A 111,851-nucleotide genomic window follows, 5' to 3' on the forward strand; every position below is an offset into this window, starting at 1 on the left:
GATGCGGGCCCGCAGCGCCTCGCGGTCGACGGAGCGCACCGGTTCGCCGGCGGTGTACGGGGTGTGCTGGGAGACATCGGGGGTGTTCGTCATGGTGCTACCTTCCGGATCGGCCCCGCGGCCCTGCCGCCTCAGGAGGCGGTGGGCACGACGAGCGGCTTGATGCAGCCGTCCAGCTTGGACGAGAAGATGTGGTACCCCTCGGCGATGTGCTCCAGGGGGATGCGGTGGGTCACGAGGTCGCTGGGGGTGAGGTAGCCGTTGCGGATGTGCTCGAACAGCCGCGGCCACTGTCGCTTCACGGGGCACTGGTTCATCCGCAGGGTCAGCCCCTTGTTGAGCGCGTCGCCGAACTTCACGGCGCTGAACATCGGCCCGTAGGCCCCCATCACCGAGACGGTCCCGCCCTTGCGCACGGAGTCGATCGCCCAGTTCAGCGCGATTGGGGACCCGCCCTGCAGCTTGAGCTTGGCCGCGGTCACGTGCTGGACGAAGCTGCCGTCCGCCTCGGCTCCGACGGCGTCGATGACGACGTCCGCGCCCAGGTGGTCGGTGGTCCTCTTCATCTCCACCACGATGTCGTCGTGCTCGGCGAAGTTGAACGTCTCGGCGTGGGCGAACTCCCGGGCCTTCTCGAGCCGGTACTCCAGGTGGTCGATCACGATCACCCGGCCGGCGCCCATCAGCCAGGCGGACTTCGCGGCGTACAGCCCCACGGGGCCGGCACCGAGGACGACGACGGTGTCGCCCTCGACGATGTCGCCGAGCTGCGCCCCGAAGTAGCCGGTGGCGAGGGCGTCGGTGCACAGCACCGCGTCCTCGTCGGTCATCCACTCCGGGATCGGGGAGGGCCCCACGTCGGCGAACGGGACGCGCACGTACTCGGCCTGACCTCCGTCATAGCCCCCGCAGGTGTGGGAGTAGCCGTAGATCCCGCCCACCGCCGTGGCGTTGGGGTTCACATTGTGGCAGTTGGAGTACAGCCCCCGGGCGCAGAACCAGCAGGACCCGCAGTACACGTTGAACGGCACCATGACGCGGTCGCCGGGCGCCAGGTTCCGCACCGACGGGCCGACCTCATGCACCACGCCGACGAACTCGTGCCCGAAGGTCGTCCCGACCCGGGTGTCCGGCATCATCCCGTGGTAGAGGTGCAGGTCGGATCCGCAGATCGCCGCGAGCGTGACCCGCACGATCGCGTCGTTGGGATGCTCGATCCCCGGGATGTCCTTCTCCTCCACGCGCACCTTGTACGGCCCGCGGTACACCATCGCCTTCATCCGACCCGTCCTGATTCATCAGTGGACTTCCGATGTGGCTCAGCGTCCCACCGGGCGGGTGGGGGGTCAACCCTTCCGCCGGGTCGGACGGTACCGGGGCGCCGTCCTCTCAGGCGGTGCGCTCCGGGACGCCGTGGTCGGTCCCCCGGCGCAGGAGGTCGGCGCTCGTGGGGACGCGCGGGTGGTACCGGCGGTCGAGCAGGGTGTTGGCCGCCCACGTCAGCAGGTCCCGCTCACGGACCGGCAGGTCCAGGCACTGGTGCAGGTACGCCCCGACCTCGAGCTCGTCGGCGGTCCCGCCGAGGCTGAGGTAGCGGACCCACAGCCGGCGGTGTCCGATCGACGCCCGCTCGAGCGCCTGGTGCAGTCTGACGGCCTGTTCCCGGCCCGGGGAGTCGTCCATCGTGGTTCCTTCCGTGCTGCTGTGCGGGGGTGCGTGGGGCCGGGTGCCCGAGCACCGGACGGGGGCGTGCATCCGCACCCACGGGCTCCACGGTAGGAAAGCGGCCGCGCCGGAGCGACAGTATTAGCGGAGGTACACCATTGTGTCCGAGTGTGAGGAAACGCCCGGCTCGCACCCAGGCGACGCCGAGACCGCGCAGGCGCATGGACACCCTGGCCCGCTTCGCCGAACGCACCACCTCTGCCCGAGGAGCCGGGAGGAATCGCCGGATCTCGGGCAGAGGTGGTGCGCTCGGCGGCTCAGGAGCCGACGACCCCCTCGTAGAGCTCCTCGAAGCGGGCGCGGACGGCGCGGTAGTGCTCCGCGTGCCCGGGCACCGGCTCGTGCTCCTGCCCGTGGGGCGGCCGGGCCCGCTCCACGTCGGGGGCGAGGGTCTCGAGCGCCAGCAGGGCGGTGCCGCGCAGGGTGGCGCGCTTGAACTCGGCCCGCGCCACGGGCTTGCCGAGGGCGTCGGCGAGCAGCTGCAGCAGCTCCGGCACGTCCTGCGACGCGCTGCCGGAGGCCACCACGCGGTCCACGCCGCCGGCGGCGTCCTCGAGCTGCTCGGCCACCCGGGCGTAGGAGACCGCGACGCCCTCGAGCACCCCGCGGGCGAGGTCGGCCCCGGTGCTCGAGGCGGAGACGCCGGCGAGCACCGCCCGGGCGCCACCGGCCCAGCCCGTCGAGCGCTCGCCCGTGAAGAACGGCAGGACCACGGGCGTGGAGCCGGCCACGTCCGCGGCGGCGACGTCCGTGAGCGTCGTGCCCTCCGGCAGGACCACCGTGCGTCCGAGCCAGTCGAGCGCACGGCCGACGTCGTTGAGGGCCCCGCCCAGCAGGCACCGCTGCGCGTCGATGCGGTAGCACCACAGCCCGGTCGGCACTCGATCCGGGATCCGGTGCAGCAGCACGCGGGCGGCCCCCGACGTGGCGGTGGAGACGACCATCGTCGAGGCGTCGGTGCCGCCGGTGCCGAGGTTGGCGCTCAGCCCGTCGGCCACCGGCGCGAACCAGGCCGCGCCCTGGAGGGACGGCCAGCGCTCGGTCACGGAGGCCGCGACGTCCGGGATCGGCTCGTGCGGATCGGCGAGGGGGTTGAAGTGCTCGGCGTCCAGTCCGCAGGCCAGGAGCAGGGGCTCGTCCCACCGGCCCGTGCGGCGGTCCAGCATCCCGGTCCACGCGGCCGTGGCGGTCCCGGCGCGCGCGGTGCCCAGCAGGCGCAGGTGCACGTACTCGCCCAGGGACATCCACTGCCGGGCCCGCTCCCACGCCTCCGGGTCCGTCTCCCGGAGCCACCGCAGCCGCGGGGCCAGGTACGAGGTGTGCAGGCGGGCGCCGGTGCGCTGCAGGGCGGCGGGCTCGTCGAGCTCCTGGCGCAGCCCGGCGAGCTGCTCGGCGCACCGCGAGTCGGCGTAGGTGAAGCACGTGGTGACCGCTTCGTCGTCGGCCCCGACGCCCACCAGCGAGGACGCGAAGGTGTCCAGGGCGACGCCCGCCACCCGGCCGGCCAGCGCGGGGTCGGCCAGGACGAGGTCGAGGACCGCCGTGAGCTCGTCCGTCACCTGGTCGGGGTCGATCACGGAGGTCCCGTCGGCCGCGGTGGTGAACCCGTGCTCGATCTTGTGCCGGTAGCCCCGCACCGGGGTCCCCGTGGCGTCGTGCAGACTGCCCCTGCTGCCCGTGGAGCCGACGTCGAGGGCCATCACCAGCGGGTCGACGGCGTCCTGCAGGTCCACGCTGAACGCGGCGCCGTCGTCCGGCCGCGGGGGCGTCGGGTGGTGGCTCATGGTCGGCTCCTCCTGTGGGCTGCGCGGCTGGCCCCAGTGTAGGAGGCGGCACGATGTCGTCCGGTCACATCGTGAGACGCGAGTCCGCCCATCAGGACGTTGCGGTCGAGAAGCGTAGTCTGGACGGCGGACCGTCGACGGCCGGCCCGGGCGCTCCACGGCCCGTGCGCCGCCCGTCCCACCACCGGACACCCTCGACCAAGGAGACGCAGCTCCGCCATGCCCCACCTCCGCTCCCGCACCTCGACCCACGGCCGCAACATGGCCGGCGCCCGCGCCCTGTGGCGCGCCACCGGCATGGGCGACGACGACTTCGGGAAGCCGATCGTCGCGATCGCGAACTCCTACACGCAGTTCGTGCCGGGCCACGTGCACCTCAAGGACATGGGCGACCTCGTGGCCTCCGCGGTCAAGGAAGCGGGGGGTGTGGCCAAGGAGTTCAACACCATCGCGGTCGACGACGGCATCGCGATGGGCCACGACGGCATGCTGTACTCCCTGCCCTCCCGCGACATCATCGCGGACTCCGTGGAGTACATGGTCAACGCCCACCGGGCCGACGCCCTGGTCTGCATCTCCAACTGCGACAAGATCACCCCGGGCATGCTGCTGGCCGCGCTGCGGCTGAACATCCCGGTGGTCTTCGTCTCCGGCGGGCCCATGGAGTCCGGCGAGGCCGTCGAGGGCGTCGTGGAGCACCGCCTGGACCTCGTGGACGCGATGTCCATGGCCGTCGACGAGTCCATCACCGACGAGCAGCTGGGCCAGATCGAGCGCAACGCCTGCCCCACCTGCGGGTCCTGCTCGGGCATGTTCACCGCCAACTCCATGAACTGCCTCACCGAGGCCCTCGGGCTGTCCCTGCCCGGCAACGGCACCACGCTGGCCACCCAGGTGGCCCGCAAGGAGCTCTTCCTCGAGGCCGGGCGCCGGGTGGTGGACCTGTGCTGCCGGTACTACGAGCAGGACGACGAGTCCGTGCTCCCGCGCAACATCGCCACGAAGGCGGCGTTCGAGAACGCCATGGCCCTGGACATCGCCATGGGCGGGTCCACCAACACGATCCTGCACATCCTCGCCGCCGCCCAGGAGGGCGAGGTGGACTTCACCCTCCCGGACATCGACGCCCTGTCCCGCCGGGTGCCCTGCCTGTGCAAGGTCGCGCCGAACTCCACGCGGTTCCACATCGAGCATGTGCACCGTGCCGGTGGCATCCCCGCGATCCTCGGCGAGCTGCGCCGCGCGGGCCTGCTCAACGAGGACGTGCACACGGTGCACGCCCCCGACCTGGCCACCTGGCTGGACGAGTGGGACGTCCGCAGCGGCCGGGCCTCGGAGCGCGCCCGGACCCTCTTCCACGCCGCGCCCGGCGGCGTGCGCACCACGCAGGCGTTCTCCACGGCCAACACGTTCGAGTCCCTCGACCTCGACGGCGAGGACGGCTGCATCCGCTCCGTGGAGCACGCCTACACGCAGGACGGCGGCCTGGCGATCCTCTACGGCAACATCGCCGAGGACGGGGCGGTCATCAAGACCGCCGGCATCGAGGAGGAGCTGTTCCACTTCGTCGGCAAGGCGTTCGTGGTCGAGTCCCAGGACGAGGCCGTCTTCGAGATCCTGTCCAAGAACGTGCAGCCCGGCGACATCGTGGTCATCACCCACGAGGGCCCCAAGGGCGGTCCGGGCATGCAGGAGATGCTCTACCCGACCTCCTACCTGAAGGGCCTCGGCCTCGGCCGGGAGTGCGCGCTGATCACCGACGGCCGCTTCTCCGGCGGCACCTCCGGCCTCTCGATCGGGCACATCTCCCCGGAGGCCGCCGCCGGGGGCGCGGTGGGCCTCATCGAGACCGGCGACGAGATCGAGATCGACGTCGCCCGGCGCGTGCTGCGCGTGAACGTGGACGACGCCGTCCTGGCCGCCCGCCGGCAGGCCAGGGGCCCGGCCCCCTGGTACCCCACGAAGCCGCGCGAGCGCCAGGTCTCCAAGGCCCTGCGCGCCTACGCGTCGATGGTCACCTCCGCGGACAAGGGCGCCGTGCGCGTGATCTGACCCGGTCCGTCCGTTCCTCGGGGGTCGCGGCGGGGGACGAGACACGAGTCACGTCCACTAGAGTTCCGTCGGGGCGCGCAACCGCTGCGCCCGGTCGTTCACGCGGGCCCCGCAGACCCCACGCCGGGGACCCGCGTCCGTCACAGTTCGGAGCTGCAATGGAACTCGTCACCGATCTCGTGGGCACCCTCGGCGGCTGGGTGTGGAACGTGGTCTTCGCCATCCTCATCGGGGTCGGCCTCTACCTGACCGTCCGCACCGGCGTGGTGCAGCTGCGGCTGGTCCCGGAGATGTTCCGGGTGCTGGGCGACAAGCCCGGCCTCGCCGAGGACGGCAAGAAGGGCATCTCCGCGTTCCGGGCCTTCACCGTCTCCGCCGCGTCCCGCGTGGGCACCGGCAACATCGCCGGCGTCGCGATCGCCATCAGCCTGGGCGGTCCGGGCGCCGTGTTCTGGATGTGGGTGATCGCCGGCATCGGCGCGGCCAGCGCGTTCACGGAGTCCCTGCTGGGCCAGCTCTACAAGATCAAGGCCCCCACCGGCTACGTGGGCGGGCCCGCCTACTACATGGAGCGCGGCCTCGGCGCGCGCTGGATGGGCCTGCTCTTCGCCGTCGTCATCACCCTCACCTACGGGTTCGTGTTCAACTCCGTGCAGTCCAACTCGATCGTGGACGCGCTGGGCGGCTCCCTCGGCATCGACATCGCCGCGGCGGAGGCCCTGTGGTTCCGGATCCTGGTCGGCGCCGTGCTCGTGGGACTGACCGCCGCGATCATCTTCGGCGGCATCCGCCGGATCTCCGCGGTCTCCGAGATCGTCGTCCCGATCATGGCGGTGCTCTACATCGGGCTGGGCCTGCTCGTGGTCGTCCTGAACCTCGGCGAGGTCCCCGCCGTGCTCGGCCAGATCCTTGAGGGGGCCTTCGGCATCCGCGAGTTCGTCACCGGCGGGCTGATCGGCGTCATCATCCAGGGCATGAAGCGCGGTCTGTTCTCCAACGAGGCCGGCATGGGATCGGCCCCCAACGCCGGTGCCACCGCGTCCGTGTCCCACCCGGCGAAGCAGGGCTTCCTGCAGGCGCTCGGCGTGTACTTCGACACCTGGCTGATCTGCTCGATCACCGCGTTCATCGTGCTCCTCTCCGACCCCGAGTTCGGCGGCCGGGAGGGCGCGTCCCTGACCCAGTCCGCGCTGGCCCTGCAACTGGGCAACTGGGCGGTGCACTTCCTGACGGTGGCGATCTTCCTGTTCGCGTTCACGTCCGTGATCGGCAACTACTACTACGGCGAGTCCAACATCCGCTTCCTCACGGGCTCGCCCGCGGCGATGACCGCCTACCGCGTGCTCGTGCTGGTGTTCGTCTTCGGCGGCGCCGTGCTGGCCTTGGACCTGGTCTGGTCCCTGGCCGACCTGTTCATGGCGGTCATGGCCACCATCAACCTGGTGGCCCTGGTGCTGCTCGCCGGCGTGGCCGTCCGGGTGCTCAGGAACTACGAGGCCCAGCGCAAGCAGGGTGTCGAGCCGATCTTCCACAGCGGCGACGTCCCGGGCCTGTCCGGGCTCGGCGCGTGGGACGGCACCGACGTGGTGACCACCCGCGCCTACTGGGACGACCTGGCGCAGAAGCCGGCGAAGACCCGCTGACCGGCCCGGAGCAGCCGGCCGGGGCCGGGGTCGCGTGGCGGCCCCGGCCCCGGCCGTTCTACAGTGAGGCCATGGAATCTCGCACGGACATCGACGCCTCGGCCCTGCGGCAGCTGCAGGCCCCCCTCAAGGAACGCTACCGGGAGCACCCCGAGGAGGCCCGCACGCCCCTGGAGTCCCACGGCGATTTCCGCGACCCGGGGCTCACCTGCACCGCCGACACGTGGGCCGGGCCCGTCCGGGCCGGCCTGCACGCCGCCACCGGCGGTGACGGCAGCGACGCCTGCTCCGGGGACATGCTCCTCGACGCGCTCGCGGCCTGCGCGGGCGTGACCCTGCGCAGCGTCGCCACGGCGATGGGCGTGACGATCCGGTCCGCCGACCTGCGCGCGGAGGGCGTGTTCGACGCCCGGGGCACGCTGGGCCTGGACCGCTCCGTGGCCGTGGGGGTCCAGGACGTCGTCCTCACCGTCCGCCTCGACACCGACGCCGACGACGCCACCCTCCAGCGGCTGGCCAAGTCGACGGAGCGCTACTGCGTGGTCAGCCAGAGCCTGAACACGGACGTGCAGTTCGTCGTCGAGCGCATGTAGCGACCGGCCCGTCGCAGGACGCGAACGGCTCCGCAGGCCCCAGGGCGTGCGGAGCCGTTCGCGTTCAGGCCAGGACCTGCCGCTTCGACGAGACGACCCCGGTGTTGAAGCCGGCGAGGTGGAGCCCGCCGTGGAAGCGGGCGTGCTCGATCTTCACGCAGCGGTCCATGACCACGTCGAGCCCGCCCTCCTCGGCGATCCGGGCGGCCTCCTCGTGCCAGGAGCCCAGCTGCAGCCACAGGGTCTTCGCCCCGACGGCCACGGCGTCGCGGGCCACGCCGGGGAGGTCGTCGTGGCGCCGGAACGCGTCGACGAGGTCGGGCGTCTCCGGCAGCTCCGCGAGGGACGGATAGACGGGCCGGCCCATGATCTCCTGCAGCACGGGGTTGACGAAGTACACCCGGTACGGCGAGGAGGACAGCAGGTAGGTCGAGACGAAGTAGGAGGCGCGGGACGGCTTGTCGGACGCACCCACGATGGCGATCGACTCGGTGCCGTGCAGGATGTTCAGCCGCTCGGGCGCGCTCGGCCCCGTCCACGTGCGGGTCTCGGCGCTCATCGGAGCGCTCCTTCGGTCGTGACGCCGGCGGCGACGTCGGTCGTGACGTCGGTCGTGACGTCCGAGGTGGCGTCGGTCGTGACGTCGGCGGTGCCACCGCCCGGGGCGCCGGCCGCGAGGCCGGGCGTCTCCCGGGGCAGGCCGGTGGCGGCGGCAAGGGCCTGGTCCAGGTCCCAGAGGATGTCCTCGACGTCCTCGAGGCCCACCGACAGGCGGATGAGGTCCTCGCGCACCCCGGCCTGGAGCAGCTGCTCGGCGCTCAGCTGCTGGTGGGTGGTCGAGGCCGGGTGCAGGACGAGGGTGCGGGCATCGCCGATGTTGGCGAGGTGGCTGGCCAGCTGCAGGTTCTCGATGAAGCGGGCGCCGACCTCCCGCCCCCCGAGCCGGTCCGTGGGGGAGACCCCGAACGCGAACACGGCGCCCGGGCCGAGGGGCAGGTACTTCCGGGCCCGCTCGTGGTGGGGGTGGCTCGGCAGCCCGGCCCAGTTGACGTAGGAGACGCGCGGGTCCTCCTCGAGCCACCGCGCGACAGCCTGCGCGTTGGCCAGGTGCGCGTCCATGCGCTGCGGCAGCGTCTCCACGCCCTGGAGCAGGTTCCAGGCGGACTGGGGCGCCAGGGCAGGGCCGATGTCCCGCAGCTGCTCGGTGCGCAGCCGGGTCAGGAACCCGTACTCCCCGAAGTTCCCCCACCAGGTGACGTCGTTGTACGTCGGCACCGGCTCCGTCATGGACGGGAAGTTGCCGTTCGCCCAGTCGAAACGGCCGGACTCGACCACGACGCCGCCCAGCGTGGTGCCGTGCCCGCCCAGGAACTTGGTGGCCGAGTGGATGACGATGTCCGCCCCGTGCTCGATCGGGCGGACCAGGTACGGCGGGGTCATGGTCGAGTCGACGACCAGCGGCACGCCGGCCTCGTGCGCGACCGCCGCCAGGCCCTCCAGGTCCGCGACGTCGCCGGAGGGATTGGCCACGACCTCCGTGTAGACGGCCTTGGTGCCCGGGCGCACCGCTGCCCGGTAGTCGGCGGGGTCGGTGCCGGGGACGAACGTGGTCTCGATCCCGAAACGGCGGAGGGTGACGTCCAGCTGGGTGACCGTTCCCCCGTAGAGCTGGGCGGAGGCCACGATGTGGTCGCCGGCCTGGGCGAGCGCGGCGAACACGAGGAACTCGGCGGACATGCCGGAGGCGGTGGCCACGGCGCCGATGCCGCCCTCGAGGGACGCGATGCGCTCCTCGAACGCCGCGACGGTCGGGTTGCCGATGCGGGAGTAGATGTTGCCGTACTTCTGCAGGGCGAACAGGTTGGCGGCGTCGTCGGCGTCCTTGAAGACGAACGAGGTGGTCTGGTAGATCGGGACCGCGCGGGCGCCGTGCTCGGCGTCAGGGGTGCCCCCGGCGTGCAGGGCGCGGGTGCGGAACCCGAACTGGTGGTCGGCCATGGGAAGAACTCCTCGTGCGAGTGGTGCCGCTGGTCGTTCCCGGGCGTCAGGAGGGTCCCGGCGGGGGTGCCGGGGCGCGGTGCTCCATCGGTCCTGGCGGTAGCACCGTGCGGTCTGCGACGTCGACCACGGTTGCTGCGGCGTCGTCGATCCAGGTCTCTCGGCCGCTCGGGATGGCTGCCACCCATTGTGCTGCCCCGGGCCGCCCCGTGCCAACCGGGGGTCACGAGCCGGCGGTGCGCCGACGCCGGACGGGGAGGCCGGCCGCTATGCTCTGCGCCATGCGCGGAAGGCACCCGTCTTTCCTGCGCCCACGACGCTGCGGAGGACCTCATGACGAAGACACGGCACTACACGATCGACGTGATCGCCGGCGACGGCATCGGCCAGGAGGTCATGCCGTCCGCGCTGCGCTGCGTCGACGCGCTGGCGCAGGCGCACGGCTTCGCCGTGGACTGGCGCGAGCGGGGCTGGGGGTCCGACCACTACCGGGCCCACTCCCGGATGATGCCCGTCGACGGCATCGAGCAGCTCGCCTCCGGTGACGGCGTCCTGCTCGGGGCGGTGGGCGCCCCGGACATCCCCGACGACGTGACCCTGTGGGGCCTGCTGATCCCGATCCGCCGTGAGTTCCACCAGTACGTCAACCTCCGGCCGATCCGGATCCTGCCCGGCGTCACCTCCCCCCTGCGCGGGCTCGACGAGCTGGACCTCGTCGTCGTCCGCGAGAACATCGAGGGCGAGTACTCCGAGGTCGGTGGCCGGCTCTACCGCGGCCGGCCCGAGGAGATGGCCGTCCAGGAGTCCGTGTTCACCCGCGCCGGCGTCACCCGGATCGCCCGCTACGCCGCCGAGCTGGCCCAGCGCCGCTCGGGCCGGCTGGTCTCGGCCACGAAGTCCAACGGCATCATCCACACCATGCCGTTCTGGGACGAGGTCGTGGAGGCCACGGTCTCCGAGTACCCGGGGGTGACGGTCGAGAAGGTCCTCATCGACGCGCTGGCCGCCCGGATCGTCCTCAAGCCGCGGAGCATCGACGTGATCGTCGCCTCCAACCTCTTCGGCGACATCCTCTCCGACCTCGCCGCCGGGGCCGCCGGCTCGATCGGTGTCGCCCCCAGCGCGAACCTGAACCCGGAGAAGACCCACCCCTCCATGTTCGAGCCGGTGCACGGCTCCGCCCCTGACATCGCGGGACAGGGCATCGCCAATCCCGTGGGCACGATGTGGGCGGCCGCCATGATGCTGGACCACCTGGGGGAGGCCGGGGCGGCCCGGCACCTCGAGTCCGCCTTCGAGGAGGCCATGGCCGACGGCACCCTGACAGGGGACCTCGGCGGGACGGCGAGCACCGAGCAGTTCACGCAGGCCGTGCTGGCCCGGTGCACCGCCGCCCCGTGACGTAGGCCGGCGGCACGCCCCGGGGGCCCGTGGACGCCACGGACCCCCGGGGCGGGGCGGGGACCGGCTAGATGATCAGGCCCAGCGCGAACGGCCCGATGAGCACCGTGAAGATCGTGATCAGGATGACGCCCACGATGTTGAGCACGATGCCGCCGCGCACCATCTCGGCGATCTTGACCTGGCCGGTGGCGAAGACGATGGCGTTGGGCGGGGTGCCCACGGGGAGCATGAACGCGCACGTGGCCGCCAGGGCCGCCGGGATGAGCAGCGTCATGGGATCCACCCCGATGCCGACGGCGACGCCGCCCAGGATCGGGATGAACGTGGCCGCCGTGGCGGTGTTGGACGTGATCTCGGTCAGGAGCAGGACGATCGTGACCACGGCCGCGAGCAGCAGCACGATCGGCAGGGCGCCGAGCCCGCTGACCTGCGCACCGAACCACGCGTCCAGGCCCGTGCCGGCCACGGCGGCGGCCAGCGACAGACCGCCGCCGAAGAGCAGGAGCACGCCCCACGGGAGGCCCTCCTCGGCGTCCTGCCACTCCAGGGTCATGTTCCCCTGCTTGTCCCCGGGGATCAGGAACAGCAGCACGCCGGCGCCGATCGCGACCACCGTGTCGTCGAAGAGGTCCAGCCAGGGCAGCTGCTCGCCGAAGGTGCCGATGCCGGAGAGCAGCCCCGGGACGATCCAGCAGAACGCCGCGAGGAGGAACACGGCGAGGACGGTCTTCTCGCCCTTGCTCATGGGGCCCAGGGCGGCGATCTCCTCGTTGATCAGCTCCTTGCCGCCGGGCACCTCCTCGAGGTGGAAGCGGAAGATGACGCGGGTGATGAGGAGCCACGCGAGGCCGATGAAGACCACCACGATGGGCACGCCGAGCATCATCCACTGCGCGAAGCCCACGGTCCGGCCCAGCTCGTCGCTGATGTAGCCGGCCACGATGGCGTTGGGCGGGGAGCCCAGCAGGGTGCCCAGACCGCCGATGGTGGCGGCCCAGGCGATCGCCAGGACCAGGGCCACGCCGAACAGGCGCACGTCGCGGTCGTCGATGACGTCGCTGATGGCCTTGCCACCCCGGATGTCCTCGCCCATGGACTCGGCCTCGGCGCGGGTGCCGCCCTTGCGGCTGTTCTCGACCACCAGGGTCAGCACGGACAGCCCGATCGGCAGCATCATCAGCGTGGTCGCGGTGTTGGACACCCACATCGAGAGGAACGCCGTGGAGATCATCAGGCCGAGGATGATCTGCCGCGGGTGGGTGCCCACGCGGCGCAGGGTCAGCAGCGCGATCCGGCGGTGCAGGTTCCACTTCTGCATGGCGATCGCGATGAGGAACCCGCCCAGGAACAGGAAGACGATCGGGTTGGCGTAGGGGGCCGTGACCTCGGAGACCTCCAGGGCGGTGAGCACCGGGAACAGCACGATCGGCAGCAGCGAGGTCACCGACAGCGGCATGGACTCCGTCATCCACCACACCGCCATCAGCGTGGCCACGGCCGCCACGACCCGGGCGTCGGCGGAGACGTCCGCTCCGCCCAGGAGGAACCACACCACCAGGGCCAGCAGCACACCCAGGCCGCGGAGCATCCAGGTCCGGGCCGGTGCCCGCGCCGGTTCGCGGTCCTCCGGCTCGTAGTCGAACTCACCCTGCTCGGGGACGATGTTTCCGGAGCGCTCGCTCATGTGATGCACCTCACGGTCTCGGGGACGTGCCCGAAAGGTAGCAGTCACGTCCCCGGGCGGCAAGGCGCGCCACGCGGAGTCACCCGGGGTCCGGCGTGTCCCCGGTCCGGCGCGGGAAACGGTTGCGCAGGAACTCCTGCGCCACCGCGGAGAGGTTCTCGATCGGCAGCCCGGCCGGGCAGACCTCCACGCAGTCGCCGAGCAGGGAGCAGGGCCCGAACTGCTCCTCGGACGCGTCGATCACCTTGGCGGAGCGCTCCCGACGCTCGGCGTCGTCCTTGGCCAGCGGCGGCAGCTCCCGCAGCATCGTGCCCACGAACAGCTGGCCGGACCCGTTGGGGCAGGACGCGACGCACGCCCCGCAGCTGATGCAGCCGCCGTTGGCCAGGGCCTTCATCGCCACCGGGAACTTGCCCGCCTTGGCCACCAGTCGCAGCGCCTTCTTGTCCACGGAGAGGTCCTGCTTGACCGGGAAGGACGTCGCCCGCAGGGGCTCGATGCGCACGCGGTCCCCGTCCCGGTAGGCCCCCAGGTGCTGCATGCAGCTCGCGGCGTTGCGCTCGGGGCCGTGCGCCACGCCGTCGACCGTCACCCCGCACTTGCCGCAGACCCCCTCGCGGCAGCCGTCGTCGAAGACCACCGGGTCCTCGCCGGCGACCTCCAGCTGCGCGTTGATCCGGTCGAGCAGCTCGAGCACGGTCATGTCCGGGCTCGCGTCCGGGACGTCGTAGGCCGTGAAGCCCCCGGGCTCCTCCGGGGAGGGCTGGCGCCACACGTCCACGGTCAGGGAGAAGGTGCTCACTCGCTCGGGTCCTTGTCGTCTCGAAGAAGGGTCGTCCCCCAGGAGGCCGTCCCGCAGGAGGTCGTCCCGCAGAGGGGAGAGGGCGGTCACGGGGCTCAGCGCACCGCGCGGGTCAGCACGGCCACCGGGATCGTGGTGTTGCCGGCGGCCACCGCGGCGCCGAAGGCGTTCGCGGCGATCCGGAGCCGCCGCTGCACCTGCCGGTCGCCGCCCACGCCGACGTCGTTGGCGATCTCCGGGATGCCGTGCACCAGGTGGGCGGCCAGCGCCGCCATGGACACGGCGTAGGCGGCGGCGACCGGCGGGCGGGAGAGGCTGGCCACGAGGTTGGCGTGGGCGCTGCCGTGCTCGAAGCCCCGTGCGGCGGCGGGCCGGGCGCCCAGGGTCAGGTCGAGGACGTGGAAGGCCGTGAACAGCCCGAGCACGCCGCCCGTGCTGCGCATCGAGCGCTTCGCCACCGCCCACGGGGAGCGACGCCGACCCCGCGGGCGCCGGCCGGTGCGTGGCAGCAGCGTCCCGTTCGCCGCCCAGGACCGCGCGGTGAGCACCGCAGCGGCGCCCGCGTGGACCACGAGGCCGGCGGTGAGCACGCCGCGGGCCGCCCAGAGCACCGTGCCGCGCGGCAGCACGGGGGCGCCGGCCGTGCGGAGGAACTCGGCGTAGGCGTTGAACTTCTCCTCGCCCTGGTAGATCTTCAGGTTCCCCAGCATGTGCACCAGCACGTAGCCCGAGAACAGGGCGCCGGAGGCGGCCATCGCGAGCTTGAGGTCGGCGTTCGGCAGGGCGGGCAGCAGCCCGTCCGGCGTGGAGCGGGCAGTGCCTGCGGGGCGGGGGGAGTCGTTCACAGCATTCATCCTAGGGGCGGGGCGGGCTGGGACGTCACAAGTCTCAACGTCCTTGCGGAGGGGGTCGCAGGTCGTCGTGCGGCGGCGCCGAGGAGTCGCCTCCCGCCTCCGCGCGGACCCGGGGGGGGCGTTCCTCGTCGGGGTGAGCGGCTCGTGCCGACGAGCAGCGGCCCCTCGGGCAGGGCAGCGCCGGGAACGACTCCGCGGGGCGGGGTCCTACCGCCGCGCCGCCAGGACTCCGGCGATGCGCTCGAGCGACTCCTCGTTCTGCAGCGAGGACCGGTCGCCCAGCGGGGCGCCCTCCCACAGCTGCGCGAGCAGGCGCCGGGTGATCTTCCCGGAGCGGGTCTTCGGCAGGTCCGGGACCGCCACGACCGCCCGGGGCTTGGCGATCGGCCCGATCTCGTGCGCCACGTGCTCGCGCAGCGCCGCGGTCAGCTCGTCCGCCGGGACCCGCGCGGCCTCGGGGGTCAGCACCACGCAGGCGAGCACCGCGTGTCCGGTCAGCTCGTCGCGCACCGGCGCGGCACCGGCCTCGACCACCCACGGGTGGGTGACGAGCGCCGACTCGATCTCGATGGTGGACAGCCGGTGCCCGGAGACGTTGATGACGTCGTCGACCCGCCCGAGGATGTAGATGTCCCCCTCGTCGTCGTAGCGGGCGCCGTCCCCGGCGAGGAACCAGCCCTGCTCCGCATAGGCCTGCCAGTAGGAGGACAGGTAGCGCTGCGGGTCGCCCCACACGGTGCGGGCCATCGACGGGCCGGTCCGGTCCACCACCACGAAGCCCTGCACCCCGGACGGGACCGTTTCCCCGGCCTCGTCGACCACGCGGGTGGAGATCCCCGGGACCGCGCGGGTCGCGCAGCCGGGCTTGAGGGCGGTGCGCGGCGCTCCGTCGTCGAACGTCCCCGGGGGCGCGAACTGGGGGTCGTGCGGACGCGGGGACATCACGGTGGCGCCGGTCTCGGACTGCCACCACGTGTCCACGAACGGCACCTCGTCCCGGCCCAGCTGGGCGCGCAGCCAGCGCCAGGCCTCGGGGTTGATCGACTCGCCCACGGAGCCGAGCAGCCGGATCGAGTTGAGGTTGTAGAGCGGCGGGACGCCCCGCGGGAACGCGCCCATCAGGGAGCGGATCAGCGTGGGCGCCGTGTAGTAGGTGGTGACCCCGTAGCGCTCGACGACCTCGAAGTGCCGGCCCCAGTGCGGGGTGTTCGGGGTGCCCTCGTAGATCACCTCGGACACGCCGTTGACCAGCGGCCCGTAGATCTCGTAGGTGTGCGCGGTGACCCAGGCGAGGTCGGCGGTGCACCAGTGCACGGCGGCGTCGACCTTCGCGCGGTCGTTGACCGTGGCCAGCTCGTCCGGGTGGAGCCGGCCCTCGTCGTCGAGCACGTCCGGCAGGAGGTCGAAGAGCAGGGCGTGCGTGTACGCGGCCTGGACGAGGTAGCCGCCCATGGTGTGCACCAGGCCCTTGGGGCGCCCGGTGGTCCCCGACGTGTAGATGATGAACAGCGGCGTCTCGGCGTCGAACGCCTCGGGCACGTGCACGTCGGACTGCTCGGCGACCAGCTCGTGCCACCACACGTCCCGTCCGCGCGTCCACGGGACGGCGTCCTCCTCCTTGGAGTGCGTGCCCCGGGTGCCGCGCGGCAGGTCCGTGCGGCCCGGCCGGGAGGTGCGGCGCACGACGACGACGTGCTCGATCGCGTTGTCGCCGCCGCAGGCCTCGTCGGCGACGCCCTTGACGGGCACCACGGCCCCGCGCCGGTGCTGCCCGTCCGCGGTCACGAGGACCTTGGCGCCGGTGTCCTCCACGCGGAAGCGCAGGGCCTCGGCGGAGAACCCGCCGAAGACCAGCGAGTGCACCGCGCCGATGCGGGCGCAGGCCAGCGTGATGATGACGGTCTCCGGGATGACGGGCAGATAGATCACCACTCGGTCGCCCTGCTCCACGCCCAGGGCGAGCAGGGCGTTGGCGGCGCGGGAGACCTCCCGCTGCAGGTCGGCGTAGGTGTAGACCAGCCGGTCCCCGGGCTCGCCCTCGAAGTACAGGGCCACGTGCGCGCCGCGGCCGGCCTCGACGTGGCGGTCCACGCAGTTGTGGGCCACGTTCAGCTTCCCGCCCTCGAACCACGCGATCTCCGGGACCGACCAGGTGGGGCTGCCGTCCTCGTCCGTGCCGATCCGCTGCGGGGCCTCGAAGCGGTGGGCCGTCGTCCACGGCTCGGCCCAGTCCAGCCGGGACGCCTGGTCCTCCCAGAACGCGATCCGGGCCTCGTCGGAGACGAGCGCGGGATTCGGGGTGGGGGAGGAGGGATTGCTCCAGCTCTGGCTCACGGTGCTGCGGTCCTTTCCTGTCGGCACGGACCCGGCCTGCCCGGTTCCTGCCTGCTCGGTTCCAGTCTGCGCGAGATCTGTCCGTGCGGTTCGTGCTCGCACGGCCGCCGTCCGCCCGGTTCCTGCTCGCACGGCTCCTGCTCGCCCGGACGGGTCCACGGTGCCAGGCGCACGTGTCAGGCCCATTTCTTGACGGCCCACTTCTCGAACACGCCCAGCAGCGCGTCCGAGGCCTTGCCGAGCACCGCCAGCAGGACGATCGCCAGCAGCAGGCGGTCGGTGCGGCCGTTGTTCTGCGAGTCGGTGAGCAGCCAGCCCAGGCCCATGGACGCCCCCAGCAGCTCGGCGGCCACGAGGAACAGCCACGCCTGGGCCAGGGCCAGGCGCAGCCCGGAGATCACCGACGGCATGACGGCCGGCAGCTGCACCGTGGTGAGCAGGCGCAGCCCGTGGAGCCCGAAGGCCCGTGCCGCCTCGAGGAGGTTGCGGTCCACGTGCTGCAGGGCCGCGGAGACGGTGGTGTAGACGGGGAAGAACGCACCGATGGCCACCAGCGTGACCTTGGAGTCCTCGCCGAGACCGATCCACAGCAGCAGCAGCGGCACCCACGCCAGGGACGGCACCGCGCGGAACGCCCCGATCGTGGGGCCCACCAGCGTGGAGCCCCAGCGGGAGAGGCCGATGAAGGACCCGGCCACGAGTCCGAGCCCCGCGCCGATCAGGAAGCCGATCAGCACGCGCTGGGTCGAGATGCCCACGTGGGTCCAGAGGTCCCCGCCGGCCAGCAGGCCGATCCCGGCCTCGAGCACCGCGAGGGGGGCCGGCAGCTGCACGGCGCTGAAGACCCCGGCGGTGGACAGCACGTGCCACAGCACCAGCAGCGCCGCGGGCAGCAGCAGGCCCAGCACGGTGCGCAGCAGCGGCCGCCGCCGGGGGGCGGCCGCTGCTGCGGGGGCGTCCTCGACGCGCTCCGCCTCCGCGGCGGGGCTCAGCGGCTGCGTCACTGCTGGCCCCCGACCAGCTCGGCCGCGCGGGAGGCGTCGGCGTTCTCGGCATAGGAGCTCTCCACGATGCTCCCGAGCGCCTCGTCGATCTGCTCCTGACCGGCCACGTCGTCGGACTCGACGAAGATCGGCCCGACCTTCTCCAGGACCGCCAGCTGCTCGTCGCCGGGCACGTGGTCGATGTCCAGGTTGGTGCGCTCGAGCACCTTCCCGGCCACCGACAGCTCGATCCCGGCCGCCTCGGAGAGCAGCTGCGCGGTCTCCTCGGGGTTCTCCTGCGCCCACTCCCGGGCGTAGGCGTAGACGTCCACCACGGTCTGGGCGGCCTCGGGCTGCTCCTCGAGGAAGCTCTCGTGGGCGTTGAGGAAGCCGTAGGTGTTGAAGTCGACGTTGCGGTAGAACAGCTCCGCGCCGTTCTCCTCCGCGGCGGCCATGATCGGGTCGAGCCCGGACCAGGCGTCCACCTGGCCGTTCTCCAGGGCGGCCCGGCCGTCCGCGTGCTGCAGGTTCTGGATCGTGACGTCCCCGGCGTCCACCCCGGCCTCATCGAGGGCCTGGAGCAGGAAGAAGTACGGGTCGGTGCCCTTGGTCGCGGCCACGGTGCGGCCCTCGAGGTCAGCGACCTCCTGCACCTCGCTGCCGGCGCCGGTGACCAGGGCGGACCACTCCGGCTGCGAGTAGAGGTCGATCACCTGGATCGGGGTGCCGTTGCTGCGGGCCAGCAGCGCCGCGGAGCCGGCGGTGGAGCCGATGTCCACCGCCTCCGCGCGCAGCGCCTCGTTGGCCTTGTTCGACCCGGCCGACTGCACCCACTCCACCTCGATGCCCTCCTCGGCGAACGCGGTCTCGAGCCAGCCCTTCTCCTTGATCACCACGGAGAGCGGGTTGTAGGTGGCCCAGTCCACGCGGACGGTGCCGTCCCCGGCGGCCTCCGCGGGGGCCTCGCCGGAGCCCTCACCGGCCATGCACCCGGTCAGGCCGAGGGCCAGGACGGCGGCGAGCGCGGGGATCGTGCGGACGGAACGCTGGGGCAGGGCCATGGCGGAGCCTTTCGGGGTGGGCGGACGGTGCGGGGCGTCGCGGGCGGGCGCCGCGACGGGTCCGGGAAGAGGAGTGGGAGCGGGCCGCGTCAGCGGGTCGCGGGGTGGTGGGTGTCGACGCCGAGGTGGCCGAGGAGCTGCACGCGCAGCTCGGCGAGGACCTCGGAGGCCCGGTCCCGGGGTCGCTCGCCGGGGACGGCGAGGATCGTGCTGATCGAGGCGGGAGCGGTGGGTCCGGTCCGGCCCAGGACCACGATCCGGTCCGCGAGCTGCAGCGCCTCGTCGACGTCGTGGGTGACGAGCAGGACGGTGGTGGGCTGGGCCGCGTGGATCGTGAGCAGGAGGTCCTGCATCTTCAGGCGGGTCAGGGCGTCGAGCGCGCCGAAGGGCTCGTCCAGCAGCAGGACCCCGGGAGTGCGGGCGAGGGCCCGGGCCAGGGACGCCCGCTGGGCCATGCCGCCGGAGATCGCGCGGGGACGGTGGCCGGCGTGCGCGGTGAGCCCGACCAGGCGCAGCAGGTCGTCGATCACGGCGTCCCCCTCGTCCCGGGGGAGCCCGCGGGGCAGGCCCAGGCGGACGTTCTCGCGCACGGAGCGCCACGGCAGCAGGCGGGGCTCCTGGAAGGCGACCGCGCAGCGCGGGTCGATCCCGGACACGGGGGTGCCGTCGATGAGCACCCGGCCCGCCGAGGCGGTGTCGAGCCCCGCCGCCGCCCGCAGGAGCGTGGACTTGCCGCACCCCGAGGGCCCCAGGACCGCCAGCACCTCGCCGGGCCGGGCCGTGACGTCGATGTCCTGCAGGACGTGGTGCGTCTCGCGGCCGGACGGGAAGGCCTTGCCGACGTGCTCGAACGCCACGGAGAACGCGCGCTTCGGGGTGCCCGGCGCGGCGGACGGCGCAGAGCTCAGCAGAGAAGTGCTCATGATCAACTCCATCGGTCCTGGCATTAGCACCTCGCACGGAGGATCAGACGGATCCGTGCCGGTTGCTGCGACGTCGACGAGCCAGGTCTCTCAGCCGCTCCGGATGGTGACGTCACCAATTGAACGTCCTCGGCGTGTTCCCTGGCAAATCCGTCGCATCCGTGATCGTCGCGACACATCGCTGGCACGCGCGACCTCCGTGCCCCACCATGGACCCATGACGAGCCGCAGAACCCCGGGCCGGGCGGACCTGGTGCGCGACGCCTGCACGGCGATCGGCGCGGTCCTCGACGGCCTCGGCGACGACGACTCCTGGGCCGCCACGGGGTGCACGGGGTGGTCGGTCCGGGACCTCACCCACCGCTGCACGATGGACGCGCAGCGGGGGCTGGTCGCCCTGCACACCCCCACGACCGCCCGCCCGGACCGGGACGCCGCCACCTGGTGGGCGGACCGGGGCGGCGACCACGCGGGAGTCGCCGAGGGGCGGCGCCAGGCTCGCGTGGCCGCGTCCATGGTCCTGGACTGGGAGCCGGTGCGCGCGCTCTACCGGGAGACCGCCCGGGCGCTCGTGCACGCGGCGGGGCACTGCGGCAGCGGCGGCGCCGTCCGCACCCAGGGGCACGTGCTGCGCGTCGAGGACCTGCTGAGCGCGCTCACGGTGGAGGCCACGGTGCACCACCTGGACCTGATCCAGCACCTCGACGGCTCCCCGGGCCCCGCCGTGGACGGGCTCGCCGAGGTCCGCCGGGTCCTCACCGACCTGTGGGAGCGGGAACCGCTGGAGCACTGGAGCGACGAGCACTTCGCCCGCGTGGGCACCGGCCGGGCGGAGCTGACCGCCCAGGAGCGCGCGGAGCTGGGCGCGCACGCGGACCTCCTGCCGCTCTTCTCCTGACCCCCTCCCGCACGGGTCCGGTCGCCGGCACGTGCGACCTCGCGCAGGGGAGGGCTCCGTGCCAGGCTGGTGCCATGAGCCGCAACGCCCCCGCCGTCATCGACCGCCTCATGACCCGGCCCGGCCGGTGGGCGGTGGTGGGACTGACCGGCAACACGGCCCGTCCTGCGCACTCGGTCGCCCGGCAGATCCGGGACGACCTCGGCATGACGATCATCCCGGTGAACCCGAAGGGCGAGCCGGTGCACGGCGAGCCCGGCCACCGCACGCTCGCCGAGGTCCCGGGGCCGATCGACGTGGTGGACTGCTTCGTCAACTCCCGCCGCGTCGGCGCGGTCGTGGACCAGGCCATCGCCGCGGGCGCCGCGGCGGTGTGGCTGCAGCTGGGCGTCGTCGACGAGGCCGCGGCCGCCCGGGCGGAGCGGGCCGGCCTCGACGTCGTCATGGACACCTGCCCCCTGATCGAGCTCCGCTCCCTGCTCCGGCGCGGCTGGACCCTGGACCCGGGCCGGACCCCGCGGCTCGCCCCGCCCGCCTGAGCTGCTCGCCCCGTCCACCCGCTCGAACGGCACCGTTTCGGTGCGGCGGGGGCCGCGCGGGGGTTGCGCCGGGTCCGGGACGACCCGCTAAGCTGTCCTGCGACGACGATGACGAGTCCCGACGCGAAGCTCTGGCTGGTCGGGCGGCAACCCTCTCCCGTAGCGGGGTGCCCCAGATGAACATCGGGCCGCGGTGCACGTGCTCCGCGGCAAGTACGGCGCCCACCAGTGCGTCGGACCCGCGAGCAGGTCTCCACGACGCACGGGCGCGGGTCGGCATCGACCCGGGAGGAACACCCATGAGCAAGCGCATCGCCCTGAACGCCTTCGACATGACCTGTGTGGGACACCAGGCCCCCGGCTTGTGGAAGCACCCCCGTTCCCGGGCGGACGAGTACAACACCATCGAGTACTGGACGGACGTCGCCCAGCTCCTGGAGAAGGGGCTCTTCGACGCGCTGTTCCTCGCGGACGTCGTCGGGTACTACGACGTCTACCAGAACTCCGCGGCCCCGGTGATCCGGGACGCCACCCAGATCCCGGTCAACGACCCCTTCATGCAGATCTCCGCGATGGCGGCCGTGACGAAGCACCTCGGCTTCGGCGTGACCAGCGCGATCACCTACGAGCAGCCGTACCCGCTCGCCCGGAAGTTCGCGACCCTCGACCACCTCACGAAGGGCCGGATGGGCTTCAACGTGGTGACGTCCTACCTGAAGTCGGCCGCCGAGAACCACGGGCTGACGGAGCAGATCTCCCACGACGAGCGCTACGAGATCGCCGAGGAGTTCATGGAGGTCTGCTACAAGCTCTGGGAGGGCTCCTGGGAGGACGGCGCGGTCAAGCGCGACCGGGTCAACGGGGTCTTCGCCGACCCGGCGCTCGTCCACCCCATCCAGCACCACGGCAAGTACTTCGACGTGCCGGGCATCGGGCTGACCGAGCCGTCCCCGCAGCGCACGCCGCTGATCTTCCAGGCCGGGGCCTCGTCCCGCGGGCGCGCGTTCGCCGGCCGCCACGCGGAGGCGGTCTTCGTGGGCGGCATCCGCCCGGACCTGACCCGCGTGGTCACCGACAAGCTGCGCGACGAGGCGCAGGCGCAGGGCCGGGACCGGGACGACCTCAAGATCTTCGCGATGCTGCACGTGATCGTCGACGAGACCGATGCGAAGGCCGAGCAGAAGCGCCGCGACTACGAGCGGTACGCGGACACCGACGGCGCGCTGGGCCTCGTGGGCGGCTGGTCCGGCGTGGACCTGGGCCGGTACGACGAGAACGACGTCCTGGAGTACATCAGGACCGACTCGATCCAGTCCTTCCTGACCCCCTTCACCACGGCCGACCCCCACAAGAAGTGGACGGTCAAGGAGGTCGCGAAGCACATCTCGATGGGTGGCATGGGCGTGCCGATCGTCGGCTCCCCGCAGACCGTGGCGGACGAGCTCGAGCGGTGGATCGACGACGGCGGGCTGGACGGCATCAACCTCGCCTACCACGTGTCCCCGGGCTCGTTCGAGGACTTCGTGGAGTGGGTCGTGCCGGAGCTGCAGAAGCGCGGCCGCTACCGGATCGGCTATGAGGGCACCACGCTCCGGGAGAACCTCTACGGCGCGGGCCAGACCAAGGTGCTCGGCACCCACCCCGCCGCCGCGTACCGGGGTGCCTACGCGGGCCGGCCGTCCGCCGCGGACACCCCCGCCCGCGCACTGGTCCTCTGACGCCCGCCCGGTGACCCCGGGACGCCGTCGGCGCCGGGGTCGCGAGGCGCCCGCGCCGGGGCCACCGGGCGGGAAGCGCACGAGGGGCCCCGCACCGGGGGCCCCTCGTGCGCTCCGGGTCAGGACGCCGGTGCGGCGCTCCATCGCAGCAGGGCCGCCACGTCCGTGCCGTGGGGCAGCGCCCCCGGCGGCACGAAAACGGGGCGGCCGTCGGTCAGCACCGCGGCGCGCACCAGGGCCGCGTCGGCGGAGACCCGGCCGAGCACGCCGGCGCCCACGGCCTCCGACTCCTGGACGGCGATCCACGGCTCGGCGTCCAGGGCGATGAGCTCCTGCTCCGTGTCCAGGTGGGTGTCGTCGATCAGCAGCGTCTCCGCCTGGGCCTGCTGCAGGGCCGAGACGACGGGCTCCATCCCCGAGACGGCGGTGGGGTCGGGTCGCCCCTGCTGCTCGGCCAGCCGTTCGAGCAGACCCTGCTGACGGTGGGCCACGACCTCCGCCACGCGCTCCTCGACCTGGTGGTCGAAGTCGGCGGACTTGCTGCCCTCCGCGCGGGTGTTGGCGTCGACGACGCTCAGCATCGCCCGCGTCGCCTTGGACAGCTGCTCCTCGACCAGGCCCCGGGCCCGCAGGTCCCCGGCCAGGACCACGAGCTGCGCCCCGCTCTCGGCGACGACCTTGTCGATCTGCTCGGCCACCTGCTCGGTGTTGCGCCGCCACACGTCCTCGGTGTGCCGCTGCCAGCGTCCCTGCGACCAGCCGCCCCCAGGGAACTTTTTCAGGTGCTCGGTCTCGCCCGCGATCTGCTGCTCGTCCCCGGCCCGGACGCGGCTGGCGTGCTGCAGGCAGATCTCGCCGCCGTCCCGGCCCACCTCGGCGACCACGTAGGGGAAGTCGTCCGGGCGGTGCCGGAACAGGGGAGTGAGGTCGGGGACGTCCTCCACCTGGATGACGCCGCGCCCGGCCCGGAGGCCGGGGAGGACCTCGTCGATCTCCACGGTGCCGTCGCGCACCAGCAGGTACCGGCACACCGGGTCCGGCACGCCCTCGGCCGGACGCACGGCGGCCTCCACCGCGGCGAGGTCGGCCTTGCTCGCCCCCTGGCGCTCCAGCTCTCGGCAGATGTTCTCCGGAAGCACGTCGATGGCATGCAGCGAGTCGACGGTGCCGGTGCTGATGTCCGTGTAGACGGTGCACCAGGGGCCCTTGCTCTTGAACAGTTCGGCGTAGCGGTGGAATCGGCTCGTCATGATCGACAACTCCTGCTGTTGAGCGGTGCTTCCTGTGGTGCAGACCACGTTATCCGACCACCACGGGGCTGGGAACAGACGGCCGGACGAGTAGGGTCGGAGGCACACGACCGGTCCCACGGCCGGTGGTCCCGCAGGTCCCACGACGCAGGAGGCAGCCATGAGCGACGTACCCGAGTACGACGAGGCCGACCGGCTCGAGCAGTCGATCGACGCCGATCGGCCGGAGCTGGACGAGCAGGACGACGAGGCTCCGGTGCACGCGCCCGACCGCTCGGAGGCGTCCTCCCTCGAGGCGAACCCCGACGACCTCGTGGAGCAGGACCAGGAGGTCGTCCTCGACGAGCCGCAGGAGATCTCCACGCTCGAGGAGGAGTGAGCCGCGCACCGCGCGGGGGCACGGACCCCCACGCGGTGCGTCACACCGCGGACCAGCCGCCGTCCGAGGGCATGATCACGCCGTTGACGTTGGAGGCGTCGTCGCTCGCGAGGAAGACGATGACGGCGGCGACCTGCTCGGCCGTGGCCGTGTAGGGGGCGTTCTGCATGAACCCCGCCATCCGCCCGGGAAAGAGGTCGGAGACCATGGGCGCCTCGATGCCCGTGGCCGTGGCGCCGGGGGCGACCGCGTTGGTGCGGATGCCGTCCGCCGCGTGCATGAGAGCGGTGCTCTTCGTCAGCCCGGCCACCGCGTGCTTGGAGGCGGTGTAGGCCGCGCCCGCGACGGAGCCGCGCAGGGACGCCTCGGAGGCCACGTTGACGATCGCTCCCCGTCCGGAGGCCCGCAGCAGCGGGATCGCCGCGCGGGTCAGCCGCATGACGGAGCCGACGTTCACGGCGAAGACCCGGTCCCACGTCGCGTCGTCGACCTCGGCGACGGACTCGAAGCGGTCCATGACCCCGGCGTTGTTGACCAGCACGTCGAGCCGCCCCTCGGTCGCCGCCAGCACGCGTCCCACCGCCTCCTCGTCCGTGAGGTCCGCGAGCACGGGGAACAGCGGCAGGCGCGGCGCGCCCGCCACCAGGGCCTCCAGCCGGCGGGCCGACAGGTCGACCACCACCACCGTGGCTCCCTCGCCGGCCAGCCGCAGCGCGGTGGCGCGCCCGATGCCCGAGCCCGCCCCGGTGACGACGGCGGTCCTGCCGGTGAAGCGGTGGGTGTCCACGGTTCCTCCTGGAGATGCGAGGGGTGCCCGGGCGGGAGCCCCGACGGCGGCTCCCGCGGGCCGCGCGGGCCACGGCGGCGCCCTCTTCATTGTGGTGCGGAACGGCTCCGGAAGAACTTCTCGAAAAAATGTGACCTGCTGCATCCGCGGAGGGGTCCGCGGCAGTAGTACGGGTGCAAGGTCGATTCCGCTTCCGCCAGGGAGCCCGTTCAAGGAGCAGTTACCATGCGCAAGACCCTTTCCGCCGCAGCAGTCCTCGGCCTCGGTGCCGGTGCCCTCAGCATGAGCCCGGCGTTCGCCGCCGAGCACGCCGAGCTCTCCGTGCTCCACGGCGTCCCCGACACCGTCGTGGACGTCTACGTCAACGGTGAGCTCACCCTCGACGACTTCGCGCCGGGGACCCTGGCCGGCCCGCTGGAGCTGCCCGCCGGCAGCTACGACCTGGCCATCACGGCCCCCGACGCCGCCGACGCCTCGGAGCCGATCATCGGGCCCGTCACCGCGGAGCTGCAGACCGGGATGAGCTACACGGCCGCGGCCCACCTCGACGCCGCGGGCAGCCCGACGGCCGCCCTGTTCACCAACGACATGTCCGAGATCGAGGCCGGGAAGTCGCACCTGACCGTCCGGCACGTGGCCGCGGCCCCGGCCGTGGACGTCCTCGCGGGCGACCAGGCGATCATCACCGGGCTCGAGAACCCGAACGAGGAGACCCTCCCGGTCGACGCCGGCACGGTCTCGGCGTCCGTGGCCGCCGCGGGCACCACCGACCCGGTCATCGGCCCCGCCGATCTCGAGCTCGCCGAGGGCACCCACAACATCGTGTACGCGTGGGGCTCCCTCGAGGCCGGGAACCTGGACCTCGCCGTCCAGACCCTGGAGGGCATGGAGCAGGCGCCCGAGGCCGTTCCGGGCGGCCAGTCCGGCCTCGCGGCCCAGGAGCAGCGCACGATGCTGACCGCCGGCCTCGCGGCCGCCGGTGCGCTCGGGCTGATCGGCGCGGCGTACGGTGCCCGCCGGGTGCTCGCGGGGAACCGCCGGTAGTGAGCGGTCCTGACAGGCACGGTCCGGGTGCGCGGCGGGCTGCGGCCCACCGCGCGCCCGGACCGACAACTCCCGGCACCCGTCGTCGTCGTCTGGCGGCGGCGGGTGCCGGGGCGGTCGCCTCGGTGTCTCTGCTCGCGGCGGCGGCCGTCACCGCTCTTCCGGAGAGCGGGGGCACGCCGCCCGCGAACTCCCTGGCGGCGGGACCGTACCAGGGCGAGGACGCGGTGCCGGCACTCGCCGGCCTCGACCGTCCGGTCTCCGCGGGAGTCCCGGCGCAGTCCGCCGCGGCACCCGCGGAGATCCCGGTCGCTCCCGCCACCCAGGCGCCCGCCGAGAAGATCCCCGCCCCGGTGCGGGTGGTCGTGGACGGCTCCCCGATCGACATGCCGGTGGTCCCGGTGGGGGTCGAGGACAACGGGGCCATGACCATCCCGGACAACCACGTGGAGCTGGGCTGGTACCGGTACGGTCCGTCCCCCGGGGCGGGCGAGGGCGCCGCGGTCGTCGCCGGCCACGTCGACACCCTCACCGAGGTCACGCCGATGGCGCGGCTGAAGGACGTGCCGGTCGGGGCGGAGGTCCGGGTGGAGCGGGCGGACGGCAGCGTCCAGCGCTACCGCACCGAGTCCGTCCAGCACGTGCACAAGAAGTCCCTCGCGGAGGCGGACCTGTTCCGCCGGACCGGCGAGCCGGTGCTCCACCTCGTGACGTGCGGCGGGGAGTGGCTCGAGGAGATCGGCGACTACGAGGACAACGTGGTGCTGAGGGCCGTCCCGGTGCCCTGAGCGGCAGAGGGGACGAGGAGCGCATGACCGCATGGCCGGTGTCCACTAGGCTGGGCACGACTCGCACGCCCGGGCACCGCCCGGCCGGCCGCCACCACGACCTCTGGCCCACGAGGAGCCCTTCCACGATGCCGACGCCGCCCCCGGAATGGGGACCCGAGCTCGACACCGCGTTCGCCGCGGGGGACGAGCAGGCGCTGAGTGCCGCGTACCGGCACTGCGCCGGGGTCATCCGGGGTCTCGCCGTCCGGGCCCTGCGCGACGACGCGGCGGCGGACGACGTGGTGCAGGAGGTCTTCATCCGGGCGTGGAAGTACCGGTCCGGCTACCGGCCCGAGCACTCCTCGGCCCCCGCCTGGCTGATCGGCATCGCCCGCAACTGCATCGCCGACGCCACGAGGACCGCCGGCCGAGAGGCGGAGCGACGGCAGGCGGACGCCGTGCGCACGGACCGGGAGCCGCGGCACGAGGAGTCGGACCTGCTGGTGGACCGGCTCGTGGTGCGGGCGGAGGTCGAGCGGCTCGGGCCGCCCCGGTCGACGATCATGGCGCTGGCCTTCTACGAGGAGCTCACGCACCAGCAGATCGCACAGCACCTGGACCTGCCGCTCGGCACGGTCAAGAGCCACCTGAGGCGCGGCCTCACGAACCTACGGACACGATTGGGAGACGGTCATGGCACACCTGAGTGAGGAGACGCTGACGCTCCTGGCTCTGGGTGAGGCCGGAGACCCCCGGAGCCGGGAGCACGTCGCCGCCTGCCCGGACTGCGCGGCCGAGCTCGCGTCCCTGCAGCGCGTGGTGCGCGCCGGCCGGGCCGAGGCGCCCGCCCTGACAGCTCCCGGCCCCGGGGTCTGGGCGGCGATCCACGCCGAGCTGGGCCTCTCCGACGGGGTCGCGGCGGACCCGCTCGCCGGCGCCCGCGGCCACGTTCCGGACGGCGCCACCGAGGATCCCACCGACGACGCCGCCGGCCGTGCCACGGGTCCTGCGGACAGCGCTGCGGCCGACGACGGCGCAGGGCGCGGCGGGGCGACCGTCGTCGACCTCGATGCCCGCCGGCGGAAGCCCCGGCGCGGGGTGCCGTATCCGCTGGCCGCCGCTGCGGCCGCCGCGGCGCTGATCGTGGGCGGCGTCTCGGTCTGGGGCGCGCAGCGGCTGGGCCTGGAGCCGGAGCCCACGGTGCTGGCCACCGCCGAGCTGGAGCCCCTGGCCGGCTACACCGCCCGCGGCTCGGCCGAGGTGGACGAGCGCCCGGACGGGTCCCGCCAGCTGGTGGTGCGGACCGATCCCGCCGACGTGGACGGGTTCAAGGAGGTCTGGCTGCTCGCCCCCGACGCGCAGCGGATGGTCAGCATCGGAGTGATGGCCGGGGACGAGGGCGTGTTCGTGCTGCCCGAGAACCTGGACGTCGGGCAGTTCCCGGTCGTGGACGTCTCGAACGAGCCGATCGACGGCGACCCGACGCACTCGGGGGACTCGATCGTGCGCGGCGTCCTGGAGATCTGAGGGCAGGCCGATCGGCTCAGAGCAGGGCCGAGGTCAGCCGTGCCACGTTGTCGGCGTACTTGTGCCACAGCGGCCGCCGGTTCCACGCGTCGAAGTCCAGCAGCGTGCTGGCCTCGTGGAACTCGGCGACCACCGCGTCCATCCGCCGCCTGAAGTCCCGGTCCGCGATGAGCACCGAGACCTCGAGGTCCAGGGCGAACGAGCGCTCGTCCATGTTGGAGGAGCCGATCACGGAGACGTAGTCGTCCACGAGCACGAACTTGGCGTGCAGCACGGTGGGGGCGCGGTACCGGTAGATCTTCACACCGGCCTCGACGAGCTCCTGGTAGTAGGAGTTCTGTGCGTGGTAGGCCAGGAAGTGGTCCGAGGTCTCGCCCACGAACAGCTGCACGTCCACCCCGGACTGCGCCTCGGTGGTCAGGGCGTGCATCAGCGACTCGTCCGGGACGAAGTACGGGCTGGCGATGACGATCTGCTCGTTGGCGTTGTAGATCAGGTGGTTGAACAGGCGCAGGTTGTTCTCCGTCTCGAACCCGGGGCCGGAGGGCACGACCTGGGCGAAGACCGGTCCCTGGGTGTCCGGGAGGTCGCGGGCGGCCTCGTCGAGCAGGAGGTCGCCGGTCTCGGAGTACCAGTCACTGGTGAACAGGGCGTTGAGCTCGGCGACCACGGGCCCGGTGCACTCGAGCATCAGGTCCTTCCACTCGAGTCCCTTCCGGCGGTTCCTGCGCTTGTTGTAGGAGCGGTGGATGATGTTCTGCGAACCGGTCCAGGCGAGGGTCCCGTCGACCACCAGGATCTTTCGGTGGTTGCGCAGGTCGGGCCGCTGCCACTCGCCCTTCCACGGGCGGACGGGCAGCATGCGCTGCCACGGCAGCCCGGCCTGGTCGAAGCGCTTGATCATCTGCCGGTACCCCGGGTAGCCCACGGAGCCGAGGTGGTCGATGAGCACGCGCACCCGCACCCCCCGCCGGTGGGCGCGCACCAGGGACTCCAGCAGGGGGCGCGAGGCGTCGTCGATGGCCACGATGTAGAACTCGAAGTGCACGTAGTCCTGCGCCCGGTCCACCGCGTCCGCCATGATCCGCATGGCCTCGTGGTTGTCGGTGAGGATCTCGAAGGAGTTGCCGCCGACCATGGGCAGGGCGCCGAGCTTGTAGTTCAGGGCCGCGGTGGAGCTGACCCACTCGGGCAGCTGCTCGTCCGTGTTGCCCATGATGGGGAAGTCCGGGGTGTTCTCGCGGATGACGTCGTTCATCTTCGCCTGCATGGCCATCCGCTTCTTCGGGAGCTTGGCGGAGCCGATCGCCAGGAACAGCAGGATCCCCAGGTACGGCAGCAGGAAGATCGCGAGCAACCAGGCCAGGGCCACGGAGGGCCGCCGGTTGTGGGGGATCCAGCCCAGGGCCACGAAGTTGATGAGGAGACCGAGCACCAGCACCACGAGCGTCGCGGCCTCCGGGAGGAGATGTGCGGGGACGCCGCTGAAGGGGAACAGGGCCGGGATCACCTCGCCAGTCTAGGTTCCGAGGCCGCGCGCTCTACGCGGGGCGCGGCAGCACGTAGTCGGTCTCCGGGCCGGGGGTCTCGCGGCGGACGAAGCCGGCGGCGAGGAGGACCTGCTCGGCCGGGGCGTTGCCCCCGGGCACGCTGGCGCGCACCCCCGTGACCGTGGGGTCCGCGAACGCGACGCCGAGCAGCGCGGTCATGCCCTCCTGCGCGTAGCCCAGGTTCCGGCGGTCCGCGGCGAGGGACCCCACGACCTCGAGCTCGTCGTCGATCGGGGGGCCCACGAAGCCGGCCGTCCCGACGATCTCCCCGGTCGACTTCTCCACGATGGCCATCCGCGCGTACACGGACTCCGTGAAGAAGTAGCCCCCGGCCATGAGGGACTCACGGGCGAAGTCCATGTCCTCGGCGGTCGGGAAGCCGTGCGCGAAGTGGGCCGCGTGCTCGCCGGCCGCCACGTCGTCGAGCTCCTCGGCGGTGAAGGGGCGCAGCAGGAGTCGTTCCGTCTCCAGGACGGGTGCGGGGCGCTGGGCCTCGAGGTCCTCGGTCATGCTGGTGCTGCTTTCTGCGGGCGCGGGTGCCGACGGTGGATGGAGGGGTCCGGGGACGGGGCGGCGGGGACCCGCCCCCGGCGGATCAGCCGAAGTACTTCGGCAGCGTGCCCTCGTGCGCCGTGCGGAGCTCGTCCAGGCCGATGCCGAACTCGCTCTGCACGTCCAGCGCGCGGTTCTCGGTGTCCACCACGCCGATCCGCGTGTGCGGATAGGCGCGCATGGTGCACATGTCCTTGAACCGTACTTCCTCGCTGCGCGGCACGGCCACCACGGCCCGGCCCTGGGTCTCGGAGAAGAGCATGGTGAACAGGTCCACGCCGTCCCGCTCGCACACCTCGCCCAGCCCGATGCGGGCACCGGTGTCGAAGCGCAGCGCCATCTCGGCGAGGGTCGCCGCGAGCCCGCCCTCGGCGACGTCGTGCGCGGCGTCGATCATGCCGTCGCGGGACATGTTGATCAGCAGGTCGCCGAGCAGCTTCTCCTGGGCGAGGTCCACGGCCGGCGGGAGCCCGCCGAGGTGCCCGCGCAGGTTCGCCCACTCGGAGCCGTCCAGCTCGTCCCGGGTGGTCCCGAGCAGGTAGATCGCCTGGCCGTCCTCGCGCCAGCCCGACGGCGTGCGCCGCCGGACGTCGTCGAGCACGCCCAGCATCGCCACCACGGGCGTCGGGTGGATGGCCACGCCGCCGGTCTGGTTGTAGAGGGACACGTTGCCGCCCGTCACGGGCACCCCCAGCTGCTGGCAGCCGTCGGCCAGCCCGCGCACGGCCTCGGCGAACTGCCACATGGTCTCCGGGTCCTCGGGGGAGCCGAAGTTCAGGCAGTCGGAGACGGCGGCGGGGCGGGCGCCGGAGGTCGCGACGTTGCGGTAGGCCTCGGCCAGGGCCAGCTGCGCCCCGGCGTACGGGTCCAGGTAGGCGTAGCGGCCGTTGCAGTCGGTGGACAGGGCCACGCCGAGGCCCGTCTCCTCGTCCACGCGCACCACCCCGGCGTCGTCGGGCATGGCCATGGCGGTGTTGCCCTGCACGTAGCGGTCGTACTGGTCGGTAACCCAGTCCTTGGCGCACAGGTTCGGGGAGGCCATGAGCTCGAGGACGGCGGTCTTCAGCTCCGCGCCGGAGGGCCGCCCGGCATCGGCCGGGGAGCCGGCGAAGCGGTCCGCCTGGAGCCGGTCCTGGTCCGCAGGACGGGTGTAGGGCCGGTCGTAGACAGGACCCTCGTGGGCGACCGTGCGGGGGTCGACGTCGACGATGACCTCGTCGTCCCACTCGATCACGAGCCGGCCGGTGCCGGTGACCTCGCCGATCCAGGAGTGCTCGACGTCCCACTTGTCCATCACGGACTCGAAGGCGGCGACCTTCTCGGGGGTCACGACCGCCATCATGCGCTCCTGGGACTCCGACATGAGGATCTCGCCCGGGGTCAGGGTCGGGTCGCGCAGGAGCACCTGGGTCAGGTCCACGTGCATGCCGCCCTCGCCGTTGGAGGCCAGCTCCGAGGTGGCGCACGAGATGCCCGCGGCACCCAGGTCCTGGATGCCCTCCACGAGGGAGCCCTTGAACAGCTCGAGGCAGCACTCGATGAGCACCTTCTCGGCGAACGGGTCGCCCACCTGCACGGCCGGCCGCTTGGACGGCTTGGCGTCGTCGAAGGACTCCGAGGCGAGCACGGAGGCGCCCCCGATGCCGTCGCCGCCGGTGCGGGCGCCGAACAGCACCACCTTGTTGCCCACGCCGGAGGCGTTGGCCAGGCGGATGTCCTCGTGGCGCATCACGCCCACGGCCAGTGCGTTCACGAGCGGGTTGCCCTGGTAGCAGGAGTCGAAGACGACCTCCCCGCCCACGTTGGGCAGGCCCAGCGAGTTGCCGTAGCCGCCGACGCCCGACACCACGCCGTGGACCACGCGCGCGGTGTCCGGGTGGTCGATCGCCCCGAAGCGCAGCGGGTCCATGACGGCCACGGGCCGGGCGCCCATCGAGATGATGTCGCGCACGATCCCGCCCACGCCCGTGGCGGCGCCCTGGTAGGGCTCCACGTAGGACGGGTGGTTGTGGGACTCGATCTTGAAGGTCACGGCCCAGCCGTCCCCGAGGTCGGTGACGCCGGCGTTCTCGCCGATGCCCACCAGCAGGTCCTTCTTCATCTCCTCGGTGACCTTCTCGCCGAACTGGCGCAGGTGGACCTTGGAGGACTTGTAGGAGCAGTGCTCGGACCACATGACCGAGTACATCGCGAGCTCCGCGGCGGTGGGCCGGCGGCCGAGGATCTTCTTGATCTCCTCGAACTCGTTGTCCTTGAGGCCCAGCTCGGCCCAGGGCAGCTCGGTGTCGGGGGTGGCCGTCGCGTGCTCGACGGTGTCCAGGTTGAAGTGCTTGTCGCTCATGGAGTGCTCGGTGTCCCTTACTTGACCAGTGCCTTGAGGGCGGAGACGAACAGGCCCAGCCCGTCCGTGCCGTCGCGCATGCCGACCTCGCCGGAGGCCGAGGAGTCCGCGCCGAAGCCCGGTTCGACCGCGTGCTCCGGGTGCGGCATGAGGCCCACCACGTTGCCGCCGGCGTTGCAGATCCCGGCGATGTCCCGGCGGGATCCGTTGGGATTGCCCCCGACGTAGCGGAACACCACGCGGCCCTCGGACTCGAGGGCGTCGAGGGTCCTCTCGTCGGCCACGTACTGGCCGTCCTGGTTCTTGAGCGGGACCACGATCTCCTGGTCCTGCTCGAACTCGGTGGTCCACACGGTCGTACTGTTCTCCACGCGCAGGCGCTGGTCCCGGCACAGGAACTTCAGTCGCTCGTTCTTGATCATCGAGCCCGGCAGCAGGTGCGACTCGGTGAGCATCTGAAAGCCGTTGCAGATGCCGAGGACCGGCAGCGGGGCGGACCCCGAGGTGCCCGCGGCGTTCGCGCCCTCGATGATCCGGTCCATGATCGGGGCGAACCGGGCGATGGCCCCAGCGCGCAGGTAGTCGCCGTAGGAGAAGCCGCCGGGCAGGATCACGGCGTCGACGTCCTGCAGGTCCTCGTCGGCGTACCAGAGGGGGACCGGGGTGCCGCCGGCGAGCACGACGGCCCGCGCGGCGTCGCGGTCGTCGAGGGTGCCGGGGAAGGTCACGACGCCGACACGCGCGCCGGCGAGCTCGGCGTCCGGCGCGCGGCCGGAGAGGTCCGCGATCAGAGGGGTCTCGAGACCGGGCATGCTCAGTTCTCCTCGGCCTCGTCGAGGACGGCCACGCGCACGACGTCCTCGATGACGGGGTTGGAGAGCAGCTTCTCGGCGGCCTCGCGGGCCTGGGCCAGCGCGTCCTCGGTGGCCTCGCCGTCGACGGTCAGCTCGAAGCGCTTGCCCTGCCGGACACCGGCGAAGCCGTCCAGGCCGATGCGGGGCAGTTCGTTGGCGATCGCCTTGCCCTGCGGGTCAAGGATCTCGGGCTTGGGCATGACGTCGACAACAATGCGGGCCATCGGGGAACTCCTGAGGGTCGAGCAGCGGGCCGGGATCCGGCGAACGTCAGCCATTCTATCGGTTCGGGCCCACCGCCCGTGCCGCGCCAGAGCGGTCCGCAGCGGTGTGCGGGGGCTCACCACCCGTGGTGGCATGTCGCACCCGCACCACACCGAACTCACCGCTTCTGTCCGAGACCGGGGCATGGGTCTCCGGGTCTCGGGCAGAAGTGGTGACTTCGGCCGGCCGGGGACGTCCCAGGCCACATGCAGGCCCGTCCCGGGGGGGGGCCGTGGTCCCATGGGGAGCATGAGCAGCATGTCCCGCAACGCCGGCGCCGCCCCCCACGACGCACGGCTGGTCTCGATCTACCGCCGGGTCCTGACGCTGGTGGGGATCGGCACCGTTCTCGGCGCGCTGACCGAACTGGCGATGCTGCGGCACTGGCAGGGCCCCGCCCAGCTGGTCCCGTGGGCGGTGCTGGCCGTGCTGCTGGCCGGCGCCGTGGCGTGGCTCGTGCAGCGCAGCACCTGGACGGCCCGCACCGTGCGGGTCGCCGCGGTCGTCTCCGTGCTCGGCAGCGCCTACGGGGTCTACGAGCACGTCCTGGCGAACCTGCGGGCCGGGCCGGTGGACCCGCGGTACGCCGACGCGTGGGAGTCGATGCCGGGCGCGGCCCAACTGTGGGCGGCGACGAGCGGGGCCGTCGGGCCGTCTCCCGTGCTCGTTCCCGGGACGATGGGCCTGGCCGGGGTGCTGCTCTGGCTCGCCGTCCTCGGCTGGGGGCAGGGGGAGGGGCACGACAACCCCGCCCCCAGCACCTAAAGTGAACAGTGTGCTGATCATCGAATGAGCCGGGTGAGCATCGCGCGCACCGTCCGGACCCCAGACCACGGAAGGACCACGCCATGAGCCAGCCAGAGCAGCAGCAGGAGGTTCCCGGCGTCCAGGCCGCGATGACCCCCGTCCCGGACTGCGGCGAGCACAGCTACCGCGGTTCGGGCAAGCTCGAGGGGAAGGCGGCGATCGTGACCGGCGGGGACAGCGGCATCGGCCGTGCCGCCGCGATCGCCTACGCCCGGGAGGGCGCCGACGTCCTGATCGCCTACCTCGAGGAGGACGACGACGCGCAGGACACCGCCCGCTGGATCGAGGAGGCCGGGCGCCGCGCCGTCCTGGTCCGCGGGGACCTCTCGGACCCGGCCCACTGCCGGGCCGTCGTCGAGAGGGCCGTGCAGGAGTTCGGCCGGATCGACGTGCTCGTCTCCAACGCCGCCTACCAGATGAGCCACGAGAGCCTCGACGAGATCAGCGACGAGGAGTGGGACTACACGTTCCGGCTCAACGTGGGCGCCATGTTCCACCTGACCAAGGCCGCGGTGCCGCACATGGCCCCCGGGTCCTCGATCATCGGCAGCTCCTCCGTGCAGTCCGACCAGCCGTCCCCGCAGCTGGCGCCCTACGCGGCCACGAAGGCGGCGATCGCGAACTTCTCCGCCGGGCTCGCCCAGATGCTGGGCGAGAAGGGCATCCGGGTCAACAGCGTGGCGCCGGGCCCGATCTGGACGCCGCTGATCCCCGCCACCATGCCCGCGGAGAAGGTCGGGGTCTTCGGGGACGACGTCCCGCTGGGTCGTGCCGGTCAGCCCGCCGAGCTCGCGCCCGTGTACGTGCTGCTGGCCTCGGACGACGGCAGCTATGTCTCCGGGGCGAGGATCGCCGTGACCGGGGGCAAGCCGATCCTGTGAGTCCGGCGCCCGGGGTGGCGGGGCCGATCACCCCGGGCGCGATCGGGCCCTACACGCGGTCGGTGAGACCCTCCACTCCGGAGTGCTGCGCGCAGTGGGCGCGGCAGTAGACGGCCCCGCCGGCCTCCACGCCGTGGCCCAGGATCCGGCAGCCGCAGTGCGCGCACGTGGGCGCCATGGCGTGCGCCGCGCACTCGAAGCTGTCGAAGGTGCCCGTCCGGTCCCCCTGGGTGATCGTGAAGGCCTTGTCGCAGTCGTTGCCGCAGGTGTCGCAGACAGCCATGTTCGTTCCCTCCTGCTCGGTCCTGCCCGGTCAGAACTTGTCGAACGAGATGAGCTCCACGAGCTCGCCCACGTGGTTCTCGGGCATGCTCCGGGCGATGTCCGCCTGGCTCACCATCCCGACGAGGTCGTGCCCGTCGATCACGGGCAGGCGGCGCACCTGGTGGTCGGTCATCGTCCGGACGGCCTCCTCCACGCTGTCGTCCGCACCGACCGTGACGGGTTTGCCCTCGGTGAGCTGACCTGCCCTGACCTGTCGCGGATCGGTGCTGATCTCGAGGCACCGCACGACGATGTCGCGGTCCGTGACCACGCCCGCCAGCCGCTCGTGCTCCCCGCAGATCGGAGGCGCGCCGACGTCGGATCCTTCATCGTCCGGGCCGCGACCTCGAGCGTCTCGTGCTCGCCGACGCACTCCGCGCCCGGCGTCATGATCTCCCGCACCGTGGTCATGTCGGTCCTCCTGTCCGGCGGACATGGTCCGTCAGTTCACTGATCGTTCCGGCCCTGCCAGGGGAGGAGCCGTACCGCCCGTTGTCTGCCCCACCGGAAGGTCGTGACCCCGGGTCCCGGAGCCCGGGCCGCGGTGCGGAACGCCGTGCTGGAACAATGGGGCCATGACCCAGCACCCGCCCACGACCACCCCCGGACTCAGCGGCCCGGACGCCGAGCGACTCGCCGAGGCCCTCGCCTCCCACGACGTCACCGTCTTCGTGGACGGCACCGCCCTGCGTCTGCCCGGGCCCGCGCGTGACGCCGTCGTGGACCTCCTCTCCCGGATGGCCCGCGGGGAGACCGTCACGGTCACGTCCGCGGACGAGCTGCTGAGCACCTCTCAGGCGGCCGCGCTCGCCGGGATCTCGCACACCTACCTGCGCAACCTCACCAGTCGGGGCGTCATCCCCGTCCAGTACCGGGGAACGCACCGCCGGATCCGGCTGGCGGACCTCCAGTCCTGGCTGGCGGTTCGCGGCGTGCCGAGTGACGACGCGGCGCCGGCCGAGGAATCGGGCGGAACCCGCGCAGGCCCGGCGGAGGGGACCGGAGGATGACGGAACGGCGCGGCACCTGCCCGTGGTCTCGGCCGACCAGGTCTCCGTTCCCTCGGCACTCACCCCGCTCACGGCGTTCCGCTGGTTCGTCGAGTTCGGGGGCCGGTCCGGTACCGGGTGGGAGAACCGGGCCGTCCCCACCGCGCCCCAGGACGGCTCCTGGCAACCGGTCCTGTGGGCGGAGCACGTCAGCGCACCGGCCGGGGAGAACTCCGAGCACGTGTACTCCGTTCGGACGCGCTTCCTCCGCAGAATGCTCCTCGTCGACCGGCCGTGACGGCTCAGCCGAAGCGGGCCACGACCCAGCCGTCGACCACGTCGACCGCCGCCGCGGGGAGGTCCTTGGCGGGATCCGGCGGTGCCTCCCGGCCGGCGGCGAGAGCCAGGCGGGAACCCACGAACCGCCCGTCGGCGGCGAAGACCCAGAAGTGGTTGGGGCACTCGAACGTCTCGGCGCGCCCGGCGGCCTCCCGGCACACGGTGGCCTGCTGGTGCGTGCAGGTGTTGCGCAGCACGTGCAGGGCGCCTCCTGCGTCACGGGTGACGAGCACCGGTCCCGTGCTGGACGGAGCCGTCACGAAGTCGAGCGGAGCCGGCACCGCGGAGACCGCCACGATCCGCTCCCAGCCGCCGGCGGACTCCCCGGAGGCGCTCACGCGGCGGCCCCGTCGGTGGCGCGGGCCGGGTCGAGGACGTCGAGCGCCGCGCCGAGCCGGCGGCGCAGCGGCTCCGCGCGGCGGGCGAACTCCCGCTGCCGGCGCACGTACTCGGCCTTGCCCTCCGGGGTTTCGATCCGCACGGGCTCGTAGCCCCAGCCGGCGAGGTCGTAGGGCGCGGCCTGCATGTCCGTCTCCCGCACGTCCCACGCCAGCTCGAAGCAGTCCATCAGCAGCTCGGAGGGGATCCCCGGGACGAGCTTGTACGCCCACTTGTAGAGGTCCATGGTGGCGTGCAGGCAGCCCGGCTGCTCCATCCGGCGCTGGGACTCCCGGGTGGGCTGCAGCTCGTTGAGCGGCACGGCCTGCGGCTGGAAGAACCGGAACGCGTCGAAGTGGGTGCACCGGATCCTGGCGGACTCCACCACGGCGTCCGTGCCCCCCGCCCCGAGCCGCAGCTCGAGCTGCTCGTGGCGGAGGCCGTTGTCCTCCGCGCGGTAGGCCATCGCCCACTCGTGGAGGCCGAAGCAGCCGAAGAAGCCCGGATTGACCGCGTGCGCGCCCAGCACCGCCCGGGCGAAGTCGATCGCGGGCGCCCGCCGGTCCCGGAAGGCGTCGTCGTCGACGGTCACGGCCCCGTCCCGGTCGGTGAGGCCGAGGGCCGTGAGCTCGGCGCCGGTGAGTGCGCGGTAGAACTTCTCCCGGACCCGGTCGGCGGCGTCCAGCAGCACGGTGCCCGCCCCGGGGTGCCAGCGCTTCAGCTGCGCCGGCTTGAGCGTGTAGTAGGTGAACAGGAAGTCCTCGACCGGGTGCTTCTGCCCGCGGTGGCGGCGGGCCACGAACGGGTCCGCGAAGCGCGCCGCGCGCCGTTCGTGGTCGTGCGCCGGCGGCGCCCACTCCTCGCGGGACAGGACGACGACGGGGCGGGTCACAGGACCCGCCCCGTCGTCGACGGGCCGGTGGAGCGCGGGAGCAGGGTCAGCGGCCCGTCCCCGCGTACACCGTGGCCTCGTCGTCGGAGTCGAGGCCGAAGGCGCTGTGCACCACGCGCACGGCCTCGTCGAGGCGGTCGGCGGCCGTGACCACCGAGATGCGCACCTCCGAGGTCGAGATCATGTCGATGTTGATGTTCGCGGCCGCGAGCGCCTCGAAGAACGTGAAGGTCACCCCGGGGTTGGACTTCATGCCCGCGCCCACGAGGGAGAGCTTGCCGACCTCGTCGTCGTACTCCAGGCCCGCGTAGCCGATCTTCTCCTCGGCGGCGCGCAGCAGGCTCATGGCGAGGTCCCCCTGGGACTCGTCCACCGTGAAGGAGAGGTCCGTCAGGGGGTCGTCGCCGGTGGAGATGTTCTGGACGATCATGTCCACGTTGACCTTCGCCTCGGCCAGCAGCCGGAAGATCCGGGCGGCGATGCCGGGCCGGTCGGGGACTCCGACGACGGTGACCTTCGCCTGCGTGCGGTCGTGGGCGATGCCGGCGATGAGCGGCTGTTCCAACGGGATCTCCTTCGGGGAGGTGACGGCGTCTTCGGGGCCCGGGACGACCCAGGTGCCCTCGTTGTGGCTGAAGGACGAGCGGACGTGCAGCTTCACGCCGAAGCGGCGGGCGTACTCGACGCAGCGCAGGTGCAGGATCTTCGCACCGTTCGCGGCGAGCTCGAGCATCTCCTCGCTGCTGACCACGTCCAGCTTGCGCGCCATGGGCGCGATGCGGGGGTCGGCGGTGAACACGCCGTCGACGTCGGAGTAGATCTCGCAAACGTCGGCGTCCAGGGCGGCGGCCAAGGCCACGGCGGTGGTGTCCGAGCCGCCGCGGCCCAGGGTGGTGATGTCCTTGGTCTGGCGGTGCACGCCCTGGAACCCGGCGATGATCGCGATGTTGCCCTCGTCCAGGGACTCGCGCACGCGCTGCGGGTTGACCTCCACGAGCAGGGCCGCGCCGTGCGCGCCGTCGGTGACCATCCCCGCCTGCGACCCGGTGAAGGACTGGGCGGGAGCGCCCATCCCGGACACCGCCATGGCCAGCAGCGCCATGGAGATGCGCTCACCGGCGGTGAGCAGCATGTCGAGCTCACGGGCCGGGGGCTTGCGGGTGACCTCGTGGGCGAGGTCCAGGAGCTCGTCCGTGGTGTCGCCCATCGCGGAGACCACCACGACGACGTCGTGGCCCCGGTTGCGCGTCTCGACGATCCGCCGTGCAACGCGGCGGATGCCGTCGGCGTCCGCGACGGAGGATCCACCGAACTTCTGCACGATCAGGCTCATGGGTTCAACTCCTGTGGTCGAGGGTGGCCGGCGGTCGACGCCGGGCCGTGCGCCCGCTCCCCGCGGCAGGGCACCAGGACATCCTACGCGAGTGCGTCAGGCGACGACCGTCCGGCCCTCGAACGCCCGGCCCAGGGTCACCTCGTCGGCGTACTCGAGATCACCGCCCACGGGCAGCCCGGACGCCAGCCGGGTCACGCGGATCCCGAGGGTCTTGAGCATGCGGGAGAGGTAGGTGGCGGTGGCCTCGCCCTCCAGGTTCGGGTCGGTGGCGAGCACGACCTCCTGCACGGTGTCGCCGGAGAGCCGGGTCATGAGCTCCCGGATGCGCAGCTGGTCGGGACCGATGCCCTGGATCGGGCTGATGGCCCCGCCGAGGACGTGGTACCGGCCGCGGAAGCTGCGGGTGCGCTCGATGGCCATGACGTCCTTCGACTCCTCGACCACGCAGATGACGCTGTCGTCCCGGCGGGCGTCGCGGCAGATGGCGCACTCGTCGAGCTCGGACACGTTGCCGCAGATCCGGCAGAATTTCACCTTGTCCTTGACCGCCGTCATGGCGTCGGCCAGGCGCCGGACGTCCTCCTTGTCGGCGTCGAGGAGGTGGAACGCGATCCGCTGCGCGGACTTCGGCCCGACGCCGGGCAACCGGCCCAGCTCGTCGATCAGATCTTGAACAGCGCCTTCGTACACGTTTCCCTCGATTTCCGGGCCGGTGCGCGGCCCTCCTGCTCGTCCTCGGCCACGGCGTCACCGGGGTGCCGGTGCGCGGGGCGCCCCGGCTCACTCCCCGGTGTGGAGGTCCCGCTCCTCGATCAGCATGCCCCCGAGGATCCGCTCGATCGCGGCGCGGCCGTAGAGCGTGGAGTCCTCGAGCGCCTCGTCGTCCGAGCTGGGCACGAAGGAGTCGTCCCAGTCTACGCCGCTGTCCTGCGGGGCCGCGGCGGAGGCGGGTGCCTTCCGCCCCGCGGCGATGGCCGCGGCGTGGCGCTCGCGGAAGCTCAGCCGTGCGTTCCGGTCGGCGCCGGCCGGAGCCGCCGCCGGGGATTCCTGCGGCGTGGTGGCCGGGGCCGGGGACGTCGTGGGGGCCGGAGCCGGGTCCGGGGCGCCCGTCGTGGCGCGGGACTCCTCCGCGCGGTCGGCCGGGCGGGCGGTGCGCGTCGTGGCGGTGCCGGTCGGCCCGTTCCCGGGTCCGCTCCCGGAGCCCCGTCCGGCCGCGGGCACGGGGGCCTGCCGTGCGGAGGCCGCGGGCCGCCACTGCTCCGGGGGCGCTGCGTCCGGATCGTCGGGGCCGTCCGGGTAGGGCGGCTCGTCCGGATACGGGGGCTCCTCGGGCGGCGGGACGTCGTCGTCCGACGGGGGGACGTCCCGGTCCCACGCTCCCGGCGCGTCGCCGGGGAACGTGCGGGCCGGGTGCCCGGCCGTCCCGTGATCGGGGCGGAATCCGCGCTGGGTCGCGACCTGCGGTTCGGCCGGCCGCGCCGGCTCGTGGGCGGGCTGCGCGCCGGCGGGAGGCTCCGCAGCATGCTCCGTCGTCTGCGCCGGTCCCGTCGGCCGGGTCCCGGGCTGCGCCGGAGCACGGGGCGCGGGCTCGGCCTCAGCAGGGGCCTCGGGGGAGGTGCCGCCCTGGGGGATGGCGGCCACGGACCAGCTGTGCACGGGCTCCTGGGCCCAGGCCGGATCGGCCCACTCGGGAGGTGTGTCCGTGGCGGGTCTGCCGTGCGCGTCCCACGGGTCCTGTCCGCCGCGGTCCCCGTCCCGGGGTGCCGTCTCCGCGGCCGGCTCCGGCGCGGCCGCCGGTGCGGGCGCGGATGCCGGTGCGGGCGCGGATGCCGGTGCGGGCGCGCCGCCCGGGAGCGTGCCCGCGGCCCGGGGCGGGGTCGGCGGCTCTCCCCGGCCGCGCGGACCACCCGGTCGGTCCTGGTCTCCCTGGCCTCCCTGGCCCCGGTCCTCGGGGCCGCGGCGCTCGGAGCGGTCCTCCTCGGTCCCGTGCCCCGGTCCGTTCCGGCGCCCGGGCGGGCGCGTCGACGGCTCCGGGCCGCGCGGCGTTCCTCCGCCGCCACCGCCCCGGCTGTGCCCGCCGCCGCCCGGCGGGACGGCCTCCGCGCGGCAGTCGATGCCGAGGATCTGCTGCACCGCCTGCCGGAGGTCGTCCTCGAAGCGCGGGAAGTTCATGAGGTCGCCCTCGGCGTCGAACATGATGCGCAGCACCTTGCCGTCGAAGGACTGCGGGGTGCCCCGCTGGACCGTGAACCACGCGACCCGGCGGATGTCCGCAAGGGCGTTGACGATCTCCGGCCAGGAGGCGCGCAGCAGGTCGATCTCGTTGCCGCCGGACTCGGACGCCCGGGGCGTGTCATGCCGGGGCGCCCGCTCCGCCGCGGCGGGCTGCCGCGGCTCGGCAGGCCGCTCCTGTTGGGCGGACGGCTCCTGTTCCCGGGACCGCTCCTGCACGCCGGCCTCCCGGGCGGGCGGGTGCCCGGGAGCCGACGCGGCCTGCCCCGTGCCCTGCGGAGTCCGCTCCCGCGGCTCCGTCTCCCGCGGCTCCGTCTCCCGCGGGACCGCCTGCTGCGCGTCCGTGCCGGGCGCGGGCGGACCCGGTCGCCGCGGCGCGGGGGCGGCCTCGGGCTCGGCGAACGTCCGCCCCTCGGGCGGAGCAACCGGAGCTGCCGGAGCAGGCGGAGCAGCCGGAGCGGCCGTGGAGGCCTCGGGGGACGGCGCGGGTGCGGCGGGCTCGTCCGGAGCGGTGGCCGGAACGGCGCCCCGGCCGATGCTCAGGCGCCGTTCCAGCCGGTCGACGCGGGCCGTGACGCCGCGCGTGGTGTCCTCCGAGGACGGGAGGAGGATGCGCGCGCACAGCAGCTCGAGGTGCAGCTGGGGCGAGGTGGCCCCCGTCATCTCGGTGAGGGCGGTGTTCGTGATGTCGGCGGCGCGGGAGAGCTCCGCCGCCCCGAGCTGGGACGCCTGGTTGCGCAGCCGTGCGATCTGGTCCTGGGGCATGCCGTGCAGGATGTTGCCCGCGGACTCCGGGACCGCGTTGACGATGATGAGGTCCCGGAAACGCTCGAGGAGGTCCTCCACGAAGCGGCGCGGGTCCTGGCCCGTCTGCACCACCCGGTCCACCGCGCGGAACACCGTGGCGCCGTCCCCGGAGGCGAAGGCGTCGACCACGTCGTCGAGCAGGGCGCCGTGCGTGTAGCCCAGCAGGGCCACGGCGAGGTCGTAGCCGATGCCCTGCTCGTCGGAGCCGGCCATGAGCTGGTCGAGGACGGAGAGGGTGTCGCGGACGGATCCGGCACCCGCGCGGACCACGAGGGAGAGCACCCCCGGGGCCACCTGCACGTGCTCCTCGGCGCAGAGCTGCTCGAGGTAGTGCATGAGCGGCTCGGTGGGCACCAGACGGAAGGGGTAGTGGTGGGTGCGGGACCGGATGGTCGTGAGCACCTTGCTGGGCTCGGTGGTCGCGAAGATGAACTTGATGTGCTCCGGCGGCTCCTCGACGATCTTGAGCAGGGCGTTGAAGCCCTCACGCGTGACCATGTGCGCCTCGTCGATGATGAAGATCTTGTACCGGTCCCGGACGGGCGCGAACGTGGCGCGCTCGCGCAGGTCACGGGCGTGGTCCACGCCGCCGTGGCTGGCCGCGTCCATCTCGATCACGTCGAGGGAACCGGCGCCGTCCCGGGCCAGGTCGCGGCAGCTGTCGCAGCGGCCGCACGGGGTGGCGGTGGGGCCCTCCGCGCAGTTGAGGCAGCGGGCCAGGATGCGGGCCGAGGTGGTCTTGCCGCAGCCGCGCGGGCCGGAGAAGAGGTAGGCGTGGCTGACCCTGTCCTTGCGCAGCGCCGTCATCAGCGGCTCGGTCACGTGCTCCTGACCGATGACGTCCTCGAAGGTCTCCGGGCGGTAGCGGCGGTACAGGGCGGTAGTCACAGATGACACCTTAGCGACGGAATCCGACGGGCGGGCCGGGCGGATCGGCGCTGGGGACGCGGGCCGCCGCGGGGACGAGAAGACCCCTCGCGCACCCGCCAGAGCCCATTTACCCTTGCTACCTTCCGGTCCTGGGGGAGTTCAACAGGATGACGCCACGCGAGGGGCTGTCGATGAGTCTAGCGGATGCGGCGGGGCGGGTCGAAACCCGGGGCCGGAGCCGTGGATTCGGCATTGCCCGGCGGTTCGGTTATGCTGGACCCCGCATGTTCCGGCGCCGTCAGGCCGCCGCGACGTGCGTGCCTGGAGGATTCGCCTAGCGGCCTATGGCGCACGCCTGGAACGCGTGTTGGGTTCACGCCCTCGGGGGTTCAAATCCCCCATCCTCCGCACTGAGAGCCCCGCTCCGGGAAGCACGTCCCGGAGCGGGGCTCTTTCTCGTGCTGCCACCGACTCGTGCTCCTGCCGTCGAGCCTCTGCCGTCGGGGCCCCGGCGGGCGCTCCTCAGCGGGCGCGGAGCGCCCGGGACCGGAGGGCGACGGCGGCGGCTGCCGCGGCGCCCAGCGCCGAGAGCCCCACGACCCACCCTGTGGTGGAGGAGTCCCCGGCCGTGGCCTGCGCGGGAACCCGGGTCACGGTTCCCAGCGAGATGCGCGTGAGCGTCCCCGGGGTCACCTGCTGCCGTCCGGTCAGGCCCTGCGCCCCGAGCACGGGCTCGTGCCCGACCAGTGCTCCGGAGCCGGGGCGGTGGGCCGTGGCGGTGTGCGGTCCGACGAAGGAGGCGCGCTCCAGGGCGGGGAGCTCCGCCGGGTCCAGAGGTGTGCTGGGGGCCGCCTCCGCAGGGCCGTCTCCGGTACGGCCATCCGCTGCCTCGCCGTCTCCTGCCCGGAGCTCCTCGGCGCGGACTCCTCCCGGCTCCGGCGCCTCGTGCCCGCCGGGGGCGAGGGAGGGCCGTGCGTCCGGCGATGTGCTGCCGGCGTCCGGCGCAGGGCCTCCGCCGGGCACGGGGGCGGGGGTCTCGGCGGGGCCGGTCTCCGGCAGGGGCTCGGCCGGCTCGTCGACGGCCGGAGGCGCGGACGAGGGATCTCCGGCGGAGGAGTCCGCGGCCGGCGTCGGAGGCGGTCCGGCCTCGGTGGCGTGGGCCGCACCCGGCGCGGGGGTGAGGAGGAGCAGGGCGGCCAGCGCCAGGGGGCGAAAGGGCATGGGGGTGGTCTCTCCGGGGGGAAGCGGGCGGAACAGGAGCACATCGTAACTTTACGTCGTTCCACCACCTGCGTTCACTAATGCAATACATTGCTGGTGTGGTGGAACGGGCTGTTCCGCCGCACGCGCAGCTGCCCCCCGGTTGCGCTCCCCTCTGTCCTCTCTCCCCCCAAGAGGTCCTCATGAAGCTGCCTTCATTCCCCCTGCCCTCGACGACCCTGCCCGCCGCTCTCCTGGCCGGCGCGATGCTCGCCGGGACGATGGCCGGCGCGGCCGCCCCGGCCCATGCCTCGACGACCAACACGACCCACACCGCCGCCGGCATCTCCTCCCAGTACCACCTCTACGACGCCGGCGTGGACCGCTCGAAGGCCGTCGGCGTGGTGTTCTACTTCGACGGCGACGGACAGTACTACGCCCAGCGCCCCACCGCGTCGATGCTCAGGACCATGGCCGCCCGGGCCGCGGCCAGGAACATGATCCTCGTCGTGCCGGTCGCTCCGGCCAACCGGTCCTGGACCTCCAACAGCGAGGTGGTCGGGGACTGGTTCCGCGCCCTGGCGGCCAAGATCGTCGCCGAGCAGCGTGTCGACGCGACCCGCATCCACCTGGCCGGGTACTCCGGCGGCGCCGAGTTCGTCTCCACCGAGGTGCTCTCCGACCGCGCCGGCTGGATCCGCGGCGGCGGCTCGACCCTCATCGGCGGCGGCGGCGTCTACAACGGCAGGCTCGAGAGCACCCCCGACGCCGCGCTCAGGGCCACGGACCCGACCTGGTACGTCGGCTCCCTCGACAGCTACGGTGCCACCCAGCCGTCCACCTGGTCCGCGCTGGAGGCGGCCGGCAAGGGCGCGGCCGCCTACCGGAACGCCGGTTTCGCGAAGGCGGACCGCGTGGTGATGCCCGGTCTGCACCACACCAACTACGACCTGGCCGACCTGGTCGGGGACGACGTCGACCGCCTCCACTCCGGCGCCGGCGCGGCCCCGAAGCCCGAGACCGTCGCACCGACCGGCAACGACGTCGTCAACGGCTACCAGCTCACCGGCGCCATCGGGCGCACGTGGGCGGCGCTGGGCGGCACGGCGTGGGCCACCCCGGTCAGCGCGGAGTACGCCTCCGGGCACGGCTCCGTCTACCAGCGCTTCGCCGGCGCCGACGGTCGTGACAAGGCCCTCTACTGGTCCAGGGCCACCGGTACCCGGGTGGTCGACTACGGCGGGTCCATCGGCAGGAAGTTCGCGGCCGGCGGCTATGCGGGCAGCTACGGCCCGCCGCTGACGGACGAGCAGCGCGCCGCCGACGGGGGTGCCTACCAGCTCTTCGACGCGTCCGGGAAGCGGACCAAGATCCTGTGGTCCGCGAGCACCGGCTCGAACGCGGTCAAGGAGTACGGAGCCATCGGCCGGAAGTGGGCGGCGCTGGGCCACGAGCGGGGTCTGGGCTACCCGACCACCGACGAGTACAGCACTCCGAGCGGCGTGGCCCAGAACTACACCGGCGGCCGGATCGAGTGGAACGCCACCACCCGGGCCGTCACCGTGACCCGGAACTGACCTCCGGCACGTGCCGGCGGGCCCCGCAGGTGCTCCCTGCGGGGCCCGCCCCTAGGATGAACGCATGATCTTCAAGGCCGTGGGCGACTCCCGCCCGTACCCGGACCACGGCCTCGTCACACCGACCGACTGGTCCGGCATCGCGCCACGCCAGGTCCGGCTGGACGAGCTGATCACCACGAAGACCACCCTGGACCTGGCGACCCTGCTGGACGCCGACTCGACCTTCTACGGTGACCTCTTCCCGCACGTGGTGCGGTGGGACGGCGGCCTCTACCTGGAGGACGGCCTGCACCGGGCGCTGCGCAGCGCGCTGCACCACCGCACCGTGCTGCACGCACGGGTGCTGGAGCTCGCTCCCGCGCCGGGCGCGCGGCCGGGGGCCGAGCGGGACGCGGTCAGGACGCCGCGCTGAGGGGCGGACGCTCCGGCGCGAGCGGCACGGGGTGGCCCTCGGCGTCGAACTGCGCCCCCAGGCCCTGCTGGATGAAGCGGACGGTGGAGCGGATGTGCTGCTCCCGTGCCGCCCGGTCCTGGTCGGAGTTCTGGCCACGGTCCGCGGCGGCGGTGAGGGACCCGTGGACCAGGGCGGCGAGCTCCGAGATGTCGCCCTCCGGCAGATAGGCCTGACCGATCGCGTCCCTCAGGATCGCGGCCAGCAGGCCCTGCAGCTCGCCCACGTGCTCGCCCAGCTTCTGGTAGTCCTCCGGGGAGAGGACCGTGCGCATGGTGGGGCCCGGGGGCAGGTGGCGCCGAGTGAGGTCCTCGATCTGGGCGCGGATGTAGACGGCGAGCCGGTCGACCGGGTTGGCGACGCCCTCCAGATCGCGGCGCAGGTCGGTCATGAACCGCTCGGTCTCGTCCAGGGCGTAGGCCACGAGGAGCTCGCCCATGTCCGCGAAGTAGTTGTAGACCGCGGTGCGGCCCACGCCGGCGTTCTTGGCCACGTGCGTCATGGTCAGGCCGGTGAGGCCCTGCTGGTAGAGCAGCTGGCCGAAGGAGTCGAGGATCGCTCGTTTGGTGTTCTCCCGCTGCGCGGCATTGGTGGCCGCAGAAATACGAGGCATGATGACACCTTATCTGTGCGCGTCACCAAATTATGCACACTCTGCTGGTCCTTGGTGACGGTGTGTCTGACTATGACACCACCGTTTCCCGGCTTTCGACTCCTTCGCGCAGACAGTCAGGGGAAACGTCCAGGAAACCCCCAGCGGGGGTCGGGTCGAACGGCCCCGGCCCGGGCGCCGAACCGGCGACCGGGCCGGGCCCGCTCACCGCTCGGCGGCCGAACCGCCCTGCCAGAGGGAGTCGAACGGGGCGTTCGAGGTGAGGCGGCGCCGGATGCCGGCGGAGACGAAGGCCTTCGCGGTGCGGGCCGCCTCGAGGGGCTCCGCCCCCTTGGCCAGTTCTGCGGCGACCGCGGCCGCGAGCGTGCAGCCGGCCCCGGCCACGGGGACCTCGCCGACCTTGGGCTCGGAGAGCACCTCGAGGGTGGTCCCGTCGAAGAAGACGTCGACGGCGTCGGGGCCGGCGAGGCGGACCCCGCCCTTGGCGAGGACCACGGCGCCGGACATCTCGTGGATCCGCCGGGCGGCCTCCTCGAGGTCCTCGACCGTGCTGATCTCGTCCATGCCGGACAAGGAGAGGGACTCGAAGTGGTTCGGGGTCACGAACGTGGCCAGCGGCAGGATCTTCGCCTTCAGCGCCTCGTCCGTGTCGAGGGCCGCGCCAGGCTCCTGGCCCTTGCAGATGAGCACCGGGTCGAGGACGAGGTGGCGCGGCGCCAGCGCGGTGAGCACCTCGGCGGTGGTGGCGATGGTCTCGGGGCTGCCCAGCATGCCGATCTTGACGGCGTCGAGCGCGTGGGCGGCCGTGATCGCCTCGAGCTGATCGCGCAGGACGTCCTGCGGCACGGGGAACAGGCGGTGGCCCCAGTCCGCGGACGGGTCGAAGGACACGATGCAGGTCAGCGCGAGGGAGGCGAAAACCCCGAGCTCCTGGAAGGTCTTGAGGTCCGCCTGCGCGCCGGCGCCACCGGTGGCCTCGGAGCCGGCGATCGTCAGGGCGACGGACGGCTGGTCGGCGGGGTCCGCGGCGGCGGGCGTGGGAACGGTGCTGGTATCGGTCATGGGAGCCATTCTGCGCCTCCGCGCGGTGCCGGGGCCAACCGCCGGGGCTAGACTGTCGGACGGTCTCCGGCCGGCACGCGGTCCTCGCACGGGACCCGCGGCGGCGGGAGAGGGCTCCCGGGTGGCAGTCGGGCGCCCCCGCGTCCGTCCAGCACACCTCACAGATCGAACCACGGCGTCCGCCCCGCCCGGGGCCGGTGCCGCGTCAATACAGATTGGTGACCGACCGTGTCCTCTGCACCCGATCCTGCCCCCGCCGGGTTCGCCCGCCGTCCCCGCACGTACTTCGACCTCATCGTGGCGGCGTACTGCGTGGTCCTGGTGCTCTCCAACGTCGCCGCGACGAAGGGGGTCGCGTTCGGCCCCGTCATCACCGACGGAGGCTTCTTCCTCTTCCCCCTCGCCTACGTCCTGGGCGACGTCGTGGCGGAGGTCTACGGCTTCCGGTCCGCACGCCGGGCCATCGTCACGTCCTTCGCCGCGGGGCTGTTCTCCTCGGTCGTGTTCTGGCTCGTCATCGCCCTGCCGCCGGCGGAGTTCTATGAGGGCCAGGCGGCCTTCGCGTCCGTTCTCGGTCCCGTCCCGCTCATCGTGGCGGGCTCCCTGCTGGGCTACCTCGCGGGGCAGCTGCTCAACGCGTTCGTGATGGTCCGGATCAAGGCGCGCACGCGCGAGAAGCACCTGTGGGCCCGGCTCATCGGCTCGACCCTGGTGGGCGAGCTCGTGGACACCGTGATCTTCTGCACCGTGGCGGCCCCGGTCATCGGGATCACCACGATGGGCGACTTCCTCAACTACGTGGTGGTGGGCTACGTGTACAAGGTCCTGGTCGAGGTGCTGGTCATGCCGGTGACCTACGCCGTGATCGGCCAGCTCAAGCGCAGGGAGCCGACCTACGGCGAGTCCGCCGTCGGGGGGAAGGCCCTCGCCCCCCTGCGCTGAGGCGGGGGTCTGCGCTGAGGCGGGGGTCGGGAGGCCGGGCGGGTGCGGGGCGCGCGCCGACGATGTGCGCGCGGACCTCCGCACGGGCACCGGGGTGGTGATCGCCCTGGTGGTGCACGCGACCAGGGCGGTCTCGCGGCCGGCCGCCGGCGCCGTGGGCGACGGGGCCGCGGCACGGCTCAGAAGCCGAGATAGGCCAGCTGCGCGCCCACCGAGCTCCGGGCGGCGGGCAGCACGTGTGCCGGGACGTCGGCGTAGATCCGCGCCGTGATGGCCTCGAGCGTCGCGGCGCGGCCCAGGATCCGCAGGGCCTCCCGGACCTCGGCGAGACGCTCCATCCGGTGCTCGAGGAGCTCCTCGCACACCGCCTCCACGTCCTCCCGCACGTCCGCGTGCGCCGGGAGCACCAGGGCGTCGCCCAGCACCGCCAGGCGCTGCAGCGAGCGCAGGTAGTCGCCCAGGCTCCCGTCCGGGTGGTCGAGCATCGTGGTCCCCCGCCCCAGGACCGTGTCGCCCGTGAGCACGGAGCCCGAGGCGCGCGCCGCGGCAGCGGTGCCCGCGCCCGCGGCCGGGCCGTCGTCGGGCAGGTGGAAGCTCACGGAGTCGGAGGTGTGCCCGGGGGTGTGCAGCACCCTGATCCGGCAGCCGGCGGCCTCGATCGTCTCGCGGTCGACCAGCGGGCCGGCGTCACGGCAGAACTCCGGCAGGAACGCGCGCACGGGCGCGCCGGTGAGCGCGTGGAACTCGTCGACGGCTTCGGTGTGGTCGGCGTGGCGGTGCGTGACCAGGGTCAGCACGGTCCGTCCCGCGGCGGCCAGGGCGGCGAGGTGACCGCGGTCGGCGGGGCCCGGGTCGACGACGACGACGTCCTGCTGCCCCGGCGCCCCGATCAACCACGAGTTGGTGCCGTCCAGGGTCATCGGGCCGGGGTTGGGGGCGGTCAGCCGCCGGGTCAGTGCGGTGGTGCGGGTGCCGGCGTCCTGGGTCATGCGGGCAGACTATCCGAGCCCGGCGGGGGAGCGGCGGCCCGGCTCACCCCTCGGCCGGCAGGAGAGCGGCAGACCGGCTCACCCCTCGGCCGGCGGGGAGCGGCGGCCCGGCTCACCCCTCGGCGAGCAGGGTCTCGAGCCTCGTGAAGGAACTGCGCCACGCCGCGGCCGCCCCGGGGTGCACCGTGGCAGGCAGGGGTCCCTGCGTGAGCACCAGCAGGGTGCCGCCGTCTCCGGTGGGGACGAACTCGGTGCGGGTCAGCACGTGGCTGGAGGTGGGCTCGCCGTCCGGTCCGGGCAGCGCCTCGCGGCCCTCGAGCAGGGCGTCCGGCTCGACCCGCAGGTAGGTGCCGTGCACCGGGGCGACCGCGGCGGGGTCGGTGTCGTGCACCATGCGGAAGCGCTGCCGGCCCCCGGGTCTGACCTCGAGCAGCACCGACTCCCGGGACACGCTCCAGCCCGGCGGGCCGAACCAGGCGGCGAGCCGATCCGGCTCGGTGAAGGCGGCGAAGACCGCGGCCGGGGGGTGCGGGAGGGCATGGGAGACGGAGAAGACCTCCGCGGGGTCCAGATCGGTGACGTCCATGCCCTCCATTGTCCCCGGTCGCTCTCGGTCCCCGCGGCGGCGGTCGGTACAGTGGCGCACGTGAGCACCGAACCTGCGCGGGAGCCGGGGTCCCGTGAGTCCGGCACGCGGCCGGCCTGGGTCACCGCGCTCAAGGGCGGTGTGCTCCTGCTGCTGCTGGCCGTGGCCGTGTGGTACCTCATCGGCCACGAGCTGCCCACCGTGGAGCAGGTCCGGGTCTTCGTCGAGGGCTTCGGCGCGTGGGGGCCCCTCGTCTTCGCGGCGGTGTTCGTCCTCGTGGCGGCCACGCCGGTCCCGGTGACGATCATGGCGGTCTCGGGGGGATTCCTCTTCGGCATGGCCCAGGGCAGCGTGGTCGGTGTCGTGGCCACCACGGCCGGAGCCTGGCTGGGGTACTGGCTCGCGCGGTTCCTCGGCCGCGACGCCCTGTACCGGCTCGCGGGCAACCGGGTCGAGCAGGTGGAGCGCAAGCTCGTCGGCAAGGGTTTCCTCACGGTGCTGGTGCTCCGGCCCGTCGTGCCCAACTGGACGCTCAGCTACGGTGCGGGGCTCGTGCGCATCCCGCAGCGCGACTACCTCGGCGCCACCCTGCTGGGCGGGATGCCGGGTCAGGTGAGCTTCGCCGCGGTGGGGGCCTTCACGTCCCGGCCGTCCTGGCCGGCCCTGGCGGTGGTCGCCGCCTCCTGGGTGGTCGTGGTGGTCGTGGGCGTGCTCGCGTGGCGGCGGTCCCGGCGGGACTCCCCGTCCGCGCCCGAGGCCGACGGCGTCGGGACCGCCGAGTAGGTCGGCCGTGACGCGGGTCCCCGGCACGGCGACGCCCGGCCCTCGGGACGAGGACCGGGCGGACGCCGCTCGGAAGGGGCAGTGTGCGGTGTGGCCTCCCGGCCACGTCCCGGCTAGACCTGGGGGCGGACCGCGGTGGACCCGTCCGTCGGCTCGTTGCCGAGCAGGTGCAGCTTGCCGCTCTTGCGGTCGGCGAGGTACTCCTTCATGTCCCGCTTGATGACGGGCAGGAGGAGGTACACGCCGAGCAGGTTCACGAAGCCGCAGACGAACAGCGCCGCGTCCGCGAAGGCGATGACCTCGCTGAAGGTCAGGACGCAGCCCGCGACCGTGAAGAACAGGTAGATGCCGCGGAAGATGTTGTCGCTGAGCCGGCTGCGCCCGAACAGGTACTCCCAGGACTTGAGCCCGTAGTAGAACCACGTGATCAGCGTCGAGAAGGCGAACAGGACCACCGCGACGGCCAGCACGATCGGGAACCAGGGGAGGACCGTGGCGAAGGCGTCCGAGGTGAGGATGACGCCGTCGGGGGCGCCCCCACCGGCCTGCACCTGGTCGATGCCGGCCTGCAGGCTCGGCGCGCCGGCGATGATGATGGCCAGGGCCGTCATGGTGCAGATCAGCACGGTGTCGACGAGCGGCTCGAACAGGGCCACGAAGCCCTCGCTCACCGGCCGGCGGGTCTTGACGGCCGAGTGGGCGATGGCGGCGGAGCCGAGGCCGGCCTCGTTGGAGAACGCGGCACGCTGGAAGCCCACGATCATGACGCCCAGGACGCCGCCGGCCATGCCCTCCGGGGAGAACGCGCCGTCGATGATCGAGGCGATCGCGCCCGGCACCTGGCCCAGGTTGGCGAGGATGACGATCAGGCACGCGGTGACGTAGACGGCGCCCATGGCCGGCACGAGCCGGCTGGTGGTGGCACCGATGGACTTGATGCCGCCGATGATGACCAGGCCCACGAAGAGCGCGAGGACGATGCCGAAGATCAGGGCCGCGCCGGCGCTGCCGAGGAAGCCGTCGGCGCCGCCGGTGACGTTCTGCACCTGGGCGAAGGTCTGGTTGGCCTGGAACATGTTGCCGCCGGCCGCGCCGAAGAACAGGATGGCCACGGCGAAGATGCCGGTGAGGATCTTGGCGGGGATGCGGCCGAACTTGCTGAAGGCGATGGGCAGGTACCGGAAGGGCCCGCCGCTGACGGTGCCGTCCTCGTGGACCTCGCGGTACTTCACGCCCAGGGTGCACTCCGCGAACTTGGTGGCCATGCCGAGCAGACCGGCGCAGATCATCCAGAAGGTCGCGCCGGGCCCGCCGAGGGCCATGGCCGCACCGACACCGGCGATGTTGCCCAGTCCCACGGTCCCGGACAGCGCGGAGGTCAGCGCCTGGAAGTGGGGGACCTCGCCGGGGTCGTCCTTGGACGAGAACTTGCCCCGCACCACGTCGGTGGAGACCCTGAGGTGCCGCTGGACGACGCCGAAGTAGACGGTGAAGATGACGCCGGCCGCGATGAGCCAGGCCACGACGAACGGGAAGCTGACCCCCGCGATGGTGATCGGGTAGAAGACGATGGTCGAGAAGACCTCGGTGATCGGAGCGAACGCGCTGTTGATGGCGTTGTCGATCGCTGCGAGCCAGCCCACTTCGTCGGTGACGGTAGTCATGGGTAACGCCTGCGTGATCTGCATCTCCCCACTACACCCTGTGGACAGCCGGTTGGCAACAGACACGCCTGTCGCCGAAAGAGCCATCTTGCCGTGGCAACGAAGAGTTAACACGAAACGGCCCGGCCTCCTCGCCGCGACGTCTCGTCGTGCGGGGGCCGGGCCGCCGGGGGTGCCGGGGCGGCGTCACCGTCGACGCCGGTGGCTCCGGGTCAGCGGCCGGCGCGCGATCCGCCGGTCAGGTATTGGGGGGAGGTCATGGCGCACACGCGCAGACCGCGACCCAGGTCGCTGCCGGCGCTGCGCACGGCGTTGCCCACCGAGGTGGCGCGGGCGGGGGCCGCGGCCCGGCCGATGGCGATGAAGAGCAGGGCGGGGAGGGCGAAGACGAGGACGAGGGCCATGGGAGAGGCAACTTTCTGTGGGCGGTGCGAGAAGATCCGTGGGTCCGAGGGTGGGTCGCCAGGAGGTCGGGCAGGACCCTGCGCCTCGGTTGACATCTAAAGTCTAACGGGTCGATAGTGATTCAATCAATGTGAGAACGCTCACGGAAGGAGTGAATCGTTGCGTCTTGATGAGATCGACCAGCAAATCATTGCGTCCCTGGTCCAGGACAGCCGGGAGAGCTACGCGGCCATCGGCCACAAGGTGGGGCTCTCGGCCCCCGCGGTGAAGCGACGGGTGGACGTCCTGCAGCAGACGGGCGCGATCAAGCGCTTCACCGCGGAGCTCGATCCGTCGGTCATGGGGTGGAACATCCAGGCGTTCGTGGAGCTGCACTGCGACGGCGGTCTCTCGCCGTCGATGATGCGCACCATGGCCGCCGAGATCGCCGAGGTGACCGCGGCCTACACGGTCACCGGTGAGGCGGACGGCATCTTCCTCATCCGGGCCGAGAACACCACCCACCTCGAGGACGTCATGGTCCGGATCAGGGAGTGGAAGGGCATCAACCACACGAGGAGCTCGGTCATCCTCTCGCACCTCTGAGCGTGGCGCGCCGGGCTCTGGAATACTGGGCGCACAGCACCGTCGTCACCACAGTGGAGGACCGGCCATGGAGAACGCAGCAGGAACAGTCGTCGTCGTCGGGGTCGACGGGTCTCCCCAGTCCGTGGAGGCGCTGCGCTGGGGCGCGCGTCTCGCACCGGCGTACGGGGCGACGATCAAGGTGGTGGGGGCGTGGGAGAACCCGCCCGAGTACGTCAACTTCGTGCACTTCAAGGACGACCACTTCGACGAACTGGCCCGGAAGCGGGTGGACCGGGCGGTCCAGGAGGCGTTCGGTGAGGACGTGCCGGCCGGGCTCAGCACCGTGGTGGAGTTCGGTCACCCGTCCAAGGTGCTGATCCACCACGGCGAGGGGGCCGAGATGCTCGTCGTGGGACGCCGGGGCCACGGCGGTTTCAAGGGGCTGCTGATGGGGTCGACGAGCTCCGCGTGCGTCGCCCACGCCCCGTGCCCGGTGCTCGTCCTCCCCGAGGAGGCGGTCGGGGCCGGGCAGGCCGAGGACTCCGGGCAGGCGCAGGGAGCCGGGCCCGCCGGCTGAGGGCGCCGCCCTCCCGGCCGGGACCGGAGGGACAGGTCGTTCGCGTGGCCGGGACATGCTCCCGCAACGATGCGTGCGGCGCCCCCTGCTCCGTGATACTGATCACGTCAAAGGGATCACAAGAGCGAAGGATCTGGCATGAGCAACGGAACCGCAGCAACGATCGTCGTCGGGGTGGACGGCTCCCAGCAGTCCGTCGAGGCCCTGCGCTGGGCGGCGCGGACGGCACCGGCCCTCGGCGCCGTCATCAGGGCGGTGGGGGCGTGGGACTACCCGCCCGAGTACGCCGGGTACATCCCGCTGGGCAGTGACAACTTCGACGAGACCACCCGGAAGCAGGTGGACAAGGCGGTCCGGGACGCGTTCGGCGACGATGTGCCGGCCGGGCTCAGCACCTCCGTGGTGTTCGGCCACCCGTCGAAGGTCCTGGTGCACGAGAGCGAGGACGCCACGGTGCTCGTCGTCGGGCGCCGGGGCCACGGCGGGTTCCGCGGGCTGCTGCTGGGATCGGTCAGCGCCGCGTGCGTCGCCCACGCGAAGTGCCCGGTGCTCGTGATCCACGAGCACCCCGAGGCGGACGGGTCGGCTCAGGACCGGCCCGCGTAGTAGCGGCCCAGGACCTCGTCCCGGTACTCGAAGTAGGTCCCGTCGGCCATGGCCTCGCGGGCGCCGTCCACCATGCGCACGACGAACCGCTCGTTGTGGATCGACGTGAGCGTCGCGGACAGGCGCTCCTTCGCCTTGAACAGGTGGTGCAGGTACGCCCGGGTGTAGTGGGTGCACGTGTAGCAGTCGCAGCCGTCGTCGACGGGGGCGAGGTCCGTGCGGAAGCGGGCGTTGCTGACGGTGAAGCGGCCGTCCGGGGCGTACACGACGCCGGTGCGGCCCACCCGGGTGGGGGAGACGCAGTCGAAGGTGTCCGCGCCGTTCTCGAGGGCCGTGAAGATGTCGTCCGGCTCCGAGATCCCCAGCAGGTGCCGGGGCCGGTCCTCGGGCAGCTCCTCGTTGCACCAGCGCACGATCGTGCCGAGATTCTCCTTCTCGAGGGCCCCCCCGATCCCGAACCCGTCGAAGTCCATCGCGCCCAGGTCCTGGCACGCCTTGCGGCGCAGGTCCTCGTACTGGGCGCCCTGGATCACGCCGAACAGGGCCTGGTACGGCCGGTCGGCGCGCTCCTCGGTGAGACGGGCGTGCTCGGAGACGCACCGGAGCGCCCACCGGCGGGTCCGCTCGAGGGACGTCTCCTGGTAGCCGCGGGAGTTGTGCAGCGTGGTCAGCTCGTCGAACGCGAACATGATGTCCGCGCCCAACCGGTGCTGCACCTGCATCGAGATCTCCGGGGTGAAGCGGTGGCGGTCCCCGTTGATGTGGGACGTGAACGTGACCCCGTCGTCGTCGACCTGCGCCATGCGCTCCTTGCCGGTCGCGACGTCGTCGTCCCCCGCCGCCGAGGCCGCGACCGTGGACATGTCGATGACCTTCCGGAACCCCGAGCCCAGGGACATGACCTGGAAGCCCCCGGAGTCCGTGAAGGTGGGACCGGACCAGTTCATGAACGCGCCGAGCCCGCCCGCGGCGTCCAGGACGTCCGCGCCCGGCTGGAGATAGAGGTGGTAGGCGTTGGCGAGCAGGGCCTGCGCGCCGAGCTCCGCCATGGACTCGGGCAGCACGGCCTTGACGGTGGCGGCGGTGCCGACGGGCACGAAGGCGGGGGTCCGGATCGTCCCGTGCGGAGTGGTGATCGTCCCGGTGCGGCCCAGGAACGGGCCGCCGTTTGACTCGACGCGCCCGCCGGGGATCGTGGCGGTCTCGGCGAGGCGGTGCTCCACCTCGAAGCCGAAGTCGGAGCGGGCGGCGCGGGGGAGCAGGGTCTTGTCTGGTGCGGGCACCCGTCCATTGTGCGCCACCGTCCGGGGGCGGGTGACCGCGTGCGCCCCCCCCCCGCGACACCGCGAGGACGGCAGGGCGGGGTGCGGTGGGGCCGGGCGGCTCCGGTGCGCCGGTGGAGCCGCTCAGCGGCCCCAGCCGGCGTGGGCCACGGCCTGGCGCACCAGGTCCCCGCGACCGCCAGCGAACTCCGCCTGCACCTCGGGGCTGAGCGCCTCCTCGGGGCTCATCCAGGACAGCTGCAGGGCGTCCTGGCGCGGGCTGCACTCCCCGCGCACCGGCACGATGTAGCTCAGCGCCACGGCGTGCTGCCGGTCGTCGGTCAGCCCGGTCTCGGACGGCGAGGGGAAGAACTCGGCCACGGCGAAGGGGGTGGTGGACACCGGCAGCTGCGGGAACGCCATGGCGCCGAGGTCCTTCTCCAGGTGGCGCAGCAGCGCCGCCCGGATGGTCTCCCGGTACAGCACCCGGCCGGAGACGAACGTGTACATCATCTTGCCCTCGGGTGTCGCCTGCAGCAGCAGCCCGATCTCGGAGAGGTAGCCCAGGGGGTCGAGCCGGACCGGCAGGGCCTGCACGTAGACCATCGGCAGGCGGCGGCGGGCCTCCTGCAGATCGTCCTCGTTGAGCCAACCGGGGTTCGGATCGGGGGTGCGGAGGAAGTTCATACTGCTGTTCTATCCCAAGACCCCGGGCGGAGCCACGGTCGCGACCGCCCCGGGCGTCCGGTTCAGCGCTCAGCGGAGCCGGTGGCCCCGGGCCGGCCTACGGGCGGGCCAGCCGGGCGGCGGCCTCCAGGACCGTCCACGCCTGGACCTGGGTGGACAGCTCGACCGGCACGCCGGGGCGCTGCGACTCGTCGGCGTGCCGTGCCGGGTCCGGGGAGAAGATCGCCACCGTCCCCCCGGTGGTCGTCGGGGCCGTGGTGCCCGGCGCGCTGAAGTCCACCGCCGGGTCGAACTCCCGCCGGCCCGCCCACAGGGCGTCGGCGGTGCCCGCCACGAGCCCGGCCGCGGTGCGCCGCGCCGCGGCCGGCAGGGCCGGGTGCAGGGCGGCGTCGGCGAGGTAGCGGGCCAGGATCCCGCTGAACAGGCCGCCGTCCCCACCGCCGTGGGTGCGCAGGAGGGGGCGCCCGTCCAGCTCGCGGCCGTACTCCTGCGCGGCGCCGGCCACCACGTCCGCGGCCGTGCGCAGCAGGTCCGACCGGTCCTCCTCGCCCGTGCCCGGGGTGTCGGCGAGCTCGAGGAGCACGCCGAGCACGGGCCCCGAGTTGTAGCTGAACAGTCTCTCGTCCCGGCGCGTCACCTCGGTGCCGGATCCGGCGGCGACCAGGAGCAGGCCGTCGTGGAAGACCTTCCGCTCCGGGCTCCAGAGGGTGGTCCGCAGCCAGTCGAGCACCGCGCCGGCCTGCTCCGGGCGGTGCGTGCGCACGAAGCCGAGGGCCGTGGGCGCGGAGGACGCCGTGTTCTTGACGTCGTGACGGGTGTTCCAGAAGACGCCGCCGCCGAGGTCCCCGGTGTGGCCCCGCTCGAGCCGGGCGAGCAGGGCGCTGCCCGCGTCGAGGCACGCCACGTCCGGCCGGCCGGTCAGGGCACGGTCCAGCTCGGCGAGACGGCCCACGGCCAGCAGCAGCCACGCCATGTCGTCGTAGTAGGAGTTGTGGGTCACCCGGCCGCCGCTGCGCAGGGTGATGCCCCGCAGCAGGCGGTGCCCCTCTCGGCGGAACCACCGGGCCCGCGTGGGATCGTCCCGGTGCCGGAGTCCGGCGTCCACCAGTGCGTCGAGCAGGTGCGCCTGCCACCAGTAGTGCCACGGGGCCCTCGGGGACGTGGGGCGCGGGTGCGCCGGGGCGCCGAGCAGCGTGCCGGGCACCCCCAGCGCGCGCACGGCGAAGAGCTCCCGGACCGAGTGGGCCGCCTTGTCGGCGCGCTCCGCGGCCGTGGTGGCTGCCCCGGCGGCCCCGGTGTCCTCAGTGGGTTCCGTGTGCTCGGTGTGCTCGGCGTGGGCGTCGCGTGCGGTGGGCTCGACGGTCGCTGGGCGGTGCGCGGCGCTCGGGCCGGTCGTCCGGGGCATGGGGACTCCTGTGCTGGCGGGGAAGAGGTGCTGCTCCCGAGCCTAGGCGCTCGCCGGGGGCGGGGGCCCGCTGCGGTCCCGCACGGGCCCGAGGAAGAGCCTCCGGTGCAGCGTCTCGGCCGGTCCGGGCAGGCGGCGCCGCTCCAGCAGGGCCGCGCCGAGCAGCGTGACCAGCCACACGGCCGAGCCGAGCAGCAGCGCGGCGGTGGGCGTCAGCGACCGGCCGAGCGCCAGCGCGAACGGGGGCAGCAGTACGGTGAACAGCACGGACTGCGCGAGATAGCCGCTCATCGACCGGCGGCCGAGGGCCTGCAGGGACCACAGCGCGGGATGCTCCCGCGCCCGCAGCGCGACCGCCCCGGCACCCGGGCCGGGGCGCAGCACCCGCTCGCAGACCAGCGCCACCACGAGCGCGTAGCCGATCCCCTGCGCGGCCCCGGTCAGCGCGTCCACGCCGGTGAGCACGGACCCGGCGGCCGGCGAGGGCTCGAGCCGGTCCGTGGTCAGGAGCCCGGTGCCGACGCCCGTGAGCAGCCCGAGACCGATGCAGACCAGCGCGGTGACGAGCAGACGGCCGCGGCGCGGCCCGGGGTCCTCGAGCACCCGGTACCGGCTCAGGGCCAGCCCGAGCAGCAGCATGGGCAGCAGTCCCAGCAGCTGGAGCGGGGCGAAGGACACCACCCCGAGCCCCTCGACGACCCCGAGGACCAGCCGCTCCGGGACGGAGTCCGCCACCAGGCTGGGGAAGGACGGCGTGCCGGGTGTCCGCACGGACCAGCTCGCGGCGCCGTAGAGGACCATGAGCACCGAGCCGAGGGCGGAGAGGACCACGAGCGTGCGCGTGCTCTCGACGATCAGCACCGAGAGGAACAGCCCTCCGAACGCGTAGGCGGTGATGATGTCCTCGGGGAAGAGCAGGCACGCGTGCAGGGCCCCGATGAGGACCAGCCACCCGTAGCGCCGGAGCAGCAGCCGGCGCGCCAGGGGCAGCGGAGTGCCGCGGGCGGCCTCCCGCGCGGCGATCTGACCCACGCCGTAGCCCACCAGGAACGAGAACAGGGGGAAGCCGCGGCCGTCCACGAGCATCGACATGGCCATGTTGACGACGTCGTCCGCCGTCCACCCCGCGGTGTCCGCACCGGTCCCCAGCGTCCGGTCCCGAGGGCCGTCGGTGGGACCGGTCGCCCAGATCCACACGGTGACGTTGGCGACCGCGATGACCCAGAGCATGAGCCCCCGGGCCACGTCCGGCGCCGGGACGCGGCCCGTCGCCCGGGGAGCGCGCGGAGCGTTCACGCGGCGTCCCCGGGCATCAGGGCGCGGCGGCTCTCGAGCACGAGCGGCTCGCCGGTCACCGGGTGGACGAGGGCGATCCGGCGGGCCAGCAGCTGCAGCGGCCGGCCGGGGTCCTCGGCGCCGGCCGGCCGCACCTCCGGGTACAGGGGGTCGTGGCGCACGGGGATGCCCAGTCCGGCCAGGTGCACCCGGATCTGGTGGGTGCGCCCCGTCTCGGGCCGGAGCGTGTAGCGCGCCCACGTCCCCTCCGCGTCCGCGAACGGCGGCCCGGCCCCCTCGACCGCGGTGCGGGCGTTGACGGGGCCCGCCACCTCCCGCGCCTGCAGGGACGTGCGGTCCTTGACGATGCGGGACTCGACGAGGCGGGGGAGGCGCAGCCCGGGCCGGTGCCCGGCCACGGCCTCGTACTCCTTGGCCACCGACCGCTCCTGGAAGAGGGTCTGGAACCGGCCCCGGGTGGCGGAGTCCCGCGAGAGCAGCAGAACCCCGGCGGTGCCGCGGTCGAGCCGGTGCAGCGGGGAGAGCCGGTCCTCGCGGCGGGAGCGGCGCAGCTTCACGAGCGCGCTCTGCGCCACGAACCCGCCGCGCGGCGTGGTGGGCAGCCCGTGCGGCTTGTCGACCGCCAGCAGCCACTCGTCCTCGAACAGCACCGGCAGGTCCCCGGGCAGCTCCGGTTCCTCGGGCAGGGCACGGTGGTACCAGACCGAGCCGCCGGCGCGGAAGGGGGTGTCGTGGGCGAGGGACCGCCCGGCGTCGTCGACGATCCCCCCGGCCGCGAAGAGCTCCTCGAGCTCGGAGGCGGACGCGGGGAACCTGCTCAGCAGATAGCCGCGGACGGTCCCGGGGGCTCCGGCCTCCGCGGCCGGCAGCCGCACCCGGACCGGGTCCACCCCGTCCCGCAGCGGCAGGGGGGCGGGGGCGGGCCGACGTCGTCGCATGGTTCCCGATCGTGCTCCGCCCGCGCCCCGTTGTCCACTCGACGGACCCGCGTACCGCCGGACCGCGGACCCTGCGACAATGGACGCGCACCGTCACCCGCCCGCCGACCGGAACGAGGCCCATGTCAGCCGAAGAAGTCGTCCTCCTGGACGACGCGCACCGTCCCATCGGGACCGCGCCCAAGGCCGGGGTGCACACCACGGACACCCCCCTGCACCTCGCGGTCTCGTGCTATGTCCTCGACGACGACGGGCGGCTGCTGCTGACCCGCCGGGCGCTCGCGAAGAAGACCTGGCCCGGGGTGTGGACCAACAGCTTCTGCGGCCACCCGGGCCCCGGCGAGGGGTTCGTCGAGGCCATCGCGCGCCGGGCCGGCCAGGAGCTGGGCTTCGCGGTGACAGGGATGACGGAGGTGCTGCCCGACTTCCGCTACCGGGCCGTGGACGCCTCCGGGATCGTGGAGAACGAGTTCTGCCCCGTCTACGTGGCGCGGGCCACCGGGCAGCCACGACCGCTGCCCGCGGAGGTCGCGGAGGTCGCCTGGATCGCCCCGGACGAGCTGTTCGCCGCGGCGGAGGCCGCGCCGTTCCTGCTGAGCCCGTGGCTGCTGGAGCAGGTCGCGGACGACCGGCTGCGCCGGGCGCTCACGGGACGGGCCGCGGTCCGCCCGTAGCGCTCCGCTCGGCTCAGCGGTCCGTCTCCAGCACGCCCACGGCCACGGCGAGGTCCTGCCAGGACATCCCGACGCCCTTGAAGACGTTGGGGACGTCGTCCCGGCGGGCGACCGCGCCGGTGACCACGTCCCGCAGCGGCACGAGCGCTTCCTCGGGAAGCGCCCCGTCCCTCTGGGCCAGGACGACGTCGCCGGCCTCGCGCCGCGCGGTGGCGAGGTCCTCCACCACCACGAGGGAACGGCCCATGAGCCCGGTGTCGAGCTCCCGCCGGCCGGTCTCGTGCGAGCCGATCGCCACGACGCAGGCGCCGTCCCGGACCAGGGAGCCGTCGAAGAGCGGCTCGGCCGCCGACGTCGCGCAGACCACCACGTCGGCGTGGGCGACGTCGGCCGCGGTCCCCGCGACGGCCTCCGGCCCGAGGTCGGCGAGCCGGTGCAGGACGGCGCGGACCTTGTCCGCGCTGCGCCCCACCACCGTGACGCGCCGCAGCTCCCGGACACGCGCGAGGGCCACCGCGTGTCCGACGGCCTGGGGTCCGGTCCCGAACACGACGAGGTGTGCCGCGTCCGCGGGCGCCAGGGCGTCCGCGGCCACCGCCGAGACGGCCGGGGTGCGCAGCGCCGTCAGGGCCGACCCGTCCAGGAGGGCCCGTGGCGTGAGGGTCGCGGCGTCCTGGAGGACGTGCACGGCCTGGATCCGTGGCAGTCCCCGGGCCGGGTTGTCCGGGGCCACGGAGGCGACCTTGACGCCGGTCCACCCGGCGATCGTCGAGGGCATCAGCAGCAGGTGCCCGGAACCGGCCGGGGTGCTGATCCGGGCGGGATCCGTCGCGGGGTCGAAACCCTCGACGAGCACCTGCGCCACCAGGCGCCGGGCCCGGTCGGGGGAGACCCGTGCGGCGATCTCCTCGGCGGTGTACCAGGTCGGCCGGTCGGTGCTCACGGGGTCTCCGCCGAAGGTGCGGTGCGCGGTGCGCGCGGGGCGGTGCCACCCGCGCCGGGACGTCCCGGTGCCACGGCTCAGTCCATCCGCTCGGCCAGGCCGGCGGCCACCGTCTCGAGGGCGGCGCGCAGCGCGAGGATCGCCGGGCGGTGCGCGCTCGCCCCGCGGATCGAGGTGAACACCGTCCGCCGGGGCCCGGACGGCAGGTCGACCAGCCGGCAGGGCGGGTCCCCGCGCACCCACATGAGGTCCGGCATGAGCGCCACGGCGTTGCCGGACTCCACGAGCCGGGTCTGCGCCTGCAGGTCTGCCGTCGAGAACCGGACGTCGGGCTCGAAGCCCGCCCGCCGGCACAGCTGCTCGCCCCAGTGCCGCGAGGCGGCTCCCCGTGGCTCCATGACCCAGGCGAGCTCGTGGGCGTCCCGCAGGGAGGTGACGGACGCGTGCTCGGGGCCGGGGGGGACGGCCAGGCGGATGGCATCCGTGATCAGCCGCCGCCGGTCCAGGTCCGGGTGGTGGGCGGCGGCGTGGCTCGGGTACTGCTCCGCCACGACCACGTCGAACTCCCGGGTCCAGGTCTCGTAGAGGGCCTGCTCGGGCTCGGCCTGCACCATCTCCACCCGCACCTCCGGGTGCTCGCGGCGCATGGTGCCCAGCACCTCCGGCAGCAGCGCCAGGGCCGCGGACTGGAACACGGCGACCCGCACGGTGCCGGTGACCGTGCTCAGCGACGCCGCCAGGTCCGACTCGGTGCGCTCCAGGACGTCCAGCAGCTCGGTGGTGCGCGCCACCAGGATCTCCGCCTGCGGGGTGAGCTGGACCCGCCGGCCGGCCTTGGAGAGCAGGGCCACCCCCGCCTCCTTTTCCAGCGCCGAGAGCTGCTGGGAGACCGCCGAGGGGCTGAAGTTCAGGGCGGCGGCGACCTCCGCGAGGGTGCCGCGCAGCGCGAGTTCCCGCAACAGCCGCAGCTTGCGCACATCCAGCACGGCGCCGTCCTCCACTGGTCAGTTCCACTGATGAATGATCTGCGGAAAACATCACTTTATCCGAATCGTTCCAGGGCGCATAGTGGACCTACCGCAGTGCTTTCGGCCCAGACCCAGGGAGTAACACCCATGACCACGATCCCCGTCCCTCAGGCAGCGCAGATTCCCGGCCGGCCCGAGATCGGACGCACCCTTCCCCACGCCGCCATCCCGGCCTCGCTCCCCGAGCAGGCCGTCGCCACGGTGCGCCGCTGGCTCACCGAGGCCGAGCAGTTCCCCAAGGACGCCTCGGGCGAGCAGCTGGCCGGGGTGCTCAAGGATCCCGCCGGCCTGGACTTCACGGTCGGCTTCGTCGACGGAGTCATCCGCCCCGAGGACCTCCGGGTCGCCGCCCGCAACCTGGCCCGGCTGGCGCCGAAGGTCCCCGGCTTCCTGCCGTGGTACCTGCGCTCCGCGGTGCGCGCGGGCGGGGCCCTGGCCCCGGTCGCCCCGCAGGTCGTGATCCCGGCCGCCCGCAAGGCGCTGCGCGAGATGGTCGGGCACCTCATCGTCGACGCCAGCGAGGCCAAGCTCGGGAAGTCGATCGCGAAGATCCGCAAGGACGACGTCCGGCTCAACGTCAACCTCCTGGGCGAGGCCGTGCTCGGGGACCGCGAGGCCGACCGCCGGCTGCAGGGCACCCACGACCTGCTGGCCCGGCCGGACGTGGACTACGTCTCCATCAAGGTCTCCTCCACCGTGGCCCCGCACTCCCCATGGGCCTTCGAGGAGGCGGTGGCCGAGGTCGTCGAGAAGCTGACCCCGCTCTACGCCCGGGCCGCCTCGTTCGCGCCGGCGAAGTTCATCAACCTGGACATGGAGGAGTACAAGGACCTGGACATGACCCTCGCGGTCTTCACCCGGATCCTCGACCAGCCCCAGTTCCAGGACCTCGAGGCCGGCATCGTGCTGCAGACCTACCTGCCCGACGCCCTGTCCGCGATGATCCGCCTGCAGGAGTGGGCCGCTGCCCGCCGGGCCGCCGGCGGCGCCCCCGTGAAGGTGCGCGTGGTCAAGGGCGCGAACCTGCCCATGGAGCAGGTCGAGGCCTCCCTGCACGACTGGCCCCTGGCCACGTGGGGGACCAAGCAGGACTCGGACACCCACTACAAGCGCGTGCTCAACTACGCGCTGCAGCCCGAGCACGCCGACGCCGTCCGGATCGGCGTGGCCGGGCACAACCTCTTCGACATCGCCTTCGCCTGGCTGCTCGCCACCGAGCGCGGCGTGGCCGGGGCGATCGACTTCGAGATGCTGCTGGGCATGGCCACCGGCCAGGCCGAGGCGGTCAAGGCCGACGTCGGGTCCCTGCTGCTCTACACCCCGGTGGTGCACCCGGGGGAGTTCGACGTGGCCATCGCCTACCTGATCCGCCGGCTGGAGGAGGGCGCGAGCCAGGAGAACTTCATGTCCGCGGTCTTCGAGCTCTCCGCGGACGAGGAGCTCTTCGAGCGGGAGGAGCAGCGTTTCCTCGCCTCCCTGGCGGCCCTGGACGACACCGTCCCGCCGCCGAACCGGGTCCAGGACCGCAGCCTGCCCGAGGCGCCCGCCCCGACCGACGGCTTCATCAACACCCCGGACACCGACCCGGCCGTGGCCGCCAACCGGGACTGGGGCCGGGCGATCCTCGACCGGGTCCCCGGCTCGACGGCCGGGGTGGAGACCGTCGCCGCCGCGGCGCTGCAGACCGAGGAGCAGCTCGACCGCGTCATCGACGCCGCCCTCGAGGCCGGCCGCGGCTGGGCCGCCCTCACCGGCGCCCAGCGGGCCGAGGTGCTCCACCGCGCCGGCGAGGCCCTGGCCGCCCGCCGCGCCGAGCTGCTCGAGGTCGCCGCCGCGGAGGCCGGCAAGACCCTCGACCAGTCGGACCCCGAGATCAGCGAGGCCATCGACTTCGCCCACTACTACGCCGAGCGGGCGCGGGAGCTGGACGAGGTCGACGGCGCGTCCTTCGTGCCCTCCCGGCTGACCGTGGTCACCCCGCCGTGGAACTTCCCGGTGGCCATCCCGGCCGGTTCGGTGCTGGCGGCCCTCGCCGCCGGCTCCCCGGTGGTGTTCAAGCCGGCCGGCCCGACGAAGCGCTGCGGCGCCGTGGTGGCCGAGGCCCTCTGGGAGGCACTGGACGCCTCTGGCGTCTCCCGCGACGTGCTCGCCCTCGTGGACCTCGAGGAGCGCGCCCTCGGACGCCAGCTGATCTCCCACCCCGCGGTGGACCGGCTGATCCTCACCGGCGCCTACGAGACCGCGGAGCTCTTCCGCTCCTTCCGCTCCGACCTGCCGCTGCTGGCCGAGACCTCCGGGAAGAACGCCCTGATCGTCACGCCCAGCGCCGACTTCGACCTGGCCGCCAAGGACGTCGCCTACTCGGCGTTCGGCCACGCCGGGCAGAAGTGCTCGGCGGCCTCCCTGGTGATCCTGGTGGGTTCGGTGGCGACGTCCCGCCGGTTCCGCAACCAGTTCGTCGACGCGGTCACCTCGCTGACCGTCGACCACCCGACCAACCCGGCCGCGCAGATGGGCCCGCTCACCGAGCCCGCCGAGGGCAAGCTGCTCCAGGCCCTGACCACCCTCGAGGACGGCCAGTCCTGGCTGATCGAGCCGCAGCAGCTCGACGAGACCGGCCGGCTGTGGTCCCCGGGCGTGCGCACGGGCGTGCAGCGCGGCTCGGAGTTCCACCTGGTGGAGTACTTCGGGCCCGTGCTCGGCGTGATGACCGCCGAGACCCTGGAGGAGGCCGTGGCCCTGCAGAACGAGGTCGAGTACGGTCTCACCGGCGGGCTGCACTCCCTGGACCCGGAGGAGATCGGCTACTGGCTCGAGCACGTCCAGGCCGGCAACGTCTACGTCAACCGCGGGATCACCGGCGCCATCGTCCAGCGCCAGCCCTTCGGCGGCTGGAAGAAGTCGGCGGTCGGCCCGGGCACCAAGGCCGGCGGCCCGAGCTACCTCATGGGCCTGGGCGAGTGGGAGCCCGCGCCGCTGCGCGGCGCCGGGCGCCCCGTGGCCGACACCGCGGTCGTCCAGCTGCTGCAGGCCGCGCACGCGGGGACGGCGGGCCTCACGGCCGCCGAGGCGCAGACCCTCGAGCAGTCACTGCGCAGCGACGAGGCCGCCTGGGCCGGGGAGTTCGGGGTCGCCCGGGACGTCTCGCAGCTCTACGCCGAGCGCAACGTCTTCCGCTACCTGCCCCTGCCCGTGACGGTGCGCCTGTCCGAGGGCGAGCCCCTCGCGGACCTGCTGCGCGTGCTCGCCGCCGGTCTGCGCGCCGGCGCCGAGCTCACCGTCTCCTCGGCGCGCGAGCTGCCCGCCCCGGTGCGCGCCGTGCTGAGCGGCCGCGACGTGCCCGTGCGGTTGGAGGACGACGCCGCCTGGCTGGCCGGCGCCCCGGCCCTCGGCGGCGGACGCGTCCGGCTGATCGGCGGGGACCGCGCGGGCCTCATCGCCGCGACCGGGTCCCGTCCGGACGTGGCCGTCTACGCCCACCCCGTCACCGCGGCGGGCCGGGTCGAGATGCTGCCGTTCCTGCACGAGCAGGCCGTGAGCATCACCGCGCACCGCTTCGGCACGCCGAACCACCTCACGGACGGGCTGATCTAGCAGCCCTCCCCACCACGGCCCCGTGCCGCGGCTCCGGCCCCTCGTGGGCCCGGGGCCGCGGCGCGGGGCCGCGGCGCGGGGCCGTTCCGTTTCCCCGGTCGCGCCGCCCCCGGTGGCTCAGTCCGGGAGCAGGGACGCGTAGACGACCAGGTTCGCATCGAAGGAGCCGGTCGCGGGGTCGTAGCCGTCGCAGGTGATCAGGCGCAGCTCCGGGCCGGCGGTGTTGCCGTAGACGCGCAGCGTGGGGAACGCGGCCTTCTCGTACCGCTCGACGGCGTCCACGGCGAACGCCGCCGCGGAACCGTCCTGACGCGTCACGGTGATCCGGTCCCCGGGGGTCAACCGGTGCAGCTCGGCGAACACGCCGGGACCCCCGCCGGTGGCGTTGACGTGGCCCAGCAGCACGGACGGGCCGGCCTCGCCCGGAGTGGGCGAGTGCCGGTACCAGCCGGCCGGTGCGCCGGGACCCTCCGGAGGGACCTCCAGGCTCCGGTCGGAGCGCAGTCCCAGCTGCACGAGGTCGCCGTCCAGGCCGATGCGCTCGACCGAGAGGCGCATCGGCTCCGACGCCGGAAGCGTCTCGGGCGCAGGTGCCGGCGGCTGCGCCGAGCCCGCCGGGGCACTCGGGCGAACGGCCCGGGGCGGTGCCTGCAGAGCGCCCGTGGCAAGAGGGGCGACGTGCTCCGCGACCGACCCTCGCTCCGTCGTCGTCCCCGGTGCGGGGCCGTCCCCCGTGCACCACAGAGCCAGGACCACGGCGAGCCCCGCCACCCCCGTGCGGAGGTGGCGGGGCTCGCGGCGGTGCCGGGCCATCCGGTGTCCGCGGGTCAGCGTCCGCCGGCCGCCCGGCGGCGCAGGCCCACGGCGGCGCCCAGCGCGAGCAGGCCGAGCACGGCCGCACCGATGATCCCGTTCGTGTCCGAGCCGGTCCCGGCGGTCTCCACGCCCGTGTCCGCAGGACCCTCCGGCACGGCCATCTGGGCGGGTGCGAGGACGCCGCACGCCACCGGGATGTCGGAGGCGAGGGGCAGGTCCGGAGCCATCGGGTTGACCTTGGCCTGCGCCGCGGCCGAGAGGGCCGCCGGGTCCGCGCCGTGGACGTTGACCACGGCGGTGCCGTTCTGCAGGGCCGCGACCATCGCGGCGTCCACCGGGATGGTCCGCTGGTAGGTGTAGGCGTCACCGGCGGGGAACCGGTCGATCGCCACGGCCGAGGCCGGGGTCGTGTCGCCGGAGGTGGTCAGGGATGCCCCGATCCCCCCCGTCCAGGGCTGGCCCTCCATGGAGCTGACCGCGCCGTCCCCGTCGGCGTCGGCCGTCGGGGGAGCGCACACCCCCTGGCCCCCGATGTGGATGTGCTGGGCGTGCGGATACGGTGCGCCCTGGAACAGGGCGGGAGCACCCGCGACCTCGACGGTCACCGTGGCCTCCTGGCCCATGACGTCGACGACCGCGGTGCCGGCGGCGGTGCTGTTGTTGACGGGCGCCAGCTCGGCCTGGAAGGACCAGCTGTCGGCTGCGGCGGCAGGGGCGGTCGGAAGGGCCACGGCCGCGATGGCCAGGGCGGGTGCTGCGAGCAGGGCGGACTTCTTCACGGGATCGGCCTCTCGGTGGGTGCGATAAGACGGGAAGTGACGCAAAACACAGTCTACTGATGGTTTTCGGGGCGTCGAGGGCTGGATGGCAAGTGCTTTTGCGAATCCGGAGCGTGGAGGAGGCTCGGGGTGTCTGTCGTGGAGGCGCCGCCCTCGGAGGATCGGCACGAGGGCGGCGCCTGGAGAGCTGGGCCGACTGTGCTCCGGTGTCCCCCCACGTGCATGGCACATCGGACCCGTGAGCCGGCCGCGGCTCGTCGATGCAAGGGTACTGACCTGTAAATAAATGTTCATCATTTCGTAAGGCGGCTCACAATCTGCGCCGGGCGCCGCTCCCACGTGCGGGAACTGCCCGGGACGCCCGGTGCCTCAGCCGGGGGCCGGGCGTCTTCGCGGCGCCGGGAGTGTGCCCCGAAGGACTCAGTAGGCCGTGCGCGCGGCGTTCCGGGCCCAGGCCTCGAACGGCGAGGTGCGCTCGTCGAGGGGCACCGGGCGCACCGGCAGGGACCGTTCGTGCGCGGGCTTGGCGAAGTACTCGTAGAACTCGGCGTCGTCGAAGCCGCCGGCGGCCGCGTCGTGCCGGTCCGCGGCGAACCAGACGGCGTCCAGCCGCGCCCACAGCGAGGCGGACAGGCACATGGGGCACGGTTCGCAGCTGGAGTAGAGGGTCGCGCCCGAGAGATCGAAGGTGCCCAGCTCGCGGCAGGCGGTGCGGATCGCCATGACCTCCGCGTGCGCGGTGGGGTCGTTGTCGGCCGTGACGCGGTTGACGCCGGTGAAGCGGCGGCCGTCGGCGGCGACGACGACGGCGCCGAAGGGTCCGCCGTCGACGACGGCGTTTCCCACCGCCAGGTCGATGGCCTCGAGCAGCAGCTGCCGGGCGTCGGGCGGCGGGGCGGGGTCTGTGTCCATGCGGATCTCCCAGGTGAGCGCGGGTGCCGCCGGAGGCGCCCCGGGCCGGGGCAGGGACGTGCGCCGACGGTGGCCGCTGCGTGGTCGATGATGCGGTTCTGCCTGGTAGATGGCCCGGGGGACCGGACCCGCCGTGGGCTTGTCCAGAGGTTACCGAGGAGTGTGCCGGACCACAACAGGCGCCCCGGCGTGACGGCGGGGGGCGTTCCTCGTGCTGTACGGCTGCCGGGCAGGGCTCTTCCCCTGCTGTCTCGAGCGCCCCGCGACCGGTCGCTAGGGTGGGGAGCACCCACCCGCCGCAACGGGCCCGCGCCCCGCCGGGCCCCGGCCGGCCCGTCGCCGCACCGGCGACCGGAAATCCCCGAGCTCATCAGGAGGGCGCTCCTCCCATGGCCGACCTGTTCGACTTCAACCACGGCGGCGCCACGCACCCCGGCGTGCGGGCCGCCGTCCACCCCGGGGCGGACTCCGGCGAGCACGTGGTGCTGTACACCGTGGTCACCGAGACGGACGAGCACATCGTCCTCGACGACGGCTTCACCTACGACAAGCGCACCGGTGTGGTCCAGGGCCCCGCGGGGCGCCCCACGCTCCAGAACCGCATGGCGGCCACCGAGGGCAGCGCGATGTTCGCGTCCTGGTCCGAGATCGCCCGGCAGCCCCGCCGCCCGGACGGGCGCACGGGCGGCGGAGCCCCGCAACGGGTCCCGGAGCGGCGCCTCAGGTCGCTGCTCCGCCACCTCGGCCGCCGGTGAGGTCACCGGCGGCCGGCGGGGCCGTGCGCTGACGGCGTTCGACGCGGGCAGGCCATAGGCTGGTCGGCGGACCCGTCCGCCCGTTCCCCTGAGGAGTGCACCGTGCCCCTGCTCCAGCGACACCTGTTCGGCCCCGGCCCGTCCAACCCCTACCCGGAGGCCACGGCGGCTCTGGGCCACCCGCTGCTCGGCCACCTGGATCCCGCCTTCCTCGACGTCATGGACAGCGCCTGCGACGGCCTGCGCACGGTCTGGGGCACGGACAACCGGCGCACCCTGCCGCTGAGCGCCACCGGCTCCGCCGGCATGGAGGCGGCGTTCGTCAACACGGTGGAGGAGGGGGACGTCGTCGTCGTCGCCGTCAACGGGCTGTTCGGCGAGCGGATGTGCGACGTCGCGGCCCGGTGCGGCGCCGAGGTGGTGCGCGTGGACTTCCCCTACGGGGAGCCGATCGACCCGCAGCGCGTCGCGGAGGCGCACCCGTCCCCGAAGATCATCGCGGCGGTGCACGCGGAGACCTCCACAGGAGTGCGCTCCGACATCGCCGCGCTGGGCGAGCTCAAGGGCGACGCCCTGCTGCTCGTGGACGCGGTCACGTCCATCGGCGGCATCGAGCTGCGCGCGGACGACTGGGGCGTGGACCTCGGCTATGCGGGCACCCAGAAGTGCCTGGGGGTCGCCCCGGGGCTGGCGCCGTTCACGATCTCGGACGCCGCGTTCGCGCGCCGGGTGCAGCACCCGCGCTCCTGGTACCTCGACCTGGGGATGCTCGGCGGCTACGTGGGCGAGGCCCAGGGCCGCGCCCGGACCTACCACCACACCGCGCCCACGGCGATGATCGCGTCCCTGGACGCCGCGCTGCGCCGGATCGCCGAGGAGGGCCTGGAGAACGTCTGGGCCCGCCACCAGGCCGCGGGCGACGCGCTCCAGGCGGGCCTGCAGGACATGGGGCTGGAGCTGTTCGCCGCCGAGGGGCACCGCCTCCCGGAGCTCACCACGGTCAGGGTGCCCGAGGGCGTCGACTCCGCCTGGGTGCGGGCCTACCTGCTGGAGCACTTCTCCGTGGAGATCGGGGCGGGTGTGAAGGAGTACGCGAGCACGGTGTGGCGGATCGGCCTGATGGGCCCCAACGCCGACGCCGGGTCGGTGGCCCTCGTCCTGGGCGCCCTGCAGGAGGCCCTGCGGAAGGTCCCCGCCCTGGTGTGAGCCGCCCGGTGACCCCTGACCGCGCTCCGTGACCCGCGAACTCACCGGTTCCCCGAGCCGACAGCACACCTCAGGGCGTCTCGGGCGGAACCGGTGGGTGCAGCGGGCCGGGAGGCCGGCTCGGGCCGGCATCGCTCCACGTGGAGCGGGCCCCGCCCGGGGCACCCCCCAAGGGGTGCCCCGCGGCGGGTCAGATGAGGTCGGTCTCGGAGCGCTCGATGCGCTCCCCGGTGCCGGGGTCCGCCACGGTGCGGCGGGTGGAGCGGCGCCGGGACGGCACGGCGGCGGCGATCAGGACCAGCGCGAGGTAGGCGACGCCCACCCAGAAGATGATCTGGCCGGCCAGCGCGAGGTTCAGCGGTCCCACCACCGAGGGCAGGGCCAGCCAGAGGATCAGGCCGATGGCGATGGTGATCAGGGGGCCGGCGGGGTTGAGGCGCATGGCGAGGTCCTCTCGGGAGGGCGGGCGGAGCACGAGTGTATTAAGTAAAGCAAATACATGTCCGATCATGCGTGACGCGCCGAGAGGTCCACGGCGCAGGCGCGGCGCCGCCCGGTCAGACGCGGAGGGTCATGTTCGGTCACCGCTGCGCCCGCGCCTCTGGGCACTCGGAGCGTCCCGCGGTCCCCGGCCGGGCGCCGCGCTGCCCGGGCGGCCCCGGGGTGCCGCGGGACGGTTCGGGGAGCGTGCTGCCGAAACCTGCGCTGGCAAGGAGCGACTCCCGGACCGGCGCCCCGGTGGGGACCGCACGGGGCCGGCGCGGTCTCTCCGCGCGCGCCGCCCGGTGCCCGGCGCGCCCGGTGCCGGCGACGCGGCCACGGGGCGTTCCCGCACGGTGCCGCCCATCGGGACGCCCGGCCGGTAGCCGGACCCGTCCGGCTCTGCTTCTATTGAGGAACGTGGGGGTCTACCGAGGAGGAACATCCGATGGAAACGTGGATCTGGATCGTGCTGGCCGTGGCCGTGCTGGCCGTGGTCGTGCTGGCCGTGCTGGCCGGGAGCCGCAAGAAGAAGGAGCGCGAGGTCGTGAAGCGGCGGGAGAACCAGCAGCGGGCCGCCGAGCTGCGCGAGCGGAGCGAGGAGGAGGACCTCTCGGCCCGCGAGCGCAAGGCGGACGCGGACGCGGCCCGCGCCGAGGCCGAGAAGGCCCGGATCGAGGCCGACCGGCTCGAGCAGGACGCCCAGCGCCGTGCCGAGGACGCCGACAGGGTGCGCCAGGAGGCGGAGAGCCACCGCCGGGACGCCGCGGCGCTCGACCCGGACGGGGACGACTCCACCGGCGGTGACGCCTCGCACGGACGCCGTGACGACGTCACCGACCACGGATCCGCGGCGCGCTCCGACGAGGCCCCCTGGCAGGACGGCGACGGCGGCCCGGACGGGCCCGCCCGGCGCGACGGCGCCACCGGGGCCGAGGGCGACCTCGGCCCCGGTGGCCGTCCGCGCACCTGAGCCCCGGCGCCGGGCGCGAACGGCGCCGAGCGGCCGGGAACGACGGGACCCGGGGCCCGCGCGGGGATCCCCGCGCCGGCCCCGGGCCCCGTCGTTCCTGCGGTCACTTCTCCCAGGGAGCCCTGATGGGGTAGTAGCGCTCCAGGAACTGCGTCATCCGCTCCGCGCGCTCGGGACCGGGCACCTCCGGGAAGCTGCCGTCGTTGAGGCAGAACATGTCCAGGTTGCGCCGGCCGAGCAGCTTCTCCATCTGCTGCAGCCCGGAACGGGTGGTGGTGTCCACGTACTCCGTGCGTGCCGTCTCCTGGGTCACGGCCCGGCCGGTCAGCAGCGCGTAGTAGTGGTAGAGCGAGTTCGTGACCGAGATGTTGTCCGCCGCGCGGAAGCGGCTGGACGCCGTGCGGGCGAACTCCGCCGGGAACTCCTGCTCCATCTCGGCCACCACGCTGCGCCGCAGGGGCGCGGCGCAGTGCTGCAGGTGGCGGGTGGTGATCCGGCCGAAGCGCTCCCACAGGAGCCGGCGGTTGACGCGGGCGGCGTTCTCGAAGCCGGAGCGCTCGGCGGAGTTCTCGCCGAGGCCGATCCGGGTCTCGTTCTCCACGAACTTCGTGATCCCGCCCGGCGAGAAGAACAGTGCCGGGCCGATCGGGCGGCCGAAGAACATGTCGTCGTTGGAGTACAGGTAGTGCTCCGAGAGGTCCTCGATGTGGTGCAGCTGCGCCTCCACCGCCTGGGAGTTGTAGATCGGCAGCGCCGAGGTGTCCGCGAAGAACTCCTCGCTGCGCACGATCCGCACCCGCGGATGCTCGGCCAGCCACGCCGGCGGCCGGGAGTCGGTGGCGATGTAGATGTTGCGCACCCACGGGGCGAACATGTGCACCGAGCGCAGGGCGTACTTGAGCTCGTCGACCTGCCGGAAACGGGCCTCGTGTGCGTCGCCCTCGCCCACCACGGCGTCGGCCATGTACGAGGCCCGGACCTTGCGGTACTCCTCGTCGGAGCCGTCCACCCACGAGAAGATCATGTCGATCTCGAAGTCGATGTCGATGGCGTGGTCGGCGAACATGTTCTCGATCGTGGGCCAGGTGAGGCCGAAGCGCACCACGGTGCCGCGCACGGCCTCGGCGACCGGGACGGTGCGCCGGGTCAGCGAGTTCTCGATGGGCAGCCGGATCTCGTCCTCGCCGAACTCCCACAGCTCCACCTGCACGCCGGTGCCGGCGCCGTAGTAGAGCTTGGCCTCGGCGGAGTAGTGGGGCCGGAACAGCCGCAGCACCCGGGCGTTGCGGCGGGAGGACAGCTCGCCGTCGGCCAGCAGCTGCACGGTCTTCTTCTTGGTGTCCATCGGCTTGACGTAGTACGGCTCGCCCACGGCCGCGTCCACCAGGGCCTGCCGCAGGCGGGACCGGTCCTTGAGGTCCACGGTGATGACGGGGCGCTCGTCGTTGCCCCGCACCAGCAGGTAGTCGACGCCCGCGGAGTCCAGGACCCCGCGCAGGAACAGCAGGTTCTGGACCATGACGTCGTGCGGGGTCTGGTCCATGATCCGCAGGGCGAAGCGGTCCTTGTAGCGGACGACGTCCTCGCGCTGGTCCAGGGCCGCGGCGGACGCGCGGGACGCCGAGCGGAACACCTCGCCGTCCGCGCCGTCCTCGGGTGCCGCGAAGTACTCTGCGCCGAGCAGGGTCGTGTTGATGGTGCCTCCTCATGTTGTCGGGCCGCCGGGGCGGCGATCTCATGATAAGCCGCCACGGACGGACTCAGGAGGGGAGGGGCTGGCAGCGCCCGCAGAACCACACCGCCCGGTCCCGCGGCGGCCCGGGATACGGTTCGCCGGGCACGAGCTCGGCGTCGTCGATCCGGGCCTCCCGGACCGGGGACCCGCACCGGCGGCACGGCTGACGGCCGCGGCCGTAGACCCAGAACTGCTCGCCGCGGCGGGCCGGGCCGCCCACCGTGGAGCGCTGCGAGCGGTCCCGGTTGACGTGCAGCAGCCGGTGGGAGAGGTCCACGACCGCGCCGAGGTCCGGGACGTCGGCCACGGGCGTGAAGGGGTGCAGCCGCTGCAGGAACAGCACCTCGTTGCGGTAGACGTTGCCGATCCCGGCGAGGTTGCGCTGGTCCATCAGCGCGGCCCCCACGGGCCGGCGGGGATGGCGGGCGAGCCGGGCCAGGGCCTCGGCACGGTTCCAGTCGGGGCCCAGCAGGTCCGGGCCGAGGTGGCCCACGAGCTCGTCCTCGTCGGCCGTGGCCACGAGGTCCAGCATGCCGAGGTCGAAGCCGACGGCCTGCGCCGCCGCGTTCTCGAGCACCGCCCGTGCCTGGTGGGCGGGACGCCGCCACCGGGCGCCGCGCGGGTAGACGTGCCACATGCCCTCCATGAGCAGGTGGGAGTGCAGGGTGAGCGGAGGCAGGGCCTCGGGACCGCCGTCCACGCGGACCAGGAGGTGCTTGCCCCGCGGCACCACCTCGGTCACGGTGCGCCCCGACAGGTCCGCGGTGGCGATCGACGGGAACCGGAGGTCGCTGCGGGTCAGGACCTTCCCGGCCAGGGCGCGGCGCAGCAGGGCGGCCTGGCGGTAGACGGTGTCACCCTCGGGCACGGCCGCCCCCGGGATCCGGGTCCGCGCTCATCGGCGCATCCTCAGTCCGCGCGGCGTCGAGTAGAACCCGCCGGCCAGCAGGGACTCCCGCACGGCGGTCTCGACGGGGCCGTGCCCCAGGACCCCGGCGCCGTTGACCTTCTCGACGGTCAGCTTGTCCACCGCGCCTCGGCGGACGGTCTCGGCCACGGCGGGCCCGGCGGCGGCGAGGGCGGCCGTGTCCTCCGTGAACGCGAGGACGGTCCGGCCGCCGCGCTCGACGTACAGGACCAGGGCACCGTCCACGAGGACGACGACGGCGCCCGCCTTCCGCCCGGGCCGGTGCCGCCCCGCGGGCGCGTCCCCGCCGTCCGGGGCGGGCACGGACACCGGCTCCGGCCACTCGAGCGCCGCCCCGTAGGGGTTGGCGGGGTCGGTGGCGGCGAGCGCCAGCGCCACGGGCTCCTCGGCGCGGACCTGGTCGTCGGTGCTGAAGGTGCGGAGGTGGTCCACCGTGGCGGCCTGCGCGAACTGCGCGGCGCCCAGGCCCTCGATGAAGTACCCGCGGCGGGCCCGGCCGGTGTCCTCGAGCGTGGAGAGCACCTTGTACACGGTGGCGAAGCCGCCGGGGAGCTCCTCGACCGCCACCGGGCCCTTGGTCACCACCCCGTAGCGGTCCATGAGCAGCTCCGCGGTGGCCGACGCCCGCAGCGTGGGGTCGAGCGGCTCGGGGCGCAGCATCGACCAGCGCCCGGCCACGAGCGGGGAGTCGTGGCGCTCCAGGGTGGCGGCCCCGGCCGGGGCGCGCAGCGCTCCGCCGATCCCCGGGCGGGAGGACGCACCGGGCCGCAGCCGGGCGGCACCCCGGCGGGACGTGGAGCGCCCCCGCGGGGCCCGGGACTTGTGCCGGTGGGCGGCCTGCCCGCCGGAGAGCAGGGAGCGCACGGGCAGGAACGTGTCGTTGGTGACCAGCCCGGACCACACGAGGTTCCACAGCGCCGTGGTCAGCTCCGGGGCGGGAACGGGGTCCCCGGAGGCGTCGAGCAGGCCCAGCAGCTGCGGGAAGAACCACGCGCCGCCGGGGGCCAGGACGTCGAGGACCCGCCGCTCCAGCGTGGAGTCCAGGGCCGCCGCCGCGACCGCGAGGGTCTCCGCCGGGGGCAGGGTGAGCTGGGCGGCCTCGCTCAGGTGCAGCGACACCCACCCGTCGTCGCCCGCCAGGGACCCCGCGCCGGACCAGAGGATCTCCCCGGTGGCGGTCAGCTCGTCCAGCAGCTCGGGCCGGTAGTCGGCCACCCGGGCCGCGAGCACGAGCGGCTCCCAGGCCGAGGCGGGGACGGCGACGCCCGCGAGCTGGTCCACCACCGTCAGCACCCCGTCCTCGCCGCGCAGCTGGTGGCCGCGGCCGACGTGCTGCCAGGCCGGCAGGAACCGGGCGTAGACCTGACCGGAGACGGGCTCCACGTCCCGGCGCAGGGCGGCCAGCGAGCGGCGGCGGATCCGGCGCAGCACCTCCGCCTCGCACCACTCGGAGGCCGCCGGGCCGGCCCCGCCGCCGTCGGGACGCACCGGCCGGAACTCGCCCTCGACCACGCGCCGGTCCGCGGCGAGCCGCTCCAGCGTGGTGCGCACCACGGCCGTGCCCAGCCCGAGCCGTGCCGCGGCCTCGTCCACGGTGAACGGCCCGTGGGTGCGGGCGTAGCGGGAGACGAGGTCGGCCAGCGGGTCCTCGACCGGCTCCACGAAGGCCAGCGGCACCCCCATGGGCAGGGGGACCCCCAGCGCGTCCCGCAGCCGGGACGCGTCCTCGATCGCGGCCCAGTGCTCCACGCCGCGCAGGTGCACCCGCAGGGCGCGGTTGGCGGACACGAGCTGGTCGAGCCACCCGGAGGCGACGTCCTCGGGGCACGCGGACTCCGGGTCCTCGGGGTCCTGGAGCCGCCGGACGGCCTCGGCGGTGGTGAGCGGGCCGAGCAGGCGCAGCAGGTCGGCCGCGCCCTCGATCCCGCGCAGCCGCCGGTCCGGGGCCAGGCGCTGCAGCTCCGCCTCCGTGCGCTCGATGACCTCGGGGTCCAGCAGCTCCCGCAGCTCGGCGCGGCCCAGGAGCTCGTTGAGCAGGGCGGCGTCGAGGGACAGGACGGCCGCCTTGCGCTCGGCCAGCGGCGAGTCGCCCTCGTAGAGGAACTGGGCCACGTAGCCGAAGAGCAGGGTGCGGGCGAAGGGTGAGGGCTGCTCCGTGGTGGTCTCGACCACCCGGATCGCGCGCCGCTCGACCGCCCGGTGCAGCTCCTTGAGCGCGGGCAGGTCGTAGACGTCCTGGAGGCACTCGCGGATCGTCTCCAGGATGATCGGGAACTGCGGGTACTTCCGGGCGACGTCCAGCAGCTGCGCCGAGCGCTGGCGCTGCTGCCACAGCGGGGAGCGCCGGCCGGGGTCGCGCCGGGGCAGCAGCAGGGCCCGGGCTGCGCACTCCCGGAACCGGGACGCGAACAGCGCGGAGCCGCCCACCTCCTCGGTGACGATCTGGTCGAGCTCGTCGGCGTCGAAGAGGAACAGCTCCGCCCCCGGAGGCTCGTCCTCCATGGCCGGCACGCGCAGCACGATGCCGTCGTCGGCGGCCTGCGCGGAGCCGTCCAACCCGTACCGCTCGTGCAGCCGGGCCCCCACGGCCAGCGCCCACGGGGCGTGCACGGGCATCCCGAACGGCGAGTGCAGCACCACGCGCCAGTCCCCGAGCTCGTCGTGGAAGCGTTCGACGACGAACAGCCGGTCCGACGGGACCTGCCCCACCGCCTCCTTCTGCTCGCCCACGTAGGCCAGCAGGTTGTCGGCGGCCCACTCGTCGAGACCGGCCGAGCGCAGCCGGGCACGGGCGTCCTCCTCGGAGGCCCCGGTGATCTCGCGGTTGAACCGGCCGACCGCGCGCCCCAGCTCCACGGGCCGGCCGGGACCGTCGCCGTGCCAGAACGGCAGCTTGCCCGGCACGCCCGGGGCGGGGGAGACGATGACGCGGTCGTGGGTGATCTCCTCGATCCGCCAGCTCGAGGCGCCCAGGGCGATCACGTCCCCCACGCGGGACTCGTAGACCATCTCCTCGTCGAGCTCGCCCACCCGCTTGGAGTTCTTCCCGTCCTGCTCGCCCACGAGGTAGACCGCGAACAGGCCGCGGTCCGGGATCGTGCCGCCGGAGGTCACGGCCAGGCGCTGCGCCCCGGGCCGGCCCTCGATGGTGCCGGTCTCCCGGTCCCACACGATCCGCGGGCGCAGCTCGGCGAACTCGTCGGACGGGTAGCGGCCCGCGAGCAGGTCCAGGGTGGCGTCGTAGGCGGAGCGGGGCAGGGTCAGGAACGGGCAGGACCGGCGGACGGTGTCGAACCACTCCTCGACGTCGATCGGCCCCAGTGCGGTCGCCGCGACGGTCTGCTGGGCCAGGACGTCCAGGGGGTTGAGCGGGACCGCGAGCGGCTCGATCCGGCCCTGCAGCATCCGCTCCACCGTGACCGCGGCGTCCAGCAGGTCCCCGCGGTGCTTCGGGTAGAACCAGCCGCGCGAGACCTCGCCCACCTGGTGGCCGGCGCGGCCCACGCGCTGGAGGCCCGAGGCCGCCGAGGGCGGGGCCTCGATCTGGACCACCAGGTCCACCGCGCCCATGTCGATGCCCAGCTCCAGGGAGGACGTGGCCACGACGCAGCGCAGCCGGCCGGTCTTGAGGTCGTCCTCGATCACCGCCCGCTGGTCCTTCGAGACCGAGCCGTGGTGGGCGCGGGCCAGCACCGGCGCCGCGCCCTCGTAGCGGCCGGTCTGCCGGCGCAGGTCCGCGGGCTCGGGGGCGGCGGCGCCGCCGGACGGGTCCCGCCCGGTCAGGGCGGAGCGCAGCACGTCCCCGACCTGCTGGGGCGCGGCACCCGCTCGGAGCCCGGGCACTCCGTCGTCGTGCGGACCGGTGCTGTCCGGGTCGGTGCCGTGGGGGTCGGCGCCGTGGCGCGGGGCGCCGTCCGGGTCGCCGCCGTCCGGGACCGAGTGCTCCACCCGGAAGGCGTAGATCTCGTTGAGCCGCGCCGTGAGCTTCTCGGCGAGTCCGCGGGAGTTGGCGAACACGATGGTCGACCGGTTCTCGAGCACCAGGTCCACGACCCGCTCCTCGACGTGCGGCCAGATCGACGCCGTGGTCGTGGGGGCGAGGGCGTCGAGGTCGTCGTCCCCGAAGGCGGAGCCGGCCAGGGACGGCGAGGCGCTCGGCCCGCCGAGCACGGTCATGTCCGGGATGGGCACCGAGACCGTGAGGTCCCACGTCTTCTCCGTCCGCGGCGCGACGACGGTGACCGGCTCCCGGCCGCCCAGGAACCGGGCGACCGTCTCGATCGGCTCGACGGTCGCGGAGAGCCCGATGCGCTGCACCGGCTGCTCCAGCAGGGCGTCCAGGCGTTCGAGCGTGAGCGCCAGGTGCGCCCCCCGCTTGGTGCCGGCCACGGCGTGCACCTCGTCCACGATGACCGTCTGCACGTCCGTGAGGGTCTCCCGCGCCTTGGAGGTCAGCATCAGGTACAGCGACTCGGGGGTGGTGATGAGGATGTCCGGGGGGTTCGTGAGCAGGGCCCGGCGGATCGCTTGGGGCGTGTCCCCGGAGCGGACGCCCACGCTGATCTCCGGCGGCTCGATCCCGGCGTGCCGCGCCGTCTGCGAGATGCCGATCAGGGGGGTCCGCAGGTTGCGCTCCACGTCCACGCCCAGGGCCTTGAGCGGGGAGATGTAGAGGACCCGGGTCCCGGGCCGCTCGCCCGCAGTGCTCGCCGAGCGGGCCTTGGCCCGCAGGGTCCCCGCGCCGGCCGGTGTGCCGCCCGCAGGGCCGGCGGTGGTGCCGGCGGCCCCGCCGCCGGGCGCGGCCTCGGCCACGAACCGGTCCAGCGCCCACAGGAACGCGGCGAGGGTCTTGCCGGAGCCGGTGGGTGCCACGATCAGGGCGTGGCGGCGCGCGGCGATCGCCCGCCACGCGCCCTCCTGGGCGGCGGTGGGCGCGGCGAACGCACCCGAGAACCAGGCCCGGGTGTGCTCGGTGAACAGGCTCAGGGCTGGTTCAGGCGCCAAAGCCCTGGATCTCGAGCTGGTGGATCCGCGGATCGCCGCAGGCCTCCACGGGGAAGGGGATCACGACGGACTCCGTGTTCTCGGGCGGGTAGACGCGCAGCCCGGTGGCGGTCCGGGCGTCGCAGGTCGGGTGGTTGCCGGCCTGGCTCACGCGCAGGCCGGCGGTGACGGACTCCCCGGGCACCACGACCTGGCCGGTGCCGGGGACGGTGGCGTCCCGCAGGGCCGGGGAGCCGATCATCGCGCCGGTGGCGTCGACGAAGGACACCCCGGCGTAGCCGGCCAGCGTGCACGGGTCCTCGCCCGCGTTGGTGAGGACGACGTCCACGTGGACCGAGCCGGCGGCGCCGCCCACGGGGGCGGCCGCGACCTCCAGCTGGGACGTGGTGCACAGGCGCGAGCCGCCCCCGGTGCGCGTGCTCGCGGTGGCGCCGCCGGCAGCCGTGCCGCCGCCCTCCGTGGGGGCGTCGGCGCCGCCGCCGTCCGTCCGGTCCTCGGCCGTCCCGTTCTCCGTCGTCGCGTCCGCGGCGGACTCCTCCGCCGGTTCGTCCGCCGCGCGGGGCTCCGCCGGCTCGGCGGTGCCCCGCTCGCCGGGCTGCCCGTCGTCCTGCTCCTCGGCCCCGGCCGGCTCCGTGGCGTCCTGCGCCTCAGTGGCCGGGACGGTCTCCGGCGGCGCCGCCGCGGTGGCGAGCCCGCTCTCGGCGGGGTCGCCGGGCGTGCCGGCCTGTTCCGATTCCTCGCCCGCGCAGGCGGTGAGGAGCAGGGCGGCGGCGAGGGCGAGGGTGCCCAGGACGGGGCGGGAAGCGGGGGAGAGCGAAGACACGGGGGGATATCCTCCTCGAGCGGACGTCGTGGCGTGCCACGGCCCGGGAAGCGATCCCTCCCAGGCCCTTCATTCTAGGCAGGGCCACCGACACCGCGACCGGAGGCGGTGCACGTCCCGGCCGGTCCGGCTCCCGGAGCGCGCTACCGCCGGCCGGGTTGCTCCGGGGGCAGCGCCGCGCGCATGACCTGGGCGAGGTGGACGCCGTCGGCACCGGTGCCCTGGGCGATCTGGGTGCGGCAGGAGAAGCCGTCGGCGAGCACGATCGTCCCGTCCGCCGCATGGCGGATCGCGGGGAACAGCTCGCGTTCCCCGAGGGTCTGGGAGACCTCGTAGTGACCGGGCTCGAAGCCCCAGTTGCCGGCGAGCCCGCAGCAGCCGCCGCCGACCACGGCGGTGTCCACGCCCAGCTTCGCCAGGACCTCCAGCTCGGGGCCGTAGCCGCCCATGGACTGCTGGTGGCAGTGCACCTGGCACACGGCCTCCGCCGGTCCCGCCTCGGTGGCCAGCTCCTCGAAGGGCCACGGGCCGCCGGCGGCCAGGTGGCGGGCCGCGAAGGCCCCGAGTGTGGTGGTCAGCTCGGTGACCCGCTTCGCCCGGGGGTCCTCGGGCAGCAGCTCCGTGATCTCGTGGGTGAGCATCACGGTGCAGGAGGGCTCGAGCCCGATGATGGGGTACCCGGCCTCGATCAGCGGTTCCATCATGTCGAGGGTGCCGGCCAGGACCTTCTTGGTCATGTCCAGCTGCCCGGTGGAGTGGAAGGTCAGCCCGCAGCAGACGTTGCCGGTGGGCATCAGCACCCGGTAGCCCATGGCCTCGAGCACCTCCACGGCGGCCTTGCCGGGGGCGTCGGCGGAGAAGTTCGTGAACGTGTCCGGCCACAGCACCACGGTGGGCCGGCCCGCCTCGTCGTCGCCGGGCCGGCGGGCCTGCCGGGCCCGGTACCAGCGGGTGAGCGGCTGGGGCGCGAAGGAGATCATCCGCCGCTTGGGCTCGATCCCGCCCAGGCGCTTGGTCAGCTCCTCCACGCCACGGAAGGACTCCAGGAGGTTGATCAGCCGGAAGGAGAAGGGCACCTTCTCCACGATCCGCATCAAGAGCGGCATCCAGCCCATCGTGAACTGCGCCATGGGCCGGCGGTTGCGGCCCAGGAAGGAGGTGAGGCCGTGGCGGTAGTGGTGGTGCAGGAACTCGGCCTTGTAGGTGGCCATGTCCACGTTGACCGGGCACTCGGTGGCGCAGGCCTTGCAGGACAGGCACAGGTCCAGGGCCTGCAGGGTCTCCTTCGACTTCCAGCCCTCCGTGATGGACTCCCCGCGCAGCATCTCGGCCAGGGACCGGGCCCGTCCCCGGGTGGAGTGCACCTCGTCGCCGGTGGCCTGGAAGGACGGGCACATCGCGCCCACGTCCGAGCGGCAGGAGCCCACGCCCACGCACCGGTTGACCGCGCTGGAGAACGATCCGCCGTCGGCCGAGAACGCGTGCACCGGGGTGAGGTCGAAGGTCCGCGCCCCGGGCCCGGGGCGGATCCCCTGGTCGATGGGCTCGGGGTCCACGAGCACTCCGGGGTTGAAGAACCCGTCCGGGTCGAAGACGGCCTTGAACTCCGCGAAGGCCGCCAGCGCCTGTGGGGAGTAGATCGTGGCCAGCAGCTCGGAGCGGGCCCGGCCGTCGCCGTGCTCCCCGGAGACCGAGCCGCCGTAGCGGTGGACCAGCTCCGCGGCGCGCTCGATGAACGTCCGGTAGGTCGACATCCCCTCGTCGGTGTTGAAGTCGAAGGAGATGCGGATGTGCACGCAGCCCTCCCCGAAGTGCCCGAAGGGGATGCCGGTCAGACCCAGCTCGTGCAGCAGGTCGTAGAGGTCGCGCAGGTACTCGCCCAGCCGCGCCGGGGGCACCGCGGAGTCCTCCCACCCGGGCCAGGCCTCCCCGCCCTCGGGCAGGCGGGTCACGATGCCCGCCCCGGCCTCTCGGATCCCCCACAGTGCCTTCGCCAGCGGTGCCTCGGCCACGATGATCGAGTCGACGACGTTCTCGGGCACCAGGCCCGGCAGCTCCCGGGCCCGCGCCTCGGCCTCCTCGAGGGTGTCGGCGCCCACCTCGCAGTACAGCCAGCCCCCGCCGGCCGGCAGCTCGGAGCCGGAGTTCTCCCGGCCCGGGCGCATCTGCAGGGCCTCGACCAGGTCCGCGCCCATGCCCTCGATCGTGTACACCCCCGGCACCCGCAGCTTCGGGGCCGCGGTGGCGGCCTCGAAGGCGTCCGCAAAGCCCAGCACGGCCAGGGCCGTGTGGGCGGGCTTGGCCACCAGCCGCACCGTGAGCTGGGTGATGATCCCGCAAGTGCCCTCCGTGCCGGCGAAGGCCTTGGCGACGTCGAAGCCCTTCTCCCCCAGCAGGTAGTGCAGCCCGTACCCGGAGACCTGGCGCGGGAACTGGCCCAGTTCGGTGCGCAGCATCGCCAGGTGCCGGTCCCGCAATCCCGTCAGCGCCCGGTCGATCCCCGGCTCGGAGGTCCCGCCGGAGTGCAGCTCCACCACCCGGCCGTCGGCGAGCATGACCTGCAGGGACACCAGGTTGTCCGCGGAGGTGCCCCAGGCCACGGAGTGGGAGCCGCAGGCGTTGTTGGCGACCATCCCCCCGATCGTGCACCGCGAGTGCGTCGAGGGGTCCGGGCCGTAGGTCAGCCCGAACTCGGAGGCCGCCGCGCGCAGCTGGTCGCAGATCACCCCGGGCTCGATCGTGGCGGTTCCCGCCTCGGGGTCGATCGCCAGGATCCGGTTGAAGTGCCGGGACGTGTCGATGACCAGGCCCTCGCCGATCGCGTTGCCCGCCACCGAGGTCCCCCCACCGCGGGAGACCACCGACCAGCCCCGCTCCTTCGCCAGCGCCAGCAGCTCGCGGACCTCCTCGACGTCGCGCGGCTCGGCCACCGCCGCCGGCAGCCGCCGGTAGATCGACGCGTCCGAGACATAGGCGGCGCGCGTCGTGAGGTCGTCACGGATCTCGATCATGGTCCACTTCCTGCGCGCCGGCGAGGCCGGTCCGTCCGGGGTCTGGTCAGGGCTGGCGGGAGCGTCCCCGCGGCGTCGAGGTCACCACTCGGGGGCGATGGTGACCTCGGCGCCGTCGAGCTCCTCCGACCACTCGACCTGGCAGCTGAGCCGGGAGGTGTCGTGCCGGGTGTCGTCGAGCATGTCGAGGAGGTCCTCCTCCTCGTCGTTGATCTCGTTGGCCTTCGAGAAGGAGCCCTGGTCGAGGTAGGAGTGGCAGGTGGAGCAGGACGCGTTGCCGCCGCAGGTCGCGAGGATCGGGTACTTGTGGCGGGTGAGGGCCTCCATGAGGCTCTCGTAGTCCTTCCACTCGACACCCTCGGTGCGGTTGCCCTCGCGGTCGATCACGGTGATGTTGATGCTGCTCACTTCGATGGCCTCCTCGGGGCGCGGTCGCCCCTGGTCTCGACGTCGGAAATCCCGCCCCATTGTACGGTCGTGCGGCGGCCGCCCCCGACGTGCCGGGGCGGCCGGCGCAGCCCGGGCGGCGCGGATCGTCCGGGGCGGCTCAGCCGGGGGCCGGGAGCGGCCGGATCGTCAGGGACTGGGCCACCTGGCCCAGGTAGCCGGCCTCGTCGTGCAGCGCGGACTCGGTGAGGCCCACACCGGTGTCGCCGAAGGTGACGTGCGTGTCGAGGCCCACCCACGGGGAGACCGGCTCCCGGACCAGGTGCACGCCGAGGTCCACGTTCGGGAAGGCCAGCTCGTCGGGGCCCACCCGCACGGCGATGCCGTTGGCAGCGTCCACCGCCGCCAGGAACCGCGCCGTGGTGGAGGACTCCTCCCCGGCGACGACGGCGTGCGGCGCGCGCAGCCACATGGCGGCCCGGCCCGGCCGGTGCTCGCGCACGGTGCGGCCCTCGAGGGACGCGATGTACCCGCCCGGCCACTGCCCGGTCATCGTGGTGGGCAGGGTGTCGGTCACCGGCGGCAGGGCCTCCCGGTGCGTGCCGGCGGAGCCCGCGGTCTCGCCCCGGACCAGCCGCCACACGCTCAGCCGGATGCAGGAGCGGCCGCCGTGGCTCATCGTGGCCTCGACCAGCTCGATGGTGCGGCCCGGGCGGACCACGCGCGTGGTCACCTCGACCTCGCCGCCGGGGATGAAGCCGAGGATGTCGTAGGAGAAGCGCACGGGCAGGAGGTCCGGGCGGGGGTGCTCAGCCTCCACGGCGTGGGCGAGCAGCCCCGAGGCGGCGCCCATGTGCTGCTCGGCCTCGTTCCACGCGCCCTGGGAGTGCAGCGTCGAGCGGAACCGGGTGCCGTCCAGTCGCACGAAGTACGCGTCCGGGTACTCCTCCCCGGCCGTTCCCAGGTGTCCGACCGCCTGCGCCGACGTCGTCATGCTGCGCCTCCTCCGTCCGGGCCCGCCGCACGGCGGGCGTCGTGATCGCCACCACGGTACCCAACGGCGGCACGCGCTCCCCGCCGCGGACCGCCCCCGCCGACCACGTTCTCCCGCGGGAGCCCGTCGGCCCCGGGACCGGCGGGCATGCGGGAGGCCCCGGGTCCCTCAGGACCCGGGGCCTCCCCGACTGGCGGTGACGGAGGGATTTGAACCCTCGTTGGCTCTTACACCAAACATCATTTCGAGTGATGCACCTTCGGCCGCTCGGACACGTCACCAGCTCGCAGTACTGTACCGGCTGGCGTGCTCAACCGCCAAAACCCGCGGGGCCGGCCGGGCCGGGAGGGGGCGGCCCGGCGTCGTCGTCCCCGCCGCGCCGGTGCTCCGCGAAGAAGTCGAGGAGCAACCGGGAGCACTCCTGCTGCAGCACGCCGCCGGTCACCTCCACCCAGTGGTTGAGCCGCCGCTCCCGGAGCACGTCGAGGACGGAGCCCGCCGCGCCGGCCTTGTCGTCCCACGCGCCCAGCACCACGCGGGGCACGCGGGCCAGGACGATCCCGCCCGCGCACATCGCGCAGGGCTCGAGGGTGACCACCAGCGTGCAGCCGTCCAGCCGCCACGAGCCCAGGGCGCGGGCGGCGTCGCGCAGGGCCAGGATCTCGGCGTGGGCAGTGGGGTCGCCGTCGGCCTCCCGGCGGTTGCGGCCGCGCCCGAGCACCGTGCCGTCCGGGCCGACGACGACGGCGCCGATCGGCACGTCCTGCGTCTCGAGCGCCGCCCGCGCCTCGGCGAGGGCCAGTCGCATCCACTCCTCCGCCCGGGCCTCGGAGCGGGTGCGCGGGGGCAGTGCCATGCGGATCTCCTCTCGGACGGATCGCCGGGCCGGGCGGGGCCCGGCGAGGGGGCGGGGCGCCCCGGTGGCCCGATGGTAATTTTGGTCCATGCGAGTGACCGTTCTCGACCACCCATTGGTGGCACACAAACTGACCGTGCTCCGGGACAAGAACACCACGTCCCCGGTGTTCCGCCTGCTCGTCGAGGAGCTCGTGACGCTGCTCGCCTACGAGGCCACCCGGGGCGTCCGCGTGGAACCGGTGGAGATCGACACGCCGGTCACGCGCACCACGGGCGTGGGGCTGTCGAAGCCCCGGCCGCTGGTCGTGCCGATCCTCCGGGCCGGCCTGGGCATGCTCGAGGGCATGACCCGGCTGATCCCCACGGCCGAGGTGGGCTTCCTGGGCATGGCCCGCAACGAGGACACCCTCGACATCATCACCTACGCCGAGCGGCTGCCCGACGACCTCACCGGCCGCCAGGTCTTCGTCCTCGACCCGATGCTGGCCACGGGCGGAACCCTGCGGGAGGCGATCAAGTTCCTCTACCGACGCGGGGCGGAGCAGATCACGTGCGTGTGCCTCCTGGCCGCCCCCGAGGGCCTCGCCGCCCTCGAGGAGGAGCTGGGGGACTCCGAGGTCAACATCGTCCTGGCTGCGAGGGACGAACGGCTCGACGAGAACGCCTACATCGTTCCGGGTCTCGGGGACGCCGGGGACCGGCTCTACGGCGTGGTCGACTGACCACCGTTCCCGAGAATCCGCAGACCACGTGCTGAAGAGGCCCGCCGACCCCGTCGGCGGGCCTTTTGTGAGCCCATGGCCGAATGTCCACATGGTGAGACGGAATGTCTCTCAGCAGAGGCGTCTTGACAAGAGGAGCAAGAATTGCTTTTAAGGGTGGACCCCGGAGAAATCGTCCCAGATGTCTGATATCCCGGGGAAAGGGCCGGAAACTGGGTCTTTCGCGCCAGGTGAAGGGGGTTCATTTTGGCGGACAACCTGGGCGGCCGTCGTTCGAATCTCACATCGTGAGATAGCGCCGCGAATATTACTTGCGCGATCGATAGGGCTGGTGGACGATGAGAGCAACGCCACTGTCAGGAATTTGCCAGCTTCGCGGGGACCCTCCCCGACAACCACGGAGCCGGGGATTCGGGAGCTGGGAGTGGCGGGGCCGTTCCGAGGGGCGGATCGACTCAGGCGGACGGAAGCTCGTCCGCCGAACGACGGAGAGACGAGGGGCACCAGATGCCAGGCACACCGGGATACGTGCACATTTCCCAGCGCAACCGCACGAGCGAAGCTCGCGCCGTCCGCGGTCCGGCCGCGGCCCCCGAGCGCGGGCAGACGGCCCCCGCCGACTACCGCAGCCTCCGGAGCACGATCGGGCCCATGCCGGCCGCGCCCGGCGAGGCACCCCTTCCCACCCGCCTGCAGCGGGACGCGGCGCCGCGTCCGCAGGTGCAGGAGAACGAGGCGCGCGGATTCGTGATCTACGTGGGCCTCGACGAGGAGACCGCGGCGGCCAGCGGCACCTCACTGGTCAAGATGGTCCAGAGCATCCGGGCGTACGCCCAGCAGCTGGTCCCGCAGGCCGACTCCTACGCCGCCGTGGCGCTGGCCCCTGCCAACACCGCCGGCACTGACCTCGAGGTCGTCCGCAACGCCCTGGGCGATCCGACCTCGGGAGCCGTGCGGCCCACGGCGCCCGCCGCGCCGGCGCCGGCGCCCGAGACGAAGACCAGCCAGTCGACCGGGGTGCTCATCGACCTCTCCCGCCGGGAGGTCTTCCTCGACGGCGGTCTGCTGAACCTCACGTTCAAGGAGTTCGAGCTGCTGAACTACCTCGTGGAGAACGGCAGCCGGACCGTCGGCCGCCACGAGCTCCTGCACAGCCTGTGGCGCGACTCCGAGGAGGTGCCCAACGAGCGGACCATCGACGTGCACATCCGGCGCCTGCGCTCCAAGCTCGGCCGGCTCGCGAACACCGTGCGCACCGTCCGCGGCCAGGGCTACCGCTTCTACGAGCACCCCGAGGTCGTCGTGTGGGCGGCCCCCGAGTACTCCATCTGATCCGTTCCCGACCCGTGCAGGCCCCGGTTCTCTCCCGCGCCGCGGAGGAGCCGGGGTCGCTCCGTGCCCGGCGAGCGCGTGGCATCATGAACCGATGACCCGCCACGACCGGAAGAAGCTCGTCCTCATGCGCCACGCGGAGGCCGAGCACCCGTGGGGCGTGGCCGACCACGACCGCCCCCTGGACCGCGGCGGTGCGGCTGACGCCGCCGCCGCGGGGCGCTGGCTGCTGGCGAACGGGCACGTCCCGGACATGATCCTGTGCTCGAGCGCCCTGCGCGCACGCCAGACCTGCACGTGGGTGTGCAGCGAGCTCGGCGACCTCGCGCCGACCGCCCGGCTCGACGAGTCCCTCTACGCGGCCCAGGACAGCCGGATCATCGCGGTGGTCAACCACGTGCCCGAGACCGTGGAGTCCCTGCTGCTCATCGGCCACCTGCCCGGTCTGCGCGACGCCGCCCTCCGGCTGGCCACACCGGACTCCGACTACGACGCCGTCATGGCCCTCGCCGACGGCTGCCCCACCTCCGGCCTGGCGGTCCTGGAGGTCCCCGGCACCTGGGCCGGACTGGACGGCGCCGACGCCCGCCTGGTGGACTTCACGGTGCCGCGACCGCCCGCGGGGAGCCGCTGACCGGCGGCGCTCCGGGCGCCTGCGCGGCGGCCGGACCGACGAAGGAGTGAGGATGCGACAGATCGAGTTCACCCCGTCCGGGGACCGCGTGGGAGCGATCGGGTTCGGGGCCATGGGCCTGAGCTGGGTCTACGACCGGCACGGACTGACCGAGCGGCGCAAGCACGAGGTGCTCGGGCTGGCGGTGGACCTCGGCATGAACGTCGTGGACACCGCGGTGCTCTACGGCGGGGGAGCGAACGAGGAGCTCGTCGGCGCCGCCCTCGGCGGGCGCCGGGACGAGGTGTTCCTCTGCTCCAAGACGGGGCTGCGCGCGGCCTCCCTCGAGCCGCCCCGGACGGAGCGCTGCGGGCACCCGGACGAGGTGCGCCGCTCGATCGAGGACAGCCTGCGCCGGCTGCGCACCGACGTCGTGGACCTCTACTACCTGCACCGCGTGGACCCCGGCGTGCCCCTCGAGGAGACGTGGGGCGCGATGGGCGAGCTCGTGACCGCGGGCAAGGCCCGCCACGTGGGGCTCTCCGAGGTCAGCACGGAGCAGGCCGACCGGGCGCACGCCATCCACCCGGTCGCGGCCGTCCAGTCGGAGTACTCCCTGTGGACCCGCAACCCCGACGGGTCGGGCCCCACCTCCGACGGAGACCCCTCCGGGGACGTCATCGGGTGGTGCGCCGAGCACGGGGCGGTGTTCGTCCCCTTCTCCCCGCTGGGCCGCGGATACCTCGCCGGCGCGCTCACGGGCCGGGAGTTCTCCGGATCCGACTTCCGCTCGCGCAACCCCCGGTTCACGCCGGAGGCCATGGCCGCCAACGAGGACGCCGTGCTCGCGCCCCTGCGTGAGGTCGCCCGCCGGCACGAGACCTCCCTGGCGGCGGTCGCGATCGCCTGGACCACGGTGCGGGGCGAGCACGTGCTGCCGATCCCCGGCACCACCGACCCCGGCCACCTGCGAGAGGACGCGGCGGCCGCGGAGCTGCGCCTGACGGCCGAGGACCTCGCCCTGCTGGACGGCGTCGTGGCCGTCGGCGACCGGTACTGAGCGGCGCGGGACGTGCGCGCGGTCGTCTGCGGGGCGGGCATCGCGGGACTGGCCCTGGCCGGGTGCCTGGGCCGGCAGGGCTGGGACGTCGTCGTCCTGGAACGGTCGCCGCGCCCGCGGGAGGAGGGCTACATGATGGACTTCTTCGGCCCCCGCTGGGACGCCGCCGAGGCGATGGGCGTGCTGCCGGCGGTCCAGGAGCTCGGCTACAGGGTGGAGCGGCTCAGCTATGTGGACGACCGCGGCCGCGACCGGGCAGGGCTGCCGTTCGCCCGGTTCGCCCACGCCCTCGACGGGCACCTCGTCAGCGTGCTGCGCCCCGACCTCGAGCGGGTGCTGCGCGAGCACGCCCGGGGCGTCGCGGAGCTCCGCTTCGGGCGGCGCGTCGTGGGGGTCCGGCAGCGGCCCGGCGGAGCGGGTGCGGTGCTCGACGACGCAACGGTGCTCCACGCCGACCTGGTGGTCGGCGCCGACGGGGTGAACTCGGCCGTGCGGCGCTCGGCGTTCGGGCCCGAGGAGCGCTACCGCCGCTGGCTGGGCCTGCACTCGGCGGCGTTCGTGGTCGAGGACCCGGAGGCATACTGGCAGGTCGGCAACCGCTTCTGCCTCACCGACAGCATCGACCGGGCGATGGGCTTCTACGGGCTGCGGGACGGGCGCCTGGCCGTGTTCGCCGTGCACCGGGCCGCCGGACCGGCCCTGCCGGCCGATCCCCGCGAGACCCTGCGCGCCGTCCACGGCTCGCTCGGCTGGATCGTGCCCCGTGTCCTGGCGGCCTGCCCCGGCGCGGACCGGCTCTACTACGACCAGGTGGCGCAGGTCGAGGTGCCGCGGTGGAGCAGCGGCCGGGTCGTGCTGCTCGGGGACTCGGGGCAGGCGGTGTCCCTGCTGGGCGGCCAGGGCGCCTCGCTGGGGCTCGCCGGGGCATGGCTGCTCGCCGAGCGGCTCGCCCGCGCCGCGTCGGTCGAGGAGGCGCTGACGGGCTGGGAGCGCGTCTGGCGGCCGGTCGTGACCGAGAAGCAGCGCGTCGCCCGCGGCGGGGCGCAGTGGTTCCTGCCGTCCTCCCGGGCGCGGCAGCAGGCGCGGCGCCTGGCGCTGCGCCTGGCCGCCCTCGTCGGTCAGGCCGCGGAATCAGGTCCTGTGGCCGTGACCCTAGTCCTCGTCCTGCTCGAAGATGACCTTGACCCGCTTCTTGTCGACCGTCTTCACGGACTTGTCGGTCTTGTCGGTGTACTTGGCGTCGCGGTAGTACTTGTGCCAGTCGCCGCCGTCGGCCTTGTCCTTGGCGATGGAGGCGGGCTTCTTGAGCTCGACGTCCTCGTACTCCTTGGTCTTCCACTCACCGTAGTGGTGGTACTTGACGACGACGTCGACCTCGCCGTACTTGCGCTCGTCCCCGTTGTCGCCCCCTGCGAACGCCGGGGTGGAGAAGGAGCTCGTGACCAGCCTGCCCGCCAGAGCGGCGCCGACCAGAGTCTTCCGCAGATTTTCCATGGTGTTCCCCTTTTGAATGAGCTGATTACCAATGGTGAATCAGGTGACACCAGGGTAAAAACGCCGGTGCGCCACCTTGCTTTCGCGTGCCGTCCCAGGCCACAGGGGCTTCTGCGTCCGGGTCGGCCGTCCGCAAAGGAAGAGGGCGCAGCAGTGGTCGTGGCTGCGGCGGTCCTGGGGTGCTCATCGATCCAGGGTCGGCAGAACCTCCGGGGCGGTGGTGGCCGGACGGCGCCGCATTGCGGTGCGAGGCCGATGCCGCACGGGTCAGGTGCTGATAACGGGGGATTTCAATGCAGATTTTGTTATTTGCAAAGCTTTATGAATTCCCTTTCGATGAGGTCTTTGCCGGCGAACTCGGCGGACCCGCCGAGCCGCCGGGATCGGTGCGCGGGCACGAGGAGTGACGGGGGCGCCACCGGGCCGGCGCCCGGTCTCCGGAGCCCACCGCGGGCAGTGCACACAAAGAACCCCTCCCGGCCTCTCGGCCGGAAGGGGTTCCCTCGCGTGTGCGCCCGAAGGGATTCGAACCCCCCACCTTCTGTGCTGGCGTCAAGCATTGCGGTGGGTGTCGCCCGGTGCCCCGATCCGCGGAATGACAGGGAGGCGGAGCGGTCGAATGGTCCCCGGCGTCTCGTCGGATTCCGTGGGTCACCGTCGAAGACGTGGGGTGAACGCGGGGCGCACACTGACCCGACCAAGAACCATCGTCCGTCCGCCCGAAGGTCACCAGCCGTGGACTATTGGCGGGTGCCGCCGGGCGTACCACGGTCGTCTCATGGAAGCGGCTTGCCGTGTGGCGGTTGAGTAGCCGGCGGCCAGGCGGTAAGCCGTGGCTGCATGCCGCAGCCATCCGTCTGAGATTTTGCTGTAAGTTGCCTGTGACTAGGCGTGATACGGTCGGAGAGTCCGGCCCCCGACGGACACACCGGCCCCCCGTCGGTGTACGGACCAGGATCCCCCGGCCTGGTGCTGGAGCGCCCCGCCCTGCTACGGCAGTGTGGGGCGTTTTTCGGTGGGGCAGGCATTGCGAGAGCGCCCGCACTCAGGGGGATGAGGGGGCGCTCTCTGCGGCAACCGGCTCTGGTGGCGGCAGGTTCGGTGTCCCCCCCAGGGGTCATCATGCATCGAACCCATGCGCCGCTTCGGTCACCGCATATCCGAGGGTGCTGACGCTCCGTAGAAGAGTCGCGTGAAATTCGTCGCTGGTGGTGGGGACGACCGGGTCCGGATACTGCCAGGGAACGTCGTAAGTTGGCTGTCGAGTAACAGCCATTCGCATCTATTGTGGAGTCGTCACCCCTGATCCCCGGGTGACCCGGCTGGCGTCCCCCGGCGCCCCCGATGAAAACGCCCCCGTCCTCTCCCTGGCGGGGGCGTTTTCATGCGCCATGGATGCCAAGAGAAGTCAGGCAGCGACTGGTGCCAGATCGTCATGTCCAAATGCTGAGACGCCCATGAGAACTGCTGACCAACCGCTAGATAGTCTAGCTATCGGTTAGACCACTCGAGCCGGGGGGCTCGATGTCGGGTTGCAGGGAGCTTCCGGGGGGAAGTGCCTGACTACCAGCCTGATCCTGTCTAGTCGTGCACCCATGGTGCAACGGAGGCGCCCTGTCCGGGAGAGGGCGGGGCGTCTTTGTCATGGCGTCAGAGTCTCCTTGGCGTGGGCGATGAGCTCGCCCAACATGTCCACCGCAACTTGTTTCTGCAACATCGGCAACGGTGCAGTGCTCTCCGCCATCGCCGTCTGCAACATGTCGTAGAACCGGCAGATCTCGTGGAGCCGCTGAGGCGTCATCATGCACGTGAGACTAGCCGCCCCGCCCGCTCCGCGGCAGAGGGAACGTTCGTCGGTCTCAGGAAAAGTTCACGCAAAAGAACTGGACTGCTTCCGGCTGGATTACCGCCTGGTAGTTTGCTGATGATGCCGGCCCCCATACCGGTGCAGCAGCCCCCTCGTGCCGTTCCCCGGCGGCCCGGGGCTGCACATGCGCTCCCGGCGCAGCGACGCGCCCCCACCCTCTCTGGGGGTCGGGGAGCTCGAGGAAGTCGCCTGCACGCAGCTCGGGCACCGGCGGGTGCGGGCCCGGGCACGCTACCGGGACGCCACGGGAACCACCCGTCAGATCGAGGCCACCGGCACCTCCCGGTCCGCCGCCAAGCGTGCCCTGGAACAGCGGTTGTAGAAACGCGGGGCCGGTGCGGGCAACACGATCACGTCCACCACCCTCGACCGGGACCTCCTCGCCGTATGGCTGGCAGACGTGGAGCAGTCCGGGAGGCGCCGCCCCCGAACACTGGCCCGCTACAAGGCGGTAGCGGAGAACATCGTGGTGCCCGGGCTCGGTGGTGTGGAGCTGTGGGAAGCCACCACGGACCGCCTCCACACCTTCCTGGGCAGGGGAACGGTCACCAGGCCAGGACGGGCGAAGCATGCCCGTGTCCTGCTCCTGGAGGCGTTTGCGCTCGCAGTGCAGCGTGGTGCGGTGGGCGTTAACCCGGTAACCGGGGCCAGGTTGCCGGCGAGGGAGAAGGATGAACCCCGGGCTTTGACGGTCGAGGAAGTCCACCGGCTGCGCGCCGGGGTGCGGGCCTACGTGGGTGACCCAGAGCAGGTGGGCCACCCACGCCCGAAAGATCTTCCGGCGATCATCGACGTGATGCTGGGGACCGGTGCCCGTATCGGTGAGGGGTTGGCGTTGCGGTGGTCCGACGTCGACCTGGGGGCTGCCAGGTCAGGATCACGGAGCGGGACCGTTGTGCAGCTCGCCGGCGGGGTGGGGCGGCAGGGGGTGCCGAAGACGTCGAGCAGCTTCCGGGTGGTGACCGTGCCGGGGTTCGTGGCCGATGCGTTGCTGGCGTGGTCGGTCGAGGAGTGGCCCAACGAGGGTGACCTCGTCTTCCCGTCCGGCACGGGCACCCTGCGGTGGACGCACAACGTCCAGCGGCAATGGCGTGCGGCCCGGGCGTCGAAGCACCTGGACGGGCTGGAGTGGGTGAACCTGCACGTGTTGCGGAGGACGGTGGCGACGCTGGTGGAGCGGTCATCGACTGTCCATGACGCGGCTGCGCTGCTGGGGCACTCGTCCCCGGCGCTCACCGGGCGTGTCCACGTGGAACGGGCCGGTGTGGCGCCGGATGTCTCGGCGGCGCTGGAAGCCCCCGGAGGGTAGTGCGTGGGCGAAAAAGTGGGGCAAACGTGGGATCGAGCGATTCCGCCCGGACATGACAACAGCCCCTCACCGGCATTCCTGCTCGTGAGGGGCTGTCTCAATGGTGCGCCCGAAGGGATTCGAACCCCCAACCTTCTGATCCGTAGTCAGATGCTCTATCCGTTGAGCTACAGGCGCATCGGCGTCCCGGCGTCACCGCCGTTCAAGCCGGATACAACTCTACATGTGGCCCCCGGCTGCGCAAAATCCGCCGGCCCCCTGTCCGACACCCGGCGCGACGGGCCGCGGCGCGCGTAATCCTGCTGGGGCGCCCGGGGCCGGGGCGATACGATGGACCCACATCACAGTAGAGACCGGCCGCCCACCTCCACGCCGCTCACTGTGGGCCCGGTGACACCGGGCCGAGTGTTCGACGACGAGCACCACCACGAGAGCCCCGGGCGGTCGGCGGACGGCCTCAACGAGGAGACATGTCAATGGCTGACAACCCCACTGCAACGACGGAGACCACCGGGCTGAACGAGGCTGTGAAGAGCGCTCTGGACAGTGCGCCCACCACCCACGCGCACCTCCTCTCGTGGGTCCGGGAGATGGCGGAGCTCACCCAGCCGGAGCGCATCCACTGGGTCGACGGCTCGGAGGCCGAGTGGACGCAGCTCACCGACGAGCTCGTGGACGCCGGCACCTTCGTCCGTCTGGACGAGGACAAGTTCCCCAACTCCTTCGCCGCCTTCTCCGACCCGGACGACGTCGCCCGGGTCGAGGAGCGCACCTTCATCTGCACCAAGACCGAGAAGGGCGCGGGTCCCACCAACAACTGGGAGGACCCGGAGGTGATGAGGGGCTCCCTGCGCAAGAGGTTCCGCGGCGCCATGCGCGGGCGCACGATGTACGTCATCCCCTTCGTCATGGGTCACCTGGAGGCCTCGAGGCCGAGCTACGGCGTGGAGATCACCGACTCCGCCTACGTGGTGTGCTCCATGCGCATCATGGCGACCATCGGCACCCCCGTGCTGGAGAAGATGACCGCGCAGAACGGCTTCTTCGTCGAGTGCCTGCACTCGCTGGGCGCCCCGCTGGCCCCGGGCGAGGAGGACGTGCCCTGGCCCTGCAACCCCGCCAAGTACATCGTCCACTTCCCCGAGGACCGGGCCATCTGGTCCTTCGGCTCCGGCTACGGGGGCAACGCCCTGCTCGGCAAGAAGTGCTACGCGCTGCGCATCGCCTCGGCCATCGCCCACGACGAGGGCTGGCTGGCGGAGCACATGCTCATCCTCAAGGTCACGAACCCCGAGGGCCGGAGCCGGTTCATCTCTGCGGCCTTCCCCTCGGCCTGCGGCAAGACCAACTTCGCGATGCTCGAGCCCACCCTCGACGGCTGGAAGGCCGAGATGGTCGGTGACGACATCTCCTGGATCCGCTTCGGCAAGGACGGCCAGGCCCGGGTGACCAACCCGGAGGCAGGTCTGTTCGGCGTGGCTCCCGGGACGGGGTGGCCCACCAACCCCAACGCCATGCGCGCCATCGCCCGGGGGAACACGATCTTCACCAACGTGGCGCTCACCGACGACGGCGGCGTCTGGTGGGAGGGCATGACGGACGAGACGCCCGCGCACCTGACGGACTGGAAGGGCCGCGACTGGACCCCGGAGAGCGGCCGTCCCGCGGCGCACCCGAACTCGCGCTTCTGCACCCCCATCAAGCAGGCCGACATCCTCGCCCCCGAGTACGACGACCCCGAGGGCGTGCCGCTGTCCGCGATCGTCTTCGGCGGCCGCCGCAAGACCACCGTCCCGCTCGTGTCCCAGTCCTTCGGCTGGGAGCACGGGGTGTTCCAGGGCGCCACGCTGTCCTCGGAGACCACGGCCGCCGCGAAGGGCGCCGTGGGCGTCGTCCGGCGCGACCCCATGGCCATGCTCCCGTTCATCGGCTACAACGCCAACGACTACCTCGAGCACTGGGTCGAGGTCGGCGAGCGCATCGGCGAGGACGAGATGCCGAAGGTCTTCTACGTCAACTGGTTCCGCCGCACCCCGAGCGGCGGCTTCGCCTGGCCGGGCTTCGGTGAGAACTCCCGCGTGGTCAAGTGGATCTTCGACCGCCTCGAGGGGACGGCCGGTGGCCGGGAGACCCCGATCGGCACCGTGCCCACCAAGGAGGACCTCGACCTCACGGGCCTGGACGTCTCCGACGAGGAGCTCGAGGCGGCCCTCAAGGTCGACGTCGAGGAGTGGCGGGCCGAGCTGCCCAGCATCGACGAGTGGTTCCACCGGCTCGGCCACGTGCCCGAGCCCATCCTCGAGCAGCGCGCCGGTCTGGAGGACCGCCTGAACCAGGCGTGAGACACCGCCCGGGACGCTGCGCCCCGGGACGCGGACGAGGGGTCTCCCGTGCCGGGAGGCCCCTCGTCCGCGTCCCGGGCCGCGTGGGACAATGGGCGTGCTCCCGCGGCCGGCCGGGACGCGCGAGGTCTCGGAAGGAGCCGTCATGAGCGACCGGAGGACCCCGCCGTGCGGCTGACCGCCTTCTCGGACATCGCCCTGCGCGTCCTGCTGCTGACGGGGGCCGTCCCCGAGGGGGAGAAGCTCACGACGCGCGCCATCGCCGAGGGCGTGGGCGCCCCCTACCACCACGTGACCAAGACCGTGGGCCGGCTGAGCGGGCTCGGCCTGCTCGCCTCGAGCCGCGGCCGCACCGGCGGGGTGTCGATCACGCCCGCCGGCCTGGACGCCACCGTGGGCTCGCTGCTGCGCGAGCTGGAGGCGGGCTCCGCGATGGTCGAGTGCGAGTCGGCCGGCGGGGACTGCCCCCTGGACCGCGGGTGCCGGCTGCGCCGCGCCCTCGCGGACGCGCGGGAGGCCTTCTACGGCGCGCTCGACGGCGTGCAGGTGCGGGACCTCGTGAGCGAGCGGCAGGTCGGCCCGGTGCTGGTGTCCATCGGACTGCGCCCGCCCGAGCCGCCGGGAAGCACCGCGGTGGACGCGTCGCCACCGATGATGTAATTCAGAATCTTAGATGCTAGTTTAGGGAGGTCATCCACCGGCCCCCCAGGAGGCAACTGTGCTGTCCGACCAGTCCCGTCCCGTCATCGAGCAGACCATCGGCGTCGTGGCCGAGCGCATCCCGTTCATCACCCCCGAGTTCTACCGGTCCATGTTCGAGGCGCGCCCCGATCTGCTGGACGGCATGTTCAGCCGCTCCAACCAGAAGAACGGGACCCAGGCGCAGGCCCTCGCCGGCTCCGTCGCGATGTTCGCCTCCTGGCTGCTGTCCCACCACGAGGGGTACCCGGACGAGCTGCTCTCCCGCGTGGCGCACAAGCACGCGTCCCTGGGCGTGCTGCCCGAGCACTACCCGATCGTCCACGAGCACCTGTTCGGAGCGATCGCCCGGGACCTCGGCGACGCCGCGACGCCCGAGGTCGTGGCCGCGTGGGACGAGGTGTACTGGCTGATGGCCGACGCCCTGATCAAGATCGAGGAGGGCCTCTGCGCGGGGCAGGCGAACACCGTGGTCTTCGCCCCGTTCCGGGTCGCGGCCAAGGAGCGGACCGGGACCACCACCACGGCGATCACCCTCGAGCCCGCCGACGGCACCCCGATGACCCCCGCCGTGGCGGGCCAGTACGTGACCGTCGAGGTGCGCATGCCCGACGGCGTGGAGCAGCCGCGGCAGTTCACGCTGGTGCCGGGGCCCGAGGGGACCCGCCGGATCGCCGTCCGCCTCGACGAGCGCGGCGAGGTCACCCCGGTGCTCCACCACGACGTGCAGGTGGGTGACGTCCTGCGGGTCTCCAACCCCTACGGCGACGTGGTGCTCCCGGACGGGGACGGGCCGCTCGTGCTGGCCTCCGCCGGCATCGGCGTCACCCCCATGCTGGCGTTCCTGGACCGGCTCGTCCGCCAGGAGTCGCAGCGGCAGGTCCTCGTCCTGCACGCCGACCGCTCGGCGGAGGAGTGGGCCCTGCGCGAGCTGCACGAGATGCTGGTCGCCGAGCTGCCCCACGCCCGCCTGGAGACCTGGATGGAGACCCCCGGGGAGGGCGACCACGACGGGTTCATGGACCTCGGTGCGGTGCGGATCCCGGCCGATGCCCAGGTGGTGCTGTGCGGCCCGCTGCCCTTCATGAAGGCCGTCCGCTCCGCCGTGATCGCCCAGGGCGTCCCGGGCCGCAGCGTGGCCTACGAGATCCTGGGCCCCGACCAGTGGATGCTCCACGACGAGGCGCGCGAGACCGCCGCGGTCTGAGCGCCCGCAGCGCACGGGGCCCCGCCGGACGGGCCGTCCGGCGGGGCCCCGTGCGTGCCAGGGGTCTCAGGCGCGCACGATGCCGAGCACCCGGTCCCGGACCTGCTCCATCGTCGCCGGGTCCTTCGCCTCGACGTTGAGGCGCAGGAACGGCTCGGTGTTCGAGGGGCGCAGGTTGAACCACCAGCCCTCGTCCGGGCAGCTGAGCGTGGTGCCGTCCAGCTCCTCCACGCTCACGTCCCGGCCGGCCAGGGCGTCGACGACCCGCCGCACGGCGCCGGCCTTGTCCTCCACGGTGGAGTTGATCTCGCCGGACGCCGCGTACGGGTCGTACTGGTGCATCAGCTCGCTCAGCGGCCGCTCCTGCTCGCCCAGGGCGGCCAGGAGGTGCATCGCGGCGAGCATGCCGGTGTCCGCGTTGAAGAAGTCCTTGAAGTAGTAGTGCGCGGAGTGCTCGCCCCCGAACACAGCGCCCTCCTCGGCCATGACGGCCTTGATGAACGAGTGGCCCACCCGGGTGCGCACGGGGCGGCCCCCGCGGGCGGTGACCAGTTCGGGCACGGCGCGGGACGTGATGAGGTTGTGGATGATCACCGGGTTCTCGACGCCCTCCGCCCGGGCGCGCGCGATCTCCCGCTCGGCGACCAGCGCGGTGACGGCCGAGGGCGAGACGGCCCCGCCCTGCTCGTCGACCACGAAGCAGCGGTCGGCGTCGCCGTCGAACGCGATGCCCAGGTCCGCGCCGTGCTCGCGCACGGCCCGCTGGAGGTCCACGAGGTTCTCCGGCTCGAGCGGGTTGGCCGGGTGGTTGGGGAACGTGCCGTCCAGCTCGAAGTACAGGGGCACGACCTCCAGCGGCAGCGCCTCCAGCACGGCGCCACCCAGCACGGCGGGCGTGGTCAGCCCGGCCATGCCGTTGCCGGCGTCGACCACCACCTTGAGCGGGCGGGTCCCGGACAGGTCCACCAGGGAGCGCAGGTACTCCGCGTAGCCGGCCAGGACGTCCCGCTCGGTGACCGTGCCGGGGGTGGGCGCCTCCGGGGCTCCGCCCTCGTCCAGATAGCGCTGTGCGAGGTCACGGATGTCGTAGAGCCCCGACTCGGAGGAGACCGGGACGGCCCCGGCCTTCGACATCTTCATGCCGTTGTACGCGGCGGGGTTGTGGCTCGCCGTGAAGGTCACCCCGGCGGCGTCGAACGTCCCGGACGCGTAGTAGAGCTCGTCGGTGGAGATCAGCCCGATCTTCACGACGTCCGCGCCGCGGCGGACCGCGCCCTCGGCGAAGGCGTCCACGAACTCCGGCGAGGAGGGGCGCATGTCCCCGCCCACGAGGACCGTCAGGCCGGCGAGGCCCAGAACGTCCACGAACGCGGCGCCGGTGGCCCGGACCGTCTCCGCGGTGATGGACTCGCCCACGATGCCGCGGACGTCGTAGGCCTTGAACGAAGCTGAGAGATCGATAGTCACAAGGGGTGATCTTAGGCCACGGCCGCTCCCGGGCACCGCCGGGCGCGGGCGGTCCTGTGATTTGATGACGAGCATGGTCGAGATCCTCCGCATGCGCAATCCCGTCCGGCACTACGCCTGGGGCTCCCGCGAGGTGCTGGCCCGGCTCCAGGGCCGGCCCGTGCCGAGTCCCGAGCCCGAGGCCGAGCTGTGGGTCGGCGCGCACCCCGCCGCGCCGTCCGTCGTCGTCCGGGACGGCAGGGACGAGCCGCTGGAGGGCCTGCCGTTCCTGCTCAAGATCCTGGCCATCGACGCCCCGCTGTCCATCCAGGTCCACCCCTCGCCCGAGCAGGCCGAGGCGGGCTTCGAGCGCGAGCAGCGGGCGGGGATCCCCCTCGACGACCCGCGGCGCAACTACAAGGACCGCTCCGCCAAGCCCGAGACCGTGGTGGCGCTCACCGGGGTGGAGCTGCTGACGGGGGTGCAGCCGGCGGAGCGGCTGCGCGCCACGGCCGCGCGCCTGGGGCTGGACTGGCTGCACGACGTCGCCGACGGCGCGAGCCCCGTGCTGCCCGCCGTGCTGACGCTCGACGACGCCGCCGCCGGGGCCGCCGTCGCGGCGACCGTGGCCGCGGCCCGCGCCGCGGACCCGGAGGACCCCGTGGCCGCGCTGGTCCGCTACGTGCACGACCGGCACCCGGACGACCCCGGGCTGCTGGTCGCGGTGTGCATGCACCACGTCCGCCTCGACCCGGGGCAGTCCCTGCACACCCCGGCCGGGCAGCTGCACGCGTACCTGTCCGGGACGGCGATCGAGGTGATGAGCTCCTCGGACAACGTCCTGCGCGCCGGGCTGACGGGCAAGCACGTGGACGTGACCGAGCTGCTCGCCGTGCTGGCCGACGAGCAGGCGGCCCCGGAGGTCGTCGAGCCCCCCGCCGACGAGCAGGGCCGCCGCGTCTACGCGCTGTGGGACGAGCGGCTGTCGCTGACCGCCCACGAGCTCGTGCCCGGACGCACCGTCCCGGTCGAGCTGCAAGGGACCACGGTCCTGCTGAGCACCGGGGACCGGGTGCTGGTGCGCGCCGCCGACCGGGAGTGGGAGCTGTCCGGCGGGGAGTCGCTGCTGCACCGGGGCGGTGCCGGGACCGTGGAGCTGTCCGGCGACGCCCGGGTGTTCACGGTCGCCTGCCGCTGAGCCGCGCCCGGTGCGCGGTGCGGCTCAGGCGTTGGTCAGCGTGCCCATGGCGTTGCCCGTGCCGGAGGTCGAGTGCAGGTTCACGAGCACCGGCCGGTCCGTGGCCTGTGCGTGGCGGTCGAGGTCTTCCATCCCTTCAGGGACGGCGACGATGCCAGGGCCCGGGATGCAGCGGCGCGGACGGGTCCGGCGAGACGGACTCCCGCATCGTGTCCACGATCAGCTGCGCGAACCACCGCTGCGCGGGACGCTGGTGGCCGGGCTCGCGGGTGTAGGCGGCCAGCTGCAGGACCGGCATCTCGACCGGGTGCGGGAAGACCCGGATCCCGGACGCCTCCTCGAGCGTCTCGGCCAGGAACCTCGGCAGCACCGCGAGGCAGTCGGTGCGCTCCACGACCGAGACCAGGCCCGTGAAGTGGGACAGCCGCAGGGCCGTGCTGCCCGGGGCGCCCGCCCGCTCCGCCGTCACCTCGGCGAGATCGTGGCCCATCGACGGGGCGAGCCGGATCCGCGGCTCCTCCGCGAACTGCTCGAGCGTGAGCCGCTCCCGGACGCGCGGGTGGCCGCGGGCGGCGATCACCACGTACTCGTCCGTGCCGATGACCGTCCGGACGATGCCGGGTCCGCCGATGTACGGGGCGCAGATCGCGGCGTCCACCCGGCTGCGCAGCAGGTCGTCCGGGACGCGCTCCACGTCCAGGGGCAGCACGGTCAGCTCCACGCCGGGCGCCTGCTCCCGCAGCGCCACCATGACGGACGGCAGGAAGGCGAGCTCGCCCAGGTCGGTCAGTGCCAGGGTGAAGCGCTCGCGCGCGGTCGCCGGGTCGAACACCCCACCGGAGGAGACGGCCGCGGTCACCTGGGCGATCCCCGCCTTGACCTGCGGGAAGATGCTCTTCGCGAACGGGGTGGGGCTCAGGCCCCGGCCCTCCCGCACGAACAGCTGGTCGTTGCACTGCCGGCGCAGGTTCTTCAGGGCGTGGCTCACCGTGGGCTGGGTGAGGTGCAGCTCGGTGGCGGCCCCCGTGACGCTGCCCTGTTCGTAGACCGTGCAGAACACGCGCATCAGGTTCAGGTCCAGTTCCACGGCACCATTCCTCGGTCAGTGACCCATAGACGTCATGTATCGGTCCATCGACAACATGCACTAGTTTGTGAATGCTACGTCACTAGAGTGATCCCTATCACAACCCGGGTCCACCGGGTCGCACAGGGCAGTGCGGACAGCGGGCCCGGCACCGACCACGCAGCACGACCGCGACGCACGTGCACCGAGCAGGACCGCGTAGCACGGTCAGGGAACGACACAGGGGAGGCATGATGCGACGAGCGCTCATCAGCTGGGGAGCAGCAGGGTCCGTACTGGCGCTGGCCGCGTGCGGCGGCGACGGCGGGGGAGGTGGCACCGGGGCCGAGGGGGAGATGCAGGACGTCACCGTCGGCGTCATCCCCATCGTCGACACGGCCGCCCTCTGGCTGGGCGAGGAGCAGGGCTTCTTCGAGGAGGAGGGGATCAACCTCGACATCCAGACCACCAGCGGCGGCGCCGCCGCCGTGCCGGGCGTGGTCAGCGGGGACTTCGACTTCGCCTTCGGCAACACCCTGTCCGTCATGGTCGCCCAGGGCGAGGGGCTGGACCTCAAGTACGTGGCCAACGGCACCACGACCTCGGGCGACGCCGAGCGGGACTTCGGCGCCGTGGTGGTGCCCGCCGACTCGGACATCCAGGGCCCCGAGGACCTGGCCGGCAAGACCGTGTCGGTGAACAACCTCAACAACATCGGTGACACGACGATCCGCTACGTCGTCGAGCAGGCCGGCGGGGACCCGCAGAGCATCGACTTCGTGGAGGTCGGCTTCCCGGACGCCCCGGCCGCGCTCGACCGCGGCCAGGTGGACGCGGCCTGGATCCTCGACCCGTTCCTCACCCAGGTCCTCGACGAGGGCGGCCGCGCGGTGTCCTACAACTTCGTGGAGTTCGACCCGGAGCTCGACATCGCCGGCTACTTCACGACCGCCCAGAAGTTCGAGGAGGACCCCGAGCTGGTGGAGAAGTTCCAGAACGCCATGAACCGCTCGCTGGAGTACGCGAACGAGAACCCGGAGGCGGTCCGGGAGATCGTCGGGACCTACACGGAGATCAGCGACGAGCTGCGCGCCGAGATGGCCCTGCCGCGCTTCCGCACCGAGTTCGACCGCGAGGCGCTGCAGAAGCTGGGCGACGCCGCCGTCGAGTACGACACCCTCGAGGAAGCCCCGGACCTCGACGCGCTGCTGCCGTAGCCCGTCCGCGGACACGGCACGCAAGGGAGAGGAAGCACGACATGGCACGAAAGCGCACGCGGCGGGGCCTGGGGCCCGGCGCCCTCGGGGTGCTGGGGATCCTCGGATTCCTGCTCACCTGGGAGCTGCTGCCCCTGACGGGGATCGTCGACCCGCGGTACCTGCCCCCGGCCAGCGCGGTCCTGCTGGAGCTCGGGGTGCAGCTCGGCTCGGCGGGCTTCTGGCTGGCGGTCTGGCAGACCGTCCGGGCCTGGTTCCTCGGGCTGCTGATCGCCGCGGTCGCCGCGATCGTCCTGGGGCTGGTCATCGGCAGCAGCGGGTTCCTGCGCCGGGCCACCCACAGCACGATCGAGTTCCTCCGGCCCATCCCGTCGGTCGCGCTCATCCCGCTGGCCGTGCTGCTGTTCGGCGTGCAGCTCGAGTCCACCCTGCTGCTGGTGGTGTACGCGTCCTTCTGGCAGATCCTCATCCAGGTCCTCTACGGGGTCGGCGACGTGGACACCGTGGCGCAGGACACGGCCAAGAGCTACGGGCTCGGGACGCTGGCCCGCGTCCGGTACGTCACGTGGCCCACGTCCCTGCCCTACGTGATCACCGGGCTGCGGCTCGGGGCGGCCGTGGCGCTGATCCTGGCGGTCACCGCCCAGCTCGTGATCGGCACCCCCGGGCTGGGCCGGGAGATCTCCCTGGCCCAGTCCGGCGGCGCCGTCACGGCCATGTACGCGTTCATCGTCACGGCCGGGCTGCTGGGCGTGCTCATCAACCTGGGGATGCGGGCGCTCGAGCGCCGGGCGCTGGCCTGGCACTCGTCCGTCCGCGGAGAGGTGGCGGTGTGAGACTCGTCAAGACCCTGGGCTACGCGCTCGCGCTGCCCGTCCTGCTGGTCCTGCTGTGGTGGGTCTACACCCTCGTGGAGACCAACTTCTACGTCCCGGAGCCGGGCGAGTTCGCCACGACGTTCGTGGACGTCTGGTTCGGGGACCGGTTCTTCGACGACGTGCTGCCCAGCATCGGCCGGCTCCTGGTGGGTCTGGCGCTGTCCATCCTGCTCGGCGTGGTCGTCGGGCTCGTGATCGGCTCGGTGCGCTGGCTGCGGAACCTGCTGGAGCCCGTGCTCGAGTTCTTCCGGGCGATCCCGCCGCCCGTGCTGGTGCCCGTGCTGATGCTGCTCATCGGCGTCAACGACCAGATGAAGGTCGTGGTGATCGTGCTCGGGTCCGTGTGGCCCGTCCTGCTGAACACCATCGAGGGCGTGCGCTCGGTCGACTCCGTCATGAACGAGACGGCGCGCTCGTACGGGATCCACGGGTGGTCGCGGATCGTCCACCTGGTGATCCCCGCCGCCAGCCCCCAGATGATGGCCGGCATCCGGCAGGCCCTGTCGATCGGGCTGATCCTGATGGTGATCTCGGAGATGTTCGCCTCGTCCTCGGGGCTCGGTTTCACCATCGTGCAGTTCCAGCGATCGTTCGCCATCCCCGAGATGTGGAGCGGCATCGCCGTCCTGGGTCTCATCGGAGTGGTGCTGGCGTTCGTCTTCCAACGTGTTGAACGCAAGGTCCTCGCCTGGTACCGGGGCCTGAAAGAGGTGGAGAATGCAGGCTGAATCAGGAAGCTCGGCAGCGGACGGCGGCGCGACCGCTCCCCGGACCGGAGCGGGCGGGAGCGCCGGGCACGGGACCGGCACGAACAGCACCGGCACCGGGGTCTCGGGCGCCGGCGCGGGGCGCACCGGCGGGAAGGACGTGCTGCTGTCCGTGCGCGGGCTGCAGAAGATCTACCAGAGCGACCACGGCGACGTGGAGGCCGTCCGCGACCTCACGTTCGACCTCGGCCGCGGCGAGCTGGCGTGCCTCGTGGGACCCTCGGGCTCCGGCAAGACCACGCTGCTCAAGTGCATCTCGGGGCTCATGGCGCCGACCTCCGGCGAGGTGCTGCTGGGCGGCGAGCAGGTGACCGGCCCGCCCAAGGACATGGCCGTGGTCTTCCAGGAGTACGGACGCAGCCTGTTCCCCTGGATGACGGTCCGCGAGAACGTGGAGCTGCCGCTGAAGAACGCGAAGCTGGCCCGGGACGAGCGGAACCGGCTCGTGGAGGAGGCGATCGCCGCCGTCGACCTGCGCGGCGCGGACAAGAAGTACCCGTGGCAGCTGTCGGGCGGCATGCAGCAGCGCGTCGCGATCGCCCGGGCGGTGGCCTACCAGCCGAAGATCCTGCTGATGGACGAGCCCTTCGCCGCGGTGGACGCCCAGACCCGCGCCGACCTCGAGGACCTCATCCGGGACGTGTGGCACCGGATGGGCGTGACCGTGCTGTTCGTGACCCACGACATCGACGAGTCCGTCTACCTCGGCGAGCGCGTCATCATCCTGTCGAGCTCGCCCACGGTGGTCCAGGAGGACCTCCCCATCGACCTGCCCGACGACCGCGACCAGCTCACCACCCGCGGCCTGCCGCGGTTCACCGAGCTGCGCGGCCACGTCTACGAGGAGATCCAGCGCGCCAAGCGAGAGGCGGGCACGAGGGCCTGAGCCGCCCGCCGGACACCCCCGGGAGGGGCCGCGACCGGAGCCGGTGCGCCCACTACACTGGGCCCACCGGCTCCGGAGCGCCCGGCGCCGTTTCCCCGGGAGGCCTGCCATGAGCACCACCCCGTCCGACGGTCTGCGCGGCACCACCGCGCCGTGCCCGCGCTGCGGCGCCACCGGGTTCGAGCTGGTCTACGTGCAGATCATGCCCGACGACTGGGACCGGGCGCGCGACGTCGAGCTGGCGTCCCCGTCGATGATGCTCCCCGACGGGCGCGCCCCCGAGTTCTCCTGCCAGAACGGGCAGTGCCGCCACCTCTGGTGAGCCGGGGCGGTCCCAGGCTGCCGGCGCCGCCGGGTCCTGCCCGTCGCGGTCGAGGCCGGATCAGTTGGCGAAAACGTCCAGCAGCCGGCCCTTGTCCGTCCAGAGGGCCACGGACTCGCCGCCGTTGTTGAGCACGGCGGAGGTGCCGCCGTTGTAGTGGGCGTCCTCCGTGTCGGTGCCCGGACCGGTGTGCACGCGCAGCTGCGCGCCTGGGGCCAGCTCGTAGCCCTCGCCCACGGTGAGGACGTTGTTCGCGGCGTCGCGCAGGACGTACCCGCCGACGTCCACGGTGCTCCGGCCCGCGTTGGTGAGCACCACGTGCTCACCGGTCCCGGGCTGGAGGTCGTCGCCCGGGACGTCGTTGACGGAGTCCTCGATCCGGATCCGGTTGTTCGCCGGGAAGGGCTCGCGCCCGTCGAGGTAGCGCTGCGTCTGGAGGGGGAAGTCGCCTGTGATCATGTCGACGCCGAGGTCCACCACGTCCTGGACGGCCTCCGGGGAGTTGACGGTGTAGACGCCCAGGTCCAGTCCGGCGGCGTCGACGCGGGCGACGTCGTCGGCGTCGAGGGTGCGGTAGTTCGTGCCCACGGAGTCCACGACACCGGCCCACCGCTCGATCGTGGCGGCGTCCGGGACGCTGCCGGTGAGCTGCTGCAGGGGCACGTCGGGGGCCAGCCCGGCGAAAGCCCGGTTGGACGTCTCGTCGAAGCCGATGACGGTGACCTTGCCCGCCGCGAGCAGCTTCGCCCAGTCCTGGTCCTCGGCCAGGGCGTCGGCCACGACCTGCTCGATGCCCGGGGAGTCCTGCGGGGACTTGATCTCGATGTAGACGCCGGTGCTGACGGTGGCGACCTTCGCGGCGTCGTCGAGGTGGGGGATCCTCTCCCCGGCGAACTCGTCGCCGAAGGAGGAGCCGGCGTCGAGCTGCTGCAGCTCGTCCCACGTGAAGGACGTGACCGGGTCGTCCTCGCGGCCCGGGAAGACCTCCTCGACGTCCGTGGTGCGCGCCGGGGTGCTGTCGTGGAACAGGAACGGCACGCCGTCGGCGCTGAGCTGGACGTCGATCTCCAGGTAGTCGACGCCGGCGGCGCGGGCGTCCTTGAACCCGGACACGGTGTTCTCGGGGGCGGTGCCGGCGGCGCCGCGGTGCCCGACGAGGATCGGGCCCTCGGCGCCGGACGGGGCGGCCACGGCGGGCAGCGCCGAGCCGAGCACAAAGACGGTGGACAGAGCCGCGGCGGCGCCGCGCAGGGGGCGGGGGGATCGAGCGGTCATGACGGTGCTCCTTGTGCCTGGGGGACGGTGCCCCACCACGAAAGCGGAGCGCGGAGACGGACCGGTCAACGCGGCGTGAAGCGCAGATGATCTCCGGGCGTCCCGGAGGGGGCCGGTACTGTGGACGCCATGGACAACAGCACGATCGTGAACATCTTTCTGGTCCTGCTGTTCGTGGCCGTCGGCGGCGTCTTCGCGGGCACCGAGATGGCGATCGTGAGCCTGCGGGAGAGCCAGGTCAAGCGGATCGAGCGCTCGGGACGGAAGGGCGCCCGGACCGCCGCCCTCGTCCGGGACCCCAACCTCTTCCTCTCGGCGGTGCAGATCGGCGTGACGGTGGCCGGGTTCTTCTCCTCGGCCTACGGCGCCTCGACGCTCGCCCCGGACCTGGCCCCCGTGTTCGAGCGGGCCGGCCTGTCCACCGCGGCCGCGGAGACCTCGGCGCTGATCGGCATGACCCTGGTCATCGCCTACCTCTCCCTCGTCCTGGGGGAGCTCGTCCCCAAGCGCCTGGCCATGCAGCGCTCCGTGGGCTTCACGAAGGTCCTGGCCCCTCCGCTGAGCGTCTTCGCCAAGCTCATGCGCCCCGTCATCTGGCTGCTGTCCGTGTCCACGAACCTGGTGGTCCGGCTCGTGGGCGGGGATCCGCACGCCGTCACCGAGGAGGTGTCGGCGGAGGAGATCCGGGAGATGGTCGTGGACACCCGGGGCATCGGGTCCGTCTCGCGCTCGATCCTCACGGACGTCTTCGAGGCGGGCGACCGACGCCTGGCCGAGGTCATGCGCCCCCGCCCCGACGTCCACTTCCTGGACGGCACCCTGCCCGTCACGGAGGCCTACCGCACGGCCCTGGGCCTGCCGCACTCCCGCTACCCCGTGCTCGGCACGAGCGTGGACGACGTCCTGGGCTTCGTGCACATCCGCGACCTCGTGGTGGCGGACCGGGACGGTGACGGGGTCATCGAGGCCCCGCCCCGGACCCTCCGGGACGTGGTGCGGCCCATCCCCTTCCTGCCGGAGACCAACCACGTGCTGCGCACCCTGCAGGGTATGCGCAAGGACGGGCACCACATCGCGCTGGTGGTCGACGAGTACGGCGGGACGGCGGGCATCGTGACCCTGGAGGACCTGGTCGAGGAGCTCGTGGGCGAGATCTACGACGAGTTCGACGCCGGGGTGCGGGAGCACGAGGACACGGTGCTGCGCCAGGGCGGGGCCGTGCTCGTGGACGGCGGGCTGATCATCCAGGAGGTTCCGGCGGAGGCGGGGCCCGTCATCCCCGAGGGCCACTACGAGACCGTCGGCGGGTTCGTGATGGACCGGCTGGGGCGGGTGGCGCGCCCGGGCGACGCCGTGGACGTGGACGACTACCGGCTCGAGGTCCTGGCCGTGGACCGCAGCCGGGTGGAGCGGGTGCGGATCACCCGGCTGCGGCGGGACGCGGCGGGGGACGGCAGCCCCGGGGCCTGACCGGTCCCGGCGGGGCTCGGCGGCGGACCGCGGCGCCGGCGCGGCGCGGCGTCAGTGCCCGCGGAAGGCCTCGGCCAGCCACCACGCCCCGCCGTCGGAGGCGATCTTGGCGTCGATCACCAGCGGCCGCTCCAGCGGCCCGGACAGCCGCTCCCGCACGGCGGCCAGGTCCTCGACGGAGCGCACGACCACGCCGTCGGCGCCGAAGCCCCGGCCGATCGCCGCGATGTCGACGTCCGGGAAGACCACCGTGTCCAGCGGCACGTCCCCGTCGCCGGCGAAGTGGTGCACCTCGGCCCCGTACGCGGCGTCGTCGTAGACCACGCACACCAGCGGCAGGCCCAGCCGGACCGCGGTCTCGAGCTCGGCGATCCCCATGAGGAAGCCGCCGTCCCCGGTGCCGAGCACCGGCAGCCGGTGCGGCTGCGCCAGCGCGGCGCCGATGGCGGTGGCCAGGCCCAGGCCGACGGACTGGAAGGCCTGGGTGAAGCAGAACCCGCGCTCGTCCGGCACGGAGAGGTACTGGCTGGGGTAGCCCATGAAGTTGCCGCTGTCGACGGCCACGACGCGCTCGGCCGGCAGCATCGCGTCCAGTTCGCGGGACAGCACCCGCGGGTCGATCCGCTCCGCCGTGGACAGGTCCTCGAACGTGACGTCCCGCCACTGGCCCTCCCGGGCGATCCGTGCGGCCAGCTCGGGCGTGCGCCAGGACGACGACGCCGGGGCGGCGGCTCCCGGCCCGGCGGCGCCCTCCCGCACGGTGCAGCCCTCCCGCGCGGTGCCGTGCTCCAGCACGGCGAGGACGTCCCGGGCGGTGAGCGCGCAGTCGCCCACGACCCCCAGGTCCAGCGGCCTCCCCACCGGTCGGTGCGCGCCCAGCGCGGACTCTTCGAGGTCCACCTGGACGACGGAGGCCTCCGGGTCGAGGAGGTGCCCGTGCCGCGTGGTCCACATGTTCAGGGCGCAGCCCCATCCCACCACGAGGTCGGCCTCCCCGATC

The 111,851-nt window shown here is 73.0% G+C and carries 103 protein-coding genes, 3 tRNA genes, 1 other RNA gene, 1 pseudogene and 3 riboswitches (2 of these 111 running past the window's edge); of the genes and pseudogenes, 46 read left to right on the forward strand and 62 right to left on the reverse strand.

The window, feature by feature from the left end:
- The 4 genes from ACFYE3_RS00800 to ACFYE3_RS00815 form a co-directional block, all read right to left on the reverse strand.
- Positions 1-93: the 5' end (the start) of a hypothetical protein gene (locus ACFYE3_RS00800; RefSeq protein ID WP_387605718.1), read on the reverse strand. Its footprint begins 510 nt before the window's first position; 93 of the gene's 603 nt are visible here — the first part of the coding sequence; the start codon lies at positions 91-93; its stop codon lies beyond the left edge, outside the window.
- Between the two features lie 38 nt (positions 94-131).
- Entirely contained in the window at positions 132-1,280 is a 1,149-nt protein-coding gene (locus tag ACFYE3_RS00805) for a zinc-dependent alcohol dehydrogenase (RefSeq protein ID WP_387605715.1), read from the reverse strand.
- Between the two features lie 109 nt (positions 1,281-1,389).
- Complete coding sequence (locus ACFYE3_RS00810) at positions 1,390-1,683, reverse strand: hypothetical protein (RefSeq protein ID WP_368820984.1); 294 nt, start codon at positions 1,681-1,683, stop codon at positions 1,390-1,392.
- 299 nt (positions 1,684-1,982) lie between these two features.
- On the reverse strand, positions 1,983-3,509 hold the full coding sequence (locus ACFYE3_RS00815; RefSeq protein WP_387605713.1) for a gluconokinase: 1,527 nt from the start codon (positions 3,507-3,509) through the stop codon (positions 1,983-1,985).
- A gap of 219 nt (positions 3,510-3,728) precedes the next feature.
- Between ACFYE3_RS00815 and ilvD the strand changes: the two genes are divergently transcribed.
- The 3 genes from ilvD to ACFYE3_RS00830 all read left to right on the forward strand — a co-directional run bounded on the left by ilvD (position 3,729) and on the right by ACFYE3_RS00830 (position 7,797).
- The gene (gene ilvD, locus ACFYE3_RS00820) at positions 3,729-5,561 is read left to right on the forward strand and encodes a dihydroxy-acid dehydratase (protein WP_387605710.1); all 1,833 of its coding nucleotides are present in this window, start codon (positions 3,729-3,731) and stop codon (positions 5,559-5,561) included.
- A 158-nt stretch (positions 5,562-5,719) separates the two neighbouring features.
- Positions 5,720-7,204, forward strand: coding sequence for an alanine/glycine:cation symporter family protein (locus tag ACFYE3_RS00825; protein ID WP_387605707.1), 1,485 nt, complete (start codon positions 5,720-5,722; stop codon positions 7,202-7,204).
- Positions 7,205-7,275: 71 nt separating this feature from the next.
- Positions 7,276-7,797 carry an OsmC family protein gene (locus ACFYE3_RS00830; RefSeq protein WP_387605704.1) on the forward strand — a complete coding sequence of 174 codons (522 nt, stop codon included), beginning with the start codon at positions 7,276-7,278 and terminating at the stop codon, positions 7,795-7,797.
- 64 nt (positions 7,798-7,861) lie between these two features.
- Here ACFYE3_RS00830 and ACFYE3_RS00835 read toward each other — a convergent pair whose 3' ends face one another.
- Both ACFYE3_RS00835 and ACFYE3_RS00840 read right to left on the reverse strand, forming a co-directional pair.
- On the reverse strand, positions 7,862-8,356 hold the full coding sequence (locus tag ACFYE3_RS00835; protein WP_387605703.1) for a CoA-binding protein: 495 nt from the start codon (positions 8,354-8,356) through the stop codon (positions 7,862-7,864).
- Complete coding sequence (locus tag ACFYE3_RS00840; protein WP_387605700.1) at positions 8,353-9,795, reverse strand: O-acetylhomoserine aminocarboxypropyltransferase/cysteine synthase family protein; 1,443 nt, start codon at positions 9,793-9,795, stop codon at positions 8,353-8,355. Before ACFYE3_RS00840 ends, ACFYE3_RS00835 begins: the two co-directional genes overlap by 4 nt.
- An 81-nt stretch (positions 9,796-9,876) precedes the next feature.
- Positions 9,877-9,975: riboswitch (SAM riboswitch) on the reverse strand.
- A 153-nt stretch (positions 9,976-10,128) separates the two neighbouring features.
- Between ACFYE3_RS00840 and ACFYE3_RS00845 the strand changes: the two genes are divergently transcribed.
- On the forward strand, positions 10,129-11,196 hold the full coding sequence (locus ACFYE3_RS00845; RefSeq protein ID WP_387605697.1) for a tartrate dehydrogenase: 1,068 nt from the start codon (positions 10,129-10,131) through the stop codon (positions 11,194-11,196).
- Positions 11,197-11,263: 67 nt separating this feature from the next.
- Here ACFYE3_RS00845 and ACFYE3_RS00850 read toward each other — a convergent pair whose 3' ends face one another.
- From ACFYE3_RS00850 to ACFYE3_RS00880, 7 genes are all read right to left on the reverse strand, one after another.
- Positions 11,264-12,883, reverse strand: a complete 1,620-nt coding sequence (locus tag ACFYE3_RS00850; protein WP_387605695.1) for an SLC13 family permease — start codon at positions 12,881-12,883, stop codon at positions 11,264-11,266.
- A gap of 79 nt (positions 12,884-12,962) precedes the next feature.
- Positions 12,963-13,685, reverse strand: coding sequence for a 2Fe-2S iron-sulfur cluster-binding protein (locus tag ACFYE3_RS00855; RefSeq protein ID WP_387605692.1), 723 nt, complete (start codon positions 13,683-13,685; stop codon positions 12,963-12,965).
- Positions 13,686-13,780: 95 nt separating this feature from the next.
- Positions 13,781-14,539: a succinate dehydrogenase gene (locus tag ACFYE3_RS00860; protein WP_387605689.1), complete on the reverse strand. Its 759-nt coding sequence runs from the start codon at positions 14,537-14,539 to the stop codon at positions 13,781-13,783.
- A gap of 207 nt (positions 14,540-14,746) precedes the next feature.
- Positions 14,747-16,873 (reverse strand): AMP-binding protein, encoded by a 2,127-nt coding sequence (locus tag ACFYE3_RS00865; RefSeq protein WP_387605684.1) that lies wholly within the window; start codon positions 16,871-16,873, stop codon positions 14,747-14,749.
- A 176-nt stretch (positions 16,874-17,049) separates the two neighbouring features.
- Entirely contained in the window at positions 17,050-17,877 is an 828-nt protein-coding gene (locus ACFYE3_RS00870) for an ABC transporter permease (RefSeq protein ID WP_387605683.1), read from the reverse strand.
- Positions 17,874-18,917 carry an aliphatic sulfonate ABC transporter substrate-binding protein gene (locus ACFYE3_RS00875; protein ID WP_387605680.1) on the reverse strand — a complete coding sequence of 348 codons (1,044 nt, stop codon included), beginning with the start codon at positions 18,915-18,917 and terminating at the stop codon, positions 17,874-17,876. Before ACFYE3_RS00875 ends, ACFYE3_RS00870 begins: the two co-directional genes overlap by 4 nt.
- A gap of 89 nt (positions 18,918-19,006) precedes the next feature.
- A complete protein-coding gene (locus ACFYE3_RS00880; protein ID WP_387605678.1) occupies positions 19,007-19,840 on the reverse strand; it encodes an ABC transporter ATP-binding protein in 834 nt (277 codons plus the stop codon).
- Between the two features lie 5 nt (positions 19,841-19,845).
- Positions 19,846-19,950: riboswitch (SAM riboswitch) on the reverse strand.
- Positions 19,951-20,057: 107 nt separating this feature from the next.
- Here ACFYE3_RS00880 and ACFYE3_RS00885 point away from each other — a divergent pair.
- The 3 genes from ACFYE3_RS00885 to ACFYE3_RS00895 all read left to right on the forward strand — a co-directional run bounded on the left by ACFYE3_RS00885 (position 20,058) and on the right by ACFYE3_RS00895 (position 22,995).
- Positions 20,058-20,738, forward strand: coding sequence for a maleylpyruvate isomerase N-terminal domain-containing protein (locus tag ACFYE3_RS00885; RefSeq protein WP_387605677.1), 681 nt, complete (start codon positions 20,058-20,060; stop codon positions 20,736-20,738).
- A 74-nt stretch (positions 20,739-20,812) separates the two neighbouring features.
- Complete coding sequence (locus ACFYE3_RS00890) at positions 20,813-21,277, forward strand: CoA-binding protein (protein WP_387605675.1); 465 nt, start codon at positions 20,813-20,815, stop codon at positions 21,275-21,277.
- 107 nt (positions 21,278-21,384) lie between these two features.
- Positions 21,385-21,499, forward strand: a riboswitch (SAM riboswitch).
- A gap of 77 nt (positions 21,500-21,576) precedes the next feature.
- Complete coding sequence (locus ACFYE3_RS00895; protein WP_387605672.1) at positions 21,577-22,995, forward strand: LLM class flavin-dependent oxidoreductase; 1,419 nt, start codon at positions 21,577-21,579, stop codon at positions 22,993-22,995.
- 119 nt (positions 22,996-23,114) lie between these two features.
- Here the strand turns inward: ACFYE3_RS00895 and ACFYE3_RS00900 are convergent, their stop codons facing one another.
- Entirely contained in the window at positions 23,115-24,245 is a 1,131-nt protein-coding gene (locus ACFYE3_RS00900) for a baeRF2 domain-containing protein (protein WP_387605670.1), read from the reverse strand.
- A 160-nt stretch (positions 24,246-24,405) separates the two neighbouring features.
- Between ACFYE3_RS00900 and ACFYE3_RS00905 the strand changes: the two genes are divergently transcribed.
- Positions 24,406-24,624 (forward strand): hypothetical protein, encoded by a 219-nt coding sequence (locus ACFYE3_RS00905; RefSeq protein ID WP_387605667.1) that lies wholly within the window; start codon positions 24,406-24,408, stop codon positions 24,622-24,624.
- 40 nt (positions 24,625-24,664) lie between these two features.
- Here the strand turns inward: ACFYE3_RS00905 and ACFYE3_RS00910 are convergent, their stop codons facing one another.
- Positions 24,665-25,411: an SDR family NAD(P)-dependent oxidoreductase gene (locus ACFYE3_RS00910; RefSeq protein ID WP_387605665.1), complete on the reverse strand. Its 747-nt coding sequence runs from the start codon at positions 25,409-25,411 to the stop codon at positions 24,665-24,667.
- Positions 25,412-25,636: 225 nt separating this feature from the next.
- On the opposite strand from ACFYE3_RS00910, the gene ACFYE3_RS00915 reads away from it, so the two are divergent.
- The 4 genes from ACFYE3_RS00915 to ACFYE3_RS00930 all read left to right on the forward strand — a co-directional run bounded on the left by ACFYE3_RS00915 (position 25,637) and on the right by ACFYE3_RS00930 (position 28,752).
- Positions 25,637-26,455: a DUF4397 domain-containing protein gene (locus tag ACFYE3_RS00915; protein WP_387605663.1), complete on the forward strand. Its 819-nt coding sequence runs from the start codon at positions 25,637-25,639 to the stop codon at positions 26,453-26,455.
- Between the two features lie 125 nt (positions 26,456-26,580).
- Positions 26,581-27,243, forward strand: a complete 663-nt coding sequence (locus tag ACFYE3_RS00920; protein ID WP_387605660.1) for a class F sortase — start codon at positions 26,581-26,583, stop codon at positions 27,241-27,243.
- Positions 27,244-27,371: 128 nt separating this feature from the next.
- Positions 27,372-27,935, forward strand: coding sequence for an RNA polymerase sigma factor (locus tag ACFYE3_RS00925; RefSeq protein WP_387605658.1), 564 nt, complete (start codon positions 27,372-27,374; stop codon positions 27,933-27,935).
- Entirely contained in the window at positions 27,919-28,752 is an 834-nt protein-coding gene (locus ACFYE3_RS00930) for an anti-sigma factor (RefSeq protein ID WP_387605656.1), read from the forward strand. The genes ACFYE3_RS00925 and ACFYE3_RS00930 overlap by 17 nt, the downstream gene beginning before the upstream one ends.
- 16 nt (positions 28,753-28,768) lie before the next feature.
- Here the strand turns inward: ACFYE3_RS00930 and cls are convergent, their stop codons facing one another.
- The 5 genes from cls to purS all read right to left on the reverse strand — a co-directional run bounded on the left by cls (position 28,769) and on the right by purS (position 34,273).
- Positions 28,769-30,262: a cardiolipin synthase gene (cls, locus tag ACFYE3_RS00935; RefSeq protein WP_387605654.1), complete on the reverse strand. Its 1,494-nt coding sequence runs from the start codon at positions 30,260-30,262 to the stop codon at positions 28,769-28,771.
- 31 nt (positions 30,263-30,293) lie between these two features.
- Positions 30,294-30,812 carry a GNAT family N-acetyltransferase gene (locus ACFYE3_RS00940; protein ID WP_387605652.1) on the reverse strand — a complete coding sequence of 173 codons (519 nt, stop codon included), beginning with the start codon at positions 30,810-30,812 and terminating at the stop codon, positions 30,294-30,296.
- An 85-nt stretch (positions 30,813-30,897) separates the two neighbouring features.
- Positions 30,898-33,195 carry a phosphoribosylformylglycinamidine synthase subunit PurL gene (gene purL, locus ACFYE3_RS00945; protein WP_387605650.1) on the reverse strand — a complete coding sequence of 766 codons (2,298 nt, stop codon included), beginning with the start codon at positions 33,193-33,195 and terminating at the stop codon, positions 30,898-30,900.
- A 17-nt stretch (positions 33,196-33,212) separates the two neighbouring features.
- Positions 33,213-34,007, reverse strand: a complete 795-nt coding sequence (gene purQ / locus ACFYE3_RS00950; protein ID WP_387605648.1) for a phosphoribosylformylglycinamidine synthase subunit PurQ — start codon at positions 34,005-34,007, stop codon at positions 33,213-33,215.
- 2 nt (positions 34,008-34,009) lie between these two features.
- A complete protein-coding gene (gene purS / locus ACFYE3_RS00955) occupies positions 34,010-34,273 on the reverse strand; it encodes a phosphoribosylformylglycinamidine synthase subunit PurS (protein ID WP_344124149.1) in 264 nt (87 codons plus the stop codon).
- Between the two features lie 289 nt (positions 34,274-34,562).
- On the opposite strand from purS, the gene ACFYE3_RS00960 reads away from it, so the two are divergent.
- The gene (locus ACFYE3_RS00960; RefSeq protein ID WP_387605646.1) at positions 34,563-35,078 is read left to right on the forward strand and encodes a hypothetical protein; all 516 of its coding nucleotides are present in this window, start codon (positions 34,563-34,565) and stop codon (positions 35,076-35,078) included.
- 83 nt (positions 35,079-35,161) lie between these two features.
- Positions 35,162-36,001, forward strand: a complete 840-nt coding sequence (locus ACFYE3_RS00965; protein ID WP_387605645.1) for an SDR family oxidoreductase — start codon at positions 35,162-35,164, stop codon at positions 35,999-36,001.
- A 49-nt stretch (positions 36,002-36,050) separates the two neighbouring features.
- Here the strand turns inward: ACFYE3_RS00965 and ACFYE3_RS00970 are convergent, their stop codons facing one another.
- Together ACFYE3_RS00970 and ACFYE3_RS00975 are read right to left on the reverse strand one after the other, a co-directional pair.
- Complete coding sequence (locus ACFYE3_RS00970) at positions 36,051-36,284, reverse strand: hypothetical protein (RefSeq protein ID WP_387605643.1); 234 nt, start codon at positions 36,282-36,284, stop codon at positions 36,051-36,053.
- Between the two features lie 30 nt (positions 36,285-36,314).
- Positions 36,315-36,596: a CBS domain-containing protein gene (locus ACFYE3_RS00975; RefSeq protein WP_387605641.1), complete on the reverse strand. Its 282-nt coding sequence runs from the start codon at positions 36,594-36,596 to the stop codon at positions 36,315-36,317.
- Between the two features lie 304 nt (positions 36,597-36,900).
- Between ACFYE3_RS00975 and ACFYE3_RS00980 the strand changes: the two genes are divergently transcribed.
- Positions 36,901-37,335: a helix-turn-helix domain-containing protein gene (locus ACFYE3_RS00980; protein ID WP_387605639.1), complete on the forward strand. Its 435-nt coding sequence runs from the start codon at positions 36,901-36,903 to the stop codon at positions 37,333-37,335.
- A 22-nt stretch (positions 37,336-37,357) separates the two neighbouring features.
- Entirely contained in the window at positions 37,358-37,612 is a 255-nt protein-coding gene (locus ACFYE3_RS00985; RefSeq protein ID WP_387605637.1) for a hypothetical protein, read from the forward strand.
- A 4-nt stretch (positions 37,613-37,616) separates the two neighbouring features.
- On the opposite strand, the gene ACFYE3_RS00990 is transcribed toward ACFYE3_RS00985, so the two are convergent.
- The 6 genes from ACFYE3_RS00990 to ffs all read right to left on the reverse strand — a co-directional run bounded on the left by ACFYE3_RS00990 (position 37,617) and on the right by ffs (position 44,358).
- Positions 37,617-37,991 (reverse strand): Rieske 2Fe-2S domain-containing protein, encoded by a 375-nt coding sequence (locus ACFYE3_RS00990; RefSeq protein WP_387605635.1) that lies wholly within the window; start codon positions 37,989-37,991, stop codon positions 37,617-37,619.
- Complete coding sequence (locus tag ACFYE3_RS00995) at positions 37,988-38,923, reverse strand: 3-methyladenine DNA glycosylase (protein ID WP_387605633.1); 936 nt, start codon at positions 38,921-38,923, stop codon at positions 37,988-37,990. The genes ACFYE3_RS00990 and ACFYE3_RS00995 overlap by 4 nt, the downstream gene beginning before the upstream one ends.
- Positions 38,924-38,969: 46 nt before the next feature.
- Positions 38,970-40,256 (reverse strand): aspartate kinase, encoded by a 1,287-nt coding sequence (locus tag ACFYE3_RS01000; RefSeq protein ID WP_368830778.1) that lies wholly within the window; start codon positions 40,254-40,256, stop codon positions 38,970-38,972.
- 96 nt (positions 40,257-40,352) lie between these two features.
- Positions 40,353-40,949 carry a recombination mediator RecR gene (gene recR, locus ACFYE3_RS01005; RefSeq protein WP_017833883.1) on the reverse strand — a complete coding sequence of 199 codons (597 nt, stop codon included), beginning with the start codon at positions 40,947-40,949 and terminating at the stop codon, positions 40,353-40,355.
- A 90-nt stretch (positions 40,950-41,039) separates the two neighbouring features.
- A complete protein-coding gene (locus ACFYE3_RS01010) occupies positions 41,040-44,186 on the reverse strand; it encodes a DNA polymerase III subunit gamma and tau (RefSeq protein WP_387605630.1) in 3,147 nt (1,048 codons plus the stop codon).
- 75 nt (positions 44,187-44,261) lie between these two features.
- An RNA gene (gene ffs / locus ACFYE3_RS01015) (signal recognition particle sRNA small type) lies at positions 44,262-44,358 on the reverse strand.
- A gap of 133 nt (positions 44,359-44,491) precedes the next feature.
- Between ffs and ACFYE3_RS01020 the strand changes: the two genes are divergently transcribed.
- Positions 44,492-44,576, forward strand: a tRNA-Ser gene (locus tag ACFYE3_RS01020).
- Between the two features lie 114 nt (positions 44,577-44,690).
- Here the strand turns inward: ACFYE3_RS01020 and ACFYE3_RS01025 are convergent.
- Complete coding sequence (locus tag ACFYE3_RS01025) at positions 44,691-45,389, reverse strand: hypothetical protein (RefSeq protein ID WP_387605628.1); 699 nt, start codon at positions 45,387-45,389, stop codon at positions 44,691-44,693.
- Between the two features lie 182 nt (positions 45,390-45,571).
- Here ACFYE3_RS01025 and ACFYE3_RS01030 point away from each other — a divergent pair, with 182 nt between their 5' ends.
- Together ACFYE3_RS01030 and ACFYE3_RS01035 are read left to right on the forward strand one after the other, a co-directional pair.
- Positions 45,572-46,945: a hypothetical protein gene (locus ACFYE3_RS01030; protein WP_387605626.1), complete on the forward strand. Its 1,374-nt coding sequence runs from the start codon at positions 45,572-45,574 to the stop codon at positions 46,943-46,945.
- 64 nt (positions 46,946-47,009) lie between these two features.
- On the forward strand, positions 47,010-47,360 hold the full coding sequence (locus ACFYE3_RS01035) for a type II toxin-antitoxin system VapB family antitoxin (RefSeq protein ID WP_387605624.1): 351 nt from the start codon (positions 47,010-47,012) through the stop codon (positions 47,358-47,360).
- Here the strand turns inward: ACFYE3_RS01035 and ACFYE3_RS01040 are convergent.
- Together ACFYE3_RS01040 and ACFYE3_RS01045 are read right to left on the reverse strand one after the other, a co-directional pair.
- Positions 47,344-48,012, reverse strand: coding sequence for a TetR/AcrR family transcriptional regulator (locus ACFYE3_RS01040; protein ID WP_387605621.1), 669 nt, complete (start codon positions 48,010-48,012; stop codon positions 47,344-47,346). The two genes, ACFYE3_RS01035 and ACFYE3_RS01040, sit on opposite strands and share 17 nt — an antisense overlap.
- A 204-nt stretch (positions 48,013-48,216) precedes the next feature.
- Positions 48,217-49,074, reverse strand: coding sequence for a hydroxymethylpyrimidine/phosphomethylpyrimidine kinase (locus ACFYE3_RS01045; protein ID WP_387605618.1), 858 nt, complete (start codon positions 49,072-49,074; stop codon positions 48,217-48,219).
- 228 nt (positions 49,075-49,302) lie between these two features.
- Here ACFYE3_RS01045 and ACFYE3_RS01050 point away from each other — a divergent pair, with 228 nt between their 5' ends.
- A complete protein-coding gene (locus ACFYE3_RS01050; RefSeq protein ID WP_387605616.1) occupies positions 49,303-50,016 on the forward strand; it encodes a queuosine precursor transporter in 714 nt (237 codons plus the stop codon).
- Between the two features lie 179 nt (positions 50,017-50,195).
- Here the strand turns inward: ACFYE3_RS01050 and ACFYE3_RS01055 are convergent, their stop codons facing one another.
- Together ACFYE3_RS01055 and ACFYE3_RS01060 are read right to left on the reverse strand one after the other, a co-directional pair.
- Positions 50,196-51,005: an MBL fold metallo-hydrolase gene (locus ACFYE3_RS01055; protein ID WP_387605613.1), complete on the reverse strand. Its 810-nt coding sequence runs from the start codon at positions 51,003-51,005 to the stop codon at positions 50,196-50,198.
- A gap of 112 nt (positions 51,006-51,117) precedes the next feature.
- Entirely contained in the window at positions 51,118-51,591 is a 474-nt protein-coding gene (locus ACFYE3_RS01060) for an SRPBCC family protein (protein WP_387605611.1), read from the reverse strand.
- Between the two features lie 60 nt (positions 51,592-51,651).
- Between ACFYE3_RS01060 and ACFYE3_RS01065 the strand changes: the two genes are divergently transcribed.
- Positions 51,652-52,374 (forward strand): TVP38/TMEM64 family protein, encoded by a 723-nt coding sequence (locus ACFYE3_RS01065; protein WP_387605610.1) that lies wholly within the window; start codon positions 51,652-51,654, stop codon positions 52,372-52,374.
- Between the two features lie 113 nt (positions 52,375-52,487).
- On the opposite strand, the gene ACFYE3_RS01070 is transcribed toward ACFYE3_RS01065, so the two are convergent.
- Both ACFYE3_RS01070 and ACFYE3_RS01075 read right to left on the reverse strand, forming a co-directional pair.
- A complete protein-coding gene (locus tag ACFYE3_RS01070; protein ID WP_387605608.1) occupies positions 52,488-54,038 on the reverse strand; it encodes an alanine/glycine:cation symporter family protein in 1,551 nt (516 codons plus the stop codon).
- Between the two features lie 212 nt (positions 54,039-54,250).
- Positions 54,251-54,442 (reverse strand): hypothetical protein, encoded by a 192-nt coding sequence (locus tag ACFYE3_RS01075; RefSeq protein WP_368830765.1) that lies wholly within the window; start codon positions 54,440-54,442, stop codon positions 54,251-54,253.
- Positions 54,443-54,602: 160 nt separating this feature from the next.
- On the opposite strand from ACFYE3_RS01075, the gene ACFYE3_RS01080 reads away from it, so the two are divergent.
- The 3 genes from ACFYE3_RS01080 to ACFYE3_RS01090 all read left to right on the forward strand — a co-directional run bounded on the left by ACFYE3_RS01080 (position 54,603) and on the right by ACFYE3_RS01090 (position 56,193).
- Positions 54,603-55,028, forward strand: coding sequence for an Lrp/AsnC family transcriptional regulator (locus ACFYE3_RS01080; protein WP_368821028.1), 426 nt, complete (start codon positions 54,603-54,605; stop codon positions 55,026-55,028).
- Positions 55,029-55,095: 67 nt separating this feature from the next.
- Complete coding sequence (locus ACFYE3_RS01085; RefSeq protein WP_387605605.1) at positions 55,096-55,587, forward strand: universal stress protein; 492 nt, start codon at positions 55,096-55,098, stop codon at positions 55,585-55,587.
- Positions 55,588-55,725: 138 nt separating this feature from the next.
- Complete coding sequence (locus ACFYE3_RS01090; RefSeq protein ID WP_387605603.1) at positions 55,726-56,193, forward strand: universal stress protein; 468 nt, start codon at positions 55,726-55,728, stop codon at positions 56,191-56,193.
- Here the strand turns inward: ACFYE3_RS01090 and tgt are convergent.
- From tgt to ACFYE3_RS01115, 5 genes are all read right to left on the reverse strand, one after another.
- Complete coding sequence (gene tgt, locus ACFYE3_RS01095) at positions 56,175-57,476, reverse strand: tRNA guanosine(34) transglycosylase Tgt (RefSeq protein WP_387605601.1); 1,302 nt, start codon at positions 57,474-57,476, stop codon at positions 56,175-56,177. The two genes, ACFYE3_RS01090 and tgt, sit on opposite strands and share 19 nt — an antisense overlap.
- 123 nt (positions 57,477-57,599) lie before the next feature.
- Complete coding sequence (locus ACFYE3_RS01100; protein ID WP_017833900.1) at positions 57,600-58,142, reverse strand: NUDIX hydrolase family protein; 543 nt, start codon at positions 58,140-58,142, stop codon at positions 57,600-57,602.
- Positions 58,143-58,239: 97 nt separating this feature from the next.
- Complete coding sequence (locus tag ACFYE3_RS01105) at positions 58,240-59,547, reverse strand: glycoside hydrolase family 76 protein (RefSeq protein ID WP_387605599.1); 1,308 nt, start codon at positions 59,545-59,547, stop codon at positions 58,240-58,242.
- A 42-nt stretch (positions 59,548-59,589) separates the two neighbouring features.
- Positions 59,590-60,843, reverse strand: coding sequence for a DUF418 domain-containing protein (locus ACFYE3_RS01110; RefSeq protein WP_387605597.1), 1,254 nt, complete (start codon positions 60,841-60,843; stop codon positions 59,590-59,592).
- Positions 60,840-61,781: a pseudouridine synthase gene (locus ACFYE3_RS01115; RefSeq protein WP_387605595.1), complete on the reverse strand. Its 942-nt coding sequence runs from the start codon at positions 61,779-61,781 to the stop codon at positions 60,840-60,842. The genes ACFYE3_RS01110 and ACFYE3_RS01115 overlap by 4 nt, the downstream gene beginning before the upstream one ends.
- A gap of 122 nt (positions 61,782-61,903) precedes the next feature.
- On the opposite strand from ACFYE3_RS01115, the gene idi reads away from it, so the two are divergent.
- Entirely contained in the window at positions 61,904-62,455 is a 552-nt protein-coding gene (gene idi, locus ACFYE3_RS01120; RefSeq protein WP_387605593.1) for an isopentenyl-diphosphate Delta-isomerase, read from the forward strand.
- A gap of 13 nt (positions 62,456-62,468) precedes the next feature.
- Here idi and ACFYE3_RS01125 read toward each other — a convergent pair whose 3' ends face one another.
- On the reverse strand, positions 62,469-63,398 hold the full coding sequence (locus ACFYE3_RS01125) for an ornithine cyclodeaminase family protein (RefSeq protein WP_387605592.1): 930 nt from the start codon (positions 63,396-63,398) through the stop codon (positions 62,469-62,471).
- A gap of 77 nt (positions 63,399-63,475) precedes the next feature.
- Positions 63,476-64,384, reverse strand: a complete 909-nt coding sequence (locus ACFYE3_RS01130; protein WP_368830756.1) for a LysR substrate-binding domain-containing protein — start codon at positions 64,382-64,384, stop codon at positions 63,476-63,478.
- Between the two features lie 129 nt (positions 64,385-64,513).
- Here ACFYE3_RS01130 and ACFYE3_RS01135 point away from each other — a divergent pair, with 129 nt between their 5' ends.
- The gene (locus ACFYE3_RS01135) at positions 64,514-68,020 is read left to right on the forward strand and encodes a bifunctional proline dehydrogenase/L-glutamate gamma-semialdehyde dehydrogenase (protein WP_387605589.1); all 3,507 of its coding nucleotides are present in this window, start codon (positions 64,514-64,516) and stop codon (positions 68,018-68,020) included.
- A 117-nt stretch (positions 68,021-68,137) separates the two neighbouring features.
- Here the strand turns inward: ACFYE3_RS01135 and ACFYE3_RS01140 are convergent, their stop codons facing one another.
- The 3 genes from ACFYE3_RS01140 to ACFYE3_RS01150 form a co-directional block, all read right to left on the reverse strand.
- Positions 68,138-68,833 carry a class F sortase gene (locus ACFYE3_RS01140; RefSeq protein WP_387605586.1) on the reverse strand — a complete coding sequence of 232 codons (696 nt, stop codon included), beginning with the start codon at positions 68,831-68,833 and terminating at the stop codon, positions 68,138-68,140.
- A 14-nt stretch (positions 68,834-68,847) separates the two neighbouring features.
- The gene (locus tag ACFYE3_RS01145) at positions 68,848-69,615 is read right to left on the reverse strand and encodes a hypothetical protein (protein WP_387605583.1); all 768 of its coding nucleotides are present in this window, start codon (positions 69,613-69,615) and stop codon (positions 68,848-68,850) included.
- A gap of 420 nt (positions 69,616-70,035) precedes the next feature.
- Positions 70,036-70,527, reverse strand: coding sequence for a nucleoside deaminase (locus tag ACFYE3_RS01150; protein WP_387605581.1), 492 nt, complete (start codon positions 70,525-70,527; stop codon positions 70,036-70,038).
- A gap of 389 nt (positions 70,528-70,916) precedes the next feature.
- On the opposite strand from ACFYE3_RS01150, the gene ACFYE3_RS01155 reads away from it, so the two are divergent.
- Positions 70,917-71,282 (forward strand): hypothetical protein, encoded by a 366-nt coding sequence (locus ACFYE3_RS01155; protein ID WP_387605579.1) that lies wholly within the window; start codon positions 70,917-70,919, stop codon positions 71,280-71,282.
- 102 nt (positions 71,283-71,384) lie between these two features.
- Positions 71,385-72,488, forward strand: a complete 1,104-nt coding sequence (locus ACFYE3_RS01160; protein ID WP_387605576.1) for a pyridoxal-phosphate-dependent aminotransferase family protein — start codon at positions 71,385-71,387, stop codon at positions 72,486-72,488.
- A 190-nt stretch (positions 72,489-72,678) separates the two neighbouring features.
- Here the strand turns inward: ACFYE3_RS01160 and ACFYE3_RS01165 are convergent, their stop codons facing one another.
- Positions 72,679-72,999 carry a DUF6458 family protein gene (locus tag ACFYE3_RS01165; protein WP_387605574.1) on the reverse strand — a complete coding sequence of 107 codons (321 nt, stop codon included), beginning with the start codon at positions 72,997-72,999 and terminating at the stop codon, positions 72,679-72,681.
- Positions 73,000-73,416: 417 nt separating this feature from the next.
- Between ACFYE3_RS01165 and ACFYE3_RS01170 the strand changes: the two genes are divergently transcribed.
- Positions 73,417-73,941, forward strand: a complete 525-nt coding sequence (locus ACFYE3_RS01170) for a hypothetical protein (RefSeq protein ID WP_387605571.1) — start codon at positions 73,417-73,419, stop codon at positions 73,939-73,941.
- A gap of 103 nt (positions 73,942-74,044) precedes the next feature.
- On the opposite strand, the gene ACFYE3_RS01175 is transcribed toward ACFYE3_RS01170, so the two are convergent.
- The 9 genes from ACFYE3_RS01175 to tadA all read right to left on the reverse strand — a co-directional run bounded on the left by ACFYE3_RS01175 (position 74,045) and on the right by tadA (position 87,679).
- A complete protein-coding gene (locus ACFYE3_RS01175) occupies positions 74,045-75,574 on the reverse strand; it encodes a stealth conserved region 3 domain-containing protein (protein ID WP_387605570.1) in 1,530 nt (509 codons plus the stop codon).
- Between the two features lie 127 nt (positions 75,575-75,701).
- Positions 75,702-76,544, reverse strand: coding sequence for a DNA-formamidopyrimidine glycosylase family protein (locus tag ACFYE3_RS01180; RefSeq protein WP_387605568.1), 843 nt, complete (start codon positions 76,542-76,544; stop codon positions 75,702-75,704).
- Between the two features lie 27 nt (positions 76,545-76,571).
- Positions 76,572-81,608, reverse strand: coding sequence for an Lhr family ATP-dependent helicase (locus ACFYE3_RS01185; protein WP_387605566.1), 5,037 nt, complete (start codon positions 81,606-81,608; stop codon positions 76,572-76,574).
- The gene (locus tag ACFYE3_RS01190; protein ID WP_387605564.1) at positions 81,598-82,431 is read right to left on the reverse strand and encodes a DUF4232 domain-containing protein; all 834 of its coding nucleotides are present in this window, start codon (positions 82,429-82,431) and stop codon (positions 81,598-81,600) included. Before ACFYE3_RS01190 ends, ACFYE3_RS01185 begins: the two co-directional genes overlap by 11 nt.
- Positions 82,432-82,574: 143 nt before the next feature.
- Complete coding sequence (locus ACFYE3_RS01195; RefSeq protein WP_387605562.1) at positions 82,575-85,442, reverse strand: FAD-binding and (Fe-S)-binding domain-containing protein; 2,868 nt, start codon at positions 85,440-85,442, stop codon at positions 82,575-82,577.
- A gap of 81 nt (positions 85,443-85,523) precedes the next feature.
- Positions 85,524-85,850, reverse strand: a complete 327-nt coding sequence (locus tag ACFYE3_RS01200; protein ID WP_058873908.1) for a 2Fe-2S iron-sulfur cluster-binding protein — start codon at positions 85,848-85,850, stop codon at positions 85,524-85,526.
- Between the two features lie 139 nt (positions 85,851-85,989).
- Entirely contained in the window at positions 85,990-86,823 is an 834-nt protein-coding gene (locus ACFYE3_RS01205) for a thioesterase family protein (RefSeq protein WP_387605561.1), read from the reverse strand.
- 191 nt (positions 86,824-87,014) lie between these two features.
- Positions 87,015-87,104, reverse strand: a tRNA-Ser gene (locus ACFYE3_RS01210).
- 29 nt (positions 87,105-87,133) lie between these two features.
- Positions 87,134-87,679 carry a tRNA adenosine(34) deaminase TadA gene (gene tadA / locus ACFYE3_RS01215; RefSeq protein WP_387605559.1) on the reverse strand — a complete coding sequence of 182 codons (546 nt, stop codon included), beginning with the start codon at positions 87,677-87,679 and terminating at the stop codon, positions 87,134-87,136.
- Positions 87,680-87,767: 88 nt separating this feature from the next.
- Between tadA and upp the strand changes: the two genes are divergently transcribed.
- The 5 genes and pseudogenes from upp to ACFYE3_RS01240 all read left to right on the forward strand — a co-directional run.
- Positions 87,768-88,403, forward strand: a complete 636-nt coding sequence (gene upp / locus ACFYE3_RS01220; RefSeq protein ID WP_031283230.1) for a uracil phosphoribosyltransferase — start codon at positions 87,768-87,770, stop codon at positions 88,401-88,403.
- Positions 88,404-88,910: 507 nt separating this feature from the next.
- The gene (locus tag ACFYE3_RS01225) at positions 88,911-89,735 is read left to right on the forward strand and encodes a winged helix-turn-helix domain-containing protein (protein ID WP_387605556.1); all 825 of its coding nucleotides are present in this window, start codon (positions 88,911-88,913) and stop codon (positions 89,733-89,735) included.
- Between the two features lie 94 nt (positions 89,736-89,829).
- Positions 89,830-90,369 (forward strand): SixA phosphatase family protein, encoded by a 540-nt coding sequence (locus ACFYE3_RS01230; RefSeq protein WP_387605554.1) that lies wholly within the window; start codon positions 89,830-89,832, stop codon positions 90,367-90,369.
- A 52-nt stretch (positions 90,370-90,421) separates the two neighbouring features.
- Positions 90,422-91,408, forward strand: a complete 987-nt coding sequence (locus ACFYE3_RS01235; protein ID WP_387605552.1) for an aldo/keto reductase — start codon at positions 90,422-90,424, stop codon at positions 91,406-91,408.
- 12 nt (positions 91,409-91,420) lie between these two features.
- A pseudogene (locus ACFYE3_RS01240) lies at positions 91,421-92,353 on the forward strand (FAD-dependent monooxygenase); the annotation flags it as partial.
- Positions 92,354-92,560: 207 nt separating this feature from the next.
- On the opposite strand, the gene ACFYE3_RS01245 reads toward ACFYE3_RS01240, so the two are convergent.
- Together ACFYE3_RS01245 and ACFYE3_RS01250 are read right to left on the reverse strand one after the other, a co-directional pair.
- Positions 92,561-92,902 carry a hypothetical protein gene (locus ACFYE3_RS01245; protein WP_387606037.1) on the reverse strand — a complete coding sequence of 114 codons (342 nt, stop codon included), beginning with the start codon at positions 92,900-92,902 and terminating at the stop codon, positions 92,561-92,563.
- A gap of 1,642 nt (positions 92,903-94,544) precedes the next feature.
- A complete protein-coding gene (locus tag ACFYE3_RS01250; RefSeq protein WP_387605549.1) occupies positions 94,545-94,706 on the reverse strand; it encodes a hypothetical protein in 162 nt (53 codons plus the stop codon).
- A gap of 157 nt (positions 94,707-94,863) precedes the next feature.
- Between ACFYE3_RS01250 and ACFYE3_RS01255 the strand changes: the two genes are divergently transcribed.
- Positions 94,864-95,091: a hypothetical protein gene (locus ACFYE3_RS01255; RefSeq protein ID WP_387605547.1), complete on the forward strand. Its 228-nt coding sequence runs from the start codon at positions 94,864-94,866 to the stop codon at positions 95,089-95,091.
- Between the two features lie 78 nt (positions 95,092-95,169).
- Positions 95,170-96,078, forward strand: a complete 909-nt coding sequence (locus ACFYE3_RS01260; RefSeq protein ID WP_387605544.1) for a tyrosine-type recombinase/integrase — start codon at positions 95,170-95,172, stop codon at positions 96,076-96,078.
- Between the two features lie 101 nt (positions 96,079-96,179).
- On the opposite strand, the gene ACFYE3_RS01265 is transcribed toward ACFYE3_RS01260, so the two are convergent.
- Positions 96,180-96,255, reverse strand: a tRNA-Arg gene (locus ACFYE3_RS01265).
- 299 nt (positions 96,256-96,554) lie between these two features.
- On the opposite strand from ACFYE3_RS01265, the gene ACFYE3_RS01270 reads away from it, so the two are divergent.
- From ACFYE3_RS01270 to ACFYE3_RS01280, 3 genes are all read left to right on the forward strand, one after another.
- The gene (locus ACFYE3_RS01270; protein ID WP_387605542.1) at positions 96,555-98,420 is read left to right on the forward strand and encodes a phosphoenolpyruvate carboxykinase (GTP); all 1,866 of its coding nucleotides are present in this window, start codon (positions 96,555-96,557) and stop codon (positions 98,418-98,420) included.
- Positions 98,421-98,588: 168 nt separating this feature from the next.
- Positions 98,589-99,080, forward strand: a complete 492-nt coding sequence (locus ACFYE3_RS01275; RefSeq protein ID WP_387605539.1) for an RrF2 family transcriptional regulator — start codon at positions 98,589-98,591, stop codon at positions 99,078-99,080.
- A 58-nt stretch (positions 99,081-99,138) separates the two neighbouring features.
- On the forward strand, positions 99,139-100,326 hold the full coding sequence (locus ACFYE3_RS01280) for a globin domain-containing protein (RefSeq protein WP_387605537.1): 1,188 nt from the start codon (positions 99,139-99,141) through the stop codon (positions 100,324-100,326).
- Between the two features lie 66 nt (positions 100,327-100,392).
- Here the strand turns inward: ACFYE3_RS01280 and ACFYE3_RS01285 are convergent, their stop codons facing one another.
- Positions 100,393-101,793 (reverse strand): phosphomannomutase/phosphoglucomutase, encoded by a 1,401-nt coding sequence (locus ACFYE3_RS01285; RefSeq protein ID WP_387605535.1) that lies wholly within the window; start codon positions 101,791-101,793, stop codon positions 100,393-100,395.
- 73 nt (positions 101,794-101,866) lie between these two features.
- Between ACFYE3_RS01285 and manA the strand changes: the two genes are divergently transcribed.
- Positions 101,867-102,970: a mannose-6-phosphate isomerase, class I gene (manA, locus tag ACFYE3_RS01290; protein ID WP_387605532.1), complete on the forward strand. Its 1,104-nt coding sequence runs from the start codon at positions 101,867-101,869 to the stop codon at positions 102,968-102,970.
- A 136-nt stretch (positions 102,971-103,106) separates the two neighbouring features.
- On the opposite strand, the gene ACFYE3_RS01295 is transcribed toward manA, so the two are convergent.
- Positions 103,107-104,057 (reverse strand): LysR family transcriptional regulator, encoded by a 951-nt coding sequence (locus ACFYE3_RS01295; protein ID WP_368830730.1) that lies wholly within the window; start codon positions 104,055-104,057, stop codon positions 103,107-103,109.
- Positions 104,058-104,290: 233 nt separating this feature from the next.
- Here ACFYE3_RS01295 and ACFYE3_RS01300 point away from each other — a divergent pair, with 233 nt between their 5' ends.
- The 5 genes from ACFYE3_RS01300 (at position 104,291) to ACFYE3_RS01320 (ending at position 108,106) form a co-directional block, all read left to right on the forward strand.
- Positions 104,291-105,253, forward strand: coding sequence for an ABC transporter substrate-binding protein (locus tag ACFYE3_RS01300; RefSeq protein WP_387606017.1), 963 nt, complete (start codon positions 104,291-104,293; stop codon positions 105,251-105,253).
- A 41-nt stretch (positions 105,254-105,294) separates the two neighbouring features.
- Complete coding sequence (locus ACFYE3_RS01305; RefSeq protein ID WP_387605529.1) at positions 105,295-106,089, forward strand: ABC transporter permease; 795 nt, start codon at positions 105,295-105,297, stop codon at positions 106,087-106,089.
- The gene (locus ACFYE3_RS01310) at positions 106,086-106,859 is read left to right on the forward strand and encodes an ABC transporter permease (protein WP_387605526.1); all 774 of its coding nucleotides are present in this window, start codon (positions 106,086-106,088) and stop codon (positions 106,857-106,859) included. The genes ACFYE3_RS01305 and ACFYE3_RS01310 overlap by 4 nt, the downstream gene beginning before the upstream one ends.
- Positions 106,849-107,784: an ABC transporter ATP-binding protein gene (locus ACFYE3_RS01315; RefSeq protein ID WP_387605525.1), complete on the forward strand. Its 936-nt coding sequence runs from the start codon at positions 106,849-106,851 to the stop codon at positions 107,782-107,784. Before ACFYE3_RS01310 ends, ACFYE3_RS01315 begins: the two co-directional genes overlap by 11 nt.
- A 109-nt stretch (positions 107,785-107,893) precedes the next feature.
- The gene (locus ACFYE3_RS01320; RefSeq protein ID WP_380214545.1) at positions 107,894-108,106 is read left to right on the forward strand and encodes a hypothetical protein; all 213 of its coding nucleotides are present in this window, start codon (positions 107,894-107,896) and stop codon (positions 108,104-108,106) included.
- 60 nt (positions 108,107-108,166) lie between these two features.
- Here the strand turns inward: ACFYE3_RS01320 and ACFYE3_RS01325 are convergent, their stop codons facing one another.
- Positions 108,167-109,381, reverse strand: a complete 1,215-nt coding sequence (locus ACFYE3_RS01325; protein ID WP_387605523.1) for a glycerophosphodiester phosphodiesterase family protein — start codon at positions 109,379-109,381, stop codon at positions 108,167-108,169.
- A 129-nt stretch (positions 109,382-109,510) separates the two neighbouring features.
- On the opposite strand from ACFYE3_RS01325, the gene ACFYE3_RS01330 reads away from it, so the two are divergent.
- Positions 109,511-110,851 (forward strand): hemolysin family protein, encoded by a 1,341-nt coding sequence (locus ACFYE3_RS01330; RefSeq protein ID WP_387605521.1) that lies wholly within the window; start codon positions 109,511-109,513, stop codon positions 110,849-110,851.
- 51 nt (positions 110,852-110,902) lie between these two features.
- On the opposite strand, the gene ACFYE3_RS01335 is transcribed toward ACFYE3_RS01330, so the two are convergent.
- On the reverse strand, positions 110,903-111,851 hold the 3' portion of the coding sequence (locus ACFYE3_RS01335; RefSeq protein ID WP_387605519.1) for a thiamine pyrophosphate-binding protein. The gene runs 770 nt beyond the window's last position; the window shows 949 of its 1,719 coding nt (coding positions 771-1,719); its start codon lies beyond the right edge, outside the window; its stop codon occupies positions 110,903-110,905.

Source organism: Kocuria arenosa (assembly GCF_042879215.1).
Lineage (GTDB): Bacteria > Actinomycetota > Actinomycetes > Actinomycetales > Micrococcaceae > Kocuria > Kocuria arenosa.

Bases quoted from the DNA above. Each gene is read 5' to 3' on its own strand.
- ACFYE3_RS00805 (WP_387605715.1), bottom strand. From the start codon at position 1,280: ATGAAGGCGATGGTGTACCGCGGGCCGTACAAGGTGCGCGTGGAGGAG.
- ACFYE3_RS00810 (WP_368820984.1), bottom strand. From the start codon at position 1,683: ATGGACGACTCCCCGGGCCGGGAACAGGCCGTCAGACTGCACCAGGCG.
- ACFYE3_RS00815 (WP_387605713.1), bottom strand. From the start codon at position 3,509: ATGAGCCACCACCCGACGCCCCCGCGGCCGGACGACGGCGCCGCGTTC.
- ilvD (WP_387605710.1), top strand. From the start codon at position 3,729: ATGCCCCACCTCCGCTCCCGCACCTCGACCCACGGCCGCAACATGGCC.
- ACFYE3_RS00825 (WP_387605707.1), top strand. From the start codon at position 5,720: ATGGAACTCGTCACCGATCTCGTGGGCACCCTCGGCGGCTGGGTGTGG.
- ACFYE3_RS00830 (WP_387605704.1), top strand. From the start codon at position 7,276: ATGGAATCTCGCACGGACATCGACGCCTCGGCCCTGCGGCAGCTGCAG.
- ACFYE3_RS00835 (WP_387605703.1), bottom strand. From the start codon at position 8,356: ATGAGCGCCGAGACCCGCACGTGGACGGGGCCGAGCGCGCCCGAGCGG.
- ACFYE3_RS00840 (WP_387605700.1), bottom strand. From the start codon at position 9,795: ATGGCCGACCACCAGTTCGGGTTCCGCACCCGCGCCCTGCACGCCGGG.
- ACFYE3_RS00845 (WP_387605697.1), top strand. From the start codon at position 10,129: ATGACGAAGACACGGCACTACACGATCGACGTGATCGCCGGCGACGGC.
- ACFYE3_RS00850 (WP_387605695.1), bottom strand. From the start codon at position 12,883: ATGAGCGAGCGCTCCGGAAACATCGTCCCCGAGCAGGGTGAGTTCGAC.
- ACFYE3_RS00860 (WP_387605689.1), bottom strand. From the start codon at position 14,539: ATGAATGCTGTGAACGACTCCCCCCGCCCCGCAGGCACTGCCCGCTCC.
- ACFYE3_RS00875 (WP_387605680.1), bottom strand. From the start codon at position 18,917: ATGGCCCTGCCCCAGCGTTCCGTCCGCACGATCCCCGCGCTCGCCGCC.
- ACFYE3_RS00880 (WP_387605678.1), bottom strand. From the start codon at position 19,840: ATGAGCACTTCTCTGCTGAGCTCTGCGCCGTCCGCCGCGCCGGGCACC.
- ACFYE3_RS00885 (WP_387605677.1), top strand. From the start codon at position 20,058: ATGACGAGCCGCAGAACCCCGGGCCGGGCGGACCTGGTGCGCGACGCC.
- ACFYE3_RS00890 (WP_387605675.1), top strand. From the start codon at position 20,813: ATGAGCCGCAACGCCCCCGCCGTCATCGACCGCCTCATGACCCGGCCC.
- ACFYE3_RS00895 (WP_387605672.1), top strand. From the start codon at position 21,577: ATGAGCAAGCGCATCGCCCTGAACGCCTTCGACATGACCTGTGTGGGA.
- ACFYE3_RS00900 (WP_387605670.1), bottom strand. From the start codon at position 24,245: ATGACGAGCCGATTCCACCGCTACGCCGAACTGTTCAAGAGCAAGGGC.
- ACFYE3_RS00905 (WP_387605667.1), top strand. From the start codon at position 24,406: ATGAGCGACGTACCCGAGTACGACGAGGCCGACCGGCTCGAGCAGTCG.
- ACFYE3_RS00915 (WP_387605663.1), top strand. From the start codon at position 25,637: ATGCGCAAGACCCTTTCCGCCGCAGCAGTCCTCGGCCTCGGTGCCGGT.
- ACFYE3_RS00925 (WP_387605658.1), top strand. From the start codon at position 27,372: ATGCCGACGCCGCCCCCGGAATGGGGACCCGAGCTCGACACCGCGTTC.
- ACFYE3_RS00930 (WP_387605656.1), top strand. From the start codon at position 27,919: ATGGCACACCTGAGTGAGGAGACGCTGACGCTCCTGGCTCTGGGTGAG.
- ACFYE3_RS00940 (WP_387605652.1), bottom strand. From the start codon at position 30,812: ATGACCGAGGACCTCGAGGCCCAGCGCCCCGCACCCGTCCTGGAGACG.
- purL (WP_387605650.1), bottom strand. From the start codon at position 33,195: ATGAGCGACAAGCACTTCAACCTGGACACCGTCGAGCACGCGACGGCC.
- purQ (WP_387605648.1), bottom strand. From the start codon at position 34,007: ATGCCCGGTCTCGAGACCCCTCTGATCGCGGACCTCTCCGGCCGCGCG.
- purS (WP_344124149.1), bottom strand. From the start codon at position 34,273: ATGGCCCGCATTGTTGTCGACGTCATGCCCAAGCCCGAGATCCTTGAC.
- ACFYE3_RS00960 (WP_387605646.1), top strand. From the start codon at position 34,563: ATGAGCAGCATGTCCCGCAACGCCGGCGCCGCCCCCCACGACGCACGG.
- ACFYE3_RS00965 (WP_387605645.1), top strand. From the start codon at position 35,162: ATGAGCCAGCCAGAGCAGCAGCAGGAGGTTCCCGGCGTCCAGGCCGCG.
- ACFYE3_RS00970 (WP_387605643.1), bottom strand. From the start codon at position 36,284: ATGGCTGTCTGCGACACCTGCGGCAACGACTGCGACAAGGCCTTCACG.
- ACFYE3_RS00980 (WP_387605639.1), top strand. From the start codon at position 36,901: ATGACCCAGCACCCGCCCACGACCACCCCCGGACTCAGCGGCCCGGAC.
- ACFYE3_RS01000 (WP_368830778.1), bottom strand. From the start codon at position 40,256: ATGAGCCTGATCGTGCAGAAGTTCGGTGGATCCTCCGTCGCGGACGCC.
- ACFYE3_RS01025 (WP_387605628.1), bottom strand. From the start codon at position 45,389: ATGCCCTTTCGCCCCCTGGCGCTGGCCGCCCTGCTCCTCCTCACCCCC.
- ACFYE3_RS01030 (WP_387605626.1), top strand. From the start codon at position 45,572: ATGAAGCTGCCTTCATTCCCCCTGCCCTCGACGACCCTGCCCGCCGCT.
- ACFYE3_RS01035 (WP_387605624.1), top strand. From the start codon at position 47,010: ATGATCTTCAAGGCCGTGGGCGACTCCCGCCCGTACCCGGACCACGGC.
- ACFYE3_RS01040 (WP_387605621.1), bottom strand. From the start codon at position 48,012: ATGCCTCGTATTTCTGCGGCCACCAATGCCGCGCAGCGGGAGAACACC.
- ACFYE3_RS01045 (WP_387605618.1), bottom strand. From the start codon at position 49,074: ATGACCGATACCAGCACCGTTCCCACGCCCGCCGCCGCGGACCCCGCC.
- ACFYE3_RS01055 (WP_387605613.1), bottom strand. From the start codon at position 51,005: ATGACCCAGGACGCCGGCACCCGCACCACCGCACTGACCCGGCGGCTG.
- ACFYE3_RS01060 (WP_387605611.1), bottom strand. From the start codon at position 51,591: ATGGACGTCACCGATCTGGACCCCGCGGAGGTCTTCTCCGTCTCCCAT.
- ACFYE3_RS01070 (WP_387605608.1), bottom strand. From the start codon at position 54,038: ATGACTACCGTCACCGACGAAGTGGGCTGGCTCGCAGCGATCGACAAC.
- ACFYE3_RS01075 (WP_368830765.1), bottom strand. From the start codon at position 54,442: ATGGCCCTCGTCCTCGTCTTCGCCCTCCCCGCCCTGCTCTTCATCGCC.
- ACFYE3_RS01085 (WP_387605605.1), top strand. From the start codon at position 55,096: ATGGAGAACGCAGCAGGAACAGTCGTCGTCGTCGGGGTCGACGGGTCT.
- ACFYE3_RS01090 (WP_387605603.1), top strand. From the start codon at position 55,726: ATGAGCAACGGAACCGCAGCAACGATCGTCGTCGGGGTGGACGGCTCC.
- ACFYE3_RS01100 (WP_017833900.1), bottom strand. From the start codon at position 58,142: ATGAACTTCCTCCGCACCCCCGATCCGAACCCCGGTTGGCTCAACGAG.
- ACFYE3_RS01105 (WP_387605599.1), bottom strand. From the start codon at position 59,547: ATGCCCCGGACGACCGGCCCGAGCGCCGCGCACCGCCCAGCGACCGTC.
- ACFYE3_RS01115 (WP_387605595.1), bottom strand. From the start codon at position 61,781: ATGCGACGACGTCGGCCCGCCCCCGCCCCCCTGCCGCTGCGGGACGGG.
- idi (WP_387605593.1), top strand. From the start codon at position 61,904: ATGTCAGCCGAAGAAGTCGTCCTCCTGGACGACGCGCACCGTCCCATC.
- ACFYE3_RS01135 (WP_387605589.1), top strand. From the start codon at position 64,514: ATGACCACGATCCCCGTCCCTCAGGCAGCGCAGATTCCCGGCCGGCCC.
- ACFYE3_RS01140 (WP_387605586.1), bottom strand. From the start codon at position 68,833: ATGGCCCGGCACCGCCGCGAGCCCCGCCACCTCCGCACGGGGGTGGCG.
- ACFYE3_RS01150 (WP_387605581.1), bottom strand. From the start codon at position 70,527: ATGGACACAGACCCCGCCCCGCCGCCCGACGCCCGGCAGCTGCTGCTC.
- ACFYE3_RS01155 (WP_387605579.1), top strand. From the start codon at position 70,917: ATGGCCGACCTGTTCGACTTCAACCACGGCGGCGCCACGCACCCCGGC.
- ACFYE3_RS01165 (WP_387605574.1), bottom strand. From the start codon at position 72,999: ATGATCGGACATGTATTTGCTTTACTTAATACACTCGTGCTCCGCCCG.
- ACFYE3_RS01170 (WP_387605571.1), top strand. From the start codon at position 73,417: ATGGAAACGTGGATCTGGATCGTGCTGGCCGTGGCCGTGCTGGCCGTG.
- ACFYE3_RS01195 (WP_387605562.1), bottom strand. From the start codon at position 85,442: ATGATCGAGATCCGTGACGACCTCACGACGCGCGCCGCCTATGTCTCG.
- ACFYE3_RS01205 (WP_387605561.1), bottom strand. From the start codon at position 86,823: ATGACGACGTCGGCGCAGGCGGTCGGACACCTGGGAACGGCCGGGGAG.
- tadA (WP_387605559.1), bottom strand. From the start codon at position 87,679: ATGGCACTGCCCCCGCGCACCCGCTCCGAGGCCCGGGCGGAGGAGTGG.
- upp (WP_031283230.1), top strand. From the start codon at position 87,768: ATGCGAGTGACCGTTCTCGACCACCCATTGGTGGCACACAAACTGACC.
- ACFYE3_RS01225 (WP_387605556.1), top strand. From the start codon at position 88,911: ATGCCAGGCACACCGGGATACGTGCACATTTCCCAGCGCAACCGCACG.
- ACFYE3_RS01230 (WP_387605554.1), top strand. From the start codon at position 89,830: ATGACCCGCCACGACCGGAAGAAGCTCGTCCTCATGCGCCACGCGGAG.
- ACFYE3_RS01235 (WP_387605552.1), top strand. From the start codon at position 90,422: ATGCGACAGATCGAGTTCACCCCGTCCGGGGACCGCGTGGGAGCGATC.
- ACFYE3_RS01245 (WP_387606037.1), bottom strand. From the start codon at position 92,902: ATGGAAAATCTGCGGAAGACTCTGGTCGGCGCCGCTCTGGCGGGCAGG.
- ACFYE3_RS01250 (WP_387605549.1), bottom strand. From the start codon at position 94,706: ATGATGACGCCTCAGCGGCTCCACGAGATCTGCCGGTTCTACGACATG.
- ACFYE3_RS01270 (WP_387605542.1), top strand. From the start codon at position 96,555: ATGGCTGACAACCCCACTGCAACGACGGAGACCACCGGGCTGAACGAG.
- manA (WP_387605532.1), top strand. From the start codon at position 101,867: ATGGTCGAGATCCTCCGCATGCGCAATCCCGTCCGGCACTACGCCTGG.
- ACFYE3_RS01300 (WP_387606017.1), top strand. From the start codon at position 104,291: ATGCGACGAGCGCTCATCAGCTGGGGAGCAGCAGGGTCCGTACTGGCG.
- ACFYE3_RS01305 (WP_387605529.1), top strand. From the start codon at position 105,295: ATGGCACGAAAGCGCACGCGGCGGGGCCTGGGGCCCGGCGCCCTCGGG.
- ACFYE3_RS01315 (WP_387605525.1), top strand. From the start codon at position 106,849: ATGCAGGCTGAATCAGGAAGCTCGGCAGCGGACGGCGGCGCGACCGCT.
- ACFYE3_RS01320 (WP_380214545.1), top strand. From the start codon at position 107,894: ATGAGCACCACCCCGTCCGACGGTCTGCGCGGCACCACCGCGCCGTGC.
- ACFYE3_RS01325 (WP_387605523.1), bottom strand. From the start codon at position 109,381: ATGACCGCTCGATCCCCCCGCCCCCTGCGCGGCGCCGCCGCGGCTCTG.
- ACFYE3_RS01330 (WP_387605521.1), top strand. From the start codon at position 109,511: ATGGACAACAGCACGATCGTGAACATCTTTCTGGTCCTGCTGTTCGTG.